The 112,065-nt window shown below is 71.5% G+C and carries 107 protein-coding genes, 4 tRNA genes and 5 pseudogenes (1 of these 116 running past the window's edge); 59 read left to right on the top strand and 57 right to left on the bottom strand.

What is annotated here, in order from left to right; all coding sequences use genetic code 11:
- Positions 1-169: 169 nt before the first annotated feature.
- Genes ACIA3K_RS11275 through ACIA3K_RS11300 form a run of 6 tightly spaced genes read right to left on the bottom strand, consistent with a single transcriptional unit; the run spans position 170 to position 5,768 of the window.
- A complete protein-coding gene (locus tag ACIA3K_RS11275) occupies positions 170-1,708 on the bottom strand; it encodes a SpoIIE family protein phosphatase (RefSeq protein WP_396800590.1) in 1,539 nt (512 codons plus the stop codon).
- Positions 1,709-1,710: 2 nt separating this feature from the next.
- Positions 1,711-3,081, bottom strand: a complete 1,371-nt coding sequence (locus ACIA3K_RS11280) for a sensor histidine kinase (RefSeq protein WP_396800591.1) — start codon at positions 3,079-3,081, stop codon at positions 1,711-1,713.
- On the bottom strand, positions 3,078-4,085 hold the full coding sequence (locus tag ACIA3K_RS11285) for a SpoIIE family protein phosphatase (protein WP_396800592.1): 1,008 nt from the start codon (positions 4,083-4,085) through the stop codon (positions 3,078-3,080). The genes ACIA3K_RS11280 and ACIA3K_RS11285 overlap by 4 nt, the downstream gene beginning before the upstream one ends.
- The gene (locus ACIA3K_RS11290) at positions 4,082-4,501 is read right to left on the bottom strand and encodes an anti-sigma regulatory factor (RefSeq protein ID WP_396800593.1); all 420 of its coding nucleotides are present in this window, start codon (positions 4,499-4,501) and stop codon (positions 4,082-4,084) included. Before ACIA3K_RS11290 ends, ACIA3K_RS11285 begins: the two co-directional genes overlap by 4 nt.
- Positions 4,498-4,908: an STAS domain-containing protein gene (locus tag ACIA3K_RS11295; protein WP_355048333.1), complete on the bottom strand. Its 411-nt coding sequence runs from the start codon at positions 4,906-4,908 to the stop codon at positions 4,498-4,500. The genes ACIA3K_RS11290 and ACIA3K_RS11295 overlap by 4 nt, the downstream gene beginning before the upstream one ends.
- Positions 4,908-5,768 (bottom strand): STAS domain-containing protein, encoded by an 861-nt coding sequence (locus ACIA3K_RS11300; protein ID WP_396800595.1) that lies wholly within the window; start codon positions 5,766-5,768, stop codon positions 4,908-4,910. The genes ACIA3K_RS11295 and ACIA3K_RS11300 overlap by 1 nt, the downstream gene beginning before the upstream one ends.
- 166 nt (positions 5,769-5,934) lie before the next feature.
- Between ACIA3K_RS11300 and ACIA3K_RS11305 the strand changes: the two genes are divergently transcribed.
- Positions 5,935-6,291 carry an STAS domain-containing protein gene (locus ACIA3K_RS11305; protein WP_088951054.1) on the top strand — a complete coding sequence of 119 codons (357 nt, stop codon included), beginning with the start codon at positions 5,935-5,937 and terminating at the stop codon, positions 6,289-6,291.
- A gap of 13 nt (positions 6,292-6,304) precedes the next feature.
- Here ACIA3K_RS11305 and ACIA3K_RS11310 read toward each other — a convergent pair whose 3' ends face one another.
- Positions 6,305-7,450: an MFS transporter gene (locus ACIA3K_RS11310; protein ID WP_396800821.1), complete on the bottom strand. Its 1,146-nt coding sequence runs from the start codon at positions 7,448-7,450 to the stop codon at positions 6,305-6,307.
- A gap of 173 nt (positions 7,451-7,623) precedes the next feature.
- Between ACIA3K_RS11310 and ACIA3K_RS11315 the strand changes: the two genes are divergently transcribed.
- The 4 genes from ACIA3K_RS11315 (at position 7,624) to ACIA3K_RS11330 (ending at position 9,590) form a co-directional block, all read left to right on the top strand.
- A complete protein-coding gene (locus ACIA3K_RS11315) occupies positions 7,624-8,319 on the top strand; it encodes a FadR/GntR family transcriptional regulator (protein WP_396800596.1) in 696 nt (231 codons plus the stop codon).
- Positions 8,320-8,358: 39 nt separating this feature from the next.
- On the top strand, positions 8,359-8,832 hold the full coding sequence (gene mscL / locus ACIA3K_RS11320; protein ID WP_396800597.1) for a large conductance mechanosensitive channel protein MscL: 474 nt from the start codon (positions 8,359-8,361) through the stop codon (positions 8,830-8,832).
- Positions 8,833-8,913: 81 nt separating this feature from the next.
- Positions 8,914-9,165 (top strand): hypothetical protein, encoded by a 252-nt coding sequence (locus ACIA3K_RS11325; RefSeq protein ID WP_355048337.1) that lies wholly within the window; start codon positions 8,914-8,916, stop codon positions 9,163-9,165.
- A 56-nt stretch (positions 9,166-9,221) separates the two neighbouring features.
- A complete protein-coding gene (locus ACIA3K_RS11330; protein ID WP_396800599.1) occupies positions 9,222-9,590 on the top strand; it encodes a hypothetical protein in 369 nt (122 codons plus the stop codon).
- An 85-nt stretch (positions 9,591-9,675) separates the two neighbouring features.
- On the opposite strand, the gene ACIA3K_RS11335 is transcribed toward ACIA3K_RS11330, so the two are convergent.
- Positions 9,676-10,908, bottom strand: a complete 1,233-nt coding sequence (locus tag ACIA3K_RS11335; protein WP_396800600.1) for a benzoate/H(+) symporter BenE family transporter — start codon at positions 10,906-10,908, stop codon at positions 9,676-9,678.
- A gap of 57 nt (positions 10,909-10,965) precedes the next feature.
- On the opposite strand from ACIA3K_RS11335, the gene ACIA3K_RS11340 reads away from it, so the two are divergent.
- Entirely contained in the window at positions 10,966-11,526 is a 561-nt protein-coding gene (locus ACIA3K_RS11340) for a helix-turn-helix domain-containing protein (protein ID WP_396800601.1), read from the top strand.
- A 7-nt stretch (positions 11,527-11,533) separates the two neighbouring features.
- Here the strand turns inward: ACIA3K_RS11340 and ACIA3K_RS11345 are convergent, their stop codons facing one another.
- The gene (locus ACIA3K_RS11345) at positions 11,534-12,556 is read right to left on the bottom strand and encodes a LuxR C-terminal-related transcriptional regulator (protein WP_396800602.1); all 1,023 of its coding nucleotides are present in this window, start codon (positions 12,554-12,556) and stop codon (positions 11,534-11,536) included.
- Between the two features lie 62 nt (positions 12,557-12,618).
- On the opposite strand from ACIA3K_RS11345, the gene ACIA3K_RS11350 reads away from it, so the two are divergent.
- The 4 genes from ACIA3K_RS11350 (at position 12,619) to ACIA3K_RS11365 (ending at position 16,612) form a co-directional block, all read left to right on the top strand.
- Entirely contained in the window at positions 12,619-13,338 is a 720-nt protein-coding gene (locus ACIA3K_RS11350) for a PP2C family protein-serine/threonine phosphatase (protein WP_396800603.1), read from the top strand.
- A 53-nt stretch (positions 13,339-13,391) separates the two neighbouring features.
- Positions 13,392-14,582 (top strand): enhanced intracellular survival protein Eis, encoded by a 1,191-nt coding sequence (gene eis / locus ACIA3K_RS11355; protein ID WP_396800604.1) that lies wholly within the window; start codon positions 13,392-13,394, stop codon positions 14,580-14,582.
- A 42-nt stretch (positions 14,583-14,624) separates the two neighbouring features.
- The gene (locus ACIA3K_RS11360; protein ID WP_396800606.1) at positions 14,625-15,374 is read left to right on the top strand and encodes a ZIP family metal transporter; all 750 of its coding nucleotides are present in this window, start codon (positions 14,625-14,627) and stop codon (positions 15,372-15,374) included.
- Positions 15,375-15,457: 83 nt separating this feature from the next.
- A complete protein-coding gene (locus ACIA3K_RS11365; RefSeq protein ID WP_396800823.1) occupies positions 15,458-16,612 on the top strand; it encodes a hypothetical protein in 1,155 nt (384 codons plus the stop codon).
- A 104-nt stretch (positions 16,613-16,716) separates the two neighbouring features.
- Here ACIA3K_RS11365 and ACIA3K_RS11370 read toward each other — a convergent pair whose 3' ends face one another.
- Complete coding sequence (locus ACIA3K_RS11370) at positions 16,717-17,799, bottom strand: NAD-dependent epimerase/dehydratase family protein (RefSeq protein WP_396800607.1); 1,083 nt, start codon at positions 17,797-17,799, stop codon at positions 16,717-16,719.
- 247 nt (positions 17,800-18,046) lie between these two features.
- Here ACIA3K_RS11370 and ACIA3K_RS11375 point away from each other — a divergent pair, with 247 nt between their 5' ends.
- The 5 genes from ACIA3K_RS11375 (at position 18,047) to ACIA3K_RS11395 (ending at position 22,453) form a co-directional block, all read left to right on the top strand.
- Positions 18,047-20,008, top strand: coding sequence for a penicillin-binding transpeptidase domain-containing protein (locus ACIA3K_RS11375; protein WP_396800825.1), 1,962 nt, complete (start codon positions 18,047-18,049; stop codon positions 20,006-20,008).
- A 32-nt stretch (positions 20,009-20,040) separates the two neighbouring features.
- Positions 20,041-21,111: an alpha/beta fold hydrolase gene (locus ACIA3K_RS11380; protein ID WP_396800608.1), complete on the top strand. Its 1,071-nt coding sequence runs from the start codon at positions 20,041-20,043 to the stop codon at positions 21,109-21,111.
- 41 nt (positions 21,112-21,152) lie between these two features.
- On the top strand, positions 21,153-21,818 hold the full coding sequence (locus ACIA3K_RS11385) for a hemerythrin domain-containing protein (RefSeq protein ID WP_396800609.1): 666 nt from the start codon (positions 21,153-21,155) through the stop codon (positions 21,816-21,818).
- Positions 21,812-22,177, top strand: coding sequence for a hypothetical protein (locus tag ACIA3K_RS11390; protein WP_396800611.1), 366 nt, complete (start codon positions 21,812-21,814; stop codon positions 22,175-22,177). The genes ACIA3K_RS11385 and ACIA3K_RS11390 overlap by 7 nt, the downstream gene beginning before the upstream one ends.
- A 204-nt stretch (positions 22,178-22,381) precedes the next feature.
- Positions 22,382-22,453: transfer RNA gene (locus tag ACIA3K_RS11395), tRNA-Lys, on the top strand.
- 197 nt (positions 22,454-22,650) lie between these two features.
- On the opposite strand, the gene ACIA3K_RS11400 is transcribed toward ACIA3K_RS11395, so the two are convergent.
- Complete coding sequence (locus ACIA3K_RS11400) at positions 22,651-23,028, bottom strand: carboxymuconolactone decarboxylase family protein (protein WP_396800612.1); 378 nt, start codon at positions 23,026-23,028, stop codon at positions 22,651-22,653.
- Between the two features lie 229 nt (positions 23,029-23,257).
- A complete protein-coding gene (locus ACIA3K_RS11405; RefSeq protein WP_396800614.1) occupies positions 23,258-23,701 on the bottom strand; it encodes an SseB family protein in 444 nt (147 codons plus the stop codon).
- A gap of 402 nt (positions 23,702-24,103) precedes the next feature.
- Between ACIA3K_RS11405 and ACIA3K_RS11410 the strand changes: the two genes are divergently transcribed.
- Positions 24,104-24,430 (top strand): hypothetical protein, encoded by a 327-nt coding sequence (locus ACIA3K_RS11410; RefSeq protein ID WP_396800616.1) that lies wholly within the window; start codon positions 24,104-24,106, stop codon positions 24,428-24,430.
- 39 nt (positions 24,431-24,469) lie between these two features.
- Here ACIA3K_RS11410 and ACIA3K_RS11415 read toward each other — a convergent pair whose 3' ends face one another.
- The 6 genes from ACIA3K_RS11415 to ACIA3K_RS11440 form a co-directional block, all read right to left on the bottom strand.
- Entirely contained in the window at positions 24,470-25,042 is a 573-nt protein-coding gene (locus tag ACIA3K_RS11415; protein WP_396800617.1) for a hypothetical protein, read from the bottom strand.
- Positions 25,039-26,361, bottom strand: a complete 1,323-nt coding sequence (locus ACIA3K_RS11420; RefSeq protein WP_396800618.1) for a hypothetical protein — start codon at positions 26,359-26,361, stop codon at positions 25,039-25,041. Before ACIA3K_RS11420 ends, ACIA3K_RS11415 begins: the two co-directional genes overlap by 4 nt.
- Complete coding sequence (locus ACIA3K_RS11425) at positions 26,358-27,155, bottom strand: ATP-binding cassette domain-containing protein (protein WP_396800619.1); 798 nt, start codon at positions 27,153-27,155, stop codon at positions 26,358-26,360. The genes ACIA3K_RS11420 and ACIA3K_RS11425 overlap by 4 nt, the downstream gene beginning before the upstream one ends.
- Positions 27,156-27,166: 11 nt before the next feature.
- On the bottom strand, positions 27,167-27,973 hold the full coding sequence (locus ACIA3K_RS11430) for a hypothetical protein (RefSeq protein ID WP_396800620.1): 807 nt from the start codon (positions 27,971-27,973) through the stop codon (positions 27,167-27,169).
- On the bottom strand, positions 27,970-28,521 hold the full coding sequence (locus ACIA3K_RS11435; RefSeq protein ID WP_396800621.1) for an RNA polymerase sigma factor: 552 nt from the start codon (positions 28,519-28,521) through the stop codon (positions 27,970-27,972). Before ACIA3K_RS11435 ends, ACIA3K_RS11430 begins: the two co-directional genes overlap by 4 nt.
- A 93-nt stretch (positions 28,522-28,614) precedes the next feature.
- Entirely contained in the window at positions 28,615-29,184 is a 570-nt protein-coding gene (locus ACIA3K_RS11440; protein WP_396800623.1) for an NADAR family protein, read from the bottom strand.
- 491 nt (positions 29,185-29,675) lie between these two features.
- On the opposite strand from ACIA3K_RS11440, the gene ACIA3K_RS11445 reads away from it, so the two are divergent.
- The 3 genes from ACIA3K_RS11445 to ACIA3K_RS11455 all read left to right on the top strand — a co-directional run bounded on the left by ACIA3K_RS11445 (position 29,676) and on the right by ACIA3K_RS11455 (position 34,336).
- Complete coding sequence (locus ACIA3K_RS11445; protein ID WP_396800624.1) at positions 29,676-30,446, top strand: IclR family transcriptional regulator; 771 nt, start codon at positions 29,676-29,678, stop codon at positions 30,444-30,446.
- 441 nt (positions 30,447-30,887) lie between these two features.
- Entirely contained in the window at positions 30,888-32,318 is a 1,431-nt protein-coding gene (locus ACIA3K_RS11450; protein ID WP_396800626.1) for an extracellular solute-binding protein, read from the top strand.
- 101 nt (positions 32,319-32,419) lie between these two features.
- Positions 32,420-34,336 (top strand): ABC transporter permease subunit, encoded by a 1,917-nt coding sequence (locus ACIA3K_RS11455; protein WP_396800627.1) that lies wholly within the window; start codon positions 32,420-32,422, stop codon positions 34,334-34,336.
- 302 nt (positions 34,337-34,638) lie between these two features.
- Here the strand turns inward: ACIA3K_RS11455 and ACIA3K_RS11460 are convergent, their stop codons facing one another.
- Positions 34,639-35,106 carry a DIP1984 family protein gene (locus ACIA3K_RS11460; RefSeq protein WP_396800628.1) on the bottom strand — a complete coding sequence of 156 codons (468 nt, stop codon included), beginning with the start codon at positions 35,104-35,106 and terminating at the stop codon, positions 34,639-34,641.
- Between the two features lie 17 nt (positions 35,107-35,123).
- On the opposite strand from ACIA3K_RS11460, the gene ACIA3K_RS11465 reads away from it, so the two are divergent.
- Positions 35,124-35,252 (top strand): hypothetical protein, encoded by a 129-nt coding sequence (locus ACIA3K_RS11465; protein ID WP_396800629.1) that lies wholly within the window; start codon positions 35,124-35,126, stop codon positions 35,250-35,252.
- 10 nt (positions 35,253-35,262) lie between these two features.
- On the opposite strand, the gene ACIA3K_RS11470 is transcribed toward ACIA3K_RS11465, so the two are convergent.
- Both ACIA3K_RS11470 and ACIA3K_RS11475 read right to left on the bottom strand, forming a co-directional pair.
- Entirely contained in the window at positions 35,263-36,162 is a 900-nt protein-coding gene (locus ACIA3K_RS11470; protein WP_396800630.1) for a CDP-diacylglycerol diphosphatase, read from the bottom strand.
- Positions 36,163-36,324: 162 nt separating this feature from the next.
- Positions 36,325-36,585 carry a low temperature requirement protein A gene (locus ACIA3K_RS11475; protein ID WP_396800631.1) on the bottom strand — a complete coding sequence of 87 codons (261 nt, stop codon included), beginning with the start codon at positions 36,583-36,585 and terminating at the stop codon, positions 36,325-36,327.
- A 185-nt stretch (positions 36,586-36,770) separates the two neighbouring features.
- Between ACIA3K_RS11475 and ACIA3K_RS11480 the strand changes: the two genes are divergently transcribed.
- Together ACIA3K_RS11480 and ACIA3K_RS11485 are read left to right on the top strand one after the other, a co-directional pair.
- Positions 36,771-37,265, top strand: coding sequence for a hypothetical protein (locus tag ACIA3K_RS11480; protein ID WP_396800633.1), 495 nt, complete (start codon positions 36,771-36,773; stop codon positions 37,263-37,265).
- Positions 37,266-37,367: 102 nt separating this feature from the next.
- Positions 37,368-37,994 carry a phosphatase PAP2 family protein gene (locus tag ACIA3K_RS11485; RefSeq protein ID WP_396800635.1) on the top strand — a complete coding sequence of 209 codons (627 nt, stop codon included), beginning with the start codon at positions 37,368-37,370 and terminating at the stop codon, positions 37,992-37,994.
- Positions 37,995-37,999: 5 nt separating this feature from the next.
- Here the strand turns inward: ACIA3K_RS11485 and ACIA3K_RS11490 are convergent, their stop codons facing one another.
- Positions 38,000-38,749: a prepilin peptidase gene (locus tag ACIA3K_RS11490; protein WP_396800827.1), complete on the bottom strand. Its 750-nt coding sequence runs from the start codon at positions 38,747-38,749 to the stop codon at positions 38,000-38,002.
- 632 nt (positions 38,750-39,381) lie between these two features.
- Between ACIA3K_RS11490 and ACIA3K_RS11495 the strand changes: the two genes are divergently transcribed.
- From ACIA3K_RS11495 to ACIA3K_RS11550, 12 genes and pseudogenes are all read left to right on the top strand, one after another.
- On the top strand, positions 39,382-39,948 hold the full coding sequence (locus tag ACIA3K_RS11495; protein ID WP_396800637.1) for a hypothetical protein: 567 nt from the start codon (positions 39,382-39,384) through the stop codon (positions 39,946-39,948).
- Between the two features lie 32 nt (positions 39,949-39,980).
- The gene (locus tag ACIA3K_RS11500) at positions 39,981-40,859 is read left to right on the top strand and encodes a hypothetical protein (protein ID WP_396800829.1); all 879 of its coding nucleotides are present in this window, start codon (positions 39,981-39,983) and stop codon (positions 40,857-40,859) included.
- Between the two features lie 46 nt (positions 40,860-40,905).
- On the top strand, positions 40,906-41,565 hold the full coding sequence (locus ACIA3K_RS11505) for an SAF domain-containing protein (protein ID WP_396800638.1): 660 nt from the start codon (positions 40,906-40,908) through the stop codon (positions 41,563-41,565).
- 2 nt (positions 41,566-41,567) lie between these two features.
- Positions 41,568-42,368, top strand: coding sequence for a ParA family protein (locus ACIA3K_RS11510; RefSeq protein WP_396800639.1), 801 nt, complete (start codon positions 41,568-41,570; stop codon positions 42,366-42,368).
- Positions 42,358-43,899 (top strand): CpaF/VirB11 family protein, encoded by a 1,542-nt coding sequence (locus ACIA3K_RS11515; RefSeq protein ID WP_355048369.1) that lies wholly within the window; start codon positions 42,358-42,360, stop codon positions 43,897-43,899. The genes ACIA3K_RS11510 and ACIA3K_RS11515 overlap by 11 nt, the downstream gene beginning before the upstream one ends.
- A pseudogene (locus ACIA3K_RS11520) lies at positions 43,860-44,806 on the top strand (type II secretion system F family protein). The gene ACIA3K_RS11515 and the pseudogene ACIA3K_RS11520 overlap by 40 nt, the downstream one beginning before the upstream one ends.
- A 37-nt stretch (positions 44,807-44,843) precedes the next feature.
- A complete protein-coding gene (locus tag ACIA3K_RS11525) occupies positions 44,844-45,713 on the top strand; it encodes a type II secretion system F family protein (RefSeq protein ID WP_355048777.1) in 870 nt (289 codons plus the stop codon).
- A gap of 25 nt (positions 45,714-45,738) precedes the next feature.
- On the top strand, positions 45,739-45,942 hold the full coding sequence (locus ACIA3K_RS11530; protein WP_355048371.1) for a hypothetical protein: 204 nt from the start codon (positions 45,739-45,741) through the stop codon (positions 45,940-45,942).
- Positions 45,943-45,947: 5 nt separating this feature from the next.
- Complete coding sequence (locus tag ACIA3K_RS11535; protein ID WP_396800640.1) at positions 45,948-46,394, top strand: TadE family protein; 447 nt, start codon at positions 45,948-45,950, stop codon at positions 46,392-46,394.
- Complete coding sequence (locus ACIA3K_RS11540) at positions 46,391-46,858, top strand: TadE/TadG family type IV pilus assembly protein (protein WP_396800642.1); 468 nt, start codon at positions 46,391-46,393, stop codon at positions 46,856-46,858. Before ACIA3K_RS11535 ends, ACIA3K_RS11540 begins: the two co-directional genes overlap by 4 nt.
- A complete protein-coding gene (locus tag ACIA3K_RS11545) occupies positions 46,855-47,301 on the top strand; it encodes a pilus assembly protein TadG-related protein (protein ID WP_396800644.1) in 447 nt (148 codons plus the stop codon). Before ACIA3K_RS11540 ends, ACIA3K_RS11545 begins: the two co-directional genes overlap by 4 nt.
- A 14-nt stretch (positions 47,302-47,315) precedes the next feature.
- Positions 47,316-48,602: a LysM peptidoglycan-binding domain-containing protein gene (locus ACIA3K_RS11550; protein WP_396800645.1), complete on the top strand. Its 1,287-nt coding sequence runs from the start codon at positions 47,316-47,318 to the stop codon at positions 48,600-48,602.
- 168 nt (positions 48,603-48,770) lie between these two features.
- On the opposite strand, the gene ACIA3K_RS11555 is transcribed toward ACIA3K_RS11550, so the two are convergent.
- Positions 48,771-49,625 (bottom strand): Rieske 2Fe-2S domain-containing protein, encoded by an 855-nt coding sequence (locus tag ACIA3K_RS11555; RefSeq protein ID WP_396800647.1) that lies wholly within the window; start codon positions 49,623-49,625, stop codon positions 48,771-48,773.
- Positions 49,626-49,810: 185 nt separating this feature from the next.
- On the opposite strand from ACIA3K_RS11555, the gene ACIA3K_RS11560 reads away from it, so the two are divergent.
- Positions 49,811-50,611: a crotonase/enoyl-CoA hydratase family protein gene (locus ACIA3K_RS11560; protein WP_396800649.1), complete on the top strand. Its 801-nt coding sequence runs from the start codon at positions 49,811-49,813 to the stop codon at positions 50,609-50,611.
- 1 nt (position 50,612) lies between these two features.
- Here the strand turns inward: ACIA3K_RS11560 and ACIA3K_RS11565 are convergent, their stop codons facing one another.
- The 9 genes and pseudogenes from ACIA3K_RS11565 to ACIA3K_RS11605 all read right to left on the bottom strand — a co-directional run.
- Positions 50,613-54,317, bottom strand: a complete 3,705-nt coding sequence (locus tag ACIA3K_RS11565) for a discoidin domain-containing protein (protein WP_396800651.1) — start codon at positions 54,315-54,317, stop codon at positions 50,613-50,615.
- A gap of 133 nt (positions 54,318-54,450) precedes the next feature.
- Positions 54,451-57,357 carry a discoidin domain-containing protein gene (locus tag ACIA3K_RS11570; RefSeq protein ID WP_396800653.1) on the bottom strand — a complete coding sequence of 969 codons (2,907 nt, stop codon included), beginning with the start codon at positions 57,355-57,357 and terminating at the stop codon, positions 54,451-54,453.
- Between the two features lie 142 nt (positions 57,358-57,499).
- Positions 57,500-59,161 (bottom strand): glycoside hydrolase family 13 protein, encoded by a 1,662-nt coding sequence (locus tag ACIA3K_RS11575; RefSeq protein ID WP_396800655.1) that lies wholly within the window; start codon positions 59,159-59,161, stop codon positions 57,500-57,502.
- Between the two features lie 98 nt (positions 59,162-59,259).
- Positions 59,260-60,147, bottom strand: coding sequence for a carbohydrate ABC transporter permease (locus tag ACIA3K_RS11580; RefSeq protein ID WP_396800657.1), 888 nt, complete (start codon positions 60,145-60,147; stop codon positions 59,260-59,262).
- Between the two features lie 11 nt (positions 60,148-60,158).
- Positions 60,159-61,118, bottom strand: a complete 960-nt coding sequence (locus ACIA3K_RS11585; RefSeq protein ID WP_396800659.1) for a carbohydrate ABC transporter permease — start codon at positions 61,116-61,118, stop codon at positions 60,159-60,161.
- An 83-nt stretch (positions 61,119-61,201) separates the two neighbouring features.
- Complete coding sequence (locus ACIA3K_RS11590) at positions 61,202-62,581, bottom strand: ABC transporter substrate-binding protein (RefSeq protein ID WP_396800661.1); 1,380 nt, start codon at positions 62,579-62,581, stop codon at positions 61,202-61,204.
- 294 nt (positions 62,582-62,875) lie between these two features.
- Positions 62,876-63,880, bottom strand: coding sequence for a LacI family DNA-binding transcriptional regulator (locus ACIA3K_RS11595; RefSeq protein ID WP_396800663.1), 1,005 nt, complete (start codon positions 63,878-63,880; stop codon positions 62,876-62,878).
- Between the two features lie 91 nt (positions 63,881-63,971).
- Positions 63,972-64,349 (bottom strand): annotated as a pseudogene (locus ACIA3K_RS11600) (NAD(P)/FAD-dependent oxidoreductase); the annotation flags it as partial.
- 113 nt (positions 64,350-64,462) lie between these two features.
- Positions 64,463-65,447 (bottom strand): annotated as a pseudogene (locus ACIA3K_RS11605) (dihydrolipoyl dehydrogenase family protein); the annotation flags it as partial.
- Between the two features lie 89 nt (positions 65,448-65,536).
- On the opposite strand from ACIA3K_RS11605, the gene ACIA3K_RS11610 reads away from it, so the two are divergent.
- Positions 65,537-66,613, top strand: a complete 1,077-nt coding sequence (locus ACIA3K_RS11610; protein ID WP_396800665.1) for a serine hydrolase domain-containing protein — start codon at positions 65,537-65,539, stop codon at positions 66,611-66,613.
- Here the strand turns inward: ACIA3K_RS11610 and ACIA3K_RS11615 are convergent, their stop codons facing one another.
- Both ACIA3K_RS11615 and ACIA3K_RS11620 read right to left on the bottom strand, forming a co-directional pair.
- Positions 66,614-67,939, bottom strand: a complete 1,326-nt coding sequence (locus ACIA3K_RS11615; protein ID WP_396800667.1) for a cryptochrome/photolyase family protein — start codon at positions 67,937-67,939, stop codon at positions 66,614-66,616. It lies immediately after the preceding gene.
- A complete protein-coding gene (locus ACIA3K_RS11620) occupies positions 67,936-68,859 on the bottom strand; it encodes a phytoene/squalene synthase family protein (RefSeq protein WP_396800669.1) in 924 nt (307 codons plus the stop codon). Before ACIA3K_RS11620 ends, ACIA3K_RS11615 begins: the two co-directional genes overlap by 4 nt.
- A 64-nt stretch (positions 68,860-68,923) precedes the next feature.
- Between ACIA3K_RS11620 and ACIA3K_RS11625 the strand changes: the two genes are divergently transcribed.
- The 8 genes from ACIA3K_RS11625 (at position 68,924) to ACIA3K_RS11660 (ending at position 74,506) form a co-directional block, all read left to right on the top strand.
- On the top strand, positions 68,924-70,066 hold the full coding sequence (locus tag ACIA3K_RS11625; protein WP_396800671.1) for a polyprenyl synthetase family protein: 1,143 nt from the start codon (positions 68,924-68,926) through the stop codon (positions 70,064-70,066).
- A 28-nt stretch (positions 70,067-70,094) separates the two neighbouring features.
- The gene (gene crtI, locus ACIA3K_RS11630; RefSeq protein WP_396800673.1) at positions 70,095-71,576 is read left to right on the top strand and encodes a phytoene desaturase family protein; all 1,482 of its coding nucleotides are present in this window, start codon (positions 70,095-70,097) and stop codon (positions 71,574-71,576) included.
- Positions 71,573-72,196 (top strand): isopentenyl-diphosphate Delta-isomerase, encoded by a 624-nt coding sequence (gene idi, locus ACIA3K_RS11635; protein WP_396800675.1) that lies wholly within the window; start codon positions 71,573-71,575, stop codon positions 72,194-72,196. Before crtI ends, idi begins: the two co-directional genes overlap by 4 nt.
- The gene (locus ACIA3K_RS11640; RefSeq protein WP_396800677.1) at positions 72,186-73,130 is read left to right on the top strand and encodes a MerR family transcriptional regulator; all 945 of its coding nucleotides are present in this window, start codon (positions 72,186-72,188) and stop codon (positions 73,128-73,130) included. The genes idi and ACIA3K_RS11640 overlap by 11 nt, the downstream gene beginning before the upstream one ends.
- Before the next feature lie 76 nt (positions 73,131-73,206).
- Positions 73,207-74,001, top strand: a complete 795-nt coding sequence (locus tag ACIA3K_RS11645) for a polysaccharide deacetylase family protein (protein WP_396800679.1) — start codon at positions 73,207-73,209, stop codon at positions 73,999-74,001.
- Positions 74,002-74,155: 154 nt separating this feature from the next.
- A tRNA-Glu gene (locus ACIA3K_RS11650) sits at positions 74,156-74,228 on the top strand.
- A gap of 31 nt (positions 74,229-74,259) precedes the next feature.
- Positions 74,260-74,333, top strand: a tRNA-Asp gene (locus ACIA3K_RS11655).
- 99 nt (positions 74,334-74,432) lie between these two features.
- Positions 74,433-74,506: transfer RNA gene (locus ACIA3K_RS11660), tRNA-Phe, on the top strand.
- Between the two features lie 206 nt (positions 74,507-74,712).
- On the opposite strand, the gene ACIA3K_RS11665 is transcribed toward ACIA3K_RS11660, so the two are convergent.
- The gene (locus tag ACIA3K_RS11665) at positions 74,713-75,039 is read right to left on the bottom strand and encodes a hypothetical protein (protein ID WP_396800680.1); all 327 of its coding nucleotides are present in this window, start codon (positions 75,037-75,039) and stop codon (positions 74,713-74,715) included.
- 212 nt (positions 75,040-75,251) lie between these two features.
- A complete protein-coding gene (locus ACIA3K_RS11670; protein ID WP_396800682.1) occupies positions 75,252-76,292 on the bottom strand; it encodes a hypothetical protein in 1,041 nt (346 codons plus the stop codon).
- Between the two features lie 164 nt (positions 76,293-76,456).
- On the opposite strand from ACIA3K_RS11670, the gene ACIA3K_RS11675 reads away from it, so the two are divergent.
- Positions 76,457-76,981, top strand: a complete 525-nt coding sequence (locus ACIA3K_RS11675) for an SRPBCC family protein (protein ID WP_355048395.1) — start codon at positions 76,457-76,459, stop codon at positions 76,979-76,981.
- A 42-nt stretch (positions 76,982-77,023) separates the two neighbouring features.
- Here the strand turns inward: ACIA3K_RS11675 and ACIA3K_RS11680 are convergent, their stop codons facing one another.
- Positions 77,024-77,728 carry a DUF2786 domain-containing protein gene (locus ACIA3K_RS11680; RefSeq protein WP_396800684.1) on the bottom strand — a complete coding sequence of 235 codons (705 nt, stop codon included), beginning with the start codon at positions 77,726-77,728 and terminating at the stop codon, positions 77,024-77,026.
- A 128-nt stretch (positions 77,729-77,856) separates the two neighbouring features.
- On the opposite strand from ACIA3K_RS11680, the gene ACIA3K_RS11685 reads away from it, so the two are divergent.
- Entirely contained in the window at positions 77,857-78,306 is a 450-nt protein-coding gene (locus ACIA3K_RS11685; protein WP_396800686.1) for a hypothetical protein, read from the top strand.
- A 40-nt stretch (positions 78,307-78,346) separates the two neighbouring features.
- Here the strand turns inward: ACIA3K_RS11685 and ACIA3K_RS11690 are convergent, their stop codons facing one another.
- Positions 78,347-78,736, bottom strand: a complete 390-nt coding sequence (locus ACIA3K_RS11690; RefSeq protein WP_396800688.1) for a hypothetical protein — start codon at positions 78,734-78,736, stop codon at positions 78,347-78,349.
- Positions 78,737-78,891: 155 nt separating this feature from the next.
- Between ACIA3K_RS11690 and ACIA3K_RS11695 the strand changes: the two genes are divergently transcribed.
- Positions 78,892-80,235 (top strand): ABC transporter substrate-binding protein, encoded by a 1,344-nt coding sequence (locus ACIA3K_RS11695; RefSeq protein ID WP_396800690.1) that lies wholly within the window; start codon positions 78,892-78,894, stop codon positions 80,233-80,235.
- A 68-nt stretch (positions 80,236-80,303) separates the two neighbouring features.
- Here the strand turns inward: ACIA3K_RS11695 and ACIA3K_RS11700 are convergent, their stop codons facing one another.
- Together ACIA3K_RS11700 and ACIA3K_RS11705 are read right to left on the bottom strand one after the other, a co-directional pair.
- Positions 80,304-81,047, bottom strand: coding sequence for an enoyl-CoA hydratase/isomerase family protein (locus ACIA3K_RS11700; protein ID WP_396800692.1), 744 nt, complete (start codon positions 81,045-81,047; stop codon positions 80,304-80,306).
- Positions 81,044-81,901, bottom strand: a complete 858-nt coding sequence (locus tag ACIA3K_RS11705; RefSeq protein ID WP_396800693.1) for a 3-hydroxyacyl-CoA dehydrogenase family protein — start codon at positions 81,899-81,901, stop codon at positions 81,044-81,046. Before ACIA3K_RS11705 ends, ACIA3K_RS11700 begins: the two co-directional genes overlap by 4 nt.
- A 181-nt stretch (positions 81,902-82,082) precedes the next feature.
- Here ACIA3K_RS11705 and ACIA3K_RS11710 point away from each other — a divergent pair, with 181 nt between their 5' ends.
- Positions 82,083-82,373: a hypothetical protein gene (locus ACIA3K_RS11710; protein ID WP_393214867.1), complete on the top strand. Its 291-nt coding sequence runs from the start codon at positions 82,083-82,085 to the stop codon at positions 82,371-82,373.
- A gap of 45 nt (positions 82,374-82,418) precedes the next feature.
- Here ACIA3K_RS11710 and ACIA3K_RS11715 read toward each other — a convergent pair whose 3' ends face one another.
- Positions 82,419-83,198, bottom strand: a complete 780-nt coding sequence (locus tag ACIA3K_RS11715; protein WP_396800695.1) for a class I SAM-dependent methyltransferase — start codon at positions 83,196-83,198, stop codon at positions 82,419-82,421.
- A 53-nt stretch (positions 83,199-83,251) separates the two neighbouring features.
- On the opposite strand from ACIA3K_RS11715, the gene ACIA3K_RS11720 reads away from it, so the two are divergent.
- A complete protein-coding gene (locus tag ACIA3K_RS11720; RefSeq protein ID WP_396800697.1) occupies positions 83,252-83,644 on the top strand; it encodes a PPOX class F420-dependent oxidoreductase in 393 nt (130 codons plus the stop codon).
- Positions 83,645-83,726: 82 nt separating this feature from the next.
- Here the strand turns inward: ACIA3K_RS11720 and ACIA3K_RS11725 are convergent, their stop codons facing one another.
- Entirely contained in the window at positions 83,727-83,936 is a 210-nt protein-coding gene (locus tag ACIA3K_RS11725) for a BldC family transcriptional regulator (RefSeq protein WP_007073996.1), read from the bottom strand.
- Positions 83,937-84,187: 251 nt separating this feature from the next.
- Positions 84,188-85,027, bottom strand: coding sequence for a hypothetical protein (locus ACIA3K_RS11730; RefSeq protein WP_396800699.1), 840 nt, complete (start codon positions 85,025-85,027; stop codon positions 84,188-84,190).
- A gap of 194 nt (positions 85,028-85,221) precedes the next feature.
- On the opposite strand from ACIA3K_RS11730, the gene ACIA3K_RS11735 reads away from it, so the two are divergent.
- Both ACIA3K_RS11735 and ACIA3K_RS11740 read left to right on the top strand, forming a co-directional pair.
- Positions 85,222-86,304, top strand: a complete 1,083-nt coding sequence (locus tag ACIA3K_RS11735; RefSeq protein WP_396800701.1) for a Glu/Leu/Phe/Val dehydrogenase — start codon at positions 85,222-85,224, stop codon at positions 86,302-86,304.
- Between the two features lie 302 nt (positions 86,305-86,606).
- Positions 86,607-86,822, top strand: coding sequence for a DUF3073 domain-containing protein (locus ACIA3K_RS11740; protein WP_007454329.1), 216 nt, complete (start codon positions 86,607-86,609; stop codon positions 86,820-86,822).
- A 142-nt stretch (positions 86,823-86,964) separates the two neighbouring features.
- On the opposite strand, the gene amcA is transcribed toward ACIA3K_RS11740, so the two are convergent.
- The 5 genes from amcA to ACIA3K_RS11765 form a co-directional block, all read right to left on the bottom strand.
- Positions 86,965-87,204 carry a multiple cyclophane-containing RiPP AmcA gene (gene amcA, locus ACIA3K_RS11745; protein WP_355048407.1) on the bottom strand — a complete coding sequence of 80 codons (240 nt, stop codon included), beginning with the start codon at positions 87,202-87,204 and terminating at the stop codon, positions 86,965-86,967.
- A complete protein-coding gene (gene amcB, locus ACIA3K_RS11750; protein WP_396800830.1) occupies positions 87,173-88,276 on the bottom strand; it encodes a cyclophane-forming radical SAM peptide maturase AmcB in 1,104 nt (367 codons plus the stop codon). Before amcB ends, amcA begins: the two co-directional genes overlap by 32 nt.
- Before the next feature lie 126 nt (positions 88,277-88,402).
- Complete coding sequence (gene purM / locus ACIA3K_RS11755) at positions 88,403-89,557, bottom strand: phosphoribosylformylglycinamidine cyclo-ligase (protein ID WP_355048408.1); 1,155 nt, start codon at positions 89,555-89,557, stop codon at positions 88,403-88,405.
- A gap of 62 nt (positions 89,558-89,619) precedes the next feature.
- Entirely contained in the window at positions 89,620-91,158 is a 1,539-nt protein-coding gene (purF, locus tag ACIA3K_RS11760; RefSeq protein WP_355048409.1) for an amidophosphoribosyltransferase, read from the bottom strand.
- A 168-nt stretch (positions 91,159-91,326) separates the two neighbouring features.
- Positions 91,327-91,680 (bottom strand): sterol carrier family protein, encoded by a 354-nt coding sequence (locus ACIA3K_RS11765; protein ID WP_396800703.1) that lies wholly within the window; start codon positions 91,678-91,680, stop codon positions 91,327-91,329.
- A 160-nt stretch (positions 91,681-91,840) separates the two neighbouring features.
- Here ACIA3K_RS11765 and ACIA3K_RS11770 point away from each other — a divergent pair, with 160 nt between their 5' ends.
- Positions 91,841-93,898, top strand: coding sequence for a hypothetical protein (locus ACIA3K_RS11770; RefSeq protein ID WP_396800704.1), 2,058 nt, complete (start codon positions 91,841-91,843; stop codon positions 93,896-93,898).
- Between the two features lie 208 nt (positions 93,899-94,106).
- Here the strand turns inward: ACIA3K_RS11770 and ACIA3K_RS11775 are convergent, their stop codons facing one another.
- From ACIA3K_RS11775 to purS, 4 genes are read right to left on the bottom strand one after another with little or no spacing between them, the layout of a single operon-like run.
- On the bottom strand, positions 94,107-94,862 hold the full coding sequence (locus tag ACIA3K_RS11775; protein WP_396800832.1) for a 2-phosphosulfolactate phosphatase: 756 nt from the start codon (positions 94,860-94,862) through the stop codon (positions 94,107-94,109).
- A gap of 4 nt (positions 94,863-94,866) precedes the next feature.
- The gene (purL, locus tag ACIA3K_RS11780; protein WP_396800705.1) at positions 94,867-97,572 is read right to left on the bottom strand and encodes a phosphoribosylformylglycinamidine synthase subunit PurL; all 2,706 of its coding nucleotides are present in this window, start codon (positions 97,570-97,572) and stop codon (positions 94,867-94,869) included.
- 55 nt (positions 97,573-97,627) lie between these two features.
- Positions 97,628-98,311, bottom strand: a complete 684-nt coding sequence (gene purQ, locus ACIA3K_RS11785) for a phosphoribosylformylglycinamidine synthase subunit PurQ (RefSeq protein WP_396800706.1) — start codon at positions 98,309-98,311, stop codon at positions 97,628-97,630.
- Positions 98,308-98,571, bottom strand: a complete 264-nt coding sequence (purS, locus tag ACIA3K_RS11790; protein ID WP_007454310.1) for a phosphoribosylformylglycinamidine synthase subunit PurS — start codon at positions 98,569-98,571, stop codon at positions 98,308-98,310. Before purS ends, purQ begins: the two co-directional genes overlap by 4 nt.
- A 356-nt stretch (positions 98,572-98,927) precedes the next feature.
- On the opposite strand from purS, the pseudogene ACIA3K_RS11795 reads away from it, so the two are divergent.
- Positions 98,928-99,612: pseudogene (locus tag ACIA3K_RS11795) on the top strand (S1 family peptidase).
- Between the two features lie 23 nt (positions 99,613-99,635).
- Positions 99,636-100,199, top strand: a complete 564-nt coding sequence (locus ACIA3K_RS11800) for a YbjQ family protein (protein ID WP_396800708.1) — start codon at positions 99,636-99,638, stop codon at positions 100,197-100,199.
- A gap of 124 nt (positions 100,200-100,323) precedes the next feature.
- On the opposite strand, the gene purB is transcribed toward ACIA3K_RS11800, so the two are convergent.
- From purB to ACIA3K_RS11825, 5 genes and pseudogenes are all read right to left on the bottom strand, one after another.
- On the bottom strand, positions 100,324-101,748 hold the full coding sequence (gene purB / locus ACIA3K_RS11805; protein WP_396800710.1) for an adenylosuccinate lyase: 1,425 nt from the start codon (positions 101,746-101,748) through the stop codon (positions 100,324-100,326).
- Positions 101,749-101,822: 74 nt separating this feature from the next.
- Complete coding sequence (locus tag ACIA3K_RS11810) at positions 101,823-104,180, bottom strand: hypothetical protein (protein ID WP_396800711.1); 2,358 nt, start codon at positions 104,178-104,180, stop codon at positions 101,823-101,825.
- A 28-nt stretch (positions 104,181-104,208) separates the two neighbouring features.
- On the bottom strand, positions 104,209-105,207 hold the full coding sequence (locus tag ACIA3K_RS11815; protein ID WP_396800712.1) for a glycosyltransferase family 2 protein: 999 nt from the start codon (positions 105,205-105,207) through the stop codon (positions 104,209-104,211).
- 381 nt (positions 105,208-105,588) lie between these two features.
- Positions 105,589-105,875, bottom strand: a pseudogene (locus ACIA3K_RS11820) (Lrp/AsnC family transcriptional regulator); the annotation flags it as partial.
- Between the two features lie 15 nt (positions 105,876-105,890).
- Positions 105,891-107,183, bottom strand: coding sequence for an acetyl-CoA C-acetyltransferase (locus tag ACIA3K_RS11825; RefSeq protein ID WP_396800714.1), 1,293 nt, complete (start codon positions 107,181-107,183; stop codon positions 105,891-105,893).
- Between the two features lie 55 nt (positions 107,184-107,238).
- On the opposite strand from ACIA3K_RS11825, the gene ACIA3K_RS11830 reads away from it, so the two are divergent.
- The 5 genes from ACIA3K_RS11830 to ACIA3K_RS11850 all read left to right on the top strand — a co-directional run.
- Complete coding sequence (locus tag ACIA3K_RS11830; protein WP_396800715.1) at positions 107,239-108,630, top strand: 3-oxoacyl-ACP reductase; 1,392 nt, start codon at positions 107,239-107,241, stop codon at positions 108,628-108,630.
- Positions 108,630-109,712, top strand: coding sequence for a MaoC/PaaZ C-terminal domain-containing protein (locus tag ACIA3K_RS11835; protein WP_396800716.1), 1,083 nt, complete (start codon positions 108,630-108,632; stop codon positions 109,710-109,712). The genes ACIA3K_RS11830 and ACIA3K_RS11835 overlap by 1 nt, the downstream gene beginning before the upstream one ends.
- Before the next feature lie 93 nt (positions 109,713-109,805).
- Positions 109,806-110,561: an NUDIX domain-containing protein gene (locus ACIA3K_RS11840; protein ID WP_396800717.1), complete on the top strand. Its 756-nt coding sequence runs from the start codon at positions 109,806-109,808 to the stop codon at positions 110,559-110,561.
- Positions 110,558-111,523, top strand: coding sequence for a serine/threonine protein kinase (locus tag ACIA3K_RS11845; RefSeq protein WP_396800719.1), 966 nt, complete (start codon positions 110,558-110,560; stop codon positions 111,521-111,523). Before ACIA3K_RS11840 ends, ACIA3K_RS11845 begins: the two co-directional genes overlap by 4 nt.
- Positions 111,524-111,533: 10 nt before the next feature.
- On the top strand, positions 111,534-112,065 hold the 5' portion of the coding sequence (locus tag ACIA3K_RS11850) for a hypothetical protein (RefSeq protein WP_396800721.1). 428 nt of this gene lie beyond the right edge of the window; the window shows 532 of its 960 coding nt (coding positions 1-532); it begins with the start codon at positions 111,534-111,536; the stop codon falls past the right edge of the window.

Consider the following 112,065-nt stretch of genomic DNA (forward strand, 5'->3'; position numbering starts at 1 on the left):
AGAACCCCCCGCAAAACCCGGGTCAACACCCCCCCCCCCCCCCCCCCACACCCCACTCACCCGCGTGATCAAGAGGTTCGCGTCATCGACAGGGCGAAATTTGACGCAAACCTCTTGATCACCGGAGCAGAGAGGGGGCCGGGGGGCCGGGGGGGCCGGGGGGGCGTATTCAGCGGCGGCGGAGGGCCACTACGGCTACGTCGTCCTGGATCTTGTCGGGGGCGAGTTCGACCAGGAGGCGAGCGCAGAAATCGTCCAGGTTGTCGTCCACTGTGGCCGACACCGCGGCCAGCGCGGCCAGCCCGTCGTCGATGGTGGCGTCCCGGCGCTCGATCAGCCCGTCGGTGTAGAACACCAGCGTGGCACCGGTCGGCAGGACGAACTCCAGGTCGGCCGGTCGGGGCGCGCGGACGCCGAGCAGGGGCGCCGAGTGCTGCACGAACTCGACCTTGCCGTCGCGGTGCAGCAGCGGCGGCAGGTGGCCGGCGCTGGCCAGCCGGACCCGGCCGCTCGGCGGGTGCAGCAGCAGGACGCAGAGCGTGGCCAGTTCGTTCGGCAGCAGGGTACGCATCAGCTCGTTGACCCGGTGCAGGATCTCGCCGGGCTGGTGCCCCTCGACGGCGTACGCCCGCACCGCGTGCCGCAGCTCGGCCATCACGGTGGCCGCGTGCAGCGAGTGGCCGGCCACGTCCCCGATCGCCAGCAGGAGATGCCCGTCGAGCATCACCAGTTCGTAGAAGTCGCCGCCCACCTCCGTCTGGGCGCTCGCGGGCTCGTAGCGCACCGCGAAGTCCAGTCCGACGACCGTGGGCAGGCTGCGCGGGAGCAGGCTGCGTTGGAGGGTGACGGCGATCCGGTGCTCCTCGTCGAAGGAGCGCTGGGCCTCGACGGCCGCCGCCACGGCCTGGGCGAGCTGCACGAGCACCGGCGTCCGGGCGGTCTGGGTGGCGGTGGGTACGACCACGTAGAGCGGCGCGCGGTCCTCCCTCAGCCGGGCCGCGGCCACGGTCACCGTGTCGTCCGGGGGCCAGGTGATCAGCCCCCAGTTCTGCGGAGAGTCGACCCGCACGGTGGCGCCGGTGGGCACTCCGGTGTCGTCGACGATCCACGGGACGACGGCGGCTTCGGCGCCGGGGCCGGCGCAGACACCGGCGATGCAGTCACCGTCGAACGTCTCGGCGATCACCGCGGCGGGGCTCTTGAAGATCTGCGCGGCCCCCGCCGCGGCGACCTCGAGAAGCCGCCCGAACGTCGACGCGGCGTGCACCGCGACGGTGGTGTCGGCGAGGCCGAGCAGCCGCTCGGCGAGCAGTTCGGCACGCTGCCGGGCCTGGTAGTAGCGCAGCACCGCCCGGGTGGTGGCGATCAGCTCCTCCGGCTCGATCGGCTCGGCCAGGTACGCGTCCGCCCCCCGGGTCAGGCCCTGGGCGCGGTCGGCGACGTCCACGGCGTGCGCGGAGACGTGGATCACCGGCATCGCCGGGTGGGCCTCCTTGATCCGCTCGCACACCTCGTAGCCGCTCAGGTCGGGCAGCCGGACGTCCAGCACCACGAGGTCGATTCGCTCCGTCTCGACCCGGGCCAGCGCCTCGGTGCCGTTCTCCGACTCGAGCACGGTGTACCCGGCCCGGCTGAGCCAGCTGACCAGCAGGTAACGCTTGGTATTGCTGTCATCGACCACCAGGACGGTCGTCGGTACGGCGTCCACCGTCACGCTCCGCCGGTGGGCAGTGAGACGGTGAAGGTGCTGCCCCGGCCGGGCTCACTGGCCAGCTCCAACGTGCCACCGAGCAGGGTCACCAGCCGCCGGGCGTACGGCAGGCCGAGGCCGGTGCCGCCGACCCGGGTCGCGCCGGGCACCTGGTAGAACTCCTCGAAGATCCGATCGTGCAGCTCGGGGGGAATGCCCGGGCCGGTGTCGGTGACCTCGAAGCGCCACCGGTCGTCGCGGCGTCGGACGCGCAGCCGCACCTCGCCGCGCTCGGTGAACTTCAGCGCGTTGTGCAGCAGATTGCGCAGCACCTGGCCGAGCAGCACCTCGTCGGTGCGCAGCACGGCCGGCGCGGCCGGCTCCTCCACCGTCAGCTCCACCCCGGGCCGGGTGGCCAGTGCCCGCATGGTGCCGCGCAGTTGACCGAAGACCGACCGCAGGTCCACGTCCGCCCAGTCCGGCTCGATCCGGCCCGACTCGGCCTTGGCGAGGTCCAGCAGTTCGTTGACCAGACCGAGCAGATCCTCCGCCGAGGAACGGATGAGACCGACCTGACGGACCTGCTCGGTGGTGAGCGGGTCGGACGAGGAGTCCGCGAGCAGGCGTCCCAGCCCGATGATCGCGGTCACCGGGGCGCGCAGCTCGTGGCTCACGTTCGCCAGGAACCGGCTCTTCGACTCACTCGCGGCACGCAGTTGGGCCGACTTCTCGTCCAGCTCGGCGTAGAGGGCGACGACTCCCCGGTTGGTCTCCTCCAGCTCCTCGGTGAGCTGGTTGTAGAGCGCCACCACGCCACGGTTGGTCTCGGCCAGCTCCTCGTTGAGCACGGCCAGCTCGTCGCGCTGGCTGCGCACCTCGTCGAGCGCCGCGATGAGCTGGCCGTTCTGCACGGTCAGTTCGTCCAGCGCGCTGCCCGGCGCGGTGCGGCCGAGTTCGGAACGGAACTCGGCCAGCCGCTCCGGGGTCGGGATCGGCGCGCTCGCCGGGACTCTGCGGGACATCCTTACGACCGTAACCCCCTCGGCGGTCGTCACGCTCAGGGTGTCGACCAGGCGGGACACCGCACCGGACTGCGGCTCGTACCGGCCGTCGGGCAGTGGCCCCACGGGCGCCAGGTCGGCGCGCAGGTGGAAGCGGCCGTCGGGCCGCCCCTCGATGTGGAAGGTGACGTCCGCGCCGCCGGTCAGCCGCAGCAGGTCCCGGGCGACCTCACTGAGCGCGGTGGCGATCCGCACCTGGTCCTGGTGTTCGAGGCCCACCACGGCGGCCACCTCGCGGCCCCGCTGGCGGATGACGAAGATGTCCTGTTCGACGCGGAGCGCCATCTGCAGCAGCGGCGCGGTGGCCGGCAGGGTCGGGTCGGCGCTCATGCCCAGGACCTCGCCACCAGGACACAGGCGTCGTCGCGCCGCGTTCCGGCGTCGCGCAGCAGGGTTGCCGCCAGCACCAGCGGGGACCGTTCGACGAGGCCCGGGTAGTCGGCCAACCGCCAGCGGTCAACGACGCCGTCGCTGTGCATGACGAGCCGGGAGCCGGGCCCGAACGGGTAGTCGTAGCCGCGTACCGTCGGCCGCTGGTGGCCGGCGATGCCGGGCAGCGACACGAGCCCGCGGCGTTGGCCCTCATCGTCGACGATCACGCCGGAGATGTTGCCGAGACCCGCGTAGTGCAGCACGCCGGACGCCAGTTCGGCGACCGCGAGCGCCGCGCCACGGGTGTGCGACATGCTGCGGTGCAGGTGGCTCACTATCGCTGCGGGCGGGCCGGCCGGAGCGTTACGGAACGCGGCGAGCGCGGCCTCGGTGGCGGCGGCGGCCAGCGGGCCGTGCCCCAGACCGTCGCTGACGAGCACCTGGTGCCGGCCGTCGACGAGCCGGACGGCGTACCCGTCACCGCTGACCGTCTCGCCGGGTATCGGCCGGGTGAGGCCACCGGCCCAGGACGGTGTCGCCGGTTCGGCCGGCCAGACCTGGACGGCGAAGACGGTCCCCTTGCCGGGCAGGGAGTAGCCGTCGAACCAGCTCGCCTGCCGGACGATGGCGCCGAGGCCGATGCCGAGCGTGCCGGTGGTGGAGTGCCCGTCCCGGGAGGAGACGGTGAGGTCGGCCATGCCGGGCCCGGAGTCGATGGCGACCATCTCCACGCCGGCCTGCCCGGCGCGACGGACCGGCCGCAGCAGCAGAGCACCGTTGTCGGCGTGCTTGACGAGGTTGCTGGTCAGTTCGGCGGCCACGATGGCCAGGTCCGCGATGCGGGCCGCACCCATCTCGATCTGTTCGCCGAGGCGTTCCGCGGCGCGTCGTACGGCGCTGGCCGCGCTGCTGGCCTCCACCCGGAACCAGATGCCGCTGTCGGTGATCGCGTCCCCGTTCACCGGGCCCACTTGGTGACCGTGATCCGGGTGCCGGTCTCCGCCGATGTCTCGATCTCGAACTCGTCGACCAGACGGCGGGACCCGCTGAGGCCGAGGCCGAGGCCACCGCCGGTGGTGTACCCGTCGGTCAGGGCCAGGTCGAGGTCGGCGATGCCGGGGCCGGAGTCGGCGAAGACGATCTGGAGGCCCTTGCGTCGGCCGTTGTCCACGGTCGCCACCTCGACGGTGCCGCCGCCGCCGTACACCAGGGTGTTGCGGGCCAGTTCGCTCGCGGCCGTGACCACCTTGGTCTGGTCGACCAGCGACAGCTTGACGGCGACCGCCACCGACCGGACCAGTTGCCGGACGCGGACCACGTCCTCGTCGCTGCGGACCGACTGCGCCTGCGGGTGGCCCAGTTCGATGCCCGTGGTCACGGCGTGGCCGTCTCGGCGTCCGGATCGTCGTCGAGCTGGTGGTCGAGCTCGTCGGCGTTGGCCGCCGCGATCAGCTCCATGCCGCGCTCGACGTTCAGCGCGGTACGGATGCCGTTCAGCGACAGCCCCAGTTCGACAAGTGTGATGGCGACGGCCGGGCGCATGCCGACCACCACCGTCTCGGCGTCGAGGACCTTCGAGATCGACGCGATGGTGGAGAGCATCCGGCCGACGAACGAGTCGACGATGTCCAGCGCGGTGATGTCGATGATGACGCCGTGGCAGCCGGTGGCCACGATCCGTTCGGCGAGATCGTCCTGGAGCTGGACCGCCGTCTGGTCGGACATGTCGAGCTGGATGGAGACGAGCAGGATGTCACCGATCTTGAGGATCGGTACGCGTTCCATCAGGCGTCCCTGCGGGACTGGCGGCGGGCGGTCTCGAGCCCGGTGAGCCGCAGCACGTGGCGCAGTGCGTCGGCGAGGCTGGCCTTGGTGGCGATGTCGCCGAACTCGATGCCGAGCGCCACGATGGTCTGCGCGATCTGCGGCCGGATGCCGGAGATGATGCAGTCGGCGCCCATCAGCCGGGCGGCCACCACGGTCTTCAGGATGTGCTGGGCGACCTGGGTGTCCACGGCGGGGACCCCGGTGATGTCGATGATCGCGTACGGGGAGCCGGTGTCGACCAGGGTCTGCAGCAGCCGCTCCATGACCACCTGGGCCCGGGCGGAGTCCAGGGTGCCGACCAGCGGGACGGCGACCACGCCCTCCCACAGCTTGACCACCGGGGTGGAGAGTTCGAGCAACTGCTCGGCCTGGTCGGCGATGAGGCTCTCGCGGGTGCGCACGAAGCTCTCGAAGGTGAACAGGCCCAGCTCGTCGACCAGCTTGGAGTAGGCGACGAAGTCGTGCAGCGCGTCGGCGGTGCCGGACTCCTGGAGCAGTTCGGCCAGCACGTCCTTGACCGCGAATACGCTGATCGTCGTCTCGGTGGCGGAGAAGCCCTGCCGGGCCCTGCCCCGGGACAACTCGGAGAGCGTGGCGCGCAGTTCGCCCGCGCTCTCGGCGGACAGATCGAAGCTGCCCTTCTCGGCGACGCCGACGATGGCCTGGTACAGGTCGTCGACCTGCCGGCGCAGCTCGGCGTGGCTCAGCCGGCCCCGCAGCGAGCCGGCGACGATGTCGGTCCACCGCTGTGTGATCTGCTCGGCGTGGCCGCCCAGCAGCGCGGCGAGTCGACCACTTTCTTCGGCGTTCAACGCCATCGCGAAAACCCCCCTCGACCTGGACCGGCCGGACTCTATCACCGGGGCCTGCACAACTAGTTGCTCCGTAGCAATGGAATGACGGGGACCACCGGATGGCGGCTCCCGTTCTGCGTGCGACCCCGGTCGTGGGATACCGTTCCCCCGATAACAGGAGGTCTGGCGAATGTCCCTGACGGTGCACACGGAACAACGCGGCGACGTGGTCGTCGTGTCGGTCGCGGGCGAGCTGGACATGGCAACCGCACCGCAGTTGCAGGACCAGATCACCGACCTGCTCGACAAGGGCCGCAGCCGGCTGGTGTTCGATCTGGCGGACGTCTCGTTCTGCGACTCGACCGGTCTGTCGGTGTTCGTTCGCGCCAAGAACAGCTGTGACGAGGCCGGCGGTGTGGTGCGGTTGGCCGCTCCGCAGCGTGGCGTGCTGCGCATCCTCGAGGTGAGCGGGCTCGTCGAGGTGCTGCACACCTATCCGACGGTGGACGAGGCCGTCGCCGGCGAACCGACTCCGGCGTCCTCCTAACCGCTGTTTCGACCTACTCGTCCTCGACGTAGCGGGGACGGGCGATTGCCATGCCCGCCGCCGTCTGCACGGCGAGCGCGGCCAGCAGGAATCCGATCGGCGCCGTCCAGCCACCGGTGATCTCGTAGAGGATGCCGACCGACAGCGGGCCGAGGGCGGCGATCACGTACCCGGTGCTCTGCGCGAAGGCCGAGAGCGCGACGGTCCCGTCGGCGGTACGCGCGCGCAGACCGATCGTCGTGAGGATCAGCGGGAACGCGCCCTGGCCGAGCGCCAGCAGGGCCACCCAGAGCAACGCGGCCCCGTGTGGTGCCAGCGCCAGCCCCAGGTAGGCCAGCGCCGACGCGCCGGTCAGGCCGAACACCAGCGGGCGCAGGGTGGCGAGCCGGCCGGCGAGGGTGGGCATCAACAGCGCGATCGGCACGCCGAGCGCGGTCACCCCGGCGAGCAGCAGCCCGGCCGACTCGGGCCGGTAGCCGGCGTCGCGGAACAGTTGGGCCAGCCAACCCATGATGGCGTACCCGCTGAGCGACTGCGCCCCGAAGTAGATCGCCATGGCCCAACCCAGCCGGGTCCGCGCCGGCCGGACCCGCGCGGCGACGGCCGCCGTCGGGGTCGCGCGCCGCGCGCCCCGGCGGGTCCGCAGCGCCAGCGGCACCCACGGGAGTACGGCCACCGCGGCCAGCCCGGCCCAGACGCCCAGCCCGGCCCGCCAGGACCCGAAGGCGTGCGCGATCGGCACGGCGGTGGCCGCGGCCACCGTCGTGCCCAGGGTCAACGCCATCGTGTACGCCCCGGTGACGAGCCCGGTCCGGTGGCCGAAGTGCTGCTTGACGAGCATGGGCAGCAGGATGTTGGCGACCGCGATGCCGGCCAGTGCCAACGCGCTGGTGAGCACGAAGATCCAGGCCGAGTCGGTGGCGGCCCGGAGCACCTGGCCGACGGCCAGGACGATCATGGCGACCACCAGTACCCGGGCCGGCGCGACCCGGCGGACCAGCCACGGGGTGAGCGCGCCGAGGCCGGCGAACGCGATGGTCGGCAGGGTGGTGACCAGCCCGGCCATGACGCCGGAGAGCCCCAACCCGGCGCGGATCTCATCGAGCAGGGCGCCGAGGCTGGTGACCGCCATGCGCAGGTTCAGCGCGACCAGCAGCATCCCGACCAGCACCAGCGCGCCACCGGTCACCGGGTGCGTCCGCCGGGTCGCGGGTTCGCGCGTCGGGTGGGTGTCGACGACGGGTGTGGGCAGGGCCGGAGCGGCGGCGGCTGGCGGGGTCATGACCTCTAACCTACAATCATGGGATGAATTCTGGGCCGGTGATGTAACCAGTGCCACCGTCGGTCGATTCCCCCGCCGCGCAGCCAGCCGTGCCTCCCCGGGGCCACCGTGTCCGCCAGACCATCGAGCAGCTCCGGGCCCGGATCCTCGGCGGCGAGTGGCCGGTGGGCGGCCGCATCCCCACCGAGCCACAGTTGGTCGCCGCGCTGGGCGTCGGGCGCAACACGGTCCGCGAGGCCGTCCGCGCCCTCGTGCACGCCGGGGTGCTGGAGTGCCGGCAGGGCTCGGGCACCTACGTGGTGTCCACCGACGAACTGGCCCCGGTGGTGGCCCGTCGACTGGGCGACGACCGGATGACCGAGGTCATCGAGGTACGCCGTGCCTTCGAGGTGGAGGCGGCCCGACTCGCCGCGCTGAGGCGTACACCGCAGGACCTGGCGGCGCTGGACGGCGCGCTCGCCGACCGCGAGGCGGCCTGGCGCGGCGGCCGGGTCGACGCGTTCGTGGAGGCCGACGCGGCGCTGCACGTCGCGGTGGTCGCCGCCGCGCACAACGCGATGCTCGCCGAGCTGTACGCCTCCTTCGGCGCCGCCCTGCGCAGCACCGTCGCCCAGGCGATGGGGGGCGCGCTCACGCCCGAGCGCTACGTCGACCACACCCGGCTGGTCGAGGCGATCCGGGCCGGCGACGCGGGCCGGGCGGCGATCGAGGCCGGTGCTTTTCTGGAGCCGGCCGACGGGGCATAGGTTGTCCGCGACGGAAAACCGGACACCTCGGGAGTACGGATGCTCAAGGGCTTCAAAGATTTCATCATGCGCGGCAACGTCGTCGATCTGGCGGTCGGTGTCGTCATCGGCGCCGCGTTCACGGGCGTGGTCACCCAGCTGACCAAGTCGTTCCTCGAACCGCTGGTCCGGGTGATGATCGTGCTGATCACCGGGAACAAGAACGGCCTCAGCGGCTCGACCCCCAAGTTCCGGGAGATCCCGTTCGACTGGGTGGCGTTCGTCAACGCGGCCATCACCTTCCTGCTCACCGCTGCTGCGCTCTACTTCCTGGTCGTCTACCCGATGAACCGGCTGGCCGAGCGGCGCAAGCGGGGCGAGGAGCCGCCGCCGGCCGCCCCCAGCGAGGAGGTCAAGCTGCTCACCGAGATCCGGGACGCCCTGGTCTCCGCCGGTCACACGACCCCGGGCCAGCAGCGTGGGGCACTGGACGACGTGCTGGGCCGCCGGACGGAACCGCCGACGCAGCGCTGACCCACCCGGATGCACATCGGCCCCTGCGGGATTCCCGCAGGGGCCGCATCTTCTCGTACGTGTGTTCGATAGAGTCCGGCCATGGAGCAGCGGAAGCACTGGTGGAACGGGAAGTGGGGGCGGCTGGCCCGGCGGGACGTCTTCCTCCGGGTGGACGCCGATCGGTGGCACGTCGAGCAGCGGGCCGGCGGCGCCGAGGGCATTTCCCGGTTCTACGAGTACGGCAGCGCGGACGAGGCCGAGGAGACGGTCCGGGCGCTGCTCGACGGCACGGACACCTGGCGGGAGCTGTCCCCGCGCCCGCCGGGCGGCTGGACCCTCCCGAACGGCTGAGCGCGCGCCCTGGGAGGCGGCGTTTAGCGGCGGGCCGCCTCGGGAACCGCTGAGAGATGGACCAGCAGGACGAGCAGCAGGCGACCATCTCGCGGATCACCACCGGGATGCCGGTGATCGACGTCGCCGGCACCGAGATCGGCACCGTGGACCTCGTCCAGCGGGGCGACCCGAACGCGGTGACCGTGCAGACGCCGACCGCCGACCCGGGCAGCAGCCTGGACGAGCTGATCGAGGCGACGGCGGTCGAGGAGCCGGACGTGCCGGCCGACCTGGCGGCACGTCTGCTGCACTCCGGCTATCTGAAGGTCGCCACCGAGTCGGCCGACGGGGCCGTGTACGTCCCGGCCGACCGGATCGGCTCGGTGGCCGACGGGCGGGTCCTCCTCGCCGTGGGCGTGGCCGACCTTCCCCGCGAGGAGTAACCCCGTCGCCCTGATCGACTCGGCTTCATGCAAACAGCGGCATCACCGCACCCCGGACAGCCCGCCTTTCGAGAACCCGAGTGGATCAAGCGGGGAGCCGCCGTGCTGGCTCGGTCGAACTCTCCGACGAGGGCGGGACGGGCGCGGGCGGGACGGGCGCGGGCGTTCGGCGGCGGAAGAGCAGCAGCATGAGGCAGCCGGCGATCAGCCCCCAGAACGCGCCTCCCACGCCGACCAGCGTCACTCCCGAGGCGGTCACCACGAAGGTGACCACCGCCGCTTCCCGGCCCGCCGGGTCGGTCACCGCCGCCGCGAGCGCGGTGGCGAGCGCGCCCAGCAGGGCCAACCCCGCGACGGCCTCGATGAGGATCGGCGGCGCGACCGCGACCAGGGCCGTGGCGACGCCCGCGCCCAGCCCGAGCAGGGCGAGCCCGACGCCGGCGGTGACCGAGGCGACCCAGCGACGCTCCGGGTCCGGGTGCGCGTCGGGGCCGGCGGCCAGCGCGGCGGTGATCGCCGCGAGGTTCACGGCGTGTCCGCCGGCGGGGGCGGCCAGCAGGCTGGCGAGCCCGGTGGCGCGCAGGGCGGCGCCGAACGGCGGACGGTAGCCGTAGCCGACCAGCACCGCCATGCCCGGTACGTTCTGCGCCGCCATCGTGACCAGGAACAGCGGAAGGGCCAACCCGACCAGCGCGGACACGTTCCAGGCCGGCACGGTCAGGGTGACCGACGGGATCAGCGCGGTGCGGCCGCTCAGCCCGGCCGGCGGTGCGGTCAGCGCGAGCGCCACCACGGCCACCAGCAACGCCCCGGGCACCGCCCAGCGGCGGGCGAACCGGTGCAGCAGCAGCCAGCCGGCCACCACCGGACCGGCCACCAGGGGCAGCTCGACGAGCGCCCGGACCGGTGCGGTGCACAGTGGCAGCAGCACTCCGGCGAGCATCGCGCCGGCCACCGGCTTGGGGATCGCGGCCACCGCCCGGCTCAGCGGCGGGAAGAGACCGGCCGCGACGATCAGCAGCCCGGAGACGAGGAACGCGCCCACCGCGACCGGCCAGCCTCCGGGCGGCGGCCCGGTCGCCACCAGCAGCGCCGCGCCCGGCGTCGACCAGGCGACGCTCATCGGGATGCGGTGCCGCAAACCCAGCCAGACGGCGGCGAGCCCGCCCGGCACGCAGAGGGCGAGCAGGCCGGAGGCGGCCTGCGCGTCCGACGCGCCGACGGCCCGGAGCCCGGCCAGGACGACGGTGAACGAGCTGGCGAAGCCGACCAGCGCGGTCACCACGCCGGCCAGCACCGGTTGCGCGCGTCCACCCATGTCACCACCCCCGCAGCGTTCCGTTTACGGAACGACAGTGTGTAGCACCATAGTCGGATGCCGCAGCCACCACCAGCGGGCCGTCCCGGCCTCGAACTGGACGCCGTCGTCGTCGGTCGGCGCGTACGCGCCCTGCGCGAGGAGCGGGGGATCTCGCTGTCCACACTGGCCCGGCTCGCCGGCATCGGGAAGGCGACCCTCTCCGGCCTGGAACACGGCACCCGCAACCCGACCCTGGAGACGCTCTGGGCGGTGACGGCGCAGCTCGGCGTACCGTTCACCGCCCTACTGGCCGACCCGACGCCCGGGCCCGTCATGCACGGCGCCGCCGTCACCGCCACCCTGCTGGAGGTGTTCACCGACACCGACGCGACCTACGAGCTGTACCGGATGCGCGTCGCACCGGGCGTCGTGCAGACGTCCCCCGCCCACCAACCGGGCGTCACCGAACACATCACCGTCTTCGGCGGAGTGCTGCGGGCCGGCCCGGCCGACGCGCCACTGACCGCCCCGGCCGGCGGTCACCTCCGCTGGGTCTCCGACGTGCCCCACACGTACGCGGCGGTGGGCGACGAGGAGGTCGCCGCGAGCCTGCTGCTCCGCTACCCGCGCCGCTGAGACCGATTCAGTCCACCGGGGCGGGGACCGGCATCCGCCGGCGTACCGCCCAGAGCGCCACCTCGGTCCGCGACGCCGAGCCGGTCTTGCGCAGCAGGTTCGACACGTGCACGGTGACCGTCCGCACCGAGATGCCGAGCGCCTTCGCGACCTGCTTGTTCGACATACCGCTGACCAGGCAGCCCAGCACCTCGACCTCCCGGGCGGTCAACTCCACGTCGACCGCCTCGACCGGGCCGAGCGGCGTACGCGGTCCGGGCAACCGTCGCAGCAACGCGTCCGGCCCCTGGCCGGCGTACGCGGCCAGCAGCTCGGTCAACGCGTACGGATTGCCGCCGGTGTGTCGCCAGACCGAGGTGACCAGCCGGTCCGACGGCGGCGCACCCTCGTACACCTGGGCCAGCACCTCGGCGACCTCGGCCGGGCGCAGCGGACCCAGATGCTGGCGGACGACACCGCGTACCCCGCAGAGGCGGGCCAACGCGCGGCGGGTGAGGTCCGGGGCCACCGCGTCGGCGGCCGGCCGGCTGGCGACGATCAGCAGCGCCGGCAGCTCGGCCACGGTGGCCAGCTCACCGACCAGGTTGACGCTGGCCGGGTCGAGCGCGTGCAGGTCGTCCACGACCAGCACCGCCGGGCCGGCGCCGACCAGCAACTGGACGGTACGGACGGCGAGGCGCAGCAGGGTGCCGGGCGCGTACCGCTCGCGCGGCGCGGTGGGCTGCTGGGCGAGCCACGCCAGCGCGTCCGGCGGCAGGGCGAGCGAGCCGGTGTCGCGGCCGGTGAGCACCGCCGCCAACCAGTCGTACGGGGCCGGACCGTGCACCCGGGCGGCGCCCGAGAGCACCACCGACGGACGTGGCGTGAGAGCGTCCACCGCGGCGGCGACCAGCAGACTCTTGCCCACGCCGGCCGCGCCGGTGAGCACCGCGACGGTCGGCGCGCGCCGCTCGGCGGCGGCCACGGACGACCACGCCCGGTCGAGCTCGGCGAGCTCGCCGGCGCGTCCGACCATGGACACCGGCATCATTTCTCAACCCTACGCAGTAGTGCGTAGAGACGAAGGCGGGGTGTTCTTGGCAAGCTGACACCATGACGCTGATCCTCCGCTCGGCCATCCTCAACGACATCGGCCTGGTCCGCACCAACAACGAGGACTCGGCCCTCGCCGGTGACCGCCTGATCGCCGTCGCCGACGGCATGGGTGGCCTGCCCGCGGGTGAGGTGGCGAGCGAGATCGTGATCCGGATCCTGGACGAGCTGACGCCCCCCACCGAACCGGACGCGGCCGCGGACGCCCTTCGTGCCGTGGTCAGCACCGCCAACCAGCGCATCCACGCCGCGATCACCGTGGACCCGGCGCGCGAGGGGATGGGCACCACGCTCACCGCCGCGCTGCTGGCCGGCGAGACGCTGGTGCTGGCCCAGGTCGGTGACTCCCGCTGCTACCTGCTGCGCGACGGGGAGCTGACCCAGCTCACCCGGGACGACACGTTCGTGCAGGCGCTCGTCGACCAGGGCACCCTCTCCCCGGACCAGGCCCGGCACCACCCGCAGCGCTCCCTGGTGACCCGGGCCGTGCAGGGCGCGGACACCCCGCCGGCGGTCGGTGTGCTCACCGTGGTCCCCGGCGACCGGCTGCTCCTGTGCAGCGACGGGCTCTCCGACTACGTCGAGGAGAATGACATCGCGGCGGCGCTGGGCATGTACTCCGACCGCCAGCAGTGCGGCGAGCAGTTGGTGAAGCTGGCCCACCATGCCGGCGCTCCGGACAATGTGACGGTCGTCGTCTCGGACGTCACCCCCCGCTGACCGATCCGGCCAATCCGGTTGCTCCGCTCATCTCAACGGGTTGAGATGAGCGGATGACCATCCGCCGGGTGACCGCCGACGACCGTCTCACCACCAGCTTCCCGCTGGCCGCGTACGCGTTCGAGTCGTCACCGCTGGGCGCCGCCCGGGTCGAGCAGTTCCGTGACTACCTGCCCTACAACGAGGGCAACACGACGCTCACCGTCGAGGAGGACGGCGTCACGCTGGCCGCCACCTCGGCCATCCCCATGCGGCAGAACCTGCGCGGGGTGGTCCTGCCGATGGCCGGCGTCGCCAGTGTGGCCGCCCATCCGCTGGCCCGTCGGCAGGGGCACGTACGGACGCTGCTGCACCAACTGCTCGACGAGATGCGCGACGAGGGGCACCCGCTCAGCGCGCTCTACCCGTTCCGGCCCAGCTTCTACGCCCGGTTCGGTTTTGTGGGCCTGCCCAAGCCGCGCACGGTCACCTTCACCCCGGCCGACCTCGGGCCGCTGCTGCGCGCCGAACTCCCCGGTGAGGTGGGCTGGGAGCGGATCGGGGTGGGCTACCCGGCGTGGCGCGCGTTCACCGAGCGCTGTCTGCGGGACCGGCACGGCTTCTCGCTCTTCCCGGACTACCGGGCGGTCGGGCTGCGGGACCGCGACGAGCACTGGCTGCTCACCGCCCGGGTGGACGGCGAGGTCACGGGCGCGGTCACCTACCGGATCGACGAGTACGGCGGCACGCTGCACGGCAACGAACTGCTCGCCACCGACCCGCTCGCCCGGATGCTGCTGTTGCAGTTCCTCGCCCGGCACGTCGACCAGGTCGGACGGGTCAGCGTGCAGGTGCCGCCGGACGAGCTGCCCGAGCTGTGGCTCACCGACCTGGACGTGCACGTCGAGGTACGGGCGGGCCGGCCCGGAGCGTCCGCGCCGATGGGCCGGCTCCTGTCGCTGGACGCGCTGCGCGGGCTGCCCGCCGGGCCGGGTCGGGTCCGCGTCGAGCTGACCGGCGACCGGTGGCTGGCCGGCACCCACCTGCTGGACGGCACGACCGGCATCCTGGAGATCGTTGCCGGTGACAGCGGCCCGGCGGCGACGGCGACGCTCACCGCGGCCGGGCTCTCCGCCCTGGCGTACGGGGTGCTGGATCCGTCCGAGCTGCCGTTGCGAGGGCTGGGCGAAGTGCCGGTCGACGCCGCCGCCGAACTGCGTGGCATCTTCCCGCGCGCGGTGCCGTACCTCTTCGCCGACTTCTGAGCACGGTTTGCCGCACCCACCACCCGGGGTACGGTCCCGGGAATGCCGGAGTGGTTGCAGGCGGGCGGATGGGGACTGCTGGCCGGGTCGGCGCTGCTGATCGGGGCGGCGGTCGGCTGGTTCGCGCGGGTGCCCCAGCGGCTCATCGCGTCGGTCATGGCGTTCGGCGCGGGCGTGCTGCTCTCCGCCGTCTCGTACGAGCTGATCGAGGTCGCGCACGACCAGGGCGGCATGCTGCCCACCGTGCTCGGCGCGGCCGGCGGCACGTGCGCGTACACCCTCGCCAACGTGGGCCTCGCCCGGCGCGGCGCGCGGAACCGCAAGCGCTCGGGCGGCCAGCAGCCCTCCGAGGGCGAGCAACCCGGCTCCGGGTCGGCAATCGCCGTCGGGGCGCTGCTGGACGGCGTACCCGAATCGGTCGTGATCGGCGCGAGCCTGCTGGCCGGCGGCGCGGTCAGCCTGGTCACGGTCGTGGCGGTGTTCCTCAGCAACATCCCGGAGGGGCTGTCCAGCGCGGCCGGCATGCGCCAGTCCGGCCGGACCCGCCGGTACGTGTTCCTGCTGTGGACCGGGATCGCGCTGATCAGCGGGCTCGCCGCGCTGGTCGGCAACACGCTGCTGGGTGGCGCGCCACCGGAGGTGCTGGCCGCCATCACGGCGTTGGCCGCCGGGGCGATCCTCGCCATGATCACCGACACGATGGTCCCGGAGGCGTTCGAGAACGCCCACCTGCTGGTCGGTCTCATCACGGTCGCCGGCTTCCTGACCGCGTTCGCCCTCTCCCACGCCTGATCGCGGGTCGAGCCTTAGGGCGTTGAATCGGCACGGCGGATTCGGCGGTGCGGCGTCACGGCTCCTAGAGTCACGGGGTGCGCATGACGTCGCTTGCCGCCCTGCTCGTCCTCGGTGTCGCCACCGCGACCCTGCCCGCGTGCGCGTCCGGCGAGCCAACGCCGACCGGCACGCCGTCCGCCTCGCCGCAGGCCGTGGCGACCGGCGACCAGGACGTCGTGCCGGCGGGACGCGACGGTCTCGGTGGTCCGGGGGCCAGCGCCAGCCCGAAGCCGGCCGCGAAGGTCGCCCCGGCCGGCAATCCGAACGGCCACGCGAGCGTGCCCACCGAGGCCCGTGCCGTGGACACCTCGAAGCCGACCCGGACCATCGGCACCGGCACCCCGGCGAGCTGCACCTCCGCTGCCGTGGTGAAGGCCGTCGCCGCCGGTGGCATCATCACGTTCAACTGTGGACCCGGCCCGGTGACGATCAAGATGGCCGCGACCGCGAAGGTCCGCAACGCCAACGGGCCGAAGGTCGTGCTGGACGGCGGCGGCAAGGTCACGCTCAGCGGCCAGGGACAGCGCCGCATCCTCTACATGAACACCTGCGACGAGGCCCAGGGCTGGACCACCTCGCACTGCCAGAACCAGGACCACCCGCAGCTCACCGTGCAGAACCTGACCTTCGCCGACGGCAACTCCACGGGCGACAAGGCCGAGGGTGGCGGCGGGGGCGCGATCTTCGTCCGCGGTGGGCGGCTCAAGATCGTCAACTCACGCTTCGTCGGGAACCGCTGCGACCGTACCGGCCCGGACCTGGGCGGCGCGGCCGTGCGGGTGCTGAGCCAGTACGAGAACAAGCCGGTGTACGTCGTGAGCAGCACCTTCGACGGCGGCTCCTGCGCGAACGGAGGGGCGCTGAGCAGCATCGGCGTGTCGTGGACGGTGCTGAACAGCCTGCTGCGGAACAACGAGGCCATCGGCAACGGCGCCAACCCGGCCAAGTCGGGGACGCCCGGCGGTGGCAGCGGCGGCGCGATCTACTGCGACGGCAACGAGTTCGCCGTCCGCATCGCCGGCACGATCATCGAGAACAACAGGGCCAACGAGGGTGGCGGCGCGATCTTCTTCGTCAGCAACAACCGCACCGGCACCATGAAGATCGAAAGCTCGACGCTGCGCCGCAACCCCAGCGGCAAGTTCGAGACCCCCGGCCACCCCGGCATCTTCTTCCTGGGCGCGGCGTTGAGCTGACCGCGCGGGCCGTCCCCGCTCTGGCGCGGTGATCAAGAGGTTTGCGTCAGATTCCGCCCGTCAGGTGACGCTAACCTCTTGATCGACGAGGCGGGCCGAGGCCGTCAGTAGGGGTTGCCCTGGCCTGGGGGGTTGCCCGACAGGAGACCGGTGGGGCGGCCGGGCTGGTGCGGGGCCGCCGACAGGGGCGGGCTCGGGGTGTGTTCGCCACCGGCCATGCCGGCGAACAGCTCCTTGAGCGCGGTCAGCGCGTCGATCTTGGGAGTCCAGCCCAACTCGGTCTCCGCCCGCTCGCTGGACATCAGCGGCGCGTTCAGGCCCAGCTCCACCCAGCCCGCGTCGACCGGTTGCAGCCGCGCCCGCCAGGTCAGCGCCGCCGCCACCCGCAGCACCGGCGCCGCGACCGGCACCGTCCAACCATGGAAGTGCCGAGCCACCAGCTCCGGAGTCAGCACCGGGTCTGCGGCGACATTGAAAGCGCCGCGCGCATCACCCAGAACAGCCCGGGCGTACGCGTCAGCCACATCGTCCGCATGGACCGCCTGCATCCGCAGCCGCCGGTTCGTGGGTACGAGAGGAATCCGGCCGAAGCGCAGCAGTCGTACCGGCGCGAAGGGGCCGAGAAAGTACCGGGTGATCTCCACGCCGGCGTCCCTCTGGAAGATCAACCCGGGTCGCAGCCGCACCACCCGCAGGGCCGGATGCTCCCGCTCCAACCCGTTCAGCAGCGCCTCGACCTCGGCCTTGTGCTCGCTGTACGACGAGCCGGACACCCCGGTGGCCGGCCACCGCTCGCTGATCGGGTGGTCCTTCGGCCCGGGCGCGTACGTGCCGACGGACGACGCGTACACCAGCGCCGGCACCCCGGCCCGTGCCACCGCCTCGAACACCGCCCGGCTGCCGTCGACGTTCGTCCGCCGCAGGATCCGTTGATCGTGGCTGGGTTGGATCTGCCAGGCCAGGTGCACCACCGCGTCCACACCCGCGAAGATCTCGGCCAACTGGGCCGGAGCGCCCGGCGCGCCGATGTCACAGGAGTGCCATTCCACCTGGTCGTACGGCGTGCCGGCATCCGGGCCGGGCAGCCGCCGGGCCACCCCGACCAGCTCCACACCGCGCTCCCGGCGCAGCCGCCGCAGCACCGCCGTACCGACGTTGCCGCTCGCCCCCACCACCACGATCCGCATGTCCGACCCCGTACCCGCCCAGGACCAGCTCAACCACCGTGCGTCCCGGCGCGGGCGGCTTGATCAACTCGCCTTCCCGGAAATCGGGGCATCCCGGCCACTCGGATGCCCCGCCTTCCCGGAGGGCGAGTCGATCAAGCCGCCGACCGCGCGGGTAAGAGTCTGTCAAGTCGGTCTGACTAGCGTCGCTTCGGCTGCGGCCGGACGAGAGGGGCTGGCAGGGACGACGTTGAGGAGAATCCGCGTGTTGCACCAGTTCCACCCGTCGTGCGCTGACCGCCTCCGGTTCCATGGATCGCTCATCGCGATCGCGGTGACGGTGCTCGCCGCCGGGGCGCTGGCCGCCTGTTCGGCCGATGACGGCCCGAAGAGCAGCATCGACGCCTTCGTGGCCGGCTGGCGCAAGGGCGACCTGGCGGCGGTCGAGTTCGTCGACGCCACGGGCGCGGAGGTTTCGGCGGCCGAGGTGACCCGACAGCTCAAGGAACTGTCCGGCGATCTGGCCGCGACCCCGCCCGCGGTCGTCCTGCGGAGTGAGCCGAAAGTCGACGCCGGCACGGCGACCGGCACCATCACGGTGGACTGGACGCTGCCCGGTGACACCCACTGGACGTACGACCGGCAGGTACGGCTGAACCGGGACGACGACTCCACGTGGCGGGTGATCTGGGAGCCGCAACTGGTGCAGGAGAAGCTCGTCAAGGGCGACCGGTTGGGGCTGCGTCGGGACGCCGCCCGCCGGGGCGGGATCCTGGATGCGGCCGGCAGGCCGATGGTGGAGCCCCGGCCGGTGGTGCGCGTCGGTGTGCAACCGAACCAGGTGCCCGACGTGGACAGCCTGGTCGAGGAGCTGGACGCCGCGTTCCGGGCGATCCGTCCGGCGCTGTCACCCGCCGTCGACGTCGCCGATCTGCCCGACCGGCTCGTGAAGGCCGAACCGGACGCATTCGTCGAGGTGGTGACGCTTCGCGACGATGCGTACCGGCAGATCAAGACCCGTCTCCAGGCCCTGCCGGGCACCAGGTTCGACGCCGAGAAGCTGGACCTCGCGCCGACCCGGGAATTCGCCCGTGCGCTGCTCGGCTCGGTGGACGCGGCGCAGGCCGACGACCTGGCCGCCCACCCCGACAAGTACGCCGTCGGTGACCTGATCGGCCAAGGCGGTCTCCAGGAGCGTTACGACGACCGGCTGCGCGGCAGGTCCGGATTCACCGTGCTCGTCGAGCGATCGGGCCAGGACGGCGAAGGTGCACCGACGGGCGCCGAGCTGTTCCACCGGGATCCAGAGCCGGGGCAGGCGGTCAAGACCAGTCTCGACGTTCGTACGCAGAACGCGGCGGACGCGGCGCTACGTGCAGAGCAACGCCGGTCCGCCGTGGTGGCGGTGCGGGTCAGTGATGGCGCGGTGCTCGCCGCCGCCAACGGACCGGGTGCCGCCGGGGAGAACCTGGCCTTCACCGCGCAGGTTCCACCGGGTTCGACGTTCAAGATGGTCAGCGCGGTCGGGCTGCTCGATCGGGGCGCCGTGACACCGGACGCCGTGGTCGACTGCCTGCAGACCCTGAAGGTCCAGGGCCGGTCGTTCAAGAACTCCGAGGGCTTCGCGCTCGGCCGGGTGCCCTTCCGCACCGACTTCGCCAAGTCCTGCAACACCGCCTTCGCATCGCTGGCTCCGGAGCTGGGTGGCGAGGGGTTGGCTCTCGCCGGCCGATCGCTGGGGTTGGAAGGACAGTGGGACCTCGGCGTCGACGTGTTCACCGGCAAGGTCTCGGCGAACGGTTCGCCGGTCGAACGGGCCGCTGCCATCTTCGGGCAGGGCAAGACCGTGGTCAGCCCGCTGGCCATGGCCGCCGCCACGGCCGCCGTCGCTCGGGGGCGGTTCGAGCAGCCGAAGCTGGTGCTGGACCCCGCGCCGGCCGCACCGGCCGCCGCCGCCGGGCTCAAACCGAGTTCGGTCAAGGCGGTCCGGGCGATGATGCGCGAGGTGGTCACCGCCGGCACCGCCACCGCGCTCAAGGACGTACCGGGCCAGCCGGTGCAGGGCAAGACCGGCACCGCCGAGTACGACAACGACCCCGCCCACACCCACTCCTGGTTCATCGGCTGGCAGGGCGACGTGGCATTCGCTGTCTTCGTGGAGGGTGGCGGATCCAGCACCGAGTCCGCCGTCCCGATCGCGGAACGGTTCCTTCGCGCCCTGCCCCGCTGAGAACGCGTCGGGCTCCACCCGGAATGGACTCCATGGACGCTTCGCCACCGGTCGACACCCTCAACGAGGAGGAGTCGACCACCCGCCGAGATCCCCCGGAGGGCCTCACCCGTGCCCGTCGCGGTCACGTCGGCCGCTTCGTACTCGTGCTGGCGCTCGTCCTTGTGGTGGCCGTCCTGACGTTGTACGGGTGGCCGCTGCGCAGCGACGAGCTCCAACGCGCGGTACCGGAGACCCTCAGCTTCGCCGCGGCGAGCGAGCGGGCCACGCGGACCGTCTCGGCGGACGCCGCCGATCCTGAGGTACGCCCGGACTGCCGGAGCCAGTTTCTCTCCCACGGGAGTACGAGCGCGAAGGCTGTTCTTCTGCTGCACGGCTACACCGGCTGCCCCACGCAGTACCGGGCTCTGGCAAAGCTGTTCTTCGACCGGGGCTACAACGTCTGGGTGCCACGAGCGCCACGACACGGTTTCACCGACCGGTCGGCCAATGCGAAGCTCGACGCCGTCGAGCTGGTCGACTATGCGAACGACGCGTTGAACGTCGCCGCAGGTCTGGGCGACTCCGTCGGCGTGGTGGGCGTCTCCGGTGGCGCCGTCCTGGCCACCTGGCTTGTCGGCCACCGTCCCGATGCGGTACATCGTGCTGTCCTGCTGTCTCCCTTGTACAAGCCCGGTTCCGCCCAGGTTCCCGGCCCGGCCGTCAAGCCCCTCGTCGTCCTCGTCGGGTCGCACCTCGTCCCGGCCCGGGCCAATTCCGACGGCGTCTCGATCGCGGGGCTGTCGCAGTACCTGCGCGTCGTCGGCAACTTCGCGACCGACCCGAGGAGTCCGCACCTACGCGAGCTGGCGGTCGTCACGTCGGAGAACGACGAATTCATCGACCGGCAGGCCGCCGTCGACATTCCGAGAGACATCGCCGAACGGAACGACACGGCGTTCTCGGCGCACGAATTGCCGCGCGAACTCGGCGTTGGGCACGACATCGTCGACCCCAACGGATTGCGGGCCAGCACCGACGACGTCAACCGGTACTACCTCGATCTCTACGAGGGGGTCGAGCGGCCTGACGGCCGGAAGTCGTTGTCAAGACCGCTGACGTAGCGTGCGGTTCCCGCGATCTTCATGCACTGAGGAGCACCGCCGTGCCCGTGAGCAGTAAGCCGTATACCCACGAGATGGTGATCATCCACCGGGTCTTCCGCCGGGAAGCCACCGTCCTCGAAAGGCTGGTCGCCTCGGCCGGGGTCGGTGACGTCGCCCGGGCGGCGCAGCTCACTGCCGCCATTCGCGAGTACGTCGGCGGTCTGCACCATCATCATCACCTTGAGGACGAGTTGATCTGGCCGTTGTTGCGCGAACGCGCCGGTCTGCACACCGACCTGGTGACGCGGATGGAGAAGCAGCACGGCCAACTCGACACCTCGCTGCAGGCCATCGACGCATTGCTCCCGCAGTGGGAGGGTCAGGCCAGCGCTGAGGTGCGCGACGACGTGGCGGCGAGCCTCGCCAGCCACCGCGCGGTCCTCGTCGAACACCTCGACGAGGAGGAGGAGCAGATAATTCCGCTGATTGCGGAACACCTGAGCGTCGACGAGTGGAATCTCGTCGGTCGTCGTGGCCTGGAGGCCGTGCCCCGGAACAAGGTGATGCACGCGCTGGGCGCGATCCTCGAGGACGCCACGCCGGACGAGCGGCGCTACTTCCTCGCCAAGGTGCCCGCGATCGGTCGAGTGATGTGGCGGCTGGTTGGCGAGCGCCAGTACCGACAGCGCATGTCCCGGCTGCGTGAGCGGAGCGGAAAGTGGTAGACGTGGTGCCCTGGCCGGATCATGTGCAGGAGGTGTTCGCCGGAGACCTGGTCACGGCACTCGCCTACACGACTCCGGCGGGCGGGGCGGTCGCCATTCCGGTGACGCCGGTCGGTTCGGTCGACCGGTCCACCAGTTCGATCGGGATCACCACCTCGCTCGCGTTCAGCCGCAAACTGCGGCAGATCGTGCGGGATCCGCGGGTGGCCATGGCCTATCACACGCGCCAGCACGGGTTCGCCAGAGCCTCCGAGTACGTCCTGGCCCAGGGCACCGCCAGGGTGTCGTTGCAGCCGGACCTCGACCGCCTCGCCGGCATGGCCGACCGGGCCGCCCAGATGGCTAGCCGGCCGCACTGAGCCCCGGAGAATGGGGCCTCGGCTCACGGCTACCGCCCCCGGTCCGGCACCGGGGTTCACCCACTCCCCCGCTGACGGCGGTCGTCATGATCAGGGTGCGCCGCCGCCGACCGTGAGCCTTGAACTGACGCTCGGGCCGTCTCGGACGTTCAACCCCGGACTGGACAGGAGGCATGTCCAACAGACGAGGTAACCTGAGCGCACGGGCCGCTAGCTCAATGGCAGAGCTGTGGACTTTTAATCCATAGGTTCAGGGTTCGAGTCCCTGGCGGCCCACCCTTCACCCCTTCTAATCTGCGAAAACGCCGGGCGAAGATCATCGGGCACAACCAGGGCACTAACTAGATCCGATCTTGGCCGGTCAAGGGGTCCCGCCACTCGCCGGCTGCGCCAACCGGCGACTTCACGCCAGTCCGCCCACAGCTTCGACCAGTAGGTGTCGGTCGGCGGCGGACGGCATGGTGGCAGCGTCGTCAGCGGTGCTCGCCGAAGACCGCCGCGGCCACCTGATAGCTGTCGAAGGCCCGGGCCGCCCCGGCGTACGCCTCCAGGTGGATGAAGAGTTCGACGATCTCCTCCTTGGTCACGCCGGACGTCAGCGCGATGCGCAACTGGCCCCGCAGCGGCTCGTGGGTGCCCAGCGCCGCCGCGACGGCCACCGAGATCAGGCAGCGGCTCCGCAGGTCCAGGCCCGGTCGCGGCCACGAGTCGCCGAAGGTGTGCTCGGTCGCCAGCCGCCGGAAGTCCTGACCGACCGCGGGTTCCCCTTCGGCCAGCGGAAGGTTCAACGGTTGGCCGAGGAGGCGCTCCGCAGTGTCGAGGGCCTGCTGGTGTCGGGGATCGTCGGGCATGCGTTGCCACCTCCGCACGTGTCAGCCGATCGGCTGCCGTTCGGTTCCAGCATCGCGCCTACCCCCGGCGTTCGATCGGCCAATCCGGAAACCGGTGGTCGGCATGGCATCGGATGGGCGTCCCGGTCGCTACCGCCCTCGACCCTGAGAGGATCGAGGAGCCTAGGGGCGGCAGGTTGGCCGCCGACGTAACGAGATGAATTGGCTGCCTGGGGTCGCGATGCCGGCCCTAACGGCGCTTGCACCAAGGCCGCCGGCCGGGCGCTCTGGTGGTAGTCGGCGTCAGCAGGGACTCAGCGGCTGACTTGCTGATGACCAGGCTGATCTCGTAGATGGCGCTGTTGACGAGAACGCCTTCACAGTCGGGGTCGGTCGCGGCCATCTGGAGGAGAACCTCGCCCGACACGCCCGCGTTGAACCGGGGACCAAAGTTGCGTAGTGCCGCTTCGGGATCGGCGTATGCCAGCAAGCGTGTCCGTCCGTCGCCGTGAGTGGTGCTGCCCGCGCCAAGGTTGCCGTCGGCGAACTGCACTTGCGCGCCATGGGCGTCCACCCCGGTAGCCACAATGCCGACGGTGGAGGACCGGAAAAGCCTGAGAAAGCGCTCATAGCTCTCTGGGGTCTTGGCTTCCGCGTGCTCCGACATGACATCGGACAGCGGGGTTTCACTCACGCAGCGGACGATAGCCTGCTCGCTGGTTATAGACCAAGGCAGGCTGTTGAGCGGCAACAAGTCCCGCTTCAACGTCTGAAGTCGGCAAGGGTGTTCTACCTGCGCGCAGGGAGCCGCAGTGGGACCGCGACTGTGCCCCGCTGGCTCGTTCCCTTCTGCTCGCCCCGGAGCTGTGCGGGCCGACTGCCGAAGAACCCACTCCCGCGCGGGTCAGCGGCGACGTACCGCAGCCGGTCCGGGACTTTTTTGGATGTCCAGGTAAGGCGCACGATGTCATCATGGCGAGATGGCGACCCCACAGAACGGATCATGAGCCGTAGGCCCCCCCGCGATCTACGAGTGCCTCGGTACACCAAGCACGCCGACGCCTCCCCCCGTGTTCCCGATGGGATCTCGGCCAAGGTGCTGCGGCAGATCACCGAAGCCGCGCAGGCAGGGCGCTGTCAGGACGTGGAGTCGATGGCGTCAGCGATTGCCACCTTGAAGCGGTTTCTCCGGCGATCCGGCGCGGTGTTGACCCTCGATCAGGATGCCGACTGCCCCTGCTGTGACCCGCGTACGGCGATCGACACCCTGCACAGGATCGCCATGGCGGTCCCTCCGACCGGCAGGCGCGAGATCCAGGCGATCGTGGATCCCCTTGCCGAGCGGTACCGCGCCCGCACCCTGCACGATCCAAGCTCGCCACAGGACAGCCCGTGGTGGTGGCGACGCATCGCCGATCGCTGAGTGATCGCGACACCACTGCGGCGCGGGTCGGCGCTTCCGTCACTCCCGTCGGGCGGCGCCGCGCATCGCGTACGCCACAAGACCTGTCACCGCCAGGACGGCCGCGACCACCGCGGCCGGACGGCTGGTGTGGGGTTGGCCGGGCCAGGTGGCGAGCGTGCCCCACGTGCTCGACTGGGGAAACATGGCGGCGGCTACCGCCCAGCCCACGGGGAGGAACCAGGCGCGGGCCGCGCCTGCGACCGTCGCGCAGAGCGCGGTCAGGCCCAGCAGGCCGGCGGCGTCGCGGACCAGCAGCGCGGTGGGGCCGAACCGAGCGCCGGTGGGGTGGGTGGCGAGCAGCACGACGAGTACGAGCGCCAGCGCGGCCAGCAGGTGCACGGCTCGCCGCCACGGCCAGCGCAGTGCGGCCGCACGTTCCAGGTCCTCGTCGGGGGCGGCCAGTGTGGTCGACAGGGCGGCCACCATCAGCGTGACCGTCAGGACGACGAGCAGGAGGATGACGTCGCGCTCGGTGGACAGCGTCAGCCACAGCGCCCAGATCAGGGCGGCGGCGCTGACGGACGCGGCCAGTGCCAGGGGTACGCGTCGTGCGCGTAGGTGCAGGATCACCGCGACAGCAGTCCGGTGGGATCCTGGCAGGCCAGGATCGCGTCGCGTACCGCCGTCACGCGGGAGAGCGCCTCCGGCGCGGGCAGCTTCTGAAGGTCCCGCCACAGGGTGACCGCCTCGGCGTTGAGCTGCGGATCCTCCTCGATCATCTCGGGGATGACGCCGACGTCGGAGACCGGCTCGCGGCCGAGCAGATGGTAGGCGGCGGCCCGTTCGACGGCGGCGTTGCGCTCGCAGTCCGGGCCGCCGTATCCGGTGCCCAGGCCGAACACCATCTCGGGGACCACGGCGTCGGGGTGGGCCAGGCCGCCGTGGTCGTCGATCCGGACATCGATCGTGACGGTGTCGGCGTCCCGGACGGGCACGTCCCCGATGAGGTAGGCCCGCGTGTCCTCGTGGGCCTGGGTGGGGGCGTTCGGCATCTTGGCGAGGGCGGCCAGGCCCTGGCGGGCGAGCGGGGTCAGCGATTCCAACACGTTCGCGTTGACCCGGGTGACGCAGATCTTCGGCGCGTCGTCGGTGCAGACGAGTTGGCGGGCCACGGGGTCGATCGGTGCGACGAGGGTTGCCTCGTCGCGGGGGACGATCGCCGCCGCGACGCCGAAGCCGAGCAGCACCGGCAGGACGGCGGCCACCGACGTGCGGGGACCTTGCGCGACCAGCAGGAGTACGCCGGTCAGCGCGAGCCCGGCCATGAAGATGGCGAGAACGGCGGTGACCCGCGGGTCGATGGTCTGGAACGGGTAGAACGGGGTGCTGCCGTACGCGGGAGACAGGATCGCGCCCATCCAGTCCGGCCGCATGATCACGGTGAAGAAGACCAGCAGCACACCGGCCACGGCGAGTACGGGCGCGGTCACCAGAGCGGGTAGCAGCCGCCCGATGCCCAGGCCGAGCCAGGCCGCCGCGACCAGCGAGAACGCCCCGACCAGCGTGATGGCGACGACGTCCGGTGGGAAGTACGCGGCGGTGGACGCGATCCGCACGCCGCCCGCGCCGACCACCAGCAGGAAGGCGAGCCCGAGCGCGGCTCCCATCGCGACGAGGACCGGGAGCATCCGACGGGCGCGGGACCGGGGTGTGGTGGCGAACAGTTCCCCGACCTTGGCCCGGTGTTCGCGCCGGCCCTGCCACGCCCCGGCGGCGAGAGCGATCGGCCAGAGCAGGAGCAGGTACTCCTTGACGGTAAGCGTGAGGGACATCCATCCCTCCGACCAACGGCCCGGGGCGAGGTAGAGGGCGGCGATGCCGACCGCCAACACGAGGAGCGCGGCGCCGGCAGCGGCGGAGCGCCGGAGTTCGATCCGCAGGACGCTCATCGGCCGGCCTCCTCGTGGCGGCGGAGCAGCGCCGAGTAGCCGCGTTCGGCGGGGCTGTCGCCCGGGTGGCGCTCGTCGCCCTCGGCGGCCAGCGCGGCCGGCGTGCCCTGCCACACCAACCGTCCCTCGTTGATCAGCACCACCTCGGTGCAGGCGGCGACCACGTCCTCCACGAGGTGGGTGGAGACCAGCACGCAGGCGTCCGTACCCAGGTCGCGCAGCAGCTCGCGCAGGTCGAGACGCTGCTCGGGGTCGAGGCCGACGGTCGGCTCGTCCAGCAGCAGCACCCGCGGATCGTTGACGATGGCCTGGGCGACGCCGGCCCGGCGCAGCATCCCGCCGGAGAGTGTGCGGAGCCGGGCGTCGGCCTTGGCGCTGAGCCCGACGCGGTCGATCGCGCGCTGCGTGGCCGCCGGGATGTCGGGCTTCGGCATCTCCTTCAACCAGGCCAGGTACGACACGAACTCCCGCACCGTGAACCGCGGGTAGTAGCCGAAGTGCTGCGGCAGGTAGCCCAGCGAACGCCGGGCCTGGCGCAGGTCGGCGCGACCGTCCACCGAACTGCCGAGCAGGGTGAGCCGGCCGCCGGACGGCTTGAGCACGGTGGCCAGGGCACGCATCAGCGTCGTCTTGCCCGCGCCGTTGCGCCCCAGCAGGCCGTGCACGCCGGTGGTCAGGCTCAGGTCGAGCCCGTCGACGGCCAGGTGTCGGCCGGCCCGCACCTTCAGCGCCTCGGCGTGAACGGCCCAGGGGTGGATGGTGGTGGCCGTCTCGGCCAGGCTCACCGCTCGCATGGTGGTTCCCTTCAGTACGAGGTGAGGCGCCGGAAACTGTCGGCGCGCAGGAGGGTCAGGGCGGCCAGTACGACCGTGACGATGGCCCACCCGCCGATGGCTGCCGGTTCCAGGAGCACCGGCAACTCGGCGGTGGCGAGGCTGGGTGCGACCACGGCGGCGGCCCAGGCGGCCATCAACCCGATCGCGGCGCGGCGGACGCCGACGAGGGAGCCGAGCAGCAGCGTGGCGGCGGTGAAGGCCAGGCACGGCAGCAGCATCAGCGCGGGGTTCACCCGGCTGGCCCCGTAGGCGGCGAGCACGGCGAGCACCGGGATGACGAGGACGAGCACCCCGGCGGTACGGCGTAGGAGCATCGTCAGACCGGCCGAGGGGGTGCCGACGACCAGTTCCCAGGCCGGGTCGCCGCGTCTGCTCCAGGCCGCCGCGACCCCGGGCAGCGGCGCGAGGGGCGCGAGCAGCAGCACGATCGACGGCAGCTCGGACAGGAAGTACGTGAGCAGGGCCGCGGTGCCGAGCACGCCGGCGGTCATGGCGACCCAGGGCAGCAGCGCCGCCACGAACCAGCGCTGCCGCAGTGGCGTACGGAGGAAGGCGCTTGATCGTGGGGTGGGACCGGCGGCGATCGCGTGGTCGACGACTGCCGCGACCTGGGCGACCAGGGCCCGCGACTCGGCCGTGGTGCTGCCGGCGAGGCGGGCGCGGCAGTCGGCGCAGCTCTCCAGGTGCACCTCGATCGACCAGACGGTCGCCTCGTCGAGGCCGGCGTCGCCGTCGGCGTAGCGGTCGATGTCGTTAAGGGTGGGATGCGTGGTCACGACAGGGCCTCCCGCAGGACGATCCGGGCGCGGCGGATCCGGGACTTGACGGTGTTCTCGGGTACGCCCAGCAGCACGGACGTTTCGCGGACGGTGAAGCCATCCAGGACGGTGGCGCGCAGCACCGCGCGGACCTCGGGCGGCAGCACGGCGAGGGCCTGTTCGAGTTCCTGCCCGACCCGGCCGGCGAGGGCCTCGTCCTCGGCGGCGGGCACCACCGTCTCGACCGGATGCACCTGCGGCACCCGGGCCTGCCGGGAACGACGCCGGAACGCGTCCACCAGGCGATGCGCGGCGATGGTCCACAGCCAGCCGACGGCACTGCCGCTGACCTGGTCGCCGGTGAAGCTGCCGGCTGCCCGCCATACCGCGAGGTAGGTCTCCTGGAGGACGTCGGCGACCACGTCCGGGTCCGCGCACCGGCGTCGCAGGCGCACCTCCAACCAGGGCGCGGTACGCCGGTACAGCTCGTCGAAGGCCCGTCGGTCACCGCGGGCCACCCGGCGGACGAGTTCCTGCTCGTCCGCCGCGTCCAGGCTTCGTCTCACGCCAGGTAAGACGACCTCCCTTGCGCAATCGGGTGCCTCGCGACTGTGACCGTCGTCACTCCTGCGGGCCGGCCCTCCGGGCAGAGCCGGAGGCTATCGAGCGTCGATTTGTGCGCGGGCATTCATCAGTGCGAACCCGAGGAGATTCTGGCCGCGCCACTGGGCCGGATCCTCGGCGCGCGGGTCCGTGGCCGCCAGTCCGATGCCCCAGACGCGGTCCATGGGGCTGGCTTCCACCAAGATCCGGTTGGCCGTGCCAGACAGGTACCGCCCGAGGTCGGGGTGCTGATTGAACTTCGCCACGTTGCCGGCGACGACCAGACCGAAGCCGTGCTCGTCCCAGCTGGCCTGATCGAATCCGCGTACCTGCCGGCCCAGGGCCTTGACCGCGCCCGGATGTGAAGCCGTCAACATCTGCGCGGCGATCGCCTCGTCACCGAACAGGCGGGCCTTGCCGACCATCATGTAGTGCTCAGCGGTCAGATAACGGTCGCCGTCCACGGTGAATGGCGCCGGCCACCACTGGCTCAGGCACCCGGGACCGATGCTGCCGTCGGCCTGCGGCCGGTGACCCCAGAAGAACAGGTACTTGGGACGCCCGCCCTCAGCGACATGGGCGCGCAGGCTGGTCAGGTCGCAGGGCAACGGATCCGTCGTGGTCACGTCGAGCAGGGTGCCAGACCTGTGCGACATCGAGCGTCGGGTGACCTGGCCCGGCGCAGGCGGCCTGCACCTGCTCGGCATCCGAACCCCCGAACGGATGTGAGCGAGACCGGCGCGGTCGGAAACCCCGCCATCCATGCTGGCGATCCCAGAATCACGAGCAGCGTAGGTAGATTGGACCGAAGTAAGATGCAATCTAGCTTCGGAGGGGTCGAACCGGCTGCCTCACATGGCAGGACGGGCCGTTCGATCGGCGTCACCTCGACGAACTACGCGGCCACGCCCCCGCGATCCCGGGCTTCGAACCCGGGGCAGCGGTCTGGTCGTCGTCAGCCGATCCGGCACCGCCCTCCCAAGCGAGGCCGTGGGCTACGGGCGTTGCCAACGCCGCTCGGAGCCTGGCGCGGACGGCTCACGTGGCTATCCTCTTCAGGTGCTGGTCCGTGTGGAGATCGTTGACGCGGGTCCGGCATTTCGAAGGGACTAGCGACATGGCCCGTGTGGTACCGGCAGTTATCCGCGCACTCGACGTCCTCGAACTGTTCCTGGACTGCCCCCAACTGTCGGCCCGCCAGGTGATGGAGCGGCTCGACCTGCCGCGCACGACCGTCCACGAGCTGCTCGTGACGCTCGAAGCTCGCTCGTACCTGATCTCCGTGCCGGGTCAACCGGTGCAGTATCGGCTCGGGATGCCGCTGTTCCAGCTGGGCGCGGCGTTCGCGGGTCGGCTCGATCTGGTGCGCGAGGCGCAGGGTGTCGCGAGGGACGTGGCCGCCGCCTGCGACGAGGCGGTTCACGTAGCGGTGCTGGACGGCGCCGATGTCGTCTACCTCGTCAAGTTCGACAGCATCCACCCCGTTCGGATGGTGTCCGGAGTCGGGTTGCGGCTGCCCGCCCACTGCACGGCGGTCGGCAAGGTGCTGCTGTCGGCCCTCGATCCGGAGGACCTGGACGCGGTCCTGTTGAAGGATCCCCTGCCGGGCATGACGCCGGACAGCATCACCGACCCGGACCTGCTGCGGGATCATCTCGACCAGGTCCGGGCGGACGGCGTCGCGGTCGACGTCGGCGAGTCGGACAGCGCGATGCGCTGCGTCGCGGCGGCGATCCGGGATCACTCCGGCGCCGTCATCGCCGCGATGAGCCTGTCCGCGCCGATCATCCGCTGGACGCCGCAGGTGCAGGTGGAGTGGACCGGGCTGGTTCGCGAGGGCGCGGCAGCGCTGTCGGCGCGCATGGGCTACCGGGCCCAGTCCCGGTAGCAAACCTCCCGCTTTTGGTTCGAAACAGCATCGAAACATTGACATCGCTAACCGGGCTGCTCTAGCGTCGCACCACTCGATGCGGTATATCGAACCTAGTTCGAAATCTCGAACGGCGGTGGGCTCGTGACACGACCGAACCGGAACGTCAGCGTCACTGTCTCGGCCCTGTCGCCGACCGCCTCGACCACCTCGCGCCATCCGAGGTGCGGCACCCGACAGATCTCGGGTGGCTCGGACGGAGCATGCGTGAGCGGACGTCCCGCGGCGGCCGGCTGGCCTGCTCGCCGTGACGGCGACCGACGAGCGAACTGATCTCGACAGGCGACTCTCCCCGGTCGCCACCACAGAAGCCCAACTGGAAACACGACGATCGCGGCGTTCGCCGGGTACGCCATCGGCGTGCAGCCGTGCGCGGCGAGATGAAGGAGGCGGGTGTCCATGGAGGACAAATCGGGTTGGTCTCGACGCGGCGTGCTGGGGATGGGGGTGGGAGTGCTCGGCGCGGCGGGTCTGGCCGCGTGTGGGGGCACCTCCGAATCGCCGACCAAGGTGCAGGCCGAGGTTCCACAGGAGCTGATCGACGCCGCCGCGTCGATGAAGGGCTCCTCGATAGGGATGTTGTCGCAGAAGCTGTACTCGACGGCGGCGAACGACGCCCTCGACAGCTCGATCAAGAAGTTCGCCGACACCACCGGCACCAAGATCGAGAACAGCCTGGTCCAGGCCGACGCGGGTGACGTGGTCGCCAAGATCGATGCCGAGGTCAAGGGCGGGGTGGCACGTGACCTGGCATTCATGACCGACTCCCGGTTCGTCGCGCAGTTCCAGGCGCTGGGCGACCTGGAAGACGTCACCGACGTCGTCCAGGCGCTGACCGCCAAGTACGGCGAGCCGTGCGCGGAGGCCAAGAACTTCTGCGTCTTCGACGGCAAGTGGTTCGCGATCCCGTACCACTTCATCGGGATCGGTTCGTTCCTGCGCAAGGACTGGATGCAGGACAAGGGCATCACGCCCAAGGACATCTACAGCTGGGAGGAGCTGCGGGACGTCTGCCTCGAGATCTCCGATCCGGGCAAGCGCCGGTTCGGCTGGGGCATGACGATCAACCGGTCCGGTGACGCCAACGGCATGATCGAGGCGCTGATCAACGCGTACGGCGGGTCGATCGCCTCCAACGACGGCAGGAAGGTCACGTTCGAATCACCGGAGACGGTGCAGGCGGTGACCTTCCTGGGCGACATCTACACGAACGCCAAGTACAAGCCGATGCTGCCGCCGGGGATCGCGAGCTGGACCGACACCAGCAACAACGAGAACTGGCTCGCCGGCATCCTCGGTTACACCCGCAACCAGTTCAGCGTCTACGCGGACTCGCGGACCAAGAAGAACCCGGTGCACGCCAACACCCACGTGTTCTCCGACTGCATCGGACCGGCCACCAACAATCCGCTGCTGCTCGGCCAGTCGCAGGGCTTCGTCATCTTCAAGGGCGCCAAGAACCCCGCGCTCGCCAAGCTCCTGGCGCAGTACCTGGTCAGCGCGCCCGCGCTGCTCGGAGTGGCGAAGGAGGCACCCGGTCTGGTGATGCCCGCTTGGGAGAAGGTCTGGGACGCGGACCCGTTCTTCACCAGCGGCGACCCGGCGTTCCCCATGCTGCGCAAGATCACCCAGTTGCAGCTGCCGTTGAACACGAAGAACGGCCTGACCTTCCCGCAGAAGGCCAGCGCCGGCCAGCAGGCCGTCGGCTCGGCCTACGTCCTCACCGACATGATGCAACAGGTCGTGCAGGGCACCGCGCCCGCGCAGGCCGTGAAGACGGCCCACACGAAGATGGTGCAGATCTTCAACCAGCAGGGGCTGCCGCAGTGAGGACGCTCCGTCCCGCGCGGGTCCCGGCGGCGAGGGTCTCCTCGCCGCCGGGATCCGGCTCCCTCACGGCGACCCAGCGCCGGCTGGGTCGTGACTGGCGAATGGCGGCGCTGTTCCTGACGCCGATGGCCGTGCTGGTCGGCGGCCTCGTGCTCGTACCGATCGCCCGGTCGATCGTCACCAGCACCACCGAACGGCACGGGCAGGAGTCCGTGTTCGTCGGCCTGGACAACTACCTGCACCTCATCGGCGACGACCAGTTCCACACGGGCGTGGTGAACTCGTTCGTCTTCACCGCGTACGCCGAGATCTTCAAGGTCGTGCTCGGGCTGGCCGCGGCCCTGCTGCTGCACCACCGACGCCGAGGGCGGGCGGTGCTGGCGGGGTTGCTCCTGGTGCCGTGGGTGGTGCCGACCGTGGTGACGGCGTTCAGCTGGCGCGCGCTGCTCGACCCGATCTTCGGCAGCGTCAACAACCTGCTCACCGCCACCGGAATCGGGCCGCTGCTGGTCGATCTGCACCTGGTGGACAGCTGGCCGGCGGGCTGGCTGTCCGATCCGTCGCTGGCGATGCCATCGGTGATCATGGTGAACGTCTGGAAGGGGGTGCCCTTCTTCACCGTGTGCTTCCTCGCCGGCCTGAAGGCCATCCCGGCCGACCTGTACGAGGCGGCGACCATCGACGGCGTCTCGGCGTGGCAGCGGTTCGCCAGCGTGACGCTGCCCGGCCTGCGCCACGTGATCACCGTGACGGTGACCCTGTCGTCGATCTGGACGTTCAACAACTTCGACCTCGTCTGGCTGCTCACCCAGGGTGGCCCGGGCGACGTGACCGCGCCGTACGTGCTCGTCGCGTACTCGAAGGCGATCCTGCAGTTGCAGTACGGCGCGGGAGCAGCGGTCACGCTCGTCATGCTGCCGGTCATCGGCGGCCTGGTGTTCTTCCTGGTCCGGCTGTTGCGCCAGGATTCGGGGGCGAAACTGCCCCGGGCACGACGCACGGCGCTGCAAGTCGGTACGCGGGTGCGCAAGGCCCTGCCGTGGGTGATCACGGCGGTGGTCACCGGCCTGCTGATCTGGGCGTCGCCGGAGATCTTCTGGAAGGCGGCGGTCGTCCTCGGGGTGATCCTGCTGATCGCGGCGGCGGTCGGTCGGGTGGTGTCGACCCTCCAGTCGCGCGGCGGTCGCCGGGCATCGTCGACGGTGTCGGGCTTGGGCTCCTGGGTCGCGCTCGCCGGCCTGCTCTTCTTCGTGCTCGGTCCGCTGTACTGGATCGGCGTCACGGCGTTCAAGTCCGAGGGCCAGGTCGTCATGCGTACGGACGACCTGTGGCCGACGCCGTGGACCACGGAGCAGTTCACGGCGCTCTTCGCCAACCAGCCGTTCGGTCGCTGGTACCTCAACACTCTCCTGGTGTCCGCGGCGTCCACGGCGGTGGCGCTGGTCTGCGCCGCTCTCGCGGGTTACGCGCTGGCCCGGCTGCGGTTCCGTGGCGCGCAGGGGTTCACCGTCACCGTGCTGCTCACCTACGTGATGCCGGGCGCGCTGCTGTTCATCCCGCTCTACCAGATGCTCATCGGCGTGCGACTCACCGACTCGTTGTGGTCGCTGGTGGTGACGTACCCGACGTTCACGCTCCCGTTCGCCACGTGGCTGCTGGTCGGCTACTTCTCCTCGATCCCCGTGGAGCTGGAGGAGGCCGCGCTCGTCGACGGCTGCACCCGCCTACAGGCGTTCGGCCGGGTGGTGTTGCCGCTGGCCAAGCCCGGACTGCTGGCGGTCGCGCTCTTCACCCTGACCAACGCCTGGAACGAGTTCCTCTTCGCCTTCGTGTTCATCACCAAGGACGAGTACAAGACGTTGCCGGTGGGGATGCAGTCGATGATCGCCGGAGACGTCGTACCGCAGGGACAACTCGCCGCGGCCTCGCTGCTCGTCAGCATCCCCGTGGTGATCATGTACGCGCTCGGGCAGCGCTTCCTGACCGAAGGGCTCACCGCCGGAGCGGTGAAGGGCTGATCGGCGGCCGGTGGTGGAGCTTCGCGCTCCGCCACGGCCGTCTCCCACCACGGGTCCAGCGACCAAACCCTTGGTGTACGAGGTTGCGGAAGTCCCCTGTCCCACCCTCACCGTCGTGGATCTGCACCTGGTGGTGTGCCGTGCCCTGTGCGCCGTCACCGGTGTGCCGTGCTGGGCATGCGGTGTGTGTCGGGGAATCGAACCCCCGCGCCTGCCCTCGGCGCGCCAGGAGGGAGCCGGATTGCCCGCCGGCTCGCGGGTTCGTGCACGCCTCCACGTCGGCTACCTGCTCCGCAAACTCCTCAATCCAGCAGCTCGACCTCCCAGTTCGTCCGCTGGATCAGCGTGTCCACCTCGCGTAGTTGCCGGGCGAGGTCGTCGGCCTGCCGGCGCAGCTCGGCCACCGGCAACGCCGGGACCATCTTCAGCTCCGACCGAAGCTGCCGGTACCCGCGCTGACCTTCACCGGCGGCCGCGTCCGCTGCGGAGGTGACCACGCTGTGCCGCAGACGGAGTACGTCGCGACGCGCGAGCGCGTCGGTGAGCGTCCCCACCCCGTCGACGGTGGTGGCGGCGTTGGTGCGGTTGATCTGCCGGATCAGTGACTCCAACTCACCGAGCACCTCGCCCGCTTCGGCGAGGAGAACCGAGGCGTCCTCGGCGGGAGTCTCACCCTCCTGGAAACGGGCGCTGGCGGTGATGCGGGAGCGGAGTTGTTCGGCGCGACGCGCCGCGTCCGCGCGCAGCGCCAGGGCTTCGGCGAGCTTCATGGCTACGAGTATGGGCAGTGTTGATCAGAACCGCGCTCCAATTTCAGGCGGAACAACAGGGTGGGCGGGAGCACCTCGCCGCCGAGTCGCTGCGGCTGCGGGCCGCCCTCACCCGACGCGACCTGGCGTCCGGCTCGCCGTCGTGACCTGCGGAGATCAGGTGTACGCGAGCAGGAAGTCGACGGTGCCCGTACCGCCGGGCTGGCCCTGCGGGGTCTGGAGTGCGGGCTCGCTGTTGACGACGTAGAACCCGCCGTTGCCGACCAGGCGAGGGGTGACCGCCATCGCCTGGTGGGCCATGTTCGCCCCGGTCGGGCGTACGACGAAGTCGCGCAGCAGCGTGAACAGGTTGTCGTTCAGATTCGACACGTGCAGCACGCGGTAGGAGCGGGGGGCCGGGGCGCCCCCGCTCGTCAGGCCCCAGATCGGGACGATCTGGTTCCGCCAGTTCGCCGGGTTGTTGCTGATCACGTTGTCGTACGAGTTGAGCTGGGTCTGGATTCCACTGTGGATGCCGGCCAGGTGGATGTGCAGTTGGTCCTGCTGGCGGGCGTCGGCGGAGTTGATCCCGAGCCCGATGTTCGGGTAGACCACGTGCGAGGGCTGCCCGGGCTGCGCGTTGATCCAGGCGTCCAACCAGTAGTTCGGTGCGGCGGCGGTGGCGATGAACGGGCACTCGATGCCCTGCACGCGGCAGGTCGGCACGAGCAGATAGTTGTGGGTGTTCGACGGCGCGCCGTTGAGCACCACGTAGGTGGACGTGGTGCGCAGGCAGTTGGTCGGCGGTGAGGTCCGCGTACCCAGGCAGACCTGGACCCGGTCCCAGAGGTCGAACCGGCCGCCGGTGTCGGTGGGATAGCCGCACAGGGCCGACGGTGTCGGGCAGGCGCTGCCGCCCGGGTTCGGCGGTGGCGGGGGTTGGGGTGAGCCGCCACCACCATCGGCCATTCCACCGTCCGCCCCGGCCAGGGTGAGAAGCCCTCCCGCGCTGGCGGCCCCGGACAGCTTGACGAACTGACGTCGGGCCATCTGATCGATCCGTCTGCTGCCGCTCATCGCCACTCTCCACCCAGGACGGTCCGAGGACGCTGCCCGACCCGAAATCCCTGGTCAGGGGTCGGACGAGAAGGTCGGAACGTGCCGAGAATAGGACAAAGTCTCACACCTCAGCGGAGCGCTGGCGGCGGAGTCCCCTGATCGTGTCCCGACGAGCTCTGCTCACCGCGCGAGCGGTTTCTCGAACCAGTGGTGGGCGTAGCGCTCGGTGTTGTACGGCGGGATCTCCCGGTAACCGGCCGAGCGGTACAGGGCGATCGCCTCGGTGAGGTTGCGGTTGGTGTCGAGCGTGAGGTCCCCCAGCAGGTGCTGGGCCGTCTGGCTGAGAGCGAGCACGAACGCCAGATCGAAGAAGAGTTCCAGGAACGAGGCGCTGAGCGAGGCGTCGCTTCCCCGTAGCAGCCGTTCGGGCCTGCTCGCCATCTGTTCGTCGTACCACCCGGGACCGGCCGCCAGAGGCAGAACGCGTGGGCGGCCGTCGCCGACCCCCGCCTCACCAACGGAGCGCCCGAGGCGACGACCCGCCCGCCCCTCCTGTCGTTGATCCGGCTGCACCCCTGGTCAGCGCCGACCACGGTGGGGGCACCCACGCACGAGGAGGGACGCCGATGACCAGTCAACGGGAGACCGTACGGGTCGAGAACGACCTGTTCCGCGCCGTGTACGACTCGCCCGCGTCACTGCCCGGCCGACACCGGTGGACCACCCCGGAGTCGGACGTGCGCCGTCTGGAGAAGCTGCTCGGAATGCCGACGCGCACCATCGGCGCCCCGCTCTGGGTCAGCGGCGACGAGCCGGACTGCCCGAAGTGCGGCCGGCGGATCACCTGGTACGACATCGTCTCCTCGGCGGTCACCGGGCTGCACGACAAGGGCATGATCGCCGAGGTCATCCTCGGCGACCACAAGTACGTCAACACCGAGGTCCCGGACGCCATCGCGGGGGTGCACTGCGCCGACTGCCACACCGCCATCGAGGGCCTGCGCAGCTTCAAGTGCCACAACTGGGCGTACGCCTTCGAGGCGCTGGAGGCCGTCCGGGAGCGGATGGCCGGCGGTCCCGGCCCGACCCAGCGGGTGGCCGAGGGACCCGCGTCGACCTGAGCCCCAGCCAGCCGACCACGCGCTGGACCGACCTGCCCCCACGTTCGCGTTTCCAAGATTTCTCCAAGATGAACGCGGTATGAACGTGTGGAGAGGTGATTCATGGCCGACAGCGGCACTACGGACGTCCCAGAGATCAGCGCGGAGTGGTACCACGACATCGTCGATGCCGCCGCCGGCACCCCGCACCCGGTGCAGTGGTTCGTCGGGCACGCCACCGAGGGGGTGATCCTGCTCCTCGGCGCGCTCCTGGTGGTTGCCGCGCTGCGCCGCCTGGCCGGTGGCCCGCACGACCGGGCACTCGCCCTGGTCGCGCCGCTGCCGACTCTCCTGGCGTACGCGGGCAGCGAATTCCTCAAGACGGTGGTGGACGAGGACCGGCCGTGCCGGACGGTGGGCCGGGCGATCATCGCCGGGACGTGTCCACCGACCGGCGACTACTCCTTCCCGAGCAACCACGCGACGCTCGCCGGCGCGCTGGCGGTCACCACCCTGCTGCTCTCCCGGCGGCTCGGGTTGATCGCGTTGCCGTTGGCCGTGCTGGCCGCGTTCTCCCGGGTCTTCGTGGGCGTGCACTACCCGCACGACGTGGCCGCGGGGCTGCTGCTCGGCGCCCTGGTCGCCCTGGTCGCCACCCCGCTGCTGGCCCGACCGACCGCCGAGGCGCTGCGTCGCCGTACCGACGCCCGCCGGCCGGTGCCCGACCTGGCCGGCCGACCCCGCCCGTAGGCCCCTCAGGCGGCCAGGAGCGCGCCCGCCGTGCCGAGGAGCAGGAACGGGCCGAACGGCAGGTGGGTGGTCCAGCGGACCCGTCGGGCCACCAGCAGCCCCAGGCTCACCAGTGCGGACAGCCCGAAGGTGAGCAGCAGCCCGAGCACGAGGACGGGCCAGCCGTACCAGCCGAGCAGCGCGCCCACGCCGAGCGCCAACTTGGCGTCGCCCAGCCCGAAGCCCCGGCGACCGAGCAGCAACGTGCTGGCGGCGAAGAGCAGCGCCAGACCCGTACCGGCGGCGACGGCCCGCACCCAGGGACCAGCCCCGGCGCCGGCCAGCGCCGCCACGCCGAGCAGCAGCCAGGTTCCGCCGGCGGCGGGCAGGGTGAGCCGGTCGGGTAGCCGGTGCACGGCCAGGTCGACGAGGACCGCCGGTAGCGTCCAGCCCAGCCACCAGGCCACGGCCGGCAACGCTCCGAGCGGTGGGCCGACCAGCACGAGCACCGCCACGGCGGCCAGTGCCGCCACCTCGATCGTGCCGGGCGGCGGCCCGACCCGCGCGCGACACCGACCGCACCGGCCCGCCGGACCGAGCGCGGGCCATGGCGTGCGCAGGCTGATCACGGCCCCGCAGTCGTCGCACCCGGTCCGGCTGGGGGCGTCCGAGGGTACGGCGTGACGCACGACGGCCAGCCGCAACAGCGGGGTGACGAGCAGGGTTGCCAGCACGGGTGCGAGCCGGAGACGACGGGCACCCGCCACCGGCCCCACCTCGGTGACCGCAGGACCGCCGGAGGCCGACGGTTGGTCGGTCGGTTCGGCCGTCAGCGCCACGTCGACCCCGCCGAACGTCGCACGACCACTCCGAAAGGTGAACACGGATCGTGACTGAACGTTCGCTCGGGTGTAGCGGATGGCGCGGAAAGCGACGTCTCCCACCGACGACTTCCGCCCCGGAGCACGCCCCACGACGTGCGGTCGCCGCGGACCCACGGCACGGGCGGCGGGCCGACTTGCGGGCGCGATGTCCCACTTTCGTAAGGGGCGCAGGGGTCAGGACGGATCGACCCGCGCCAGCGAGGCCGGGCCAGCGGCGACCCCTCGACCGACAGCCATCCGGAGCGCGGCACGCACACGTGCCACCACCACCCATCATCACTCAGAGTGTTCGGTTGAATTGCCTCTGTTGCATCGGCGATCGTGAGCTTATGCTCGCCCCTTGAGTGTGACGCAAGCCTCACATCGATGACCGGACAGCACAGGACCTTGCATTTGTAGAAGATCCGCAACGGTGAATGCAGAAGCGCCAATGAACGGCCGGATGAAGTGATCCGGGCGCGCTTTCGCATGCTCGACACCGGCGCTTCGTCGCCGCGTCGGGCTGTCACGAGGAGGGTTCGGCGGTGGTCGGACGGCAGTTCAGGCGAGCGACAACCTGCCTGCTGGCGATCGTGGCGACGGTGGCGGTCACCGCCTGCGGCAGCGGGCAGGAGGCGGTCGAGCGCCCGACGTCGGGGCGTGCCGACGGGGTACGGGCGGATTCGGATGTCGATCGCGGGGCTGCCGAAAAGGCCGCGCTCGAGGCGTACTCCGGATATCTCACGGCCTCGCGCACGGCGAGTCGGCGCGGCGATCCGCACGCGCCGGAACTGTCCAGATTTCTCGCCGATCCACTGTTGACCCGGGTGCAATTGTCCATTCGCGATGCTAAGGAGCACGGCGCGATGCGCACCGGGACCTTGAGATCCGATCCCACCGTGATCGCCGTCGACCTCGACTCGGACCCGGCCACCGTGGAGATCCAGGACTGCCTGGACGCGACCGGCTACCGGCTCGTTTATACCAAGGACCAACGGGTGGTGCCGGGCAGCGGTGGCGGCAAGCACCTGGCGACGGCCACCGCCACCCGCTATCCCGATGGTCGGTGGCTGATCAGCTCCGGCGTCGCGCACCAGGACCAGCCGTGCTGAGCCGCCGGATCCTCGCCGGGGTCGGCCTGGCGATGCTGATGGTGATGGTCGCCGCGACCCCGCCGGCCTCCGCCGCCCGCCGCGCGGGCCCGGGGGTGGAGTGCCCGCCCGGCCAACCGGACTGCAACGTCTGGGACGACGAACCCGGTCACCCCGGCGACCCGGGGGGCGGCGGGGACAACGGCGGCGGAGACTCCGGCGGCGGGGGTGGCGGCGTCTGCCAGTGGGGCGGCCGGACCATCCCCTGCTACGACGACGTGCTGGGTTGGTTCAACAACGGCGACGGCTGCTACTACAAGCTCGCCGTGCCGCAGAAGCCGGCGGAAGAGGGCCAGCAGTGGTACGTCCAGACCTGCAACGGCGGCGACCTCGGCGCGCAGGACACCGTGCTGCGTAACGGGCCGCCGCCCGGCTTCGGCGCTCCGCCGGACCCGGAGGAGCTGGCCCGCCGGGCTCTCGCGTCGATCAAGCTGCTGCCGGCGCGGCTGAAGGTCGCCCCCCGCAAGGACATCGGCCCCGGCCTGGTCGGCCTGCCGGTCTGGATGTGGGCGACCCCGAGCGCCAGCTACTTCGGGCCGCTGAACGCCTCCGCCACCGACCGTGGGCTGACCGTCTCGATCGAGGCGAAGGTCGACCGGATCGTCTGGAACATGGGCAACGGCGACACGGTCACCTGCACCAAACCCGGCACCCCGTACGACCCGAAGGGCAAGCGCGCCGGCAGTACCTCGCCGGACTGCGGCTACCACCACGGCTACCCGAAGGCGGGCACCTACCGGGTGGGTGCCACCACGTACTGGACGGTCCGCTGGTGGACCGACAACGGCGTGGAGGGCGACCCGATCGCGCAGACCCGGACCAGCGGCACCGTGCCGGTGCAGATCAGGGAGCTTCAGGTGGTGACCAGGTGAGTGACCCGGTTCTGCGAGCACCCCAGCCACGAATGGAGATCGAACGGTGAGTCTGGCGACGCGTAACGCGACCGGACCGGTGGACGCGCCGGTCAGCCCGCCCAAGGTGGTCCGGCAGCGCCGCGTCCGTCCAGGCCTGCTGGGTCTCGCCGTCCTCCTGATCGCCCTCGGTGGGCTGGGGGCCGCGTTCGCGGTCACCTCGGTCCGGGCCACCGGCAGCTACCTCGCGGTGGCCCGACCGGTGGAGGTGGGCCGGGAGGTCACCGCCGCCGACCTGATCACCGTGCAGGTCGCCGGCGGCCAGGGGCTACGCCCCGTGCCGGCGGGCCGGCTGGACGAGGTGGTCGGCAAGCGGGCGGCCGTGGCGCTGGTGCCGGGCACCCTGCTCACCCTCGGGCAGGTGACCGACGACCCGCTGCTCGGCCCGGGGCAGCAGCAGATCGCGCTCGGCCTGAAGACCGCCCAGGTGCCCGCCCGCGCGCTGCACCCCGGCGACAAGGTGCTGCTGGTCAGCACCCCGGACGACGACGCCACCGGGGCGGCCGCCACGGCGGGCACCCGGTTCACGGCCACCGTCATCGACATGGTCAGCCCGACGGACGACGAGAAGGTGCTGTACCTGGCGCTCCTCATCCGGGACGTACCCGCCGTGGTGGCTCTCGCCGCCCAGGAGCGGGTCGCCGTCGTGCTGATCGAGGCGGCCTGACCATGGCGATCATCGCGTTGGTGTCCGCGAAGGGCTCGCCCGGCGTGACCACCTCGGCGTTGGCCTGCGCCCTGACCTGGCACCGCCGGCTGGTCCTCGCCGAGTGCGACCCGGCGGGCGGGTCGATCCTCGCCGGCTATCTGGGCGGCCAGTTGGACGGTCCGCGCGGCATCGGGGAGCTGGCCGTCGGCGAGCTGCGCGACGGCAACCTGGAGACCGCGTTCTGGTCCCAGTTGGTCGACCTGGACGCGCCGCGCCGGGAACGGCTGCTGCTGCCCGGCCTGGTCGATCCGACGCAGGCCGGCAGCGTCAGCCCGCTCTGGCAGCGCTTCGCCGACTACTTCAACGCCCTGGACCGGGGCACCCCCGGCTACGACGTGCTCGTCGACTGCGGCCGACTGCACGTGAACGCTCCACCGTGGCCACTGCTGCGGGCCGCCTCGGTGGTGCTGCTGGTGACCCGGGCGAACCTACCCGACCTGTCCGGCACGCGGGCGGTGGTCACCACGATCGAGCGGGACTTCGCCGAACACCGGGTACCGCCGGGCACCCTGCGGCTGCTGCTGATCGGCGACGGGCACGGGCGCGCCGAGATCAGTCGAGGACTGAAGCTGCCGGTGATCGCCCGGCTGCCGCACGACCCGCGTACCGCAGGGGTGCTCGGCCTCGGGGGGACCGTGCGGTCCGGACGGCCGCTGCTGCGCGCGGCGACCGCGCTTGAGGTGCCGGTCGGGGCGTTGCTGGAACGCCGACGGGCACGGCTGGCCTGGCCGGTACAGCAGGGGGTGCCGGATGCGGTTTGAACCCGTCTCGGCCGACCCCCGCCAGCAGCCGCCGGGCGCGACGTCCACCGCGCCACCGCTGAACCCCGCGAACGGCCGGCACCACCACGTGACGCCGATGCCGCAGCCGACGCCCACGGCCACGCCGCCGCCCGAGACGGCCCCTCGACCCCGGATGGACTTCCAGGTGGTCCGGGAGCTGCGCCGGGAACTCACCGAACGCCTCACCCTGTGGCAGCGCGGCCGGGAGTTCACCGTCGACGAGGAGGACACCGAGCGGGCGCGGCTGGCCGTCCAGGTGGTCGCCGAGTACGCCGACGCGGTCCGCCGGGCCGGCACTCCGATGGCCGCCGGCGAGGAGCGTCTGCTGCTCGACCAGGTGACCGCCGAGCTGGTCGGGCTCGGCCGGCTCCAGACCCTGCTGGTCGACGACACCATCGAGGAGGTGCACATCCTCGGCTGCGACCAGGTGCGCATCACCCGACACGGCGGCGGGGTGGACTGGGGCGAGCCGATCGCCGACAGCGACGCCGAACTGGTGGAGATCCTCCAGGCGGCGGCACGGCGGGCCGGCGCGACCGAGCGGTCCCTGTCCACCGTGAAGCCCACGCTCGACCTGCAACTGCCCGACGGCAGCCGGTTGGCGGCGGTGTTCCTGGTCAGCCACCGCCCGTACGCGGTGATCCGCAAGCACAACACCCTGGACGTGAGCCTCGACGACGTGGCCGGTAGCCGGGGCGACCTGGACGAGATGATCGACCCGCTGCTGCGCGACTTCCTGCGCGCCGCCATGCGCGCCGGGTTGAACATCATGGTCGCCGGGCTGGCCGGTGCCGGAAAGACCACAATCATCCGGGCCTTGATGAACGAGATCCCGCCCGACGAGCCGTACGTGCTGCTGGAGGAGAGCCGGGAACTGCTGCCGGCGCGCCGCCGCGAACGGCACCGGGCGGTGATGAGCTTCGAGGCGCGGGAGGGGCACGGCGAGCGCGGCTTCGACGGCCGTCCGGCGGGCGAGGTGACGATCGCCGACCTGATCCCGCTGTCGCTGCGGATGGGCGTCCTGCGGATCATCGTGGGCGAGGTGCGGTCCCGCGAGATCGTGCCGATGCTCCAGGCGATGACCACCAGCCGGGGGTCGATGTGCACGATCCACGCCCGCACGGCCGCCGGCGTCGGCGAGCGGATCGTCGAGCTGGCGTTGGCGCACGGCCGCGAGATGACCGTCGACCAGGCGCGTCGGATGGCCGGCAACGCCCTCGACCTGATCGTCTACGTCACCGTCGAGGACGAGAGCGCGATCGGCGGACGTAAGCACCGGTTCGTCTCGCACGTGGAGGAGGTGATCGGGGCCGGCGAGGCCGGACGGATCACCACCACCACCGTCTTCGGTCCCGGTCCGGACGGCCGCGCGGTCCCCCGACACCTGCCGGAACGGGTCCGCGACCAGTTGCTCCGCGTGGGGTACGACTCCCGACTGCTGACCCGGTGGATCGAGGCCGGTACGGGCGCGTGGCGGCGACCCCGACAGACCCGACTGGCCCGGCGGTGACCTGATGGGGAACAGCCTGGAGTTGATCGCGGTGGTCTCCGGGGCCGCCTGCGTGGCGGGACTCCTGCTGGCGGTGGTCGCGCTGGTCGGCACCCGCCGACCCCCGGGCCCCGGCCCGGGAGCGGGGCCCGGCCTGAGTCGCCTCTGGCGGGGCTCCGGCGCCACGCCCGCCGAGCGGCGGTCCTACCAGGCGCTGCTGCTCGCCGCGGTGGTCGCCGGGGCGTTGGCGTTCCTGCTGACCGGGCTACCGGTGGTGGGTCTGCTCGTGGCGGTGGCGGTACCCGGTACGCCGTGGCTGTTCGCGGTGGGCAAGGCCGAGCAGCGGGCGATCGCCCGGATCGAGGCCGTCGGCGAGTGGACCCGCCGGCTCAAGGACGTGTCCGGTACGGGCCAGGGCCTCCAACAGGCGATCATCAGCACGATCGGCAGCGTGCCACCCGGTATCGAGGACGAGGTACGACTGCTCGCCGCCCGGTTGCAGGCCGGCTGGCTGGCCCGCTCCGCGCTGCTGGCGTTCGCCGACGAGATCGGCGACCCGGTCTGCGACCAGGTGGTGGCGGCCCTGATCCTGCACCTCACCGACCGGGGCGAGCGGTTGGGCGACGTACTCGGCTCGATCGCCGGCGCGGCGTCCGCCGAGGTGGCGACCCGCCGGGAGATCGAGGCCAAGCGCACCCAGCCCCGGTTCGCGGTCCGCTTCCTGACCGGGATGACGCTGGCGACGCTGGCGTACGGGCTGGTCAACACCGAGTACATCGAGCCGTACGGCACCCCGACCGGTCAGGTGGTGATGGCCGCGCTCGGCATCGCCTTCATCGGCCTGCTGGCCTGGGTCCGCTCGATGAGTCAGCCGCAGCGACCGGCCCGGTTCCTGCCGGCGCCCGACCCACAGGAGGTCGTCGCGTGAGCGCGAGCGCCACGGTGCCGGCACGAGGCCCACGATGATCGTCAACTGGCTCCTCGGCGTCGCCGTCACCGGCGGGGCGGCGATCGGGTTGGGCCTGTTCCTGGTGATCCGCGAGCTGGTGCCGGCCACTCCCGCGCTCGGTCCGGCGCTGCGCCGCCTGCACCAGCCGCCGGGTACCGGCCGGGTGGCCACTCCCGCCTCCCGGCGGTTGGACTGGCTGACCGGGCTGTCCCGCTGGCTGCGACCGCCACACCGGCAGCTCGCCCTGATCGGCCAGACCCCTGAGCAGTACGCGCTGTCGGTGCTGCTGTCCGCGCTGATCGGACTGGCCACGCCGACCCTGCTCGGGGTGGCGCTGTTCGTCCTCGGCATCTCGCTGCCGCTGGTCGTACCGGTGCTCGGGGGCCTCGGAATGGCTTTCGTCGCCGGTCTGCTGGCGCACCGGTCGGTCCTGACCAAGGCGGACGCCGCCCGCGACGAGTTCCGCCAGGCCGTGTGCACGTACCTGGATCTGGTGGCGTTGCAGCTCTCCGCCGCGCACGGGCCGGTGCAGTCGTTGGAGCGGGCCGCGGCCGTCTGCGACGGCTGGGTGTTCGATCGCCTTCAGGAGGCGCTGCGGATCGCCCAGATGCAGATGCACGCCCCCTGGGACGAGCTGCGCGACCTCGCCGACAAGATCGGGATCCCGGAGTTGGGCGACGTCGGCGCGATCATGCGCTCCTCCGGCAGCGAGGGCGCGCAGGTGCACGAGACCCTGCGCAGCCGGGCCGACTCGCTGCGCGACCAGATCCGCACCGACAACCTGGCCCGCGCCGAGGGCGTGACCAGCAAGCTCGACATCCCGGGCGCGCTACTCGTCTTCGTGCTGCTCGGTTTCGTCGTCTACCCGTTCATCGCCCGTGTCTGATCCGACCCCCGAAAAGGAGTACGCCATGTCCATCCTCACCTACCTGCACGTCGTGGTGACGACGCGCTTCGCCGAGCTACGCCGGGACGGCGAGCGGGGCGACAGCCCGGTACCGACTGCGGTGATCATCTTCGGCCTGGTCTTCGTGGCCACCGTCGTCACCGGCCTGGCGCTCGGCAAGGCCAACGACTGGATGAAGGCCATCCCGGGCCACGCGAACCCGAAGTAACCGACATGCGTCGAGTCACGGACCCGAGGTGGCGCCGGGCGGTTTCCACCGCTCGGCGTCGTCTCGTGACCGGCGACCGGGAGCGGGGCGCGAACCCGGTGGAACTGGCCGTGGTGATGCCGCTGATCCTGGTGCTCCTGTTCGCATCACTCCAGGTGGCGGCCGTCTTCCTGGCTCGTGCCACGGCGTTGAACGCCGCCCAGAGCGGGGTCAACGCCGAACGGCGGTACAACGCGTCCAACGGCGCCGGGGTAGCCAGCGCCAAGCAGTTCCTGTCCACCAGCGGCAGCTGGCTGCTGGGCTGGGACAAGGCCGGCGGTCCGAGCTGTGTGACCAGCGAGATCGACGTGACCTGCACGGTTTCCGGCCGGTCCCTGTCGGTCGTACCCGGCGTGGACTTCGAGATCGGTCAGACCGCGCACGGGCCGGTGGAGCGGGTGACCGCGCCGTGAGCCGGACCACCGAGCGTGGCTCGGTCTCCATCGAGGTGGCGGTGCTCGCGCCCGCGTTCATCGCGCTGATGGTGCTGGCGGGCGTTGCCGGACGCAGCGCGGTGGCCGCAGAGGCCCTCGACGCCGCGGCGCACGACGCGGCCCGCGCCGCGTCGATCTCCCGCAACCCGACCGACGCCAAGGAACAGGCCCGCAAGGCGGCCCAGGAGCAGTTGGACTGGCACGGACTGAATTGCGGAGCCGCTCCGACTCTGACGTTCGGCGGCAGGGTCGGCAACGAGAACACCGGATTCGACAACGCCTACCGCAGCGCCCTCGGCCAGAACGCGACGGTCACCGTCACGGTCGAGTGCAAGGTGTCGTTCCGCGACCTACGGCTCAACGCCGTACCGGGCATGCCCACCGAGAACAAGATCGCGGCCAGCTTCACGTCGCCACTGGACCGTTACCGGAGCCGAGGATGAACCTCCGTACGCTCTCCGGCGACCACGGCCGGGTCAGCATCTTCCTGGCCGTGGCGATGATCGGCGTACTGGCCATTGTGGGACTCTCGTTCGACGGCGCGGGCCAGCTCCGCACGCTGCAACGCGCCGACAACCTGGCCGCTGAGGCGGCCCGCGCGGGCGGGCAGGCCATCGACCGGGCCACCGCGATCGAGGGTGGGCCGACGCGGATCGACCAGCCGCAGGCCCGCGTAGCGGTCGCCGAATACCTCGCCGCCGTCGGCTCCACCACCAGCCACACCGTGAGCTTCCCGCAGATCGCCGGGGAGGTCGTCGTCCGGGTACGTCTCACGATCACCTACCGCCGCTCGATGCTCGGCCTGTTCGGCTTCGCCGACCAGGTCACCATCACCGGCGAGGCGACCGCGCGGGCCATCGCCACAGCCCCAGCCCCGCCCCCATAGGAAGGAAGGCAGCCATGTCCGCATCGGGTCGGTCCGTCGTACGGCGGACGGGACGTGTCCTCACCGGCCTCGGCGCGCTTGTCGTGCTCTGCGCCCTGGTGGCGGGCGCGCCGGTCGCGCTGCTCGCCTTCGCCGGCAATCCCCTGCCCGACCATCTGCCCACCCTCGCCGAGGTGGGCACCACCCTGACCAGCCGGGACGACGGGCAACTCTTCCTGCGGGCCCTGGCGCTGGCCGGTTGGTTCGGCTGGGCCACGTTCACCTTCTCCGTCCTGGTCGAGTTGGGCGCCCAGACCCTGCGCCGGCCGGCGCCGAAGCTGCCCGGGATGAGCCGCCAGCAGAAGGCCGCTGCCGCGCTGGTCGGTTCGGTCGCCCTGATCCTCGCGGCCAGCCCGGCCGCCGCCAGCGCCGCCGCGGTCTACGCCGGCCCGACGTACGCCCAGCCGGCCGCGTCGGCCACCACCACGCGGCTCACCGAGAGCACCCCGCTGGGCCTGGCCGCGACCGGGCCCCGCGACGCCCTGGGGAGCGGGCCGCTCGGACTTGTCGCGCCGGGCGGGCCGAGCCCCGGAGACCAGGCTGCGCCGGTGTACCGCGTTGCCCGGGGCGACTACCTCGGCGAGGTGGCCGAGCGGTACCTCGACGAGTTCGACGACTACCGGCAACTCGCCAAGCTGAACCGGCTGGACGACCCGGACCGGATTCGTCCCGGGCAACTGCTCCGGCTCCCGGCGGAGGCCACCGACCAGGGCGCACGCTCGCACGCCACCGGCAAACTCGTCGGTCGCCCCGCCGCGCCCACACCGCCCGCGCCGCGACCGACGCCGGAGCAGTCGGTGCCGGAGCGCGCGGAACAGGCACCACCCAGCGGTACGGAGTCGACGGGTCAGGCGCCCACGATGACCGTCGGCGCGGCCCGGGCCGGAGCCACCGACCGGGTGAACCGACCGCTGGCCGTCTCCGCCGTCCTGGCCGTGGCGAGCATCGTCGGCGCCCAGATCGGCGCGGTCCTCGGTCTCCGTCGTCGACCGGCCACCGCCGGCGCCGCGCCCCGGCTGACCGCGGCCGCCCGTACCCCGCGACGCCGGTCGACCGGGGTCGGCGGCAGCTCCACCACCGGGGGCCGAGCGGGCAGTGGCGCCGCCTGGGCCGCCCGTCGTGCGGCGGCGACCACCGAGACGCCTGCCCCGCCCACTGGCCCGCCGACCGGCACGCCGCTGGCCCTGCCCGGTCGTAGTGCCGGAGCGGTCGGCGAATGGGACGACGACGGCATCCAGGGCGGTCGGCACCGGCGGGGTTGAGCCGGCACCCGCACGCGTAGGTCGCAGCCCCGCTCGCCGAGTTCCGCACGAACGACGCCCGGGAGCGGACACCCCACACGGACTGATGCCACATAGTCATCAAGATGACTATGTGGCATCAGTGCGTCGAGGGCGGCCGGTGGTCCTCGTCGGCCCGTAGCACGCTTGTCAGGGGAGACGGGTCTGGAGCACGCCGTCCTGGATGCGGGTGGGCAGGATCTGCTGGTCGTTGCCGGAGGGTCCCTGCACGACCTCGCCGCCGTTGAGGCGGAACGCGCTGCCGTGCCAGGGGCAGACCACACACGCATGGCCGTCGATCTCCTGGACCTCGCCCTCGCCCAGCGGCCCGCTCTGGTGCGGGCACCGCTCCAGCATCACCGTGACCTCGTCGCCATGGCGGTAGAGGATCACCGAGATGTCGTCGTCCACCTCCCGGGTGATCAGCGTGCGCTGCGGGAGGGTGGCCATGTCCGCCAGCGAGTGCCACCCGTCGCTCATCCGGTGCAGCTCGGACACGCTCTGGTTGACCTGGGCGCCCTGCTTGTACGCCAGGTGCCCACCGATGTACGCGCCGAGGCTGACGGCGGAGAGTCCGAGGAACCCGAGCGCCTTGCCGACGCCACTCCGCCCGGAGAGCCGCGCCGCCAGTGAACCGGCGTAGAGGCCGACCCCGACGGTGTCCGCGGCCGCGTGCACGAGGCCGACCCGGCGCTGATCCCGGGAGAGCGCCGCCCAGTCGTTCAAGCCGGCGACCGCCGCCGGCAGGGCGCTGACCGTCCCTAGACCGACCAGCACGGTCGCCGGTCGGCGCTGCCCTGGCATCAGGTCCAGCACGGCGGCACTGATCCACGCCCCGACCGGCACCTGCACCATGGCCGGGTGCAGCGGGTGCCCCAGCGTCACGCCGTGCAGCAGGTCCCGCAGTCGCCGCGGTCGCAGCGTCCCCAGGACAGCCTTCTGCAACCGGTCACCCGCGCGGTCCAGCCGGGAGTCCTGCTCAACTTTCGTCAATAGCGCTCGCACGAGTACCGACTTCCCGGCGATCCCCCTCCCAAACCGGTCGCCGACGACAAACCTGCCACGCGCCGCTCTCCCGCCGATCTTGCAGTTTCTGCTGCGACAAAACAGCCTCTAAGAGGTAAATCGACAACCCAAAGTGCAAGATCGACGAGATTGTGGGGGCGCGGGGCAGGCGGCATGCTGGCGGGATGGGTGTGCGGGTGGAGCGTCGTGGGGCTGTTACTACGGTGATTCTGGATCGGCCGGAGGCTCGGAACGCTGTCGACGGGGCTACCGCTCGGGCGTTGGCGGATGCCTTCCGCGCCTTCGAGGCTGATCCGGGCGCGTCAGTCGCCGTGCTCTGGGGTGCGGGCGGCACGTTCTGCGCCGGGGCCGACCTGAAGGCCGTCGGCACGCCGAGGGGTAACCGGGTGGAGCCGGAGGGGGACGGCCCGATGGGTCCCACCCGGATGGTGCTGAGCAAGCCGGTGATCGCGGCCATCTCGGGGTACGCGGTCGCTGGCGGCCTGGAACTGGCGCTCTGGTGTGACCTGCGGGTCGCCGAATCAGACGCCACGCTCGGGGTGTTCTGCCGCCGCTGGGGAGTACCGCTGATCGACGGCGGGACGGTCCGGCTGCCTCGGCTGATCGGGGAGAGCCGCGCGATGGACCTGATCCTCACCGGGCGTGCGGTGCCGGCCGACGAGGCGTACGCCATGGGGTTGGTCAACCGGGTGGTGCCGCCGGGCCGGGCGCGGGCGGCGGCCGAGGAACTGGCGGCGGCGATCGCCCGGCATCCGCAGACCTGCCTGCGCAATGACCGGGCGGCCCTGCTGGCCGGTACCGGGCAGCCCGAGGCGGAGGCGCTGGCGACCGAACTGGCGTACGGGATGGATTCGCTGGCCACTGACGCGCTGGCCGGCGCGGCCCGGTTCGCCGCGGGCGAGGGCCGGCACGGCACGACGCCGCCGGGAGGGTGGGACCTCCCGACGGCGTCGGCTACCGGGTGAATCAGTTGCGGTTGATGGTGAAGGTCGTCGTGGGGTTCTGGATGTCCACCGCGTTGTTGCTCAGGCGCAGGTTGGTGAAGGTGACCGACCCGACGGCGGGACCCTGCCCGGCCTCCGGCATGGGGTTGGCCCAGATGCCGAAGCCGGACTTGGCGTCGTAGGCGTCACCGCTCTTGCGGGCGCCGCTGATGGAGATGTTGGTGAAGACCGTGTCGGTGATCGGGTTCTGCGGCTGCCCACCGACGTAGTTGGTCTGGAACATGATGCCGCTGTAGGTCGGATCGACGATGTCCACGTCGCTGACGCGGATGCCCTGGAACACCTTCGAGGCGGAGAACACCCAGATCGCCGGGAAGGTCTGCCCGCCCCAGAAGTGCCCACCGGCCCGGACGATCGAGATGTTCTCGAACTTCGTGGGCGGGCTCGCGCCGAAGCCGTTCATCGGATAGCCGAAGTCGAGCGAGCTGATGGTGATGCCGGAGTAGACGAGCGTGTCCGCGATGTAGATGTTGCGGAACGTGTTGCCGTAGCCGCCGTAGACGGCCACCCCGGCGGCCCGCCAGGTCAGCGTCGACGTCAGGTTCTCGTAGATGTTGTCCTTCATGTCGGCGCCGCCCGCGTCGATCGCCGAGAACAGCGCGAAGCTGTCGTCGCCGGTGGCCCGGGCGTCGTTGTTGCTGACCAGGTTGTTGGTGCTGCCGTTGGTCATGTTGACACCGTCGGCGAACAGGTTGCGGATCCGCGAGTTCTTGATCGTCATGTAGTCGGTGTTGGCGCCCCAGTAGAGGCACACCTGGTGCTCGGCCCAGATGTTGTCGATCACGATGTTCGACACGTTGGAGAAGTCGAACACCTTGCCCGGGCCGTCGATGCGCGAGGTGTAGTTGCCGAAGTACGCGAAGTTCTTGAACGACGAGCCGGCCGCCGAGTTCTCGGCCCGGAAGCCGATGTCGGTGTTCTCCTGGCCGGACGGCGCGTTGAACCGGGTGTACCAGGGGCCCGCGCCGGTCACCTGGACCGCCTTGCCGTACACCTGGAACTTGGACGAGGTGGAGTAGTTGCCGGCGGGCAGGTACACCCCGATCAGGTTGCCGGTGGTGTCCATTCGGACCCGGTCCAGGGCGTTCTGCACGTCCTGGTGGGTGAAGCCGGTCGGCGTGGCGTAGCGCGCCGAGTCCGGGTTGGCGATCGGCGACACCTGCTCGGTGTTGATGAAGTCGATCGCGTAGTTGGTCGTGTTGGCCGCGTCCTTCTGCAGACGGATCTTGCTGCCGGCCGGCACGGTCGAGTTGAGCATGACGTTGGCTTCGTCGTAGATGTGCCGCGGTCCGCCCGCGCTCGGCGAGTTGCCCGGGCTGGTCTCGTTGCCGTACAGCCAGGCGTAGCGGGACGTCAGGTCGATGGCCTTGTGGAACGTGCCGTTGACGTAGACGTTGAGCGTCGAGTTGATGCCCCCGCCGCCCGCCGCGTCCGGGATGGAGAAGCGGGTGACCAGCGTGTTGGTGCTGGCCCGGGTGGTGAACTCGACGTAGGCGCCGGTCGAGTTCAGGGTCACCGCACGCCGGCCGGACGCCTCACCGGCGACGTCGCCGACGGTCCGGTTCGGGCCGACGACGTTCGCGCCGCCGCCGACCACGCCGTCCTCGGCCTCGTACATGTCGTACGGCATGTTGGCGCCACGCCCGACGAAGAGCGGCTGGTCGCTGGTGTTGTTGGTCTGCTTGACCGGCAGCTCGTTGGCGTCGGCGGCGAGCACGACCCGGACGGTGTACTTGCCGTTCGCGGCCGTCCAGGTGCCCAGGTTGACCGGGCCGACGGTGGCCCCGGCGTTGATGACACCGGAGTACGAGCCGGTCAGGGTACGGACCACGGTGCCGGAGTCGTTGAGGACAGTCAGCGTGATGCCGTGCGAACCGGACGCGGACGCCACGCTGCCGGCGTTGCGGATCGACACGGAGAACGTGACGGTGTTGCCGGCCGACGGGTTACCCGGCGACCAGGCGACCGAGGAGGCGACCAGGTCACTGGTGGCGACCGGGCTGACGACCAGCGGGCTGGGGTTGGAGTAGCTGTTGTTGGTGTCGTCCTGCTCGACGACGGTGTTCGACTCGTCGACCTTCGCGCTGAGCGGGTAGCTGCCCGCGTCGCGGGTGCCGATGCTCGCGCTGACCGTGGTCGACGCGCCGGCCGCGAGGGCACCGACCGACGCGGTGCCGACCCGGGTGGAGCCCAGGTAGAAGTTGACGTTCGTCGCGGCGGAGGCCGCCGAACCGGCGTTCCGCACGGTCGCCGAGAGCGTGACGGTGCTGGTCTCGACGGGCGCGGACGGGCTGAACGACATGCCGGTGACGGTGAGGTCCGGGTTCGGCGCGGGGGTGCCGAAGACCTGGAACTCGGCCACCTGACCGGCCGGGGCGCCGGTGTTCGAGGCGATCGAGAGGCGAACGTCGGCCGCCGCGCCGGAGACCGGGATGGTCACCGTGTTGCCGCTGCCCGGGTTGAACGTGTAGTTGGTCGCGCCGACCAGCGTGGTGAAGCTCGACGAGCCCTGGTCCCGGCCGAGGACGGTGATGTTCTGGGTACGCGTACCCCACGCCGAGTCCGGGTTGAGCTTCAGCACGACCGAGCTGAGGCTGGCGTTCGCGCCGAGCTGCACGGTCAGCGTGCTCGGGTTGCCGTTGCCCTCCCAGTAGGTGGCCACGTTGTTGTCGTTGGCGTTGGTCGCCACGAACGTGTGCACGTACCCGGAGGCGGTGATCGGCTTGCCGACCGCCAGGTTGCTCCCGGTGGGCGGGTTGCCGGTGCCGGTACGGGTCACCGTGTTGCTGTTCGACGACTGGTTGCCGGCCGCGTCCTTGGCCCGCACGTAGTACGAGACCGTGGCGCTGTCCGCCTGGCTATCGGTGTACGTCAGCGTCGAGCCGCCGACGCTGCCGCGCAGCGCGCCGTTGGCGTAGACGTCGTACCCGGTCACCCCGACGTTGTCGCTCGACGCCGACCAGGTGAGCCGGATCTGACCGCTGGCCGGCTGGGTGTACGCCAGGTTGCCGGGGGCGCTGGGGGCCTGGGTGTCGGTGCTGCCGCTGGAGCCGTACACCTCCACCTCGGAGAGCTGCGCGGCCGGCCAGCCGGTGTTGCCGGTGACCTGCACCCGTACGTAGCGGGTGCTGGCGGCGGTGAAGCTGACGGTCGCGGTGTTGCCGCTGCTCGGGTTGAACGTGTAGTCGGCCGACGACTTCAGGGTGCTGAAGGACGAGCCGTTGGTGGAGCCGAGCACCGAGAGCGTCTGCGTACGCGTCTGCCAGTCCGACGACGGCGGCAGCTTCAGCACGACCCGGTCCACGCCGACCGTCGCGCCCAGGTCGGCCTGGATCCACTGCGGGAACGCGTTGTTGGCGCTCTCCCAGTAGGTCGAGGCGTTGCCGTCGTTCGCGTTGCTCGCCACGTAGTTCTGGTTGTAGCTGCTGGCGCTCATGGTGGCCGAGAGCCCGGCGAGCAGGGCCGCGCGGGCGGATCCCGCGGGTGCGGAGGCGGGCGTCGCCGCCGGTGCCGCGGCCGCGGGGGTGACGGCCGGAGCGGCGGCGAGGAGCAGTCCGGCGAGCGTGCCGGCGAGCAGTCGGCGACGGGCCGGAGATCGGTCGGCTCGGACGGTCGAACCGGGCGAGCCGGTTCGCGGGGTGCCTCGGGTGGGGCCGTTTCTGGACATCGGTCGCTACACCTCTTTCGGGGGTGGTGTGGGGTGCGTTGCCCGGTGACGGGTGCAGGGGTACGCCCGTCGTGCCGCGACAGGTGGGGGACGGTGCGGTGGCCCCCGCCCTGGTCGGGCGGGGGCCGTCGGCCTAGCTGGAGTAGACCTCGAACTCGCTGAGCTGACCGGCGGGCCAGCCCGTGTTGCCGGTGACGGTCAGGCGCAGGTATCGCTGGCTGGTCGCCGTGAAGGTCACGGTGACCGTGTTGCCGCTGGACGGGTTGAAGGTGTAGCCGGCGGACGCCTTGAGGGTGTTGAACGACGAGCCGTCGGTGGAGCCGAGCACCGCCAGGGTCTGCGTGCGCGTCTGCCAGGCCGACGACGGCGGCAGCTTCAGTACGACCCGGGACACCGTTCGGGCAGCGCCCAGGTCGACGGTCAGCGACTGCGGGAAGGCGTTGTTGGCGCTCTCCCAGTAGGTGTTGGCGTTGCCGTCCACCGCGTTGGGCGCGGCGTACACGTCGGAGTGGCTGGTCTCGGTGATCGACCGTCCCGCCGCCAGGTTGCCGGTGGGGGCGGGCGTGGTCGGGGGCGGGGTGGTCGTCGGGGGCGCGGTGGTGGGCGGGGCCGTGGTCTGCGTGCCGCCGTACACCTCGACCTCGCTGAGCTGCGCGGCCGGCCAGCCGGTGTTGCCGGTCACGGTGACCCGGATGTAGCGGTGGTTGCCGGAGGGCAGCCCGATCGACACGGTGTTGCCCGAGCCGGGTGCGAAGACCCGACCGGCGGACGAGGCCAGCGTGCCGTACGACGAGCCGTCCGTGGAGCCGAGCACCGACAGCGTCTCGGTGCGCTGCTCCCAGCCGGCGGGCAGTTTGAGCACCACCCGGTCGACCGAGCGGACCGCGCCCAGGTCGACGGTGACCGACTGCGGGAAGGCGTTGTTGGCGCTCTCCCAGTAGGTCGAGGCGTTGCCGTCCACCACGTTGCCCGCCGTGTAGCTCTGGTTGGTGCTGGTCGCGACCGCCGACCGGTTGAGCGCCAGGTTCCCGCCGGTGGGCGGCGGGGTCGTCGGAGGCGCCGTGGTCGGAGGCGCGGTGGTCGGGGGCGCGGTCGTGGGAGGCGCGGTGGTCGGGCCGGTGGTCGGCGGGGTGCTGGGCCCACCACCCCACTGCGGCTCCGGCCACGGACCGCAGTACGGGGTCGAGGTGTACCAGCCCGAGTTGCCCGAGCCCTGGGTGATCTGGAAGCCGCCACCCACGCAGTTGTGCATCGGGTTGCTCTGCGCGATGTTGGTGGCCCGCACGTTGGTGAACGACACCTGGCTGGGCGCCTGCACCTGGAGCGCGTACGTGCCGGCGCCGTCGATGCGGACGTTGGTGAGGTTGATGCCGCTGGTCTGGCCCTCGATCCAGTGCAGCGCCGCGTACGAGCTGTCCAGGATGTCGGTGTCGGTGATGTTGATGGTGGCCTGCTGGAACGCCTCGTTGAGGGCGGAGAACCAGATCGCCCCGACGCCGAAGTTCCAGTTGTAGTCCGAGTTGCCGTTGCGGATCAACGTGTTCCGGGCGATCGTCCAGGTGCCCCGGACGGCGGTGTCGCCCTGCACACCGGGGTAGCGGTTGGCGACGTGGATGCCGCCGCCGTTGGTCAGCGAGTCGGCCGTCACGTTGTCAGTGATCTTGATGTCCCGGCCGCCGTAGCTGACCAGGTGGTTCGCCAGCAGCGTCACACCGATGGTGTTGTGCGTGAACGAGTTGTTGACGTTCGGCACGCTCTGCGCCCACATGGCGAGGGCGTCGTCGCCGGTGTTGCGGACGAACGTGTTGGTCACCGTCGAGTTGGTGACGCCGGTGTGGAAGTTCACCCCGTCCGCGGTCTGGTCGAGGATCCGGCTGTTGCGGATGGTGAAGTTGTCCATCGGCCCGTCCATCCACGCGCCGACCTTGGTGTTCTCCAACCAGAGGTTGTCGACCACCGAGTTGGTCATCGCCCCGCCCAGCGCGTTGACCTGGTCGTCGTCCATCCGCTCGCGGATGTCGCCGATGATGGCGAAGTCCCGCAGGGTGACGTTGCGGCTCGGCCCGTTCGCCTCGTGCGACCGGATCTCACCGGTGTAGCCGCCGCCGGGGACGTACTTGCCGTAGATGCCGGCCGCCCGCTTGCGGTCGGTGGGGTGCCGGCCGCCGAGCACCGAGTACCAGGGACCTGCGCCGCGCAGGGTCACCCCGTCGACCACCACGTGGTCCCAGAGGGTGAACGTGCCGGTCGGGATCCAGACCGCCCGACCCTGGGCCTTTCCGGCGTCGACCGCCGCCTGGAACTTCGCGGTCGAGTCGGTGGCGCCGGTCGGGTCGGCGCCGAAGTCGGTGACCACGTCGATGACGCCGGAGGGCTTGGCGATCGGCGCGACCACCTCGAAGTCGGCCAGGTCGATCGTGAAGGTGGGCGACTGGGCGGTCGAGGAGACCTGCAACCGGATCTTCGTACCGGCCGGCTGGGTGCTGCCGAACAACGCCCGGGTCTCGTCGTAGAAGTGGTGCGGGTTGGTGTCGCCCGGGTTGTTGTTGAAGGGGTAGCCGCCGTAGTACCAGCCGTACTTCGACGTGACCGGGACCGACTTCAGCAGGTTGCCGTTGGCCCGCAGGTCGATGGTGGCGTCCCGGCCCGTGCCCGAGGAGTTGTCCGGAAGGCTGTACCGGAAGGTGACCGCGTTGGCCGGAGCGGTGAGCGTGAACTCGACGTACTCACCGACGGCGTCGAGGGTGACCGCCTCCCGGCCGGAGGCCTCCGACGGCAGCGTGCCGTAGCGCCGGTCCGGGCCGATCTTCGTGCCGTTGTGCGCGGCCTTCTCCGCCTCCTGCTCAATAAAGGGGACGGTGGCGCCTCGGCCGGAGATGTCGAAGGGGGACAACCCGGCCGCCGAGGCCGGGGTGGCACTGCCGGTGACCGCGAGGGCGGTCAGGCTGGTGGCCGCGAGCAGGGTGGCGGCGATGGCGGCCAACCCTGCCCGGGCCGGGTGTCGAAGATGGTGCGGAGTGCCGGTGGTGTGGTCGGCCATGAGCTGCGCTCTCCCTTTCGTCAGGCAGGCCAGGTCCCCCGTGTCGGTGCGGTGTGGCGGTCCCTCGTACTCCCTTCGTGGGCGCGGTGCGCGGGTGGTGTGGTGCCGGCGGTCGGGACGGGACCGCCGGCACCACGGCGGGTCAGGTCAGGGCGGCGGCGTCCGCGCGCGGTCCGTCGGCCTCGTCGGGGGTACGCAGCCAGACGGCGGTGTCCGACGGCAGCAGCCCGTCGTCGAGTGGGCCGCTGGCCAGCAGCACCTCCCCGTCGACGGGCATCGGCACCGCCGCGTCGGTGAGGTTGACGAGGCAGTGGAAACCGCCGCCGCGGCTGAAGGCCAGCACGCCGTCCGGGGCGGGCAGCCAGGTCAACTCGCCGTCGCCGAGCGCCGCCTCGGCGCGTCGGACGTGGATGGCCTCCCGGTACAGCTCCAGCATCGAGGCCGCGTCGCCGGTCTGCGCCAGCGCCGTCCGGTCCTTCCAGTCGGCCGGCTGGGGCAACCAGGGCGCCGCCGAGCCTTCCGGGCTGAACTCGAAGGGCGGCTCGTCACCGGCCCAGGGCAGCGGCACCCGGCAGCCGTCCCGCCCGGGGTCGATCCGTCCGGAGCGTTCCCACATCGGGTCCTGCCGCATCGCGTACGGAATGTCCTCGACCTCCCAGAGCCCCAGCTCCTCGCCCTGGTAGACGTAGGCGGCGCCGGGCAGCGACAGCGACAGCAGCGCGGCGGCCCGCGCCCGCCGGGTGCCCAGCTCCAGGTCGGTGGGGATCCCCTCGCGCTTCGCGGCGAAGCTGAACGTGGTGTCCGCCCGGCCGTAGCGGGTGACGTGCCGGGTCACGTCGTGGTTGGAGAGCACCCAGGTGGCGGGCGCGCCGACCGGCGCGTGCGCGCTCAGCGTGCCGTCGATGCTCTCCCGCAGCGCGGAGGCGTCCCAGGCGCAGCCGAGGAAGTCGAAGTTGAACGCGGCGTGCAGCTCGTCGGGGCGCAGGTAGTTGGCGAACCGCTGCCGGTCCGGCAACCACACCTCACCGATCAGCGCGCGGTCCGCGTACGAGTCGGCGACCCGCCGCCAGCCCCGGTAGATGTCGTGCACCCCGTCGAGGTCGTGGAACGGGTGCGGCCGGTCCGGCTCGACCTCGGGCAGCGTCCCGTCCTTCACCAGCAGACCGGCGGAGTCGATCCGGATGCCGTCGACGCCCCGGTCGAACCAGAACCGGAGGATGTCCTCGAACTCGGCCCGTACCCGTGGGTGGTCCCAGTTGAAGTCCGGCTGCTGGGGGGCGAAGAGGTGCAGGTACCAGTCGCCGGGTGTGCCGTCCGGGTTGGTGGTGCGGGTCCAGGTCTCGCCACCGAACTCGCCCACCCAGTCGGTGGGTCGCTCGTCACCGTTCGGTCCCCGACCGGGACGGAACCAGAACAGGTCCCGCTCGGGCGCCCCCGGACCGCCGGCCAGCGCGGCCTGGAACCACGGGTGCGCGTCGGAGCAGTGGTTGGGCACCACGTCGACGATCGTCCGGATACCCAGGTCATGCGCCTCCGCGATCAGCGCCTCGACCTCGGCGAGCGTGCCGAAGACCGGATCGATGTCGCGGTAGTCGGACACGTCGTACCCGGCGTCGGCCATCGGCGACGGATACCAGGGACTGAACCAGATCGCGTCGATGCCAAGCGCGGACAGGTGGTTCAGGCGGGAGCGGATACCTGCGATGTCACCGATGCCGTCACCGTTGCCGTCGGCGAAGCTGCGTGGGTACACCTGATAGATAACGGCTCCACGCCACCACGGACTGCTGTCTGCTGTGGACACGAGCACCTGCTTTCTGCGTCAGTACGTCGCCGGGTACGCCGGTGGCGATTGTGTGTCGGACGAACGGCCGTTGTTCGCTCCGCTGTCTTCGGTGGTGGCTATCCCTTGATGCTGCCGGCGGTCAGGCCAGACATGATGTTCCGCTGGAAGATCAGGAAGACGATAACGGTCGGGATGGCGGCGATGACCGACGCGGCGATCACGATGTTCATGGGCGTACCGCCCGCGAAGGAGTAGATGCCGACACTGACCGTCCGGGTCTCCGGGGAGGGCATGACCAGCTTCGGCCATAGGAAGTCCTTCCAGACCGCCGTCATGGCCAGGATCGCGACGACGCCGAGGATCGGGCGGGACATCGGCAGGATGATCGACCAGAGCGTCCGCAACGACGACGCCCCGTCGACCAGGGCCGCCGCCATCAACTCCTCGGGAATCGAGTCGAAGAATCGCTTCAGCAGAAAGATGTTGAATGCGTTCGCCACCAGCGGCAGCCAGATGGCGAACGGTGAGTCGAGCAGGTTGATGTGCAGGATCGGCAGGTCGATCACGGTCACGTACTGGGGGACGATGAGCACCATTGCCGGGATCATCAGCGTGGCGAGCATCAGCCCGAGAATCACGTTGCCGAAGATCGGTCGCAGTTTCGACAGCGAGTATGCGGCGGCCGCGTCGAACACGAGCTGGAACAGCACCGCGCCGATCGCGTAGTAGAACGTGTTGAACAGCAGCTTGGCGAGTTCCAGATTGTTCCAGGCGTCGATGTAGTTCTGCGGCTGCGGGTCCTTCGGAAACAGCGTGGGTGGGGTCTGCGCGATCTCCTGGCCGGACTTGAGCGCGCCGGTGACCATCCAGTAGAGCGGCCCGAGGAAGACGAGCGTGAACGCCGTCACGACGACCACCAGCAGCGTCCAGTAGATGACCCGCCCGCGTCCCCGACTGATCTGGGCTTGGGAGATGAGGGTCCGGGTGCCGGAATCCTGTGCCATTGCGCGCCGTCCTAGTCCTGTTTCGCAGTCAGCCGCACGTACACGGCGGAGAAGCCGGCCAGCACCACGAGCATGAGCACGCCGAGTGCGGCAGCGCCGTTCAGGTCGTTCTGGAAGAACCCGTGCTGGTAGATGAGGTACGCCACGGTGGTCGCGGAATCCTCCGCGCCCGCGCCGTTGGCGAGGATCAGTGGCTCGATGAAGAGCTGCATCGTGGCGACGATCTGGATCATCGCCAGGAGCGCGAGGATGAGCCGGGTCTGCGGGATCGTCACGTGGCGGATCCGCTTGAAGATCCCGGCGCCGTCGAGCTCGGCGGCCTCGTACAGCTCGCCCGGGATGTTCTGCAGCGACGCCAGGTAGATCAGGACAGCGCCGCCCATGTTCATCCAGGTGGACGCGATCACCATGGCCGGCATCGTCATCTCCGGCGACTGCATCCACTGCGACGTCGGCAGGTGCAGCGCCTTGAGGATCGCGTTGAAGAGCCCGGCATCGCTCGGGTCGTACGCGTAGAACTTGAAGAGGTACAGGGCCGAGGCCGGCGGCAGCATCACCGGCAGGTAGACCAGGATCCGCAGGTAGCCCTTGGCGTGCCGGAACTCGTTGAGCAGGATCGCCACGAAGAACGGCACCGCGTACCCGAGCACGAGCGCGAGCAGCGTGAAGTAGAAGGTGTTCTTCCATGCCGGCCAGAAGCTGGGGTCGGCGAGGAGACGGGTGTAGTTGTCCCAGCCCACCCAGGTCGTCTCGCCGCGCCTGGTCCGCTGGAAGCTCATCACGACGCCACGGACCATCGGGTACCAGGAGAAGACCAGGAAGCAGAGCACGGCGCCGATCAGGAAGGCGTGCCCGGTGAGGTTGTCCCGTACCTTGCGGCCGAGGCTCGTACGCTGCTTCGGCCCTGCCGCGTACGACGGCATCGGGCGGCCCGGTTTCCCGGGGGCCTGGGGGGCGGCGGTGATCGCCACGGCACACTCCTGCGGAGATCGGTGGGGCGGACGGTGCGGCGCCGGGGTGTGGGGGCCGGTGCGACGGCCCCCACACCTGCGGATCAGCTCTCCGCGGCGAGGAGCTGGTTGACCTTGTCTTCGGCCGTCTTGAGCAGCGCGTCGATGTTCGCGTTCGGGTTCGTCAGCACCCCGGACATCGCGGCGTCGAGCACCGCGTAGATCGCCTGGGCGTTACGCGGCTCGCCCTTGATCGGCACCGGGGTCGCCTCGAAGAGGGCGAAGTTCGTGGTGTCGACGTTGGCGTTGGCCTTGCGCAGCTCGAGTTCCTGCTTCTGCACCTCACTGCCGTTGGCGAACAGCAGCGGCTGCGGCAGACCCACCGGGTAGTTCTGCGGCTTGGCGCGCACGTAGTCGAACTGGCCCTTGCCGGGGGTCAACTTCTGGTACGCGACCCACTTCAGACCGGCCTTGACCTGCTCGGGAGAGAGGTCCTTCTTGAAGAAGTAGCCCTCGCCGCCGCCGAGCGTGCCCTTCGCCGGACCGTCCTGGCCGGGCAGCGGGCTCATCGCCCAGTCCTGGAACTTGCCCTGGAACTGGCTGACGATCGCCTGGGTAGCGTCCGGCGCGCCGATGAACATGCCGACCTTGCCCGCGCCGGCGTTGGTGAGCAGGTCACCCCACTGGAGCAGCTGACGGGAGCCCATGCTGTTGTCGCCGTACCGCATGTCCTTGATGTTCTGCAGGACCTGCTTGCCCATCGGGTTGTTGAAGTCGGCCTTCTTGCCGTCGGCCGTGAGCACCTGGCCGCCCTGCGAGTAGAGCAGCGAGGTGAAGTGCCAGCCGCCGGTGTTGCCGGCGCTGTACTCCGAGTAGCCGGCGATGCCGTTGCCGAGCGCCGAGATCTTCTTGGCGGCGGCCCGGACCTCGCCCCACGTCTTGGGCGGGTTGTTGACGTCCAACCCGGCCTGCTGGAAGAGGACCTTGTTGTAGACCAGGCCCATCGAGTAGTTCTTCACCGGTACGGCGTAGAGCTTGCCGTTGTCGGTGAAGACCTCCTTGAGCGCCGGGTCGACGCTGTCCCAGGTGGAGACCGTGTCCTTGTTGACGTACTGGGAGATGTCCATCGCCTGACCGGAGTCGAGCACCTGCGCCAGATCCGTCATGTAGCCGTAGAACACGTCGGTGACGGTGCCGCCGGCCAGCCGGGCGGTGAAGTCCGGCGGGTTGTTGCACTGCTCGCCGACGCTCACGCTCTTGATGACGATGTCCGGGTTCTGCTTCTGGAACTCGGCGACGTCGTCGTTCCAGTTCTTCAACAACTCTTTCTGCGCGCCGACCGGCTGGCAGTCGACGGTGATGGTGACCTTGCCGCCGGCGGTTGAGTCCTTGTCGTCACTCTTCGTGGAGCATGCCGTGAGGGTGAACCCCAGGCCGGCCACGAGCGCCAGGGTCGCAGCCCTTCGGTATTGCGGTACGGACATCTGTCCATCCCTTCGGGAACGGGTGTCTCCGTGAGGTGCGCTTATCTGCGGTGATGCGACCTGACGCCCTGTAGCTGTGCCGGAGCCAGGTGTGAGTGGAGTCACTGTAACGAGCACGACTCATTTCAGCAAGGTGTCGACGATGTTTTGAAAGGACGCGACATGACGGCGACAGACGGCGACAGGATGCGGGATTGCGACCGTTATGCGGCTACTTGGGCACCACAAAGGCCGCCGACCGCGAGAGCGGTCGACGGCCTTCGGGAAGGGTCGTTCAGTAGGCCAGGAGCGCGGTCACCGGCCGGGTGCGGGCGCGGTCGAGCCGCGGACCACCAACTCCGGCTCGAACAGCAGCTCGTCCTGGAGGACGCCGGCACCCTCGATCTGGGTCACCAGCAGGTCCACCGCCGCCTGTCCCATCGTCTCGATCGGCTGCCGGACAGTGGTCAACGGCGGATCGGTGCACGTCATGAACGCGGAGTCGTCGAAGCCCACCACCGAGATGTCCGTCGGCACCGCCCGACCCAGACGCCGGGCCGCCCGGATCGTCCCCAGAGCAAGGACGTCGCTGGCGCAGATGATGCCGGTGACGCCCCGCTCGACCAGTTTCGTGGCGGCGACCCGGGCACCCTCCATCGAGAAGCTGGAACGCTCGACGCACTCCCGTTCGGCGTCACTCCAGTCGGCGGCCTGCACCATCGCGTCCAGCTTGCGGCGGGACGGCACGTGCCCCTCCGGGCCGAGCACCATGCCGATCCGCTCGTGGCCGAGCGAGCGCAGATGCCCGTACGCCTGCTCCACCGCCACCGCGTCGTCGGTCGAGACCCGGGGAAAGCCCAGCTCGTCCACACCGGCGTTGACCAGCACCACCGGGAGGCCCCGGTCGGTCAGCCGGCGGTAGTGGTCGTGCCGTGCGTCGGCGAGCGCGTACGAGCCGCCGGCGAAGATCACGCCGGACACCTGGTGGTCGAGGAGCATCTCGACGTAGTCCATCTCGGACACGCCGCCGATGGTGCGGGCGCACAGGGCCGGCGTGTAGCCGCGCTGGGCGAGCGTCCCGGTCACCACCTCGGCGAGCGCCGGGAAGATCGGGTTCTGCAACTCGGGCAGCACCAGCCCGACCAGCCGGGCACGCTCACCACGCAGCTTGGTCGGCCGCTCGTAGCCGAGCACGTCGAGCGCGGTCAGCACCGCCGTCCGGGTCGCCTCGGAGACACCGTCCCGACCGTTGAGCACCCGGCTGACGGTGGCCTCGCTGACGCCCGCCTTCTTGGCAACTTCAGTCAACCGCTTGGTCACGGCCGCAATCGTACGTCACGCGAATGAAAGAAATGAACCGTCAAACCGTCGTATTTTGCCGCGCAACTGTCGTGTCTTGCGGCGGAACCGATCAGGACAGATCGCGCAGCGCGTCCTCGATGGCGCGGTGGAACGTGGGGTACGCGTAGATCATGTGCCGCAGTTGGCTCAGCGGCACGGCCGCGTGCACCGCCACCACGAGCGCCGACAGCACCTCACCACCGGCCGGGCCGACCGACGTCGCGCCGATCAGCACGCCCTGGTCGGCGTCCGCGACGAGCTTGATGAAGCCGTCGTCGCCGACCCGGTGGATCCAGCCCCGGGTCGAGCTGCCCAGCTTGGTGAACCCGACCTGCACGTTGATGCCGCGTTCGCGGGCCTGCCGCTCGGTCAGCCCGACGGCGCCGACCTCGGGATCGGTGAAGGTCACCCGGGGCAGCGCCCGGTAGTCGGCGCGCGGGACGGTGCCGGCCGAGCCGCTCGATCCGCTGGCGGCCAGCGAACTGGAGGAGCCCATCGCGCCGCCGACCACACTGGCGGTCCCGCTCGCGTCCGGGCCGGCGGTCGCCTGCCGGTAGTGGGCGAGCACGTCGGACACCACGATGGCCGCCTGGTACATGGCGATGTGCGTGAATGCCCCCTCGCCGGTCAGGTCACCCACCGCCCAGATGCCCTCGGTGACGTGCATCCGGTCGTCCACCGGCAGGTAACGCTGCTTGGCGTCGACGTCGATGGTGTCCAGCCCCAACTCCTCCAGGTGCGCCCGACGCCCGGTGACGACGAGCAGTCGCTCGGCGGTGAACTCCGCCCCACCACCGCCGCGCAGCGTGAAACGGTCGCCGTCATGTTCGACCCGTTCGGCGCGTACCCCGGCGTGGATCTCGACGCCGTCGGCGCGCAGCGCGGCGGCGGCCACGTCGGAGGCCTCCGGCTCCTCCACGGCCAGCACCCGGTCCAACGCCTCCACCACGGTGACGCGGACGCCGAAGCGCGCGAAGACCTGGGCCAGTTCCAGCCCGATCGCGCCGCCACCGAGCACCAGCAGCGACTCCGGCAGTTCCTCGACCTCGATCGCCTGGTGGTTGGTCCAGTACGGCGTGTCGGCCAGGCCGTCGATCGGCGGCACCGAGGGCCGGGTACCGGTGCTCAGGACGATGCCGTGCCGGGCCTGGAACACCTGCTCGCCGACGCGGACGCGCCCCGGGCCGTCGAGCCGGCCACTGCCCCGCACGAACCGGCCACCCTTGCCGGTGAACCGGTCGACCGCGACCTTGTCGTCCCAGGTGTCGGTGGCCTCCTCGCGGATCCGCTTCGCCACCGGCGTCCAGTCCGGCTGGACCTGGGCCGTGCCCGCCAGCCCGTCGACCCGACGCGCCTCGGCGAGCGCGTTCGCGGCCCTGATCATCATCTTGCTCGGGATGCAGCCCCAGTACGGGCACTCGCCGCCGACGAGGTCCCGCTCGATACCGACGACGCTCAGGCCGGCCTCGGCGAGTCGCTCGGCCACCTCCTCGCCGCCCACCCCGAGGCCCACCACGACAACGTCCACCAACTCCGGCTCTGCCACCGGAACAGCATCCCCCAGCGGCACCGTCCGGACCACCGGGGTCCGGAAAGTCGGCGGGCGTACCGTGCCGGAGCGCCTACGGTGATCCGATGCACGCACGCTTCGCCCCCGTCCGGGACTGCTTCCACGACCTGCTGACCGCCGGCCGGGAGACCGGTGCCAGCCTCACCATCTGGTACGACGGCCAGCCGGTGGTCGACCTGGTGGGCGGGTTCCGCGCCGGTGACGGGCCGTCCGGCCAACCGTGGCGACCGGACACGCTGGTCAACGTCTACTCGGTCGGCAAGCCGGTGGCCGCGCTGTGCCTGCTGCTGCTCGTCGACCGGGGCCGGGTCGACCTGGACACTCCCGTGCAGCGGTACTGGCCGGAGTTCCGTACCCCGGCCACCGTGCGGCACGTGTTGTCGCACACCGCCGGGCTGCCGGCGTTCCCGGTGCCCCGGCCGGCCAGCGCGATCGCGGACTGGGCGCTGCTCGCCGGCGACCTGGCCGCCGCCGACCCCGAATGGCCGCCCGGGTCGTTGGCCGGCGAGCACGCCTGGACGTACGGCCACCTGGTGGGCGAGCTGGTCCGCCGGGTGGACGGCCGCCGCGTGGGCCGCTTCCTTGCCGACGAGATCGCCGGCCCGTGGCAGCTCGACCTCGGGTTCGGGCTGGCCGAGACGGACCAACGGCGTTGCGCGGACCTGCGCTACGGCGACCCGGAGTGGCCGATCCGCAAACTGGGCGAGCCGGAGACACTGCGGGCGAGGGCGTTGGGCAACCCGGCCGGTGGGCTGGACCTCGCCGTGCTGAACAGTCCGCTGTGGCGGGGGGCCGAGATGCCGGCGGTCAACCTGCACGCCACCTCCGTCGGCCTGGGCCGGCTCTACGCGGGCCTGCTGGCCGGCGGCGTCCTGGACGGCGTACGGCTGTTCAGCCCCGCCCTTCTCGACGAGGCGACCCGGGTCCAGTACGACGGCCCGGACCTGGTGCTGGACCGCCGGGTCCGGTGGACGCTGGGCATGCAGTGGGAGCCCGACCTCAGTTGGGGCATGGGCGGGCTCGGGGGCAGCAGCGCCTGGGCCGACCCGGTGCGTGGCTACACGCTCGCGTACGTCACGGCACAGCTCGCCGAACACGACCGGGTCGACGAGCTGGCCGAGGCACTGCACTCCTGCCTCTGATCAGCGCAGCCAGACCGGATCGGTGCCGGGCACGGTGAGCGGCGGCGGATAGTCAAGCGAGCGACGAAGATCGTCGGGCAGCTTCCACGGCTGGTGGATGGCCTTGCCCGACACCTTCGCCAACTCCGGCACCCACCGGCGTACGTAGTCGCCGGCCGGGTCGTACCGCTCGGCCTGCCGGACCGGGTTGAACCCCCGGTACGGCTTGGTGTCGTTACCGGTGCCGGCGACCCACTGCCAGTTGCCCGAGTTGTTGGCCACGTCGCCGTCGAGGAGCCAGCGGAAGAAGACCTGTACGCCGGCCCGCCAGTCCTGCCCCAGGTGCTTGGTCAGGTAGCCGGCGGTGATCAGCCGGGCCCGGTTGTGCTGCCAACCCTGTGCCCGCATCTGCCGCATCCCGGCGTCCACGATCGGCATGCCCGTCCGGCCCTCGGTCCAGGCCGCGAGGGCGTCGTCGTCGTAGCGCCACTCTTCGGTGGCGCCCCGCCGGTACGCGGCCGTCGAGATCTGCGGGAACGCGGCGGTGACCTGGTAGTAGAAGTCGCGCCAGCAGATCTGCCGCACGAACGGCCCGGACCGGTCGCCGGCCCGGTTGGCCACCGACAGCGGCGACACGCAACCGAAGCGCAGGTACGGGCTGAGGCGGGAGGTGTCGTCGCCGGCCATGTCGTCGTGCTGGTCGTCGTACCGGCTCAGCTCGGGCAGCCAGTCGGCGAGCCGCTGCCGGGCGACGCGTTCGCCGCCGACGGCCGCGTCCGGTGACTCCCCCGCCGGCAGTGCCGGCATCCGGCCCACGCTGACCCCGTCGGGCAGCACGATCCGGCTCGGCGCGGCCAACTCCTCGCGCCACCGCGCGGCGGCCCACGCCCGGTGGTAGGGGCTGAAAACCCGGTAGTGGTCGCCTCCGCCGCCGGGGCGCAGCGCACCCGGCTCGACGACCGTCAGTCCCGGAAACAGCCGCAGGTGCAGCCGGTGCCGCTCGCACTCGTCCCGCAGTCGACGCTCCCGCCGGCGCGCGTAGTGGCTGACATCGGCGGAGAGCGCCACGGCGGTGGCACCGACCTTGCCGGCCAGCCCGATGGTCTCGGCCACCGGGTCGCCGCGCCGCACCACCAGGTCACCGCCGCGCTCGCGCAGCGCGTCGCGCAGGTCGGCGAGCGCCTGGTGCAGGAACCGGGTGCGGTTGGCCGACAGCCCGGCCAGGGCCGGGTCGAGCACGTACAACGGCACCACCCGGTCGAACGCCGCACAGGTCGTCGCCAGCGCCGGGTGGTCGTGCACCCGCAGGTCGCGGGTGAAGAGCACGACCGCGGTGCCCCCGCTCACCGGGCCGCCGGCTGGACCGTCGGGCCCGGGATCGTGACCGGGGTACCCGTCGACGTCAGCAGAGCACGCGCGGCCACCGCCATCCGTCGCCGCTGCGGCACCAGGGCGCGGCGGGCGAACACGTCGTAGTCCTGCGCGGCCACCTCGTCGAGGATGCCGCCGTAGAGCGCGTACGCCGTGCGCATGCACGCCTGCGAGGCGGGAGCGAGCATGGTGATGCCCGGCGCGGCGGCGGCGTAGTGCGCCTGGGCCCGGGTCACCTCGTACTCGATCAACTCGCGGGTGCGGGGCGTGCCCTGCCCCCGGTCGCGGGCCTCGATCAGCTCCTCGCGGGTGACGCCGAACTTCGCCAGGTCCTCGTCGGGGAGGTAGGTGCGGCCCCGGTCGAGGTCCTCGGCGACGTCCCGGATGAAGTTGGTGAGCTGGAAGGCGAAGCCGAGCTGCCGGGCCGGTTCGCGGGCCGCCGCCGGGTCGGAGCTGCCCAGGATCGGCAACATCATGGTGCCGATCACCGCCGCCGAACCCTCCATGTAGTCGAGCAGGTGGTCGTACGTCGGGTACGAGGTGACCGTCAGGTCCATCGCCATGCTCTTGAGAAACGACGCGAAGTCGTCCCGGTCCAGATCGAAGATGGCGATCGTGTGCAGCACGGCCGGCAGCAGCGGGTCGTCAACCGACGCGCCGTGCAGGCCGGCCACGAACCTGCTGGCCCAGTCGTCGAGCAGGGCGGCCCGCTCGGCGGGTGGAAGGGCCTCGGTGCTGTCGACGATCTCGTCGGCGTACCGCGTGAATCCGTAGAGAGCGTGCACATGTCGTCGTTTCCACGCCGGAAGCAGCCGGGTGGCGAGATAGTAGGTGCGGCCATGACGTTTGTGCAGCTCACGGCACCGGTCATAGGCAGCGGTGAGATCCGTTTCCACCGGCCCTCCTCAAATATCGACGCACCAATCGACGCAACTCGTACCCTAGGGTACGCTCGCCCACATGGCCAACGACGCAGTTGCGGGCAACGCGGTACGTGTGGCGCCAGCGGAGCCAGGCGAGGGGGACGACCCGGTCCGCGCTGTCCTGGCCGCTTACACCCAGGACCTGATCACGGCGGTCGACGAGACCCTGTCCACCTTCCTCACCGCCGAGGTCGACGCACTCACCGAGATCGACGCAGCCATGGGCGGATTCGCGTCCGCCGCACGCGCGGCCGTGCTGTCCGGGGGAAAGCGGATCCGGTCCACGTTCGGCTACTGGGGCTGGCGCGGGGCCGTCGGTGGCGACGAACCGCTCACCGCAGTCCTACCCGCGCTCGCCGCCCTCGAACTGCTGCACACCTTCGCGCTCGTCCACGACGACGTGATGGACGCCTCCACGACCCGTCGCGGCCGGCCCACCGTGCACGTCGCGCTCGCCGCCCAGCACGTCGCCGCCGGCCACCGGGGCGACCCGGACCGGTTCGGCGAGGCCGCCGCCGTGCTGATCGGCGACCTCTGCATGGTCTGGGCCGACAAGCTGCTCGCCCGCGCCACCATCACCCCGGCCCGACTGTTCGAGGTCCGCCGCTGCTACGACCAGATGCGGGTCGAGACGGTCGCCGGGCAGTACCTGGACGTGCTCGGCGAGAACGACCCGGACAGCTGGTCGGTCGACCGGGCGCTGCGCGTGGCCCGCTACAAGACCGCCAGCTACACGGTGCAGCGACCGTTGCTGTTCGGCGCCCGCCTGGCCGCGGTGGCGGCCGACGACGCGCTGGTCACCGCGTACACCCGCTACGGGCTGGCCGTCGGCGAGGCGTTCCAGCTCCGCGACGACCTGCTCGGCGTCTACGGCGACCCGGAGTCGACCGGTAAACCGGCCGGCGACGACCTGCGCGTCGGCAAGCCCACCACGCTGCTCATGCTGGCCCGCCAACTGGCCACGCCGAGCCAGCTCCGAGCGCTGGAGCAGACCGACGGCGAAACCGTCGAACGGCTCGCCGACGTGGTCGCCGCGACCGGTGCGGTGGCCCGGGTGGAGCGGATGATCGCCGAGCGGGTGGGCGATGCCCTGGCCGCGCTCGACAGCGCGCCCGTGGACCGGACGGCGCGTACCGCGCTGACCGGGTTGGCCACCGCTGCCACCAGTCGGCGGGCCTGATGACCGAGGATCTCGAGGAGGTGGTCACGTGCGGACGGTGACGGGACGGACGGACCGGGTGGTGGTCGTGGGCGCCGGGCTGGGTGGGCTCGCCTGCGCGCTGCACCTCGCCGGCAGCGGCCGGCAGGTGACGGTGCTGGAGCGCGAGTCGGTCCCCGGCGGACGAGCCGGGCGGCTCGCGGTCGACGGCTACGAGTTCGACACCGGCCCGACCGTGCTCACCATGCCCGACCTCATCGCCGAGGCGCTCGGGGCCGTCGGCGAGGAGCTGCGCGACTGGCTCGACCTGACCCCGCTGGACCCGGCGTACCGGGCGTACTACCCGGACGGGTCGACCCTCGACGTACGCACCGACACCACCCGGATGGCGGCCGAGATCTCCCGGGTCTGCGGTCCCCGGGAGGCCGACGGCTACCTGCGCTTCGTCGACTACTCGCGGGAGCTGTGGCGGCTGGAGCGGGCCGACTTCATCGAGCGCAACCTGGACGCGCCGACCGACCTGCTCACCGGCAACCTGCTCAAGCTGCTCACCGGTGGGGCCTTCCGCCGCCTCCAGACCAAGATCAACCAGTTCTTCCGGGACCCGCGTACCCAGCGGATCTTCTCCTTCCAGGCGATGTACGCCGGGCTCGCCCCCCACGACGCGCTGGCCATCTACGCGGTCATCGCGTACCTCGACTCGGTGGCCGGGGTCTACTTCCCCCGGGGCGGCATCCACGCGGTCTCCCGCGCGATGGCCGGCGCGGCCGAGAAGCACGGCGTGCAGATCCGGTACGACACCACGGTGACCCGGGTGGAGACCGTGAACGGCCGGGCCACCGGCGTGCTGACCGCCGACGGCGAGCTGGTGCCGGCGGACGTGGTGGTGCTCAACCCGGACCTGCCGGTCGCCTACCGGGATCTGCTGCCCGCCGCGCCCACGCGACGCCTCACCTACTCGCCGTCCTGCGTCGTCCTGCACGTCGGCTCGCGGCAGGGCTATGCGAAGATCGCCCACCACAACATCCACTTCGGACGCGCGTGGAAGGGCACCTTCGATGAGGTCATCCGCAGGGGTGAGCTGATGACCGATCCGTCGCTGCTCGTCACCAATCCCAGCCGGACCGACCCGTCGGTGGCACCGGCGGATCGGCACACCTACTACGTGCTCGCGCCCGTGCCGAACCTCGACCGGGCGCCCTTCGAGTGGCGTGGCGACCTGACCCAGCGGTACGGCGACCAGCTCATCGCGACGCTGGAGGAGCGCGGCTACGTCGGGTTCGGTGACGGCGTCGAGGTGCTGCGGGCGATCACCCCCGCCGAGTGGGCCGAGCAGGGCATGGCCGCCGGCACACCGTTCGCCGCCGCGCACACCCTCTTCCAGACCGGGCCGTTCCGCCCGTCGAACCTGCACCGACACCTGTCGAACGTCGTCTTCGTCGGCTCCGGCACCCAACCCGGCGTGGGCGTACCAATGGTGTTGATCTCTGGCAAGCTGGCCGCCGGCCGGATCACGGGGGAGGGACGATGAGCAGCCGCGAGGACCATCTCGTCGAGCTGGTCGACGACGCCGGGCGAGCCCACGGCGACACCACCGTCGCCGCCGCACACCAACCGCCGGGGCAACTGCACCGGGCGTTCTCGGTGATGCTCGTCGACCCGGACGGCCAGGTGCTGTTGCAACGACGGGCCGCGGTCAAGACCCGCTTTCCGCTGCGGTGGGCGAACTCCTGCTGCGGCCACCCCCAGCCGGGCGAGTCGCTCACCGAGGCGGCCAACCGGCGGCTGCGTGAGGAGCTGGGCACCGGTCCGGTCGAGCTGACCCAGGTGGGCGTCTACGTCTACTACGCCGAGGACCCCAGCACCGGTCGGGTCGAGTTCGAGTACGACCACGTGCTGCGCGGCGAGTTCCGGCCCGTCGCACCCCTGCGCCCCGACCCGGACGAGGTGGCCGAGCTGCGCTGGGCCGACCCGGCTGCCCTGGAAGCCGACCTCGACCGGGACCCTCGTTCGTACGCCCCCTGGCTGGGCGGGGTGGTGAACCGTCTGTTGCGCCCCTCGGGGTCCTCGTCGGACACCCCCGGCTCCACCACCACGACCCCGCCCGGATCGCCGGCGGACGACGCGGTGGAGCGGTCGGGTGGCCGATGAGGCGTTGAGCGCGGGCGCCGTCGCGCGCCGGCTGGGGGTCGCGGTCACCACGCTGCGTACCTGGCACCAGCGCTACGGGCTCGGGCCCAGCGAGCACGTGCCCGGCCATCACCGCCGGTACACACCGGCCGACCTGGCCCGCCTCGAAACCATGCGGCGGCTGACCGCCGAGGGCGTCAGCCCGGCCGAGGCGGCCCGATGGGCCCGGCAGGCACCGGACCGCACGCACCTGGACACCGTCGCCCGGGGTCGGATCCGTCCGGCGAGCCGCGACGGCGGTGGCGCCATCGGCGTGGGCCGCGCCGGACCGGCGGCCCGGGGCCTGGCCCGCGCTGCCATGCGCCTGGACGCGGCGGTGATCAACGAGACGATCGCGCACACCATCGCCGCCAGCGGGGTCGTCGCCACCTGGGAGACCCTGCTGCGGCCGGTGCTCGCCGGCATCGGTGACCGGCATGTCGCCACCTCCGGCCTCATCGAGGTGGAACACCTGGTCTCCCGGTGCGTGTCGGAGGCGTTCGCCGCGGCCAGCCGGGCCAAGCCGCCCGCCGGGCCCGCCCGGATCCTGCTCTCCTGCGCCGACGAGGAGCAGCACACCCTTCCCCTGGAAGCACTGGCCGCCGCGCTCGCCGAGGCCGGCGTGGGCTACCGGATGCTGGGCGCCCGGGTGCCGGTGGCCGCCCTCGTCGAGGCGGTCAACCGGACCGGACCGGCCGCCGTGGTGCTCTGGTCACACACCCGGGCCACCGCCGACCCGGCTCAGCTCAGCGCGCTGCTCGCCGCACCCCGCCGCCCGCTGCTGATCCTCGCCGCCGGCCCGGGCTGGCGGGCCGACGGGCTGCCCGCCGGAGTGGTCCGGCCGGTCGACCTGGCCGAGGCGGTCTCGCTGGCGGTGGCGGTCCGCGACTCACTGGACCAGTCGCGAGAGGCCTGACCGACCTGTCGGCTCCCCGGACGCTTCCACTACCGTCGGGGTGGTCCGCCCACCCCGACCCTCCGGGAGCGAACAGATGCAAGCCCGCGCCGCCCTGGCGTCCGTCCTCGCCGTGGTGCTGGTCTTGTCCGGTTGCGCCCAGCCAGACACTGCCATCCACGCCGCCGGGCCGCCGCAGCCCGTCGAATCGACCACCGGCCCCACGCCGAAGCCCACCGCCTCGCCGAGCGCCACCCACACCAAGCCCCCGAAACCGCCGCTGCGACCGCTGCCGGCGAAGCTCCCGGCCGGGCTCCGGCGCAACACCGGCGTACGGCCCGTGGCGCTGACCTTCGACGACGGGCCCAGCCCCACCTGGACACCCAAGGTGCTCGACCAACTGAAGGCGGCCCACGTCACGGCCACCTTCTGCGTGGTGGGCCGCGAAGCCCAACGGCACCCGGAGCTGATCCGGCGGATCGTCCGGGAGGGCCACCAACTGTGCAACCACAGTTGGCGGCACGACCTCGACCTCGCCCGGCGACCGGTCGCCGACATCAAGGCCGACCTGGCGCGTACCAACAAGGCCATCCAGACGGCCGCCCCGGGCACGCCGGTGCTCTTCTACCGGCAACCCGGCGGCCGGTGGACGACAGAGGTCCTCGGGGTGGCCAAGGAGCTCGGCATGCGCCCCCTGCACTGGGCCGTCGACCCGCAGGACTGGGACAAGCCGACCGCCGCCACGATCGCCAAGCGGGTCCACAACGCGGCACGTCCCGGCTCCATCGTGCTGCTGCACGACGGGGGTGGAAACCGGTCCGCGACGCTCGCCGCCTGCCCGCACCTGATCGCCGACCTGAAGCACCGCTACGGCATCACCCGGCTCAAGTAGATGGCATCTGAACTGCGGTTATACGGCCCACCACGACCCCGGCCATACCGGTTTTGTCGACCGGCCAGGCATCACGTATGCTTTCCAAGCCTCCGGCGGGGCCGGATGGGAGCAAGTCCGCTTGAAGTTGCGAATGTGCAATGATGGCGGGGCCGCCCTCATCGTCTAGCGGCCCAGGACGCCGCCCTTTCAAGGCGGTAGCACGGGTTCGAATCCCGTTGGGGGCACGACCGGCGCAAGCCGGAGCAACACAAGCTAGGTCCTGTGGAGCAGTTGGAGTGCTCGCCGCCCTGTCAAGGCGGAGGTCGCGGGTTCAAGTCCCGTCAGGACCGCAGCGCTGACGCCGCGCCTCGCGCGGCGTTCTGCGTATCGGAGCGTGTGATCCTGTCAGCAGCTCGATCTGCTGACGGGTAGCATGAGCCGAGCAACACGGCCAGGTAGCTCAGTTGGTACGAGCGTCCGACTGAAAATCGGAAGGTCGGCGGTTCGACCCCGCCCCTGGCCACATAGCCTTTCGCCGGGCTACAGAGGTCCCCACCAGCGAATACGCAGGTGGGGATCTTGCTTTTGTGCCCGCGCCGCGTCAGTCGCCGTTGCCCCTGGTCGACCGCTCTGGCTAGTGATCACCGCCACTTGTCGCACGCAGCGCACGCCGCCCCGCTTCTGCCGCCGGTGATGTCGCGCGACTGCCCGCTCATCCACCATGCGCGGCTAGCGGCGGAGCAGCGCCACCGATCCCGCCGCAGTCAGCAGCAGCAACAGGAACACCGCGATCAGTGCAACCCCCACTGGATAGGGCATGGGGATGAGGAACGTTGCGCCATACGCGACCAGGCCCGCGCCGCTCATGACCTGGGCGCAGCCCATCCGCACGGGCCGGGCCCGCTGGAGCGGCGTCGGGCGTACCAGTCGAATCCAGGCTGCGGGAAACCGCCGTGAGACGGCCACCCGCGCGCCCAGCACAGCCCAGGCGAGGCCGAGGACCACGGCCGCAAGGCTCACAGCGATCAGGACCGGCTCACCGTCATCCAGGCTCATGCGGCCATCATCGATTGCGCGTCAAGGCCGCAGTCGCCGACAGATCGCACGGCGGCCTCAGGTAGCGCTCTGACGTGCGGATGCAAGAGATCTTGCTACGTCCGGCTACGTGCTTCCGTAGCCCGATCGCGGCGGCTACGAGATCTTGGACAGTTTCCGTTCGGGCCGAACGTTCGGGCCGAACGGAAAGTTTCCAAGATCTCGGTGTGGTGTCACTGGTCACCGCGGCCCTGTTGGCGGTGCTGGGCGATCCCACCCTGGATCGCCTCCCACACGCTGCGCCCGGCCTGGCGGATGCTCTCGCTCGCCTGCTCGGCGAGCTGCGCCGCGTTCTGGGCCGCTGCCTGCGCCCCACCCGCGACACCACCGCCAACCTGCCCGCCACCCCCGCCGCCGCCCTGCTGACCGCCGGCCTGCCGGCCGCCGCCGTGCTGGCCCGCCCCCGGCTGGCCGCCGCCCTGCTGGCCGGCACCACCGTGCTGGCCGGCAGCCTGCTGGCCGCCGCCCTGTGCACCGCCGGCCGGCCCGCCACCAGAGGGTCCGCCACCGGCCCGGCCGCCCTCGGCCCGGCCACCCTGGCCGCCCTCACCGCGCCCCGCCGTGCCACCACCAGCCCGACCAGCCCCAGCCGGACCACCACCGCCCTGGTCACCCCGGGCCGGACCGCCGCCGGGCTGCCCGCTGTCACCGGCGGGAGCGCCGGACGGGCCCGGAGCGGGGGTCGAGACGGGCGCACCGGCCGACGGACTCACCGGGCGGACCGGTCGTACCCGCGACTGGTCGCCGGCCCCGCCGGGCACACCCGCCTGCCGGGCCAGTTCGTCGCGGACGTTGCCGTGCTGTGCGCGAGCGGTGATCTCGGCGGCGCGGGCCGCCAACTGCTCGCTACTGCGGTTCACGTCGTCGAGCGCGCCGGTGCCCGCGCGGGAGAGAGACTCGATGACCTGCGGGTTGTTGTCGATGGTGTCGAGCGCGCGGCCCAGGAGCGACACCAGCTGCTCCAGTCGTACCCGTAGCTGCGCCTCGGCGTGCACCCCGTCGATGTCCAGTTCGACGCCGTGCAGGTGGACCCGTACGCCCGCGTCGAGTTGGAGCAGGTTGGCCAGCCGGGCACGCAGCGAGATGTCGGCGTCCAGCCCGTCCACGGCCAGCCGGATCGAGTCGACCGTGACCTTCGGGATGTCGAGGAGGACGTCCGGGTCTCCGGCGTCGGCGTCCCGCTCCGGCCGTCGCTGCTGCGCGTTCTCGCTCATGCTCTCCCGCTCCGCCCGTGCGCCGACCCGTGGTCCGGGCCGTCCGGCGCGGTTACCCGCTTTCCGGCGGACCATCCCGTCCGTGACGACTCGGCAACCCACTGTCTGGAAAAGGCACCGCGCGAAGCTGCACACCCGGGCATCAGCCGGTATGGTCCGGGCCTATGGGACAGGGGATGGCTGATCCGGCCGACATTCGGCAGGACCTGGAGCGCTTCTCCCTACGGTGCAGTCTGCTCGTCCCCGGGTCCGCCGAGCGGGCGTTCGCCGTGTTCACCGACGAGCTGACCGAGTGGTGGGTCACCGAGTACACCTGGTCCGGTCCGGAAGCTCTCGCCGAGCTGGGCATGGAGCCCCGGGCCGGCGGAATGCTCTACGAGATCGGCCCGTACGGCTTCCGCGCCGACTGGGGTCGGGTGCTCACGTGGGATCCGCCTCGACGGCTGGTCTTCGCCTGGCAGCTCGGGCCGGACCGGGTGCCGGTGCCGGATCCGGCGAAGGCGAGCGAGGTCGAGGTGCTGTTCCTGCCGGACGGCCCCGAACGGACCCGGGTCGAGCTGGAGCACCGGCACTTCGACCGGCACGGTGAGGCGGCCGAGGGCTATCGCAAGGCGCTCACGGCGGGCTGGCACGAGTTGCTCACCCGCTATCTCGCCACGGTGTCGCGCGGCGGCCCGCACACCGCCTGAGCCGCGCCGCGCCGGGCTGATCCGGGCCGAGCCGGGCCGGAGTCAGTGGCCGAGTTGTCGACCGACCCGGCCGGTGTCGAGATTCCGGCCGCCCAGGTGAGCGCGGCTGCCCGCCTCGGCGCCGGAGCCGAAGCCCGTGCCGCCGAGTCGACGAGCCGGAGCGGCACGCAGTCGCGGGTACTCCTCGGTGAGCCGTCGCTGCACCCGGTCGGAGCGGTCGGCCAGCACCAACGCCATCGACTGGGCGCCTGACTCGCTGGCCGCCGCCGACTCGGCCGCCCAGAGCCGTCCCCCGATCACCTCGGCGAAGCCCGCGAGCCAGGAGCGTCGGAAGGCGGCCGGATGGTCGTCCGGCGGCACCGCCGTGGCCGCCAGGCCGTGTGCGGCCTGTACGAGCAGCGACGTGAAGAGCAGATCCACGCGTTCGAGGTCGCTGGTGAAGCCGAACAGGTGGGCGACGAAGCCGTTGCCCTGCTTACGCCGGACGCAGCGGCAGCGCAGCGGCTCGGCGACCGCCGCGAGCAGGCCGACCTTGTCCCGCGCGTACGGGGCGACGATGTCGAGCACCCTGTCGCCGACCGGGTCGGTGGTCGGGTCGCGGACCGCGAGGAGCGCCCTGTCGACGCCGTAGCGGGCGATCAGCTCGGTCGCCTTGGCGGTGAACGCCGCCGACTCGGCGGGCGTGCAGGCCGGATCCTCGGCCTGGGCGAGCAGCTTGCGCACCTTGCTGAGCATGGCCTCGGACATGCCCCAGAGCTATCACACCGGACCGACGATCCCGGACCACGCCGCGATTGATCGATCAGTATCATCGTCACGGTCAGCTCGTCCGTCCAATACGGACAGTCAATTAACTGTTTTCGGAGGCCGCCTGCATGTCATCCCCGACCGCTCGCCTGCTCGCCGTCGCCACGGCCGCCGCGCTGCTCGCCACCGGCGTACCCGCCCAGGCCGCCCCGGCCACCCCCGGTGCCGACTCCACCGATTTCACCTCGGGGCCGAACCTCTTCGCGCCGCTCGCCACCTGCTACGGCGGCGCGGTCCGCTCGTTCTTCCAGACCGGCGGTTACGGCGGCCAGGCCGGCCCGTACCGCACCACAACCCGGTGCCGCGACATCAACGTCCGCAACACCAGCGCGTACGCCACCGAAGCCTGCGTGATCTTCATCGACAAGACCAGCAACTGCAACTACTGGACGTACCTGCCGGCCAACTCCGGCTGGACCGTCGTCGCGACGAACGTCAAGGACGGGGTCAACTTCCGGGTCCGCTTCGACAACCTGCGCTACGAGTACGAGCCGCTGGTCGCGTACCACGCCTTCTGAACGGCCCGCGCGGACGCGGCACCCAAAGCGGGTGCCGCGTTCATTCGGCGCGGCTGCGCAGGGTGGCGATCGTCGAGCCGGCGAGCGTGAGCAGGCAGTCGGAGAGCAGCCCGTCGGCCGCCGCCGCGCCGAACAGGGCCTCGCCGGTCGACACGTCCCGGTTGGCGTAGGCGCTCACGAAGCGAGCCACCCAGCGGGTGTCGTAGTCCGCCTGCTCGATGCCCGGAAACTCCAGCGCGCACCCGGTGCTCGTCGGCGCGTCACCGACCATCGTCGCGGCCAGGCACCAGGCGACCCCGTACGCCCCGGACAGGCCGGCCCGGTCGACGACGGCGTCGAACGTACCTGTCACGGCGTCCCCGTCCCCGGCCAGCGCCGATTGGAGCACGGCGGTCGCGTCGTCGAACGTTTGCTGTGGTAGGTCCGTCACCCAGCGCACAGTAGGACGGGGGGTCAAGCCACGGCACTACCGTCACTCTGCGTATTCACAGTGAGCTACCTACGCATTGCGCCGCCTCCACGGTCCCGCGACCGGCCTCGGCACGCTAATGTGCGCAGCGGACCTTCGCCGGAGGAAGGACGACCATGCTCGTATCACGCCGCTCGCGGGTGGCCACACTGGCTGCCTGCGCGACGATCCTGCTCGCCACAAGCGCTTGCGGGGATGACAAGGCCCAGGAGGGGAGCGCCCAACAGGTGCGCCTCTACGGCACGGACGGCAACATGCTCAACTCCTACCCAGCGGAGTTGAAGGAACGCGCCGACCTCGTCGACGGAATGAAGGGGACCACGCCACTCACCCCACTGCCCGAAGACTTCAAGGGCCGGCTACGGTCCGTCAATCCGGCGCTGACGGACTACCTCTACTCCGCCGAGACGTACGACGCGGTGGTCATCGGTGTGCTCGCGGCCCAACTGGCCGGCAGCACCGACCCGGCGGCCATCGCCAAGCAGATCGTCGGCGTGACCAACAACGGACAGCGCTGCGAGACCCCGGCCAGCTGCCTCACGCTGGCCCGGGCCGGGCAGGACATCGAGTACCGCAGCGTCTCGCTGACCCGCGCCGGGTTCACCGACAAGGGTGAGCCGGCCACCGCGAGCTACGCCACGCTGACCTTCGACGGCCAGCAGCTCAACGACGGCAAGACCGAGTTCGTCGGCGCGGGCTCCGAGTCGGCGGCGAGCACCAAGACGCCGCCGAAGGGCAAGAAGCCGCGCCCCGGTGACGCCGACGACCAGAAGCCGCTGATCGTGGGCGGTCTCCTGCCGAAGACCGGCGACCTGGCGATCGCGTACCCGCCGATGGCGGCCGGTGCGGCGCTGGCCATCCGGGAGATCAACGCCGCTGGCGGCGTGCTGGGCAAGCCGGTGACGTGGAAGGACGGCGACGACGGCACCAACCCGGCGGTGGCCAAGGCGACCGTCGCCAAGCACGTGGCGGACGGGGTCAGCATCATCATCGGCGCGGGCGCCTCGGGCATCTCGCGCGAGGTGCTGCCGGACGTGGTCAAGGCCGGGAAGATCCTCTTCTCGCCGTCGAACACCGACGCGGGCCTCACCGACGTCGAGGACAAGGGCCTCTACTTCCGTACCGCCCCACCGGACAGCCTCCAGGGCCGGGCGCTTGCCGACGTGGTCCTCCGCGACGGGTCGCAGAAGATCGTCATCGTCGCCCGTAAGGACTCCTACGGTGAGGGCCTGCAGGCCACCGTCCGTGACGAGCTGGAGAAGGCCGGCATCCCCGGAGACCGACTCAAGCTGCTCACGTACGACCCGCCGGCCGACGCCAAGGCCGCGCCGGTGGACTTCTCCGGCGGCGCGAAGGAGATCAAGGAATTCGGCGCGGACGCCGTCCTGATCATCGGCTTCGGCGAGTCGGCCCAGGTGATCCGGGCCCTCGCCGACAGCGGGGTGCAGATCCGGCACTGAGCACAGCACCGGCGGACCGCGACGGCCGCACCGGCTCGACAGCCGGTGCGGCCGTTCCCGTTGCCGCGTCAGCGGGCCCGGCGGCGTTCCAGGAACTCGGTCATGCGGCGGTGCTTCTCCTCGTCCTCGAAGAGCACCGCCTGACTCACCAGGTCGAGCTGCGGGTGCGCGGCGGGGGGCGCGTCGACGGCCAGTTTGGTGAGCCGCAACGCCAGGGGCGACGCCTGGGCCATCTCGTCCAGCAGCCCGTGCGCCGTCGTCAGCAGCTCACCGGGTTCGTCCACCACCCGGTTCACCAGACCGATCCGCAGGGCCTCCGCCGCGTCCACCCGACGGCCGGTGAACAGCAGTTCCTTGGCCCGACCCTCGCCGACGAGGGCGGGCAGTCGGTGGGTCGCGCCAGCGCCGGCCAGGATGCCCAACCGCACCTCCGGCTGACCGAACACCGCCCGGGCCGTGCACACCCGAAGATCGCAGGCGTACGCCAGTTCCGCGCCGCCGCCCAGCGCCGGCCCGTCCACGGCGGCCACGCTCGGCATGGGCAGTGCCCTGATCCGCGCGAAGGCCGCCGAGTTGATCGCGGCCAGGGCGTCCGTGCGGCCCCGCTCGCGGAGCTGGCCGATGTCGGCGCCACCGGCGAAGATGCCCTCCGCGCCGCCGGTCAGGAGCAGCAGCCGGGGACGGGCCTCCAACTCGGCGCAGACCTCGTGCAGCTCGGCGATCAGGTCGGCGTCGATGGCGTTGCGCTTCTCCGGTCGGGCCAGCGTCACCACGAGCCGGTCCGACCGCTCCTCGATCCGCAGACCACTCATTGCTTGACGCCACCTTCCCAGCGATAGAAGCCGTGCCCGGACTTCTTGCCCAGCCGCCCGGCGGCCACCATCTCCACCAGCAGCTCCGGCGGGGCGAAGCGGTCCCCGTACGCGGCCTGGAGGGTACGGGCGATGTCGAGCCGCACGTCGAGGCCCACCAGGTCGGTGAGTTCCAGCGGTCCGATGGGGTGCCGGTAGCCGAGCACCATCGCCTTGTCGATGTCGGCCGGGCTGGCCACCCGGTCGGCGACCATCCGGATCGCCTCCAGCCCGAGGGTGACCCCGAGGCGGGAGGTCGCGAAGCCGGGCATGTCGCGTACGACGACGGGGTCCTTGCCCAACCGGCCGGCGAGCGCGACGGCCGCGGTGGTGGTCTCCTCGGCGGTGGCCGGGCCGACCACGATCTCCAGCAGCGTCATCGCCCAGACGGGGTTGAAGAAGTGCAGGCCGAGGAAGCGCTCGGGCGCGTCCAGATCCGCGGCCAGCTCGCCGATGGCGATGCTGGACGTGTTGCTGCCGAGCAGGGCCGGGTCCAGGGCGGCGGCGTCGCGCAGCACCGCCCGCTTCAGGTCCAGCCGCTCCGGCACCGCCTCCACGACCACTCCCGGAGCGGGGGCGACCTCGGCGAGGCTCGGCCGCAGGATCACCCGCTCCCGGTTCGCGGCGGCCTCGTCGGCGGTCAGCTTGCCGCGCTGCACGGCGCGTTCCCACAGGTCGGCGAGCCGGGTCAGCGCGGTCGCGCCCCGGTCCGCGTCCACCTCGACCAGCTCGACGGCGTGGCCGGCGCCGGCCGCCACGTACGCGATGCCGAGCCCCATCGTGCCCGCACCGACGACCACGAAACGATCGTTCACCACGCCTCCCTGTCCGCCGGCCCGGCAGCGCGCGGGGTCTCCGCCACGCCGGCCCGGGTGCTCGGTCCGCTGCGCTCGCTCATGGTGCGACCCTAGACAGCACGCCGACCCCGCCCATGCGTGGGGGAGCGCGGGATCGGGTACGTACGGCCCGTCAACCCAAGGGAAGGACCGCATCGAGATGAGCCAGGCACCGGAGAGCGTCACCTCCGACTCCGAGACCGTGGAGACCCGGGGCGACGAGCGGGTCGAGCTGCTGCGCGCCGACACCAACAACGACGGCAAGACCGACGTGTGGGTGGTGGACACCGACGGCGACGGCAAGGCCGACCTGTTCCAGTTCGACACCGACGGTGACGGCAAGGTGGACATCACCATGGTCGACATCGACGAGGACGGCACCCCCGACGAGGTGGTCGACGGCGATGGCGGCCTCCCGCCCGAGCCGCTGCCCCCGACCGTTCAGGTCTGAGCCGTACGACGGCTCCCGCGTCCGACGCGGCGCGGGAGCCGTCGCTCACCCGGCGAGGCGCAGGGTGGCCAGGTAGTAGGGGGCGTCCCGGTCGTCCACATCGGTCAACCGCCAGCCGCTGCCGTGCACCAGCTCGGCGAACTCGTCCGGCGAGCAGACCAGGTAGTCGAACCATTCGGTGCCGAGTTCCCGGTAGCGCAGCCGGAGCCGGAGCTGGCCACCGAGCCTCCCCCGGCGTCGGTTGCGCTCGTGGTAGCCGGTGTGAACGGGGTCGCGGGTTCCGTACGGGTTGGTGCCGTGCGCGATGATCTGCGCCCCGGGTCGGGCCAGCGCGGCGAGCGCGGCGAGGAACACCGGGGCCCGCTCGCGCCCCTCGAACAGCCCGAGGTTGTTGCCGAGCAGCAGGAACGTGTCGTAGCGCCGGCCGTCGGCGACGTGCGTGTCCACCGTTCCGTGCACCAGCCGCCGTACGCCACGCCGCCGGCTCACGTCGAGGGCGCCGGCGGACGTGTCGAGGCCGGTGACGGGTACGCCGCGCTCCTGGAGCAGCAGCGCGATCCGGCCGGCGCCGGTGCCGACGTCGAGCGTCTCGCCCCGGGCCCGGTCGACGGCCCGGTGGTCGTACGGCTGCCAGTCGGCCGGCCCGTCGAGGTAGTGCGCCGCCGGAGCGCCGTTGATCAGACCGTCGTCCCGTTCGATGATCTCGATGACCGGCCGGGGCAGCCGGCCGCCGACCATCGGCCGGGGGCCGACCCCGGTCGCCACGGCGAGCGCGTCCCGCAGCAGCTCGCCGACCACGTCACCAATTGCAGGCTCCCCCGTCACGCCGTTCACGCTATCTGGCCGCTCAGTGGCCCGTGGCGGCCTATCCTGGCGGCGTGACCACGCTGGACCGGCTGTCGGCCGAGAAGTACATCCTGCTCACGACCTTCCGTAAGGACGGCCGGGCGGTGCCGACCCCCGTCTGGGCGGTCCGCGACGGGGACGCGCTGGCGGTGTGGACCCGTGCCGACTCGGGAAAGGTCAAGCGGATCCGCCACAACGGCGAGGTGACCGTGGCGCCGTGCGACGTGCGGGGCCGGCCGCACGGCGCCGAGGTGCCCGCCCACGCGACCCTCTACGGTGGCCGCGACACGGGCCGGGTCCGCGACCTGCTCAAGCACAAGTACCGCCTGATCGGTCGGCTGAGCCTGCTCGGCAGCCGGTTCCGTCACGGTGAGGGCGGCACGGTCGGCATCCGGTTGACGTTGACCGGCCCCGACACGGACTGACGCGCCGCCGTCGGAGCCGAGCGGACATGAGAAGGGGCGGTGGATCGAGATCCACCGCCCCTTCTCGGAAACCTCTATCGGGTCAGTCGCCCTGCCGCTGCTGCGGGATCTGGCCCTGTAGCAGCGCCCTGACCTCCGACTCGCGGTATCGACGGTGGCCACCCAGGGTGCGGATGGCACTGAGCTTGCCCGCCTTCGCCCACCGGGTCACCGTCTTCGGGTCGACACGGAACATCGACGCCACCTCGGCCGGTGTGAGCAGCGGCTCTGGTTCGTGCGTTCGCGATGCCATCGGTCACTCCTCCACATGTATAGACATCGGCCGGGGTCCCGCCGGCCGACGCGTCTCCCATGGTCCGGCTAGTCCCCGATGTCCGACATGGGCCGAACGGATGAAGGTCCCTAGACGGACGGATGAACCATGCCCGATTTTTACGACTTTTACACGGTAGAAAGTACCTTATTCGGACTCATGATCACGGTTCGTGATGCGTCAACTACGAGACACCCTCGCTTTGGGAGCGCTCCTAGGGGTGATTTGCCTTAGTTGCACCGCTCCAGGAGCTGCACCGCGCGCCAGCGGGCCACCAACTTGTCGTACGCGGCCGACGCCTCGTCCGCCTCCCCCCGCGACAGGCCCGCGAGGCCACCGGCGACCAACTCCGGCGAGTCGTCGGCGGCGAGAGTCTCATCGGAGAGCAGGTCGACGAGGCCGCCGTAGTCCAGCTCCACCATCGAGCCCGGGTGGAACTCCTCCAGCCAGCGCGCGGCCTCCTGGACCGCCTCGGTGATCGGCGCCTCGCCCACCGACTTGCGCAGCACCGACAACGCCCGGGACGAACGACGACGAGCCTTGGAGATCTCCGTCCGGTAGCGCAGCGCCCGCCGGCCCGGCTGGGTGACGAAGTCCCGCTCCGTCGGGTCGAAGAGCACGAACCACCGCAGGGGTACGCCCCAGGTGGCGATCTGCTCGTGCACCCGGGGCACCCCGTGCTCCAGAACCCGTGCGCCGCTGCGCCAGTCGTCGACCACCGCCCGGGCCTGCCCGGCGAGCACCGGCGGCACGAAGGCGTCGGCAAGCACCGGGGGCACCCCGTCCCGGGCGTTGAGCGCCGCCTCAGCGACCCGGATGCGCAGGTTCCAGGGGCAGACCAGCAGGCTGTCGTCCGTCTCCAGGACGTACGCCTCCTCGGGCAGGTCGGGTAGGCGGGTCCAGCCCGCGCCCAGCGCCTCGATCACCGCCGTCCGCTGACGGCCGGGCCCCTCGACGGGGGCGATCGCCCGTCCCTCCGAGACATAGCGACGCCAGTAACTCTGCCGGTCCCGGTCGAAGGCGGTCAGCGGCTCGTACACGCGCAGGTAAGAAGCGAAGAGCGACGGCACCGCGCGATCCTCCCACGAACCGCACCCCCACGCGGCCAGCGGCCGGACCGCGCGCCCCGCACCGTGGGACGGCGGCGGCGCGTCGGGCGCTCGTACGGCGGCCGATACTAGGCTCGATCACACCGGCAGCATCCCCGCCGGGGTCCACCAGGTCCGCGTCCCACAAGGAACGCACACCATCGTAGGAGCCAGTCATGGGCGTTTTCGCGAGCACCGACGACCCGATATCGACCGGTCACGAACAGGTCGTCTTCTGCCAGGACAAGCAGAGCGGTCTCAAGGCGATCATCGGGATCTACTCCACCGCGCTGGGGCCCGCGCTCGGCGGCACCCGCTTCTACCCGTACGCCAGCGAGGACGACGCCCTCGCCGACGTGCTCGACCTGTCCCGTGGGATGGCGTACAAGAACGCGCTCGCCGGCCTGGACCTGGGCGGCGGCAAGGCCGTCATCTGGGGCGACCCGGAGCAGATCAAGAGCGAGGCGCTGCTGCGCGCGTACGGCCGCTTCGTGGAGTCGCTGGCGGGCCGCTACTACACCGCCTGCGACGTCGGCACCTACGTGCCCGACATGGACATCATCGCCCGCGAGACCCGCTACGTGACCGGCCGCAGCGTGGAGCACGGCGGCGCCGGCGACTCGTCGATCCTCACCGCCTGGGGCGTGTTCCAGGGGATGCGGGCGGCCGCCGAGCACGTCTGGGGCACGCCGAGCCTGAACGGCCGCCGGGTCGGCGTGGCGGGCCTGGGCAAGGTCGGCAAGTACCTGACCGGGCACCTGCTGGACGACGGCGCCGAGGTGGTCGCCACGGACGTCAACCCGAAGGCCCTGGCCTGGGTACGCGCCAACCACCCGCAGGTCACTCTGGTGGACGACGCCAGCGCGCTGGTCGCCGCGGACATCGACGTGTACGCACCCTGCGCGCTGGGCGGCGCGCTGAACGACGACACCGTTCCGGCGCTGCGCGCCAAGGTCGTGACCGGCGCGGCGAACAACCAGCTCGCGCACCCGGGGATCGAGAAGCTGCTGGCCGACCGGGGCATCCTCTACACGCCGGACTACGTGGTCAACGCCGGCGGCGTGATCCAGGTGGCCGACGAGATCGAGGGCTTCAACTTCGACCGGGCGAAGCTGCGGGCCACCCGGATCTACGACACCACCCGGGAGATCCTGCGCCTGGCGGACGCCGAGGGCGTGCCGCCCGCGGTCGCCGCGGACCGGCTGGCCGAGCGGCGGATGGCCGAGGTCGGCCGGCTGCGCACGATCCATCTGCGCTGACGCATTCCGGAGGCGGATCGACCGGGATCCGCCTCCGGGCCTCCCGCACCGCCCCGACTCGGTAAGCTGAGGCCCGGGTCACGTTTGGCGTGTTTTGCCCGGTGTCACGGGTGCTCTCCGTTCCGCTCCTTACCAGGTACACTGGGTGACGGCCGGATCGCCGCAACGCGCAGAGCCGGCTGACGGTAACCCGAGGTGCCGAACGATGGCATCCCCATGTACCGTAAGAGCCACGAGAGATGCCTGACGTCATCGGGGCCCGCCTTCGGGCTGCCCCGCATTCTGTGCGAGGGGGTCGAGCCATGGGGCGCGGCCGTGCTAAGGCCAAGCAGACTAAGGTGGCCCGGGAGTTGAAGTACCACTCCCCGAACACCGACCTCACCGCCTTGCAGCGCGAACTGGCGGGTGCTGGTAAGTCTGAGCACCACTTCGACGACGACTCAAAAGAGTTCGTCGACGACGATGATGAGAATCACGCGGACGACGACCCCGATCCCTGGGTCCGTCCGACCCGCTGACCTCTCGACGTAGCTGAGCACGCGGTAACCCCCGCGTGCTCACGCATGTGTCCTTCGGGAGCGAGATCGGTGCCGATCATCAGGGGCCTGCCCTGGCCGGGGACTACCCCGTCTGGCCGACAGGCCCCTGATCACGGCCGCCCTAACGCGGCCGGTTGTTCCAGTTGTAGAAGGTCGGGATGTTCTCGAAGTGGTTCCAGGCGCAGACCGCGCTGACGCCGTCTCCGCCCGCCACCTCGGCCCGTAGCCGCCGTGCGTCCGCGGCCTCCTGCAACAGCGCGACAAGCCCGGGGGCGGCCTCCCGCACGCGTTCGGTGACGTCGTCGTCCGGGGCATCGTCCGCTTCGCGTTCAGGCCGCCGGTGACTGGTGATCTCGGGCATGCTCCAACACTCCCTCCAATAGGCGGATCTTGCTGTTGCGGCAGTGCTCGGTCTCCGTACCGTCAAAACGCCCCAGCTCGAAGTAACGGTTGGCGGCGTGGCCGCCGCCACAGAAGCCGAAGTACGGGCACGACACCCGACACGCTTCCACCCCGGTCAGGAACTCGCCGACCCACGAGGTCGACGCGGCACCGGCCAGGATCCGGGTCAGCGGAGTGGTCAGCACGTTCCCACTGCTGAAGTCGCCGTAGCGAGGGTCGGTGAAGCCGGCCAACTCCGGGGAGAGCACCGTCACCGAGCCGTCGTGCCCGATGGTGGGTATCGGATCCAGCCGGCGGGGCAGCACACCGTCCGCCGTGCCGTCGAGGACCGCCGCCGCGTACCGCAGCGACCACTCGACCTCGCGCAGGTGGATCCGGGGCGCCCGCCGCCAGGCCGCCACCAGTTCGGCCCAGAACGTCGTCACCGCAGCCGGGTCGTGGCTGTTGTCGCGGGTGTTGACCCCTTCGGTCTCCTCGATGTTGATGCCCAGCACATCGCAGCCCAGATCGAGGAAATAGTCGTACAGCTCCGCGGCGAGGCCCGGCGTCGGCCGGGACACCACGGCCAGCGCGGAGAAGGGCAGATCGTGCCGGCGCAGCGCGGCCACACCCCGCAGGATCCGGTCGTACGCCGGCTGACCGCCACGGTTGACCCGGTCGCCGTTGCGCTCGCGCGGCCCGTCCACGCTCACGCTGACCCGCATCTCGTGCCGGGCGAAGAACTCGCACCACTCGTCGTCGATCAACGTGGCGTTCGTCTGCACGTGGTGTTCGACCTCGGGCCCGAAGGGCGCGATCAGGGCGGCCAGGTGCTCCCGACCGGCCGCCAACGGCTCGCCGCCGTGCCACACGACGGAGAAGCGCCCGGAGGCCGCCCACGGGTTGACCGCCGCCGCCACCGCCTCGGCCACCGGCACCGACATCCGCCGGTCGGCGGCCCGGAACGGCAGGTAGCAGTATGCGCAGTCGAGGTTGCACAGCGTGGTGGGCTGCATGACGACGTACGACGGGACGGCGGCCAGCCCGCGCATCCCGCTGAACGTCGGTTCTCCAGCAGCCATCACCCTCCTCCGCCCAGCCCGAGCCTTTCAGGCTAGGCGGCGCCGGCCACTCGGGTGAAGCCCTGATCAGGTGCCCGTACGGTCACCGGAGCGTGATCAGCCGCGAGTGTGCTGACCGACCATCTGCACGTTGCCGGTGCCCTCGATGATCTCGCCCGCCTGCCAGGCCTCGACCCCACGGCCGGTCAGCGTGGCCAGGGCGCGGTCGGCGTCCTCGGCCGAGACGATCGCGAACATGCCGACGCCCATGTTGAACGTCGACTCCATGTCCTGGTCGTCGATCCGACCCTTGGACTGGATCAGGTCGAAGATGGGCTGCGGCTTCCAGGTGGACCGGTTGACCACCGCGTCGACGTGCTCGGGAAGCACCCGCACCAGGTTGCCCGGGATGCCGCCGCCGGTGATGTGCGACAGCGCCCGCACCTCGGCCTCCTCGATCAGCTTGAGGCAGTCCTTGGCGTAGATCTTGGTGGGGGTCAGCAGCTCCTCACCGAGGGTCCGCTGCCGGCCGAAGTCGTCGATCACGATGTCCAGCCGCATCCGGGCGGCGCCGAGCAGCACGTGCCGGACCAGCGAGTAGCCGTTGGAGTGCAGGCCGGAGGAGCGCATGGCGATGACGACGTCACCGACCTCGACGCGCTCCGGGCTGAGGATGTCGGCCTCCTCGACCACACCGACGCCGGTCGCGGAGATGTCGTACTCGTCGGGGCGCAGCACACCGGGGTGCTCGGCGGTCTCCCCGCCCAGCAGCGCGCAGCCCGCGTACCGGCAGCCGTCGGCGATGCCCGCGCCGATCTCGGCCACCTTGTCCGGAACGACCTCGCCGGTGGCGATGTAGTCGAGCAGGAACAGCGGCTCGGCACCGCACGCCACCAGGTCGTCGACGACCATCGCGACCAGGTCGATGCCGACCGTGTCGTGGATGTCCATCTGCTGGGCGATGACCAGCTTGGTGCCCACACCGTCGGTCGAGGACGCCAGGATCGGGTTCTTGTACTTCTTCGTGTCCAGGCGGAACAGGCCGGCGAAGCCGCCGAGGTCACCCAGCACCTCGGGACGCCGGGTCTCGCGCACCTTCGACTTCAGCAGCTCGACCGCGCGGTCGCCCGCGTCGATGGAGACCCCGGCGTCGGCGTACGAGACGGAGCGCTTGCCCCGCTGGCGGCCGGCACCGCCCGTCCACGGCTGGTGGTCGCTGCCAGCGCCGTTCGGGCTGCTTCCTGCGCCGCTGCGCTCGGACACGTGCGTCACGGTTCTCCCCTTTTGTGGTTCTCGGTGCCGCGCCGGCGGTGGCCGGGCCGCGCCGGTTGGTGCTACGGGCGGTTTGCGGTCACGCCACCCGGAGTGGCGACGAGCGAGCCGAAGCTCTCCGGAGCCTCCGGCGTCGCGTTGGCGACCCGGCGGCCCATCCCTTCAAGCACATGCTTGCCGATCAGGTTGCCGGCCGGCAGCTCGATCGGGTACTCACCATCGAAACACGCCCGACACAGCCGGGTCTTCGGCTGCTCGGTCGCGGCGATCAGGCCGGGAAGCGACACGTAACCCAGCGTGTCGGCACCGATGGAGCGCCGGATGCCGTCGTTGTCCAACCCGTTGGCCAGCAGCTCCGCCCGGGTGGCGAAGTCGATGCCGTAGAAACACGGCCAACTCACCGGCGGGGACGAGATCCGGACGTGCACCTCGAGCGCCCCCGCCTCGCGCAACATCCGGACGATGGCCCGCTGCGTGTTGCCGCGCACGATCGAGTCGTCCACGACCACCAGCCGCTTGCCACGCACGTTCTGCCGCAGGGGGTTGAGCTTGAGTCGGATGCCGAGCTGACGCAGGGTCTGCGACGGCTGGATGAAGGTCCGCCCCACGTACGGGTTCTTCATGAGGCCCGCGCCGTAGGTGATGCCGGACGCCTCCGCGTACCCGATCGCGGCCGGGGTGCCGGACTCGGGCACCGGGATGACCAGGTCGGCCTCGACCGGGTGCTCCTTGGCCAACTGGCGGCCGATCTGCACCCGCGCCGCGTGCACGTTGCGCCCGGCGATGGTCGCGTCGGGGCGGGCGATGTAGACGTACTCGAAGAGGCAGCCCTTCGGCTCGGGCGCGGCGAAGCGGGTGGACCGCAGCCCCTCCTCGTCGATCGCGATCAGCTCGCCGGGCTCGATCTCGCGCACCACGCTCGCGCCGACGATGTCCAGCGCGGCGGTCTCGCTCGCGACCACCCAGCCGCGCTCCAGCCGACCGAGCACCAACGGGCGTACGCCGTGCGGGTCGCGGGCCGCGTACAGCGTCGACTCGTCCATGAAGACGAAGCTGAACGCCCCGCGGAGCTGCGGCAGCACCTCGAGCGCGGCGGCCTCGACCGACAGGTCGGGGCGGCTGGCCAGCAGCATGGTCACCAGGGAGGTGTCGTTGGTCGAGCCGTCCGCCACCAGGCCGCGCTCGGCGACCTCCTTCTCCAACTCGGCGGTGTTGACCAGGTTGCCGTTGTGGGCCAGCGCAATGGTCGTGCCGGAATCGGTCGACCGGATTGTCGGCTGGGCGTTCTCCCAGTTGGACGCGCCGGTCGTGGAGTATCGGGCGTGCCCGATCGCCAGGTGGCCACGCAGGCTGGCCAGGGTGGGCTCGTCGAAGACCTGGGCCACCAGGCCGAGATCCTTGTAGACCACCACGCCCGAGCCGTCGCTGACCGCGATGCCCGCCGCCTCCTGGCCACGGTGCTGTAGGGCGTAGAGGCCGAAGTAGGTCAGATTCGCGACCTCTTCGCCGGGGGCCCACACGCCGAAGACGCCGCAGGCATCCTGAGGGCCAGGTCGTTGGGGGTCAAGGTCGTGGCTCAGCCGGCCGTCGCCTCGGGGCACTACCGCTCCCTCATGCTGGTCTGGACCGGCCTGGCGAGGATCACGGGGCGGATCCACACTTCTCGGCCGGGACCACTGTCATCGCCTGACAGTGTACGCGAGTCAACGTCAATACAGATAGTCACGATTTCCCTGCTGAGAGTCACGATCACCCGGACATCGGAGCAGCTAGAGGGGCAGATACGCCGAGATGTCCGCCCGAATGCCGCTCACCTGAACACGACCATCGGTGACCGCGTCGGCCCACCCGAGCCGGCCGGTGGCGAGCTCCAACCAGGTCTGCGGCGACATCTCGACCACGTTCGGCGGGTTTCCCCTGGTGTGTCGAGGACCGGGGACGCACTGGATCGCACCGTATGGTGGAACGCGCACCTCCACCGATCGGCCGGGGGCGCGCTCCGTGAGGACGGTCAACAAGGACCGGACCGCCTCCCGGAGTACCGGCCGTTCGGGCGTACGCCCCTCGTCAAGCGCCGACAGAGCCGCCACGACGGCGGCGGACTTACTGTGCGGAGAGGACACGACGGGACGATACGACCCACAGGTGGAGCACCTGACGCTGGCCCTGGGTCGCGCCGATCCAGTGAGACAAGGCATAGTGGCCGACGGCGTATTCGTACCGTGATGATCCCCGGCCCGGCGCCCCGCCGGTCGAGGGACGTCACCCCGGAAGGCGGTGGACGTGTCAACACACCGACGTGCCTGGAAGCAGCGGGCCGGTGTGGTCGTAGCGCTGGTTGCCGGCGCTCTGCTCGCCGTCCCCGCCACACCGGCAATGGCCGCAGAGGTCGAGGTCTCCCCCGGCTCGGTCACCGTGAACGCTGGCAGCGATGCCACGATCACCGTCCGCATCACCGGCGGTGACAACGACGAGTCGGCGAAGGTCAGTCTTTCCGGGCTGCCATCCGGCGTCACCTGTGCCAGTGGCTGTGGCGATGTCAAACTCTCCGGCGGCGGCCTGGGCGGCCCGAAGGGGTCGGTGCTGGTCCGGATCGCGGCCAACGACAACGCCGGTGACGCGACCACGAACATCACCGTGGCGGTCGAGGCCGCTTCGGGCCCGGACACCGCCAACGTGTCGCTGACCGTCAAGGGCAAGGCCGCACCACCGCCTCCGCCGCAGAACCAGACCGTGAAGTCGGTCTCCGGCAAGGTGGTCAAGAAGGCCGACGGCGAGCCGGTGCCGAACGCGATCGTGATCCTCCAGGACACCGGCGGCCACCGGTACGACACGATCAGCAACGGCAGCGGCAACTTCAGCTTCACCGGCAGCAGTCAGAACCCGATCACGCCCGGTCGGATCGACGTGGGCGCGTCGTCCAACAGCATCAACGCGATCAAGAGCTTCACCGCGAACGCCGGGCAGTCCGTCACCGGCCAGCGGATCATCTTGGAGATCAAGGTCGAGGTGACGCCGAGCGCCACCCCGTCGCCCACCGCCGACGCCACCCCCACCGAGGAGGCGACCGAGGAGGGTGCCGAGGAGCAGCCCTCCGAGGAGGCCAGCCCCGGCGCCCCGGCGAACGCCAGCAAGGAGGACGACGGCGGCGGCTTCGGCTCGTACCTGATCATCCTGCTCGGCGGCCTGCTCGTCGCGGCCGGTGTCGGCACGATCGTCCTGCTGTGGATGAAGCGCCGCGAGAGCGGCGACGACGATGACGAGCCGGCGGCGGCCGGCGCTGCCGGTGCCGGCGGCGCGGTGCCGGCGGCCCGTGGGGCCTTCCGCGGGGCCGACGACCAGACCCGCGTGGTCAACCGCCCCGGTGGCGCGCCCGACCCGACCATGGTCGGCGGCGCGGCGCTGAGCGAGGCGCCGACCATGATGCACCGCCCGGTCGTCGACGACGTCCCGCCGGACCCGTACGGCGCGCCAGCGCAGCCCTACGGCGCGGCGGGCCAGCAGAGCTGGGGCGGGACCGGCTACGACGACGAGCCCGGCCAGGGTGGCTACGGCGGCTACGGCAACGCCCCCGCCTCGGGTGGCGGCTACGGCACCGGGGCGACGCCGGGCGGCGGCTACGGCGGCGGTGCGGACGGCTACGGCGCCGCACCCGGCTCCGGCGCGGGCTACGGCGGCGCTGCGGCCCCGGATGCTGGCTACGGCGGCGCTGCGGCCCCGGATGGCGGCTACGGCGGCGCACCCTCCTCGGGTAGCGGCTACGGCAGCCGTGACTACACCGCGCCGGCTGGCGCGGGCGGCTACCCGCCGGCTCCCGCCGGTGGGGCGGCCGGCGGGTACGGCGAGCGCTTCGACGAGCCGACCGGCCGGTACACCGGCGACAGCACCCAGTACCCGGCGCCGGCCGACCCGTACGCCACCGGCGTGTACCAGCCGGAGCAGGGCCAGGGCTACGGCCAGCCCGACCCGACCGCCCCGTACGGCGGCGGTCGTGGGGCGGAGCCGACGGGCGGCTACGGCCAGCAGAACAACGCGTACGACCAGGGCGGCTACGGCCAGACCGGCGGCGGGTACGACCAGGGCGGCTACGGCCAGGAGCCCCCGCAGCAACGCGGCGGCTACGACGACCGGGGCTACGACCAGGGCGGCTACGGCCAGACCGGCGGCGGGTACGAGCAGGGCGGCTACGGCCAGGAGCCGCCGCAGCAACGCGGCGGCTACGACGACCGGGGCTACGACCAGGGCGGCTACGGCCAGCAGCAGCAGGGTGGCCGGGCCCGCCCGGACAGCCCTCCGCCCACCGAGCGAGGCGGCCGCCGCCTCGACTGGCTGGACGACTAACACCAGCACCACCCACAGCACACGCGCAACGGCCGCCCGGCTTCCCCAGGCGGCCGTTCGCCGTAACCCCACCCACCCCACCCCACCCCGCCCCACCTCGTCCCACCTCGTCGATCATGAAGTTATTGCTCCGACACGCCGTGTGCGTGGGCAATAACTTCATGATCACCGGTGTGGGTGCGGCGGGGGGTGGGGGGTGGGGGGTGGGTCAGGCGGCGGAGAAGACGCCTTGGCGGAGGACCGGCACCACGTCGGACACGCCGACCTGGACGGCGACGTCGACGTCGGCTTCGAAACCGCCCTCGGTCAACTCCCGGCCGGAGACGCTGCCGCGTACCGCAGCGGGTACGTCCGGAGTGCTGGCCAGCGCGGCGAGGGCCATGGCCGCCTCCACGGAGAGACCGCCCGGCACCCCGGACAGGCCGTCCAGCACGCTCGCCGCTCCGAGTTGGTCTTCGACGCAGGGGCGCAGTGACCCGTCGGGCCAGCGCTCTCCGGAGGCGATGACGCCGATCGGGGCGTCCGTCGTCCCGTACCCCTGGCGGCGCAGCCAACGCCCGACGGCGCGCGCGTTACGCAGACACGCCGCGACCACCGGCAGTCCGGTGGCGCTGGCGGCGGCGCTGATGGCCGAGCCGTTCGGCGAGGGCAGCACCAGGTCCGCGACGGTCGGCGCGGTGCTCAGCGCGGCGGGTGAGAGTGACCACGGGTGGTCGGCTGTCACCCGGCGACGGCCGACCGCCGCCACCGCGCCGACCCGCAGCGCGTACTCGGCGGCCTGCTCACCCCAGGGGAAGGGGTGCACCCGCATACCCCGGGCGACCGCCACCTCCACGGCGGTGGTGAACGAGAGCACGTCCACCACCACCAGCGCCGCGCAGACCCGGCCGAGTTCGGCCGCCCCGGTCAGGCCCCAGTCGAACCTGGCGCCTGACCCGGGCTGGCCGTAGACGGCCGCCGTCAACGCCTCAGCGCTCGTCAGGCGACGGCTCGGTGACACCGGAACCAGACTCGGACGGCTGCTCCGACCCGATCGGGTCGACAGCCCCGGTCTGCGGGGACGGGCCGGCCGAGGCGATCGGCTCGGAGAGCACCTCCGACGCGTCCACCGGCTCGGCCGGGGCGGCCGGCAGCGGCACGGCCTCGACCGCGCCCGCCACGCCAGCGGCCGGGGCGGGCACCTCGGCGACGGCGGGCTCCACGGTCGCGGCAGCGGCCGGCTCGGACGCCTCGACGGCGGCGGTGCCACCGAAGAGGCGCGGAAGCGTCTCGGTGTGCGCGGCCCGCAGCTCGTCCAGGCCGATCCGGAACTGCCCGTGCACCTCGAGCGCCCCGCCGGACGGGTCGGTGACACCGATCAGCTCGAACGGCACGCCCCGCTCGGCGCAGAGCGCCGCGAACGCCTTGTCGTGGCCACGCGGCACCGACACCAGCGCCCGCGTCGCGGACTCACTGAACAGGTAGACGAAGGGCATCGAGCCCTCGGCGAACTGCTCCGGCACGGCGATCCGGGCGCCGACGCCACGCCGCAGGCAGGACTCGACCAGGCTCTGGGCGAGACCACCGTCGGACAGGTCGTGCGCCGAGCTGAGGTGGCCCACCCGGGCAGCCTCGGCCAGCAGGTCGGCCAGCGCCTTCTCGCGGAGAAGGTCGACCTGCGGCGGGATGCCGCCGAGGTGCTCGTGCGTCACCCAGGCCCACTCCGAGCCGGACAGCTCGACGTTCGTCTCACCGAGCAGGTAGAGCTGGTCGTGGTCGCCACCGGGGCGCGGGACGAAGCCCATCGGCACCCGGTCGGCCACGTTGTCCAGCACGCCCAGCACCCCGACCACCGGGGTCGGGTGGATGGCCGCCGCGCCGGTCTGGTTGTAGAAGCTGACGTTGCCGCCGGTCACCGGGATGCCCAGCTCCAGGCAGCCGTCCGCGAGGCCGCGCACGGCCTCGGCGAACTGCCACATCACGCCCGGATCCTCGGGCGAGCCGAAGTTGAGGCAGTTGGTGACGGCGATTGGCTTCGCACCGGTCACCGCCACGTTCCGGTACGCCTCGGCGAGGGCCAGCTTGGTGCCCTGGTACGGGTCGAGCCGGGCGTACCGGCCGTTGCCGTCGACCGACAGCGCCACGCCGAGCCCGGTCTGCTCGTCGATCCGGATCACGCCGCCGTCCTCCGGCTGGGCGAGCACGGTGTTGCCCAGCACGTAACGGTCGTACTGCTCGGTCACCCAGGTCTTGTCGGCCAGGTTCGGCGACGCGATCATGCGCAGCAGGGTCTCCCGCAGCGCCTCCGGGTCAGCCGGGCGGGGCAGCGTCTCGGCGCGGTCGGCCTGGAGCAGGATCAGGTCGGCCGGTTCACGCATCGGACGGGCGTACACCGGGCCGTCGTCCACCAGCGAACCCGGCGGCACGTCGACGACCAGATGGTCCCGCCAGGTGATCAGCAGGCGACCAGGGCGGCCGTCCGGCTCCGGGGCGGTGACCTCACCGATCGCGGTGCCGAGGACGCCCCACTTCTCGCAGGTCTTGAGCACCGCGTCGAGCTTGTCCGGCTCGACGACCAGCAGCATCCGCTCCTGCGACTCGCTGGCCAGGATCTCGTGCGGGTCCATCGAGGGCTCCCGCAGCGGCACCCGCTCCAGCCAGACCCGCATGCCGGTGCCGGCAGCGGCGGCGGTCTCGGTGAGCGCGCAGGTCAGGCCGGCACCACCGAGGTCCTGGATGCCGACGACCAGCTGGCCGTCGTACAGCTCCAGGCACGCCTCGATCAACAGCTTCTCGGTGAAGGGGTCGCCGACCTGCACGGCCGGGCGACGGGCCTCGCTGCCCTCGTCGAAGGTGGCGCTGGCCAGCACCGACACGCCGCCGATGCCGTCCCGGCCGGTCTTCGCGCCTATCAGCACCACGACGTTGCCGGGGCCGGCAGCGGCCTTGTTCTGCAGGCGGTCGACCGGCAGGACGCCCAGGCAAAGCGCGTTGAGCAGCGGGTTGCCCTGGTAGGACGGGTCGAAGACCAGCTCGCCGCCGATGTTGGGCAGGCCGAGGCAGTTGCCGTAGCCGCCGACACCGGCGACCACGCCGGTGAGCACCCGGGCGGTGTCCGGGTGGTCCGCCGCGCCGAAGCGCAGCGGGTCCATGACCGCGATCGGGCGGGCGCCCATGGCGAGGATGTCCCGGACGATGCCGCCGACACCGGTCGCCGCGCCCTGGTACGGCTCGACGAAGCTCGGGTGGTTGTGCGACTCGACCTTGAAGGTCACCGCCAGCTTGTCGGAGACCTGCACGACACCGGCGTTCTCACCGATGCCGGCGAGCAGGCGGTCGCTCTGCGGGGCCTTCTCACCAAACTGGCGCAGGTGCACCTTGCTCGACTTGTAGGAGCAGTGCTCGCTCCACATGATCGAGTACATCGCCAGCTCGGACTGGGTGGGCCGACGGCCGAGGATCTGCCGGATCCGGTCGTACTCGTCGTCGCGCAGGCCCAGCTCGGTGTACGGCTGAAGCTCGCCCGGGGTGCCACCGGCACGCGGCACGGTGTCCACGCCGTCGGTCCAGTCGGCGCTCGCCGGCTGCGCGGGAGCGGCCGCCGGGGCGGTGGGCTGCGCCAGCGGCTCGGTCGGCTGCGCCGGGGCGGAGTACGCCTCCGGAGTGTCCCGTACCGGGTCCGGATGGGTGGTCATGACCTCTCCTCGCTGCGCTCGTACCCGCCGGGCCGGCGGTTGAGCTGACCGATGCTCACGCTGGGGTCCCCACCAGGTGCTTGAGGACCGAGGTGAAGAACCCGAGACCGTCCAGCGAGGGGCCGGTGAGCGCCTCCACCGCGTGCTCCGGGTGCGGCATGATGCCGACCACGTTGCCGGCGGCGTTGGTGATCGCGGCGATGTCGCGCTGCGACCCGTTCGGGTTACCGCCGACGTAGCGGGCGACGACCCGGCCCTCGGCTTCGAGCTGGTCCAGCGTCGCGGTGTCGGCGACGTAGCAGCCCTCGCCGTTCTTGACCGGGATCAGCACCTCCTGGCCGGCCTGGAACGCGTTGGTCCACGCGGTGCCGGAGGACTCGATGCGCAGCACCTGGTCCCGGTTGCGGAAGTGCAGGTGCTGGTTGCGGGTGAGCGCCCCCGGCAGCAGGTGCGCCTCGCAGAGGATCTGGAAGCCGTTGCAGATGCCGAGCACCGGCAGACCGCCCTGGGCGGCGTCCACGATCGTCTCCATCACCGGGGCGAACCGGGCGATGGCCCCGCAGCGCAGGTAGTCGCCGTAGGAGAACCCGCCGGGCAGGACGACGGCGTCCACCCCGTGCAGGTTCTCGTCGCCGTGCCAGAGCCGGACCGGCTCGGCGCCGGCGATCCGGACGGCGCGGGCCGCGTCCCCGTCATCGAGCGAGCCGGGGAACGTGACCACACCGACCCGGGCGGTCACGAGCGGGCGTCCGCGGTCTCGTCGGTCTCGACCAGGCGGACGGTGAAGTCCTCGATGACCGGGTTGGCGAGCAGCTTGTCGGCGATTTCCCGGGCCCGGTCCAGGTCCGGTTCACCGGTGAAGTCGATCTCGATCCGCCTGCCGATCCGGACTGAGGCGACGTCGCTGACGCCGAGCCGGGGCAGCGCGTTTGCGACGGCCTGGCCCTGCGGATCGAGGATCTCGGGCTTGAGCATGACGTCGACGACGACGCGAGGCACTGGGCACTCCTGACTGTGTACGCAGTTGGGTGCCTACCCACAACGGGCGAGCGCAGCCAGCCTACCTGGCAGATTCCGCTGCGGACGCACCGGCCGGGCGCAGTCCAGGCAGTGATCCACATAACGGACGGCCAGGGGGCCCGACAACGTGGGACAGGCCGCCTCACCAGGGAAAATACAGCGCGCAGGGTAGCCGAATCGTTACATTGGACGATCTCGATCGGCTTCTTGAAAACGATGCTCGCCGGCCCTACAGTACATCGACATAGTTCGATGTCATCGGCGACGGGGACCTCCCGTCGTCACCCCCGGGCACCCGGCGACCCCGGGCCCCACCCGCCCCAAGGAGTCCACCGATGCGCGTTCGTCCCCTGCTCGCCCTGATCAGCACGGCGCTGGTCGGCGCCCTCGCCGCCGCGTCCGGCGCGTCCGCCGCCCCGGCCGGCCCCCAGCCCATCATCGGCGGCGGCACCGTCTCGTCCGCCCCCTGGGCCGCCGCCGTACTGAGCAACGGCTCGTTCACCTGCTCGGGCAGCGTGATCCGCCGCGCAGTGGGTGCTCACCGCCCGGCACTGCATCAGCGGCACGATGTCCGTCCGGGTCGGCAGCGTCTACCGCGCCTCGGGTGGGGTCACCCGCACCGTCAGCGCCACCTACACCCGTAACGACCTGGCCCTCATGCGCCTGTCCAGCACCGTCAGCACCTCGGCGGTGTCCCTGGCGAGCAGCAACCCGCCGGTCGGCTCGACCAACTCGATCTACGGGTGGGGCATGACCTGCTACAGCGGCTGTTCCGCGTCCAGCCAGCTCAAGACCGCCACCGTCCAGGTGACCAGCACCAACGTCACCGACGCGTACGGGGGCCAGGCCATCCGCAGCACCCGGATCAACGGCAACGCCTGGCGGGGCGACTCGGGCGGCCCGCAGTTCTACAACGGCCAGCAGGTCGGTGTGGCCTCCACGGCCGACGGCTACAACATCCAGAACTACGGCAGCGTCGCGTACAACCGGGCCTGGATCACCTCGGTGGCCGGTGTCTGACGGTTAGCGCCCGCGCGGCGCGGATGGTCGGCCACGCGCCGGCCGTCCGCGCCGCGCCGTTTTGCAGCATCCGATCAGGTGAACACGGCACCCGATCGGGTCGCGCCACTCCTGACAGCATCGGAAACGTGCTGGTCGTGACGACAGAGCAACTGCCCGGCTACGAGATCCGCCAGATTCTCGGTGAGGTGGTGTCATCGATGGCCAGGACGCGAAACCCCTACCGCGAGGGGGTCAAGAACCTGCGCGGTGGCGCGTACGACCCGATGGCGCCCGACAACCTGACCCGGTGGCGTACCGACTCGGTGACCCGCCTCGGCGAGGAGGCCCTGCGGCTCGGCGCGAACGCCGTGATCGGCATGCGCTTCGACAGCCGGGACTGCGGCGAGATGTGGATGGAGATCTGCGCGTACGGCACGGCGGTCGTCGCCGTACCGACGATGCCCGAGGTCATGCCGCCGGACCAGCCGGCGGTGGCGGCGGACACCGCCACCGACCCGGCCTTCGCCGAGTCCCTCGGCGGCATCGCCGAACCAGCAAGCGCCCCAACCCTGAGAACAGCCGCAGAAACCCCCACCGGCGACTAGGACCCCACCCCCAACCCACCCCCAACCCCAATCCGGTTGATCAAGAGGTTTGCGTCACCAGGGAGATCAAAGTTGACGCAAACCTCTTGATCAACGGACCAAAGCGAGAGGGGCCCGGGCGGGGTTAGAGGATGGGGGGTGGGGTGTAGGTGGCGGCGTTGGGGTGGGTTTCCACCACCTTGGTGATTCGGCGGGTTACCGACTCCACCTGGGACTTTGCCGCTCCTACGAAGGCGGTGCGGTCGGCCACCAGGGTGTCGATGTCGGCGCGGGACAGGCCGAGGCGGCCGTCGGCGGCCAGGCGGTCGAAGAGGTCGTTCTCCGGGGCGCCCTTCTCGCGCATGGCCAGCGCCACCGCGACCGCGTGCTCCTTGATCACCTCGTGGGCGACCTCCCGGCCGACGCCACGCCGGACCGCGGCCACCAGGATCTTGGTGGTGGCCAGGAAGGGTAGGAAGCGCTCCAGCTCCCGGTTGATCACCGCCGGGTACGCGCCGAACTCGTCCAGCACGGTGAGGAACGTCTGGAACAGCCCGTCGGCGGCGAAGAACGCGTCCGGCAGGGCGACCCGACGGACCACCGAACAGGACACGTCGCCCTCGTTCCACTGGTCCCCGGCCAGCTCGCCGACCATCGACAGGTAACCCCGGATGATGACCGCGAAGCCGTTCACGCGCTCGGACGAACGGGTGTTCATCTTGTGCGGCATCGCGCTGGAACCGACCTGACCCGGCTTGAAGCCCTCGGTGACCAGCTCCTGGCCGACCATCAGCCGGATCGTGGTGGCCAGCGACGACGGCGCGGCGGCGGTCTGCGCCAACGCGGCCAGCACGTCGAAGTCCAGCGAGCGCGGGTAGACCTGCCCGACGCTGTCCAGCACCCGCGAGAAGCCCAGGTGCTCGGCGATCCGTCGCTCCAGCTCGGCCACCTTGTCGGCGTCGCCGTCGAAGAGGTCGAGCTGGTCGGCGGCCGTGCCCACCGGGCCCTTGATGCCGCGCAGCGGGTAGCGGGCGATCAGCTCCTCCAGCCGGTCGTACGCGATGAGCAGCTCCTCCGCCGCCGACGCGAAGCGCTTGCCCAGCGTGGTGGCCTGCGCCGCCACGTTGTGCGAGCGGCCGGTCATGACCAGCTCGGAGTGCTCGTACGCGAGCCACGCCAGCCGGGCCAGGGTCGCCACCACCCGGTCCCGGATCAGCTCCAGCGAGGCGCGTACCTGAAGCTGCTCGACGTTCTCGGTGAGGTCCCGCGAGGTCATCCCCTTGTGCACGTGCTCGTGCCCGGCCAGCGCGCTGAACTCCTCGATGCGGGCCTTCACGTCGTGCCGGGTGACCCGCTCCCGCTCGGCGATCGACGCGAGGTCGACCTGGTCGAGCACCCGCTCGTACGCCTCGACCACGCCGTCCGGGACCGCCACGCCCAGGTCACGCTGTGCGCGGAGCACGGCGAGCCACAGCCGCCGTTCCATCCGGACCTTCTCCTCGGGCGACCAGAGGGCGACCAACTCGGGCGAGGCGTACCGGTTGGCGAGCACGTTCGGGATCGTCGTCACGTACCTCATTGTCCGTCACCCGCCCGAGCCGGCCGGGACCGGGCCGGCTCGGGCGGGAGTCCGTGCACCCCAGGTCAGGGCAGCTCGTAGATGATCACCGGGCCGGACACCAGGCGGATCGGGGCCAGCTCGGCCAGGGCCGGCGACACGCGGCCGGCCCGGGTGTCGGCGAACAGCCACCGGACGCCGTACTCCCGGCGCAGCCGGTCCAGGTCCTCCGCCACGGGCGCGCTGAACACCCGCTCGTTGAGCGCGAACAGCGCCGCATCGGGTGGGTCCTGCCGGGCGTACCCCAGTCCGTAGCGACCGTGCGCGGCGAGCGCCGCGTCGGTGTAACCCCAGCTTTCCACCACCGCCCGGTGCCCGCCCAGCCCGGTCACCCAGAACGCGCGGGCGTCGCAGTGCCGCGTCGTCAGCACCGGTCGGCAGTGCACGTTGGTGGCGACGACGTCGTCGTCGGCAGCGTGCGCGTCGAGCCAGCGGGCGGCCCGCGCCTCCGCCCGGGTGAGCACGTACCGCGTGTCGCTCGGTGTGGGCGGCACGCCGGCCACCGTGGGCCGGGTGTCGCGCAGCCGCAGCGCCGCCGACACCGTCCCCTGGACGCCGACCGCGACGCTGGCCGCGAGGATCGCCGCGGTGGCCGCGGCCACCGCCGCCGCCCACCACCGCCCGCCGTCGCGGCGACGCAGCAGGACAACGACCAGGCCACCGAGTACGCCCGCGAGCAGCACCAACGCCGCGAACCGTCCCGCCGACGCGGCCAACGCCCCCCACCAGCCGCGCAGCGACGCAGCGGGGTTGTCGGCCTTTGGGACGGCCAGGGCGACCGCGACGCCGGCCAGCGCTCCGACGGCCAGCACCGGCCAGCGGGGGCGCGTGGCGGCGAGCAGGTGACCGGAGAGCAGCACCCCGATCGGCAGCACCGCCAGCCAGAAGTAGACCTGACTGGCCGACGGGTGGTGGAACACCCAGGTGGCGCCCACCCCGGCGAGCACGGTGCCGCTGAGCAGCCAGGTCGCCGGGTCGGCGCGGTGCCGCCGCGAGAACAGCAGCAGCGTGCCGGCCAGCCGAGGCGCCTGCATCAGCAGCCACCAGCCGAGGATGCCGCCGGCGAAGAGCCCGGCCGGCCAGCCACCGGCGGCCAGCCCGGGTGGCGCGAGACCGCCCGCCCGGGTGCCGTCGCTGCCGCCGAAGGTCTGCCCGTACGGCAGCATGAAGCGCAGCAGCCCGAACACCTGCACCCGCAACGTTCCCGCGCCGCCACCGGCGAAGAGCCGGTAGCCCACGGCCGTCGCCGCGAGCAGGAGGGCCAGCGCCACGACGGTGGGCCACGGCACCCGACGCCGCCGCCACACGGTCACCACAGCGGTGATCACAAGGCCGGCGAGCAGCGCCGGCAGCGCGCTGGACTTCGAACCGGCGCACGCCAGGCCGAACGCCGGCACCAGCGCCCAGCCGGGCCCGAGCGCCCGGCCGCGCACGGCGTCCAGGCAGAGCCCCACGAGCACGACGAAGAGCGCCAGCACGTACGTCTGCGACGGGCTGGCCACGGACAGGACGCCGGCCGCGTCGGTCAACGCCGAGCCGAGCGCCACCGGGAGCCCGAGGTACGTGACGGCGGCGACGACCGGCCCGGTCCACCAGACCCGGCTCAGGTCCCGGGCCACTCCCGCGCTGACGAGCACGGCCGTGGCCGCCACCGGCACCAGCCAGAGGCGCAGAAGCACCAGCGCGGGCGAACTGCCGGTGATCATGCTGGCGCTGGCCATGTGCGCGTCGGAGAGGTAGTGGTAGCGCAGCGGCTCCCCGGCCACGTGCGGCAACACGAACGGCATGTCGCGGGTCAGTACCTGCACCAGCGACAGGTGGTAGAAGAGGTCCGGATAGTAGGTGTGGTCGGCCGCCGGTGGCACCGGGTTGCCCGGCCACTGCACGGCGGCCCAGGCCAGCACCAGCAGCAGCACCGCCGCCATCGCCACGTGCCAGGCCAGCGGCAGGGGGCTTCGCCGCTCGATCCGCCAGTGCCGACGCAGGCGCGGCACGGTCAGGAAGAGCAGCACCACCGGTGCCGCCCACCAGCGCAGCAGGTGCTGCTGGCCGGTGGCCGCCGCCAGGGCCCAGGCGGCGAGTTCCAGCACGAGTCCGGTGGCGGCGCCGAACCCGAGGTCCTCGGGCAGGTTGCCCCGGCTGCCGCGCAACGCGCGGTGCACCAGCGTGCCGGGCAGCACGAGAGCGCCCACCCAGTACGCGATGTAGCCGGCGATGTCGTGGACCCCGACGCCGACCCGCCACCACGCGACGGGCAGCAGGGCCAGGACGACCAGCCAGGGCAGGGCCGCCAGGGCACGGCCGGCGATGTGGCGGGACGGTCCGGCCGGGGCGTCGGGTGCCGGGGACGTCTCCCGGTCAGCCACGGCGACGCGCTCAGTCACGGCGACCGGCTCAGTCACGGCGGCGCGCTCAGTCACGGCGGGTAGCGATGGCGGGCAGGTTCGTCAGGGCCTCCGGCGCGGTCTGCGCCGAGTCGAACCCGACGTGGAACGCGGGACGGTTCTGCACGGTGGCGTAGATGCGCCCCACGTACTCGCCGAGCAGGCCGAGGCAGACCAACTGCACCCCGCTGAGCAGCAGCACCGCGACGAACATCGACGTCCAGCCAGGAATGGTGGTGCCGGAGACGTGCGCGACCATGCCGAACGCGATCAGCGCGAGGCACAGCAGGAAGCTCGACATCCCGAGCCAGGTGGCCAGGCGCAGCGGGGCCGCGGAGAAGTTCGCCGTGCTCTCCCAGGCCAGGGCCACCATCCGACGCAGTGGATACTTGGTCTCCCCGGCGGCCCTCGCCGCGCGGTTGTAGCGGACCTCGGCGCTCGGGAAGCCGAGCGACGGCACCAGCAGCCGGTAGACCGGGGCGCGTTCCGGCAGCCGCCGCAGCACCTCGACGACGTCCCGGCTGAGCAGCCGGAAGTCACCGGCCTGGGCGGGCAGATCGGCGCCCACGATCCGCCGCATCACCCAGTAGTAGGCGCGGGCGGTGTTGCGCTTGAAGATGGTGTCGGTGCTGCGGTCCGACCGGACGCCGTAGACCACGTCCACACCGTCGGTCCGGGCCACCCGCAGCATCTCGGCGATGGCCTCGGGTGGGTCCTGGAGGTCGGCGTCGAGACTCACGACCCACCGGCCGACGGCCCGGTGCAGACCCGCCGTCAACGCCGCCTGGTGACCGCTGTTGCGCCGCAGCCGGAGCACCCGCAACTGTGGCCAGTCCCGGCCGTGGTCGAAGAGCACCGACACGGTGTCGTCGGCGCTGCCGTCGTCGACGGCGACCACCTCGTAGTCGACGCCGAGCGCGTCGAGCACCGGGCGCAGTCGGGCCACCAGGGCCGGGATGACAGCGGTCTCGTTGAACATCGGGATGACCACCGACAGGGTGGTCGTCCCGGGGACGACGGACTCCATGGAGATACGGCCCCGTTCCGCACGCAGGAGTGATCAGCGCCGCGTCGAGGACGCGGCAGCGATCACCGTCGCGTGGTAAACCCGCCGCCAGCGGACGGCCTGCTGAACAGTCCGTTAACGCCTGCTGGCGGTCACCCCGGTAAGGGACGATCGAGCGTTCAACGCTCCAAAATGGCGGGCCACGCCCCCGCCGCTCGCCCCGCCCGCCCCCGCGCGTCGATCATGGAGTTGTGGTGCCTCACAAAAGGTGCACTCCGGAGCCATCTACCCACCACGACTCCATGATCGACCCGGGCTGCGGCTGCCGCGATCTTGCACTTGCTGTCGCGGCATACGGGGGCATTCCTCGTATTTGGGCAACAGGAAGTGCAAGATCGGCGCGGGTGGGCGCAGGATGCACCGGGATCCGTAGCAGGACATTCGGATCAGGGCGACCACCGTACGGCCGGCCCGGGTCAGGTCGACGTGGGCGTGGTAGCCGGTGATCACACCGTCTCCTCCAGTCGGCAGACCCGCTCGGCGACCGCAGGTGGCGACAGGTGCACCCGGCGGGACAGCTCGCTGAAGCAGAGCCGGGCGTCGGCCTGCAACTCGCGCAGCAGCGCCCAGTGACCGAGCACGGACGGGGCGCATGTCCCAATGCCTCTTGACAAGAGACATTGGGACATCGCGTTGGGGCTGGCTCAGCGCTCCAGGATCGCCGTCACGCCCTGGCCGCCGGCCGCGCAGATGGAGATCAGCCCGCGTCCGCTGCCCTTCTCCGCGAGCAGCTTGGCCAGCGTGGCGACGATCCGCCCGCCGGTGGCGGCGAACGGATGCCCGGCGGCCAGCGACGATCCGTTGACGTTGAGCCGGTCGGTGTCGATCGCGCCCAGCGGGGCGTCCAGGCCGAGCCGGTCCTTGCAGAACTCCGGCGACTCCCAGGCGGCGAGGGTAGCCAGCACCTGCGAGGCGAACGCCTCGTGGATCTCGTAGTAGTCGAAGTCCTGCAAGGAGAGCCCGGCGCGGGCCAACATCCGGGGCACCGCGTACGCGGGGGCCATCAGCAGGCCCTCGTCGCCGTGCACGAAGTCGACGGCCGCCGTCTCCGACCAGCTGAACCAGGCCAGCACCGGCAGGTTGTGCGCGTTCGCCCACTCCTCGCTGGCCAGCAACACCGTGGACGCGCCGTCGGTGAGCGGCGACGAGTTGCCGGCGGTCATGGTGGCCTGCTCGGCGTCCGGACCACGGGTGCCGAAGACCGGCTTGAGCGCGCCGAGCTTCTCCACGCTCGTGTCGGGGCGCAGGTTCGCATCGCGGGTGAGCCCGAGGTACGGCGTCATCAGGTCGTCGAAGAAGCCCTTGTCGTACGCGGCGGCGAGCCGCTGGTGCGAGCGCAGTGCCAGCTCGTCCTGGGAGCGCCGGTCGATCTGCCAGCGCAGGGCGGTCTGGGCGGCGTGGTCACCCATGGACAGGCCGGTACGCGGTTCGGCGTTGCGAGGGATGTCCGGCTTGAACGGCTGCAGCGGGCGCAGCTTCGCGGCGATCTTCAGCCGCTGGCCGACCGTCCGGGCGGAGTTGAGTTTGAGCAGCGTACGGCGCATGTCCTCGTTGACCGCGAGGGGCGCGTCGGAGGTGGTGTCGACCCCGCCCGCGATGCCCACGTCGAGCTGACCGAGGGCGATCTTGTTGGCGACGAGGATCGCGGCCTCCAGGCCGGTGCCGCAGGCCTGCTGGATGTCGTACGCCGGGGTGTGCGGGTCGAGCCGGGACCCGAGGACCACCTCGCGGGTGAGGTTGAAGTCGCGGGAGTGCTTGAGCACCGCCCCGGCGACCACCTCGCCGACCCGCTGCCCGGCCAGCCCGTACCGGGCGATCAGACCGTCGAGTGCCGCGCCGAGCAGGTCGGCGTTGGACGCGTCGGCGTAGCGGGAGTTGGAACGGGCGAAGGGAATGCGGTTGCCCCCGATGACCGCGACCCTCCGGATGCTCTGCACGATCCGCCTCCTCGCCAAGTGTTGCTCGAACCTTACTCGCCAGTAGGCTACGCCCATGACCGACAGGTACGCGAGCTTCGTCCAATCGGCCGCCGGCCGCGCGCTGGTGAAGCGTCTCGGGCTGCCCGATCCGCCGCGACTGCGCCGGCACCAGCCCGGCGACCCGCTGCTGCCCGGCCCGGCACTGCTCGGCGCGGCCACCGGCAGCCGGTACGCCGCTCCGGTGGCCGCGAGACTGACCGCCGCCGGGGTCGAGCTGGCCGGCCCGGCCGCCGAATGGGCCGGGGGCGCTGAGGCGCAGGCCCGTTCGCAGGGCGACAACCCGCAGCGGTACGGCGCACTGCTGTTCGACGCCACCGGGCTCACCGACTCGACCGACCTGCGCCAGCTCTACGACTTCTTCCACCCGCAGGCCCGGTCCGTGCTGCCCAGCGGCCGGGTGATCGTGCTTGGTAAGGCGACGCATGAGTGCGCGACGCCCCGCGAGGCGACCGCCCAGCGCGCCCTGGAAGGGCTGGTCCGCAGCATCGGCAAGGAGTTCGGCCGGGGCATCACCGCGCAACTCGTCCAGGTGGCCCATGCCCAGGGCGACCCCAGCATCGGCCTCGAATCGACCCTCCGGTTCCTGCTGTCCGGTCGCTCCGCGTACGTCTCGGGGCAGGTCATCCGGGTCGGCGGCGGCACGGCGAGCATCCCGGCCGACTGGAACCGCCCACTGGACGGGCAGGTCGTGCTGGTCACCGGTGCGGCGCGCGGCATCGGCGCGGCGCTGGCGAAGGTGCTCGCCCGCGACGGCGCGAAGGTGGTGGCCCTGGACATCCCGGCCGCCGGCGACGCGCTCGCCGCGGTGGCGAACGAGATTGGCGGCACCGCCCTCCAGCTCGACCTGACCGCCCCGGACGCGCCGACCCGGCTCGCCGAGCACCTGGCCAGCCGGCACGGTCGGGTCGACGTGGTGGTGCACAACGCCGGCATCACCCGCGACAAGACGCTCGGCCGGATGGACGCCGACCGGTGGGACCAGGTCATCGACGTCAACCTGTCCAGTCAGGAGCGGATCAACGACGTACTGCTGGAACGGGAGTTGATCCCGGCCGGCGGGCGGATCATCGCGGTGTCCTCGATCGCCGGGATCGCCGGCAACCGGGGGCAGACCAACTACGCCACCAGCAAGGCCGGCGTGATCGGCCTGGTCGACTCGCTCGCCCCGGCCCTGCGCGACCGGGGGATCAGCGTCAACGCCGTGGCGCCCGGCTTCATCGAGACCCGGCTGACCGCCCGCATCCCGCTGGTCGTCCGCGAGGCGGGCCGGCGGATGAACAGCCTGGCCCAGGGCGGGCTGCCGGTCGACGTGGCCGAGACGATCGGCTGGTTGGCCTGGCCGGCCAGTGGCGCGATCAGCGGCAACGTGGTCCGGGTCTGCGGCCAGAGTCTGCTGGGGGCGTGATGGGCCGCAAGAGGGAGCCGGACGACCTGTCGGTCCACGAGCTGATCGAGGGCCCGACCGAGATCCTGTCGCGGGAGACCCTGGACGCGATCCGCCGGCCGGAATCCGCCGACGCCGACCCGAGCGTCGAGCGGACGCACGACCTGAGCGCGTCGGCCGCAGCGGCGACCACCGACCTGAGCGGCTCGGCGGCCGACGTGACCACCGACCTCAGCGCTCACGGGCCGGCCGGCACGGGTGGCCGCGAGCGCGTCGAGCTGGCCCGGATGCCGGCCGCCGGGGCGCTCTACCGGCGGGCCGTGCTCGGCGCGCTGCCGGGCGTCGGCCGGGGGCGTCGTGGGAACGACCTGCCGGCGGTCGAGCTCGCCGTACGCGGCGTGCGGATCGATCGGGCCCACCTGGCCGAGTACGACCGGGTGTGCGGGTTCCGGCTCACCGACCGGCTGCCCGGGACGTACCCGCACATCCTGGGCTTTCCGCTGGCCCTGCGGCTGATGACCACGCCCGGCTTCCCCATCGCGCTGACCGGCGTGGTGCACGTCGGCAACCGGATCACCACGCACCGCCCGATCACCGCCGACGAGACCCTCGACTTCACGACGTACGCCCAGGACCTGCGCCCGCACGACCGGGGGCGGCAGGTGGACGTGGTGCTCGTCGGCTCGGTCGACGGGGAGGAGGTCTGGCGCGGCGTCTCGACGTACCTGGGCCGCGAGCGCACACCCGGCGGACGCGAGCGGGGCGAACGGCCGACACCGCCCACGGCCACCGCCCGGTGGCGGGTCGAGCCCCGGGTGGGCACCGAGTACGCACGCGTCTCCGGGGACCACAACCCGATCCACACCTCCCGGCTCGGCGCGCGACTGTTCGGCTTCCGCCAACCGATCGCGCACGGCATGTGGAGCAAGGCCCGGTGCCTGGCCGCGCTCGAGGCGCGACTGCCGGACGAATACACCGTCGAGGTGGCCTTCAAGCTGCCCGTACCGCTGCCGAGCACGGTGAACTTCGCCCTCCTGCCGGACGACGGGTTCGCCCTGCACGATGCGGGCGGCCGGCCGCACCTGGTGGGTCTCGTGCGCTGACGCGCCCCTGCCGATCCGATTCGAGGGGTTGGCAGGGGCGCACCTCTACGCTAAGTTGTTCTCACAGCGAGATGTTCTCAGATTGAGAGAGACATGGTTGACGAGCAGCAATTCCTGGCCGCGTACGACCCGCGGGACTACCCGGCGGTCGCCGTGACCGTCGACGTGGTGGCGCTGACCATCCGCGACGGCGAGCTGCACCTGCTGCTCATCCGACGTGGCCAGGCGCCGTTCGCGGGGCACTGGGCGCTGCCCGGCGGGTTCGTCCGCCCCGAGGAGGACCTGACCGCCGGCGCCCGACGGGAGCTGGCCGAGGAGACCGGGCTCGGCGGCGAGGAGTTGCGCCGCGTACACCTGGAGCAGTTGGGCAGTTACGGCGCTCCCGACCGCGACCCGCGGATGCGCGTCGTCTCGATCGCCCACCTCGCGTTCGCCCCCGACCTGCCGGACGCCGCCGCCGGCTCGGACGCCGACGAGGCGATCTGGCTGCCGGTCACGGCGCTGACCAGCCGGCAGCTCGCCTTCGACCACGGCCGGATCATCGACGACGCGCTGGAACGGGCCCGGTCCAAGCTGGAGTACACCCCGCTGGCCACGCGCTTTCTCGCCGCCGAGTTCACGATCAGCGAGCTGCGGGCCGTCTACGAGACGGTCTGGGGCCACCCGCTGCACGCCGGCAACTTCCACCGCAAGGTGCTCTCCGTGCCGGGCTTCGTGGAGAGCACCGGCGCGAGCACCGAGCGCGGCGGCGCGCGAGGCGGCCCCCGCGCCCGGCTCTACCGGGCCGGTGACGCCCGGCTGCTGCACCCGGCGCTGCTGCGACCGGCCCGCGAGGAGACGGTGCGATGAGGACCGCCGAGGCCATCGACCTGGTCACGGCCGCGCGCACCGACGCCGAGCTGTTCGGCGCCGACCAGCCGGCCCGCCGCTACCGCGAGCTGGTCGCGGCCCTGCACCCCGACCGGCTGCCGACAGACCCGGGGGTACGCGCCGACGCCCTCGACGCGTTCGTCCACGTCACGACCCGGTGGCAGGCCCGGCGGACGACCGTCCTCGGCGACTACCGGCTCGGCACGCTGGCGCACTCGGGCGACCTGGCCGACCTGTACGACGTCGGCGACGACCGGCTGCTCAAGCTCCCCCGGCGACCCACCGACAACGACCTGATGGCGCGTGAGGCACACGCCCTGCACACCATCGCCGAGCGCGGCGACCCGCGCTACCTGCCGTACGTGCCCCGGCTCGTCGACGAATTCGCGCACCGCGACGCCGCGACCGGCGCGGAACGCCGGATCAACGTGCTCGCCACCGCGCCCGGCCTGCACGACCTCGACGCGGTGCGGCGCGCGTACCCCGACGGGCTGGACGCCCGGGACGCGGCCTGGATGTGGCGGCGGCTGCTGGTGGCGCTCGGCCTGGCCCACCGCGCGGGCATCGTGCACGGCGCGGTGCTGCCGCGACACGTGCTGATCGAGCCGGACGGCCACGGCGTGGTGCTCGTCGACTGGTGCTTCTCGGCCCCGGCCGGCAGCAGGGTCCCGGCGCTGGTGCCGGACCACGAGGACTGGTACCCGCAGGAGGTGCTGCGCAGGCGGCCCTGCGGTCCGGGCACCGACCTCGCGATGGCCAGCGGATGCATGAGCTGGCTGATGGGACCGCGCGCACCCCGTGAGCTGGACGCCTTCGCGCGGGGCTGCCGGCAGACCTCCCTGAGCGGCCGGCCCGACGACGCCTGGGGCCTGCTGCGCGAACTCGACCAGGTGCTGGACCGGCTCTACGGCCCACGCACCTTCCGACCCTTCACCCTCTAGAGGAGCTGTCATGGGCAGTGGAACCTGGTCCACCGACGTGTACGACGCCGCCGACCGCTACCGGCGCTCCACCGGCCGCAGCGCGTTCTCCTACAGCGACAGCGGGGCACGGACCGTGCACCCCGCGCTCGACCCCCGCGACGCGACCCGGGAAAGCCGCGACTCCGCCGAACACCCCCACTCGACGCCCGTCGCGGTGCTCTTCGACGTGACCGGCTCGATGCGCATGGTGCCGCGTGTCCTGCAGACCAAGCTGCCGCAACTGCTCGGGCTGCTGCAACGGCAGGGCTACGCCAGCGACCCGCAGATCATGTTCGGGGCGATCGGCGACGCCACCTGCGACCGGGTGCCGTTGCAGGTGGGCCAGTTCGAGTCGGACAACCGGATGGACGACGACCTCGGCCGGATCGTCCTCGAAGGTGGTGGCGGCGGGCAGATGAGCGAGTCGTACGAGTTGGCCCTGTACTTCATGGCCCGGCACACCGTCACCGACAACTGGGAGAAGCGCGGCCGGCGCGGCTACCTGTTCGTCATCGGCGACG

The organism is Micromonospora sp. NPDC051543, assembly GCF_044454415.1.
Classification (GTDB): Bacteria; Actinomycetota; Actinomycetes; order Mycobacteriales; family Micromonosporaceae; genus Micromonospora.

What these genes read in the sequence shown, in the direction of transcription:
- ACIA3K_RS11280 (WP_396800591.1), bottom strand. Translation starts at nt 3,081, where the DNA reads ATGAGCGCCGACCCGACCCTGCCGGCCACCGCGCCGCTGCTGCAGATG.
- ACIA3K_RS11295 (WP_355048333.1), bottom strand. Translation starts at nt 4,908, where the DNA reads ATGGAACGCGTACCGATCCTCAAGATCGGTGACATCCTGCTCGTCTCC.
- ACIA3K_RS11300 (WP_396800595.1), bottom strand. Translation starts at nt 5,768, where the DNA reads ATGGCGTTGAACGCCGAAGAAAGTGGTCGACTCGCCGCGCTGCTGGGC.
- ACIA3K_RS11305 (WP_088951054.1), top strand. Translation starts at nt 5,935, where the DNA reads ATGTCCCTGACGGTGCACACGGAACAACGCGGCGACGTGGTCGTCGTG.
- ACIA3K_RS11310 (WP_396800821.1), bottom strand. Translation starts at nt 7,450, where the DNA reads ATGCTGCTGGTCGCGCTGAACCTGCGCATGGCGGTCACCAGCCTCGGC.
- mscL (WP_396800597.1), top strand. Translation starts at nt 8,359, where the DNA reads ATGCTCAAGGGCTTCAAAGATTTCATCATGCGCGGCAACGTCGTCGAT.
- ACIA3K_RS11325 (WP_355048337.1), top strand. Translation starts at nt 8,914, where the DNA reads ATGGAGCAGCGGAAGCACTGGTGGAACGGGAAGTGGGGGCGGCTGGCC.
- ACIA3K_RS11330 (WP_396800599.1), top strand. Translation starts at nt 9,222, where the DNA reads ATGGACCAGCAGGACGAGCAGCAGGCGACCATCTCGCGGATCACCACC.
- ACIA3K_RS11335 (WP_396800600.1), bottom strand. Translation starts at nt 10,908, where the DNA reads ATGGGTGGACGCGCGCAACCGGTGCTGGCCGGCGTGGTGACCGCGCTG.
- ACIA3K_RS11340 (WP_396800601.1), top strand. Translation starts at nt 10,966, where the DNA reads ATGCCGCAGCCACCACCAGCGGGCCGTCCCGGCCTCGAACTGGACGCC.
- ACIA3K_RS11345 (WP_396800602.1), bottom strand. Translation starts at nt 12,556, where the DNA reads ATGATGCCGGTGTCCATGGTCGGACGCGCCGGCGAGCTCGCCGAGCTC.
- ACIA3K_RS11350 (WP_396800603.1), top strand. Translation starts at nt 12,619, where the DNA reads ATGACGCTGATCCTCCGCTCGGCCATCCTCAACGACATCGGCCTGGTC.
- eis (WP_396800604.1), top strand. Translation starts at nt 13,392, where the DNA reads ATGACCATCCGCCGGGTGACCGCCGACGACCGTCTCACCACCAGCTTC.
- ACIA3K_RS11360 (WP_396800606.1), top strand. Translation starts at nt 14,625, where the DNA reads ATGCCGGAGTGGTTGCAGGCGGGCGGATGGGGACTGCTGGCCGGGTCG.
- ACIA3K_RS11365 (WP_396800823.1), top strand. Translation starts at nt 15,458, where the DNA reads ATGACGTCGCTTGCCGCCCTGCTCGTCCTCGGTGTCGCCACCGCGACC.
- ACIA3K_RS11370 (WP_396800607.1), bottom strand. Translation starts at nt 17,799, where the DNA reads ATGCGGATCGTGGTGGTGGGGGCGAGCGGCAACGTCGGTACGGCGGTG.
- ACIA3K_RS11380 (WP_396800608.1), top strand. Translation starts at nt 20,041, where the DNA reads ATGGACGCTTCGCCACCGGTCGACACCCTCAACGAGGAGGAGTCGACC.
- ACIA3K_RS11400 (WP_396800612.1), bottom strand. Translation starts at nt 23,028, where the DNA reads ATGCCCGACGATCCCCGACACCAGCAGGCCCTCGACACTGCGGAGCGC.
- ACIA3K_RS11420 (WP_396800618.1), bottom strand. Translation starts at nt 26,361, where the DNA reads ATGAGCGTCCTGCGGATCGAACTCCGGCGCTCCGCCGCTGCCGGCGCC.
- ACIA3K_RS11425 (WP_396800619.1), bottom strand. Translation starts at nt 27,155, where the DNA reads ATGCGAGCGGTGAGCCTGGCCGAGACGGCCACCACCATCCACCCCTGG.
- ACIA3K_RS11445 (WP_396800624.1), top strand. Translation starts at nt 29,676, where the DNA reads ATGGCCCGTGTGGTACCGGCAGTTATCCGCGCACTCGACGTCCTCGAA.
- ACIA3K_RS11450 (WP_396800626.1), top strand. Translation starts at nt 30,888, where the DNA reads ATGGAGGACAAATCGGGTTGGTCTCGACGCGGCGTGCTGGGGATGGGG.
- ACIA3K_RS11455 (WP_396800627.1), top strand. Translation starts at nt 32,420, where the DNA reads ATGGCGGCGCTGTTCCTGACGCCGATGGCCGTGCTGGTCGGCGGCCTC.
- ACIA3K_RS11460 (WP_396800628.1), bottom strand. Translation starts at nt 35,106, where the DNA reads ATGAAGCTCGCCGAAGCCCTGGCGCTGCGCGCGGACGCGGCGCGTCGC.
- ACIA3K_RS11470 (WP_396800630.1), bottom strand. Translation starts at nt 36,162, where the DNA reads ATGAGCGGCAGCAGACGGATCGATCAGATGGCCCGACGTCAGTTCGTC.
- ACIA3K_RS11475 (WP_396800631.1), bottom strand. Translation starts at nt 36,585, where the DNA reads ATGGCGAGCAGGCCCGAACGGCTGCTACGGGGAAGCGACGCCTCGCTC.
- ACIA3K_RS11480 (WP_396800633.1), top strand. Translation starts at nt 36,771, where the DNA reads ATGACCAGTCAACGGGAGACCGTACGGGTCGAGAACGACCTGTTCCGC.
- ACIA3K_RS11485 (WP_396800635.1), top strand. Translation starts at nt 37,368, where the DNA reads ATGGCCGACAGCGGCACTACGGACGTCCCAGAGATCAGCGCGGAGTGG.
- ACIA3K_RS11500 (WP_396800829.1), top strand. Translation starts at nt 39,981, where the DNA reads ATGCTGATGGTGATGGTCGCCGCGACCCCGCCGGCCTCCGCCGCCCGC.
- ACIA3K_RS11510 (WP_396800639.1), top strand. Translation starts at nt 41,568, where the DNA reads ATGGCGATCATCGCGTTGGTGTCCGCGAAGGGCTCGCCCGGCGTGACC.
- ACIA3K_RS11515 (WP_355048369.1), top strand. Translation starts at nt 42,358, where the DNA reads ATGCGGTTTGAACCCGTCTCGGCCGACCCCCGCCAGCAGCCGCCGGGC.
- ACIA3K_RS11530 (WP_355048371.1), top strand. Translation starts at nt 45,739, where the DNA reads ATGTCCATCCTCACCTACCTGCACGTCGTGGTGACGACGCGCTTCGCC.
- ACIA3K_RS11535 (WP_396800640.1), top strand. Translation starts at nt 45,948, where the DNA reads ATGCGTCGAGTCACGGACCCGAGGTGGCGCCGGGCGGTTTCCACCGCT.
- ACIA3K_RS11545 (WP_396800644.1), top strand. Translation starts at nt 46,855, where the DNA reads ATGAACCTCCGTACGCTCTCCGGCGACCACGGCCGGGTCAGCATCTTC.
- ACIA3K_RS11550 (WP_396800645.1), top strand. Translation starts at nt 47,316, where the DNA reads ATGTCCGCATCGGGTCGGTCCGTCGTACGGCGGACGGGACGTGTCCTC.
- ACIA3K_RS11560 (WP_396800649.1), top strand. Translation starts at nt 49,811, where the DNA reads ATGGGTGTGCGGGTGGAGCGTCGTGGGGCTGTTACTACGGTGATTCTG.
- ACIA3K_RS11565 (WP_396800651.1), bottom strand. Translation starts at nt 54,317, where the DNA reads ATGTCCAGAAACGGCCCCACCCGAGGCACCCCGCGAACCGGCTCGCCC.
- ACIA3K_RS11570 (WP_396800653.1), bottom strand. Translation starts at nt 57,357, where the DNA reads ATGGCCGACCACACCACCGGCACTCCGCACCATCTTCGACACCCGGCC.
- ACIA3K_RS11580 (WP_396800657.1), bottom strand. Translation starts at nt 60,147, where the DNA reads ATGGCACAGGATTCCGGCACCCGGACCCTCATCTCCCAAGCCCAGATC.
- ACIA3K_RS11590 (WP_396800661.1), bottom strand. Translation starts at nt 62,581, where the DNA reads ATGTCCGTACCGCAATACCGAAGGGCTGCGACCCTGGCGCTCGTGGCC.
- ACIA3K_RS11610 (WP_396800665.1), top strand. Translation starts at nt 65,537, where the DNA reads ATGCACGCACGCTTCGCCCCCGTCCGGGACTGCTTCCACGACCTGCTG.
- ACIA3K_RS11625 (WP_396800671.1), top strand. Translation starts at nt 68,924, where the DNA reads ATGGCCAACGACGCAGTTGCGGGCAACGCGGTACGTGTGGCGCCAGCG.
- idi (WP_396800675.1), top strand. Translation starts at nt 71,573, where the DNA reads ATGAGCAGCCGCGAGGACCATCTCGTCGAGCTGGTCGACGACGCCGGG.
- ACIA3K_RS11645 (WP_396800679.1), top strand. Translation starts at nt 73,207, where the DNA reads ATGCAAGCCCGCGCCGCCCTGGCGTCCGTCCTCGCCGTGGTGCTGGTC.
- ACIA3K_RS11665 (WP_396800680.1), bottom strand. Translation starts at nt 75,039, where the DNA reads ATGAGCCTGGATGACGGTGAGCCGGTCCTGATCGCTGTGAGCCTTGCG.
- ACIA3K_RS11670 (WP_396800682.1), bottom strand. Translation starts at nt 76,292, where the DNA reads ATGAGCGAGAACGCGCAGCAGCGACGGCCGGAGCGGGACGCCGACGCC.
- ACIA3K_RS11675 (WP_355048395.1), top strand. Translation starts at nt 76,457, where the DNA reads ATGGGACAGGGGATGGCTGATCCGGCCGACATTCGGCAGGACCTGGAG.
- ACIA3K_RS11680 (WP_396800684.1), bottom strand. Translation starts at nt 77,728, where the DNA reads ATGTCCGAGGCCATGCTCAGCAAGGTGCGCAAGCTGCTCGCCCAGGCC.
- ACIA3K_RS11685 (WP_396800686.1), top strand. Translation starts at nt 77,857, where the DNA reads ATGTCATCCCCGACCGCTCGCCTGCTCGCCGTCGCCACGGCCGCCGCG.
- ACIA3K_RS11695 (WP_396800690.1), top strand. Translation starts at nt 78,892, where the DNA reads ATGCTCGTATCACGCCGCTCGCGGGTGGCCACACTGGCTGCCTGCGCG.
- ACIA3K_RS11700 (WP_396800692.1), bottom strand. Translation starts at nt 81,047, where the DNA reads ATGAGTGGTCTGCGGATCGAGGAGCGGTCGGACCGGCTCGTGGTGACG.
- ACIA3K_RS11710 (WP_393214867.1), top strand. Translation starts at nt 82,083, where the DNA reads ATGAGCCAGGCACCGGAGAGCGTCACCTCCGACTCCGAGACCGTGGAG.
- ACIA3K_RS11725 (WP_007073996.1), bottom strand. Translation starts at nt 83,936, where the DNA reads ATGGCATCGCGAACGCACGAACCAGAGCCGCTGCTCACACCGGCCGAG.
- ACIA3K_RS11735 (WP_396800701.1), top strand. Translation starts at nt 85,222, where the DNA reads ATGGGCGTTTTCGCGAGCACCGACGACCCGATATCGACCGGTCACGAA.
- ACIA3K_RS11740 (WP_007454329.1), top strand. Translation starts at nt 86,607, where the DNA reads ATGGGGCGCGGCCGTGCTAAGGCCAAGCAGACTAAGGTGGCCCGGGAG.
- amcA (WP_355048407.1), bottom strand. Translation starts at nt 87,204, where the DNA reads ATGCCCGAGATCACCAGTCACCGGCGGCCTGAACGCGAAGCGGACGAT.
- amcB (WP_396800830.1), bottom strand. Translation starts at nt 88,276, where the DNA reads ATGCGCGGGCTGGCCGCCGTCCCGTCGTACGTCGTCATGCAGCCCACC.
- purL (WP_396800705.1), bottom strand. Translation starts at nt 97,572, where the DNA reads ATGACCACCCATCCGGACCCGGTACGGGACACTCCGGAGGCGTACTCC.
- ACIA3K_RS11800 (WP_396800708.1), top strand. Translation starts at nt 99,636, where the DNA reads ATGGTCGGCCACGCGCCGGCCGTCCGCGCCGCGCCGTTTTGCAGCATC.
- ACIA3K_RS11815 (WP_396800712.1), bottom strand. Translation starts at nt 105,207, where the DNA reads ATGGAGTCCGTCGTCCCCGGGACGACCACCCTGTCGGTGGTCATCCCG.
- ACIA3K_RS11830 (WP_396800715.1), top strand. Translation starts at nt 107,239, where the DNA reads ATGACCGACAGGTACGCGAGCTTCGTCCAATCGGCCGCCGGCCGCGCG.
- ACIA3K_RS11835 (WP_396800716.1), top strand. Translation starts at nt 108,630, where the DNA reads ATGGGCCGCAAGAGGGAGCCGGACGACCTGTCGGTCCACGAGCTGATC.
- ACIA3K_RS11840 (WP_396800717.1), top strand. Translation starts at nt 109,806, where the DNA reads ATGGTTGACGAGCAGCAATTCCTGGCCGCGTACGACCCGCGGGACTAC.
- ACIA3K_RS11845 (WP_396800719.1), top strand. Translation starts at nt 110,558, where the DNA reads ATGAGGACCGCCGAGGCCATCGACCTGGTCACGGCCGCGCGCACCGAC.